Genomic DNA, 115,343 nt, shown 5'->3' with positions numbered 1-115,343 from the left:
CCGAGTCGCCCATTCAAGCAGTTGGTGGCGACGGTCTAATGACAGGGCGACGCCCAGCGGACTTTGGTGTGCGGGTGTGAGCAGCACAAAACGCGCCTGCGGGTAGTCACGGATCCCAGCGCAGACATCCAGGCCATCGGCATCAACCGACACCGGCATCAGCTCAATGCGCTCCTGAGCCACCACGGGGTGAATCAACGGAAAGCCAGGATCTTCGACCCACATCCCCTCACCGGGTTGAGACAGAGCGCGCAGGATTAACGTCATTGATGCCGCGTAGCCTGAAGTAATAAAAATCTGCTCCGGCTGGCACTCAATACTGCGTGAGACGCGCAGGTAATCGACAATCGCCTGACGTAACACCCGTTCGCCGCAAACATCGCCCACGGCCAGGTCAAAACGCGTTTGGGTGCGTAAACGCCGCCCCATCACCCGCGCCCAGACGTCCCGCGGGAAGAGATCGAGTGCGGGTAATCCCATCTGAAAAGGCTGCGGCCTGGGGTTTTCTCCGGCGAAGATAGCGGGAGACACAGGTGCGTTTTCCGGTCGCAGTTGCTCACTGACAAATGTTCCTGCCTGACCGCGTCGCGCGAGCCAGCCCTGCGCCACCAGATCTGCATAGGCATTTTCCACCGTCGAACGTGATACCCCCAGCTCCTGGGCCCAGGTCCGACTGGAGGGCAATCTTGTGCCTGGCTTTAGTTCACCTTTCTCAATGGCGTTTTTTAACTGACGGGCGATTTGCTGATAACGTGGCATTTATGGTCTGCTTTTTTGGCAACAATATGGCTCTCTGTAGCAGTCCATTATAGTGCTACATTGCGGGTCATCCAAACGAGGAGAAATACCATGACAATGTTACGCCAGCCCTATTATGAACTCAGTCCTGAAATCTATAACGCTTTGGTTCAGGCCAGCAAAGCGCTGGAAAACTGCGCGCTGGAACCTACGCTGACGGAACTGATTTACCTGCGAGTCTCGCAAATCAACGGCTGCGCCTTTTGCCTGGAAATGCACAGTAAGGCGCTACGCAAATCCGGTGTTGCGCAGGCCAAACTGGACGCGCTGGCAGGCTGGCGGGTGAGTCATCACTTCAGCGAGCAGGAGCGTGCGGCACTGGCGTGGGCCGAATCCGTCACCCATATAGCCAGCACCCATGCCGAAGATGACGTTTATCTGCCGCTGCTCGACCATTTTAGCGCGAAAGAGATTAGCGATTTGACGTTTGCTATTAGCCTGATGAACTGCTTTAACCGTCTGGCGGTAGGGATGCGCATGTGATTCTGCGCTGCCGGATGGCGACATAAGCGCCATCCGGCAACCTGCCATAGTTTCTATCACTTCCTCCGTCACGCTCATCACCCAGGCCCTCATCAATCTAAAATTACCATATCTTGTATGGTTGAATCTTTTTAAAACTACATCTAGTATCTCCTCTATCAAGACACACACAACCTGACGCCCTCTATCGCGTCATTCTTTTACTTTTAGATGGAAATACGAATCATGCGCATTGTTATTTACACTCGTAACAACTGTGTTCAGTGCCACGCCACTAAGCGGGCGATGGAAAGCCGCGGGTTTGACTTTGAGATGGTAAACGTCGATTTACACCCCGATATGGCTGATCGCCTGCGCGATCAAGGCTTTCGTCAGTTACCGGTCGTGGTCGCAGGGGAAACCAGTTGGTCAGGATTTCGCCCGGACATGATCAACCGTCTGCGCCCGGCTCCTCAAGTGGCCAGCGCATGAGTCAGCTCGTCTACTTTTCCAGCAGCTCCGAAAATACGCACCGCTTCATGCAGCGTCTGGGGCTGCCTGCCATCCGCATTCCGCTTAACGAACGCGAGCGGATCCGGGTAGACGAATCTTACATTTTAATCGTGCCCTCCTACGGTGGCGGCGGTACAGCTGGCGCGGTCCCGAGACAGGTGATCCGCTTTTTAAACGATACGCACAACCGGGCGTTAATCCGTGGAGTGATCGCCTCCGGCAATCGCAATTTCGGGGACGCCTACGGTCGCGCGGGTGATGTCATCTCACAAAAATGCGGCGTGCCGTGGCTCTATCGCTTTGAGCTGATGGGCACCCAAAGCGATATCGACAACGTGCAAAAAGGAGTGAGCGAATTTTGGCAACGACAACCGCAGAACGTGTAGAACAGCAGACGCTGGATTATCACGCCCTGAACGCCATGCTGAATCTGTACGATAAGGCCGGGCGCATTCAGTTCGACAAAGACCATCAGGCGGTGGAAGCATTCTTTACCGCCCACGTCCGCCCCAACTCGGTGGCGTTTGCCAGCCAGCAGGCGCGTCTGGACACGTTGGTGGATGAAGGCTATTACGATGCCAGCGTGTTAGCCCGCTATGATCGCGCGTTTGTGCTGAAGCTATTCGCCCACGCCCACGCCAGCGGATTCCGTTTCCAGACGTTCCTCGGCGCATGGAAGTTCTACACCAGCTATACGCTGAAAACGTTCGACGGGAAGCGCTATCTCGAAGACTTTGAGGATCGCGTAACGATGGTGGCGCTCACGCTGGCGCAGGGCGATGAAGCGCTCGCTCTGCAACTGACCGATGAAATGCTCTCCGGGCGTTTTCAACCCGCCACGCCAACCTTTTTAAACTGCGGTAAACAGCAACGCGGCGAGCTGGTTTCCTGCTTCCTGTTACGCATTGAAGACAACATGGAGTCAATTGGACGGGCGGTCAACTCGGCGCTGCAACTCTCCAAACGCGGCGGCGGCGTGGCATTTTTGCTCTCTAACCTGCGTGAGGCAGGTGCCCCCATTAAGCGCATTGAGAACCAGTCCTCTGGGGTGATCCCGGTAATGAAAATGCTGGAGGATGCGTTTTCTTATGCGAATCAATTAGGGGCGCGTCAGGGTGCAGGCGCGGTGTATCTGCACGCGCATCATCCGGATATTTTGCGTTTTCTCGATACCAAACGTGAAAACGCCGACGAGAAAATCCGTATCAAAACGCTCTCGCTTGGTGTGGTAATCCCGGATGTCACCTTCCAGTTAGCCAAAGAAAATGCCCAAATGGCGCTGTTTTCACCGTATGACGTGGAACGCATTTACGGCAAACCATTCGGTGATATCGCCGTAACTGAACGGTATGACGAACTGGTTGCCAACAAACGAGTGCGCAAAAAATACATTAACGCCCGCGATTTCTTCCAGCGGCTGGCCGAGATCCAGTTCGAGTCCGGCTACCCTTACATCATGTTTGAAGACACGGTGAATCGCGCTAATCCAATTGCCGGTCGTATCAATATGAGCAACCTGTGCTCAGAGATTTTGCAGGTTAACAGCGCTTCCACCTACGATGAAAACCTCAATTACGCGCAAACAGGGCACGATATCTCCTGCAACCTCGGCTCGTTGAATATTGCTCATACCATGGATTCGCCAGACTTTGGGCGCACCGTGGAAACGGCGGTTCGCGGTTTAACGGCCGTTTCGGACATGAGCCATATCCGCAGCGTACCCTCAATTGAGGCCGGGAACAGCGCATCGCACGCTATCGGTCTTGGGCAGATGAACCTGCACGGGTATCTGGCACGGGAAGGTATCGCCTACGGCTCACCTGAAGGGCTGGATTTCACCAATCTCTATTTCTACACCATCACCTGGCATGCGCTGAATACGTCGATGAAGCTCGCCCGGGAACGCGGCAAAACCTTTGCCGGATTCAGACAGTCCCGCTACGCCAGCGGTGAGTATTTTAACCAGTATCTGCAGGGCGACTGGCAGCCAAAAACCGCCAAGGTTCGCACACTGTTTGCCGCCAGCGGCATTACGCTGCCAACGCGCGAAATGTGGTCGCAGCTGCGTGAAGATGTCATGCGCTACGGCATTTATAACCAGAATTTACAAGCGGTTCCGCCAACGGGTTCTATCTCCTACATCAACCATGCGACATCAAGCATTCACCCGATCGTGTCAAAAGTGGAGATTCGCAAAGAGGGCAAAACCGGGCGCGTTTACTACCCTGCCCCGTTTATGACCAATGAGAATCTGGCCTTGTATCAGGATGCCTACGAGATTGGTCCACAAAAAATCATTGATACCTACGCTGAAGCAACGCGGCATGTCGATCAGGGGCTTTCACTGACGCTCTTTTTCCCCGATACCGCCACCACTCGCGATATCAACAAAGCGCAGATTTACGCCTGGCGTAAGGGCATCAAATCGCTGTATTACATCCGACTACGCCAGTTGGCGCTGGAAGGAACCGAAATCGAAGGTTGCGTGTCATGCGCGCTGTAAGGAGGACAACATGACATTATCCCGCGTGAGTGCCATCAACTGGAACAAGATTGAGGATGATAAAGATCTCGAGGTTTGGAATCGCCTGACCAGTAACTTCTGGTTACCGGAAAAGGTCCCGCTCTCCAACGATATCCCGGCCTGGCAAACGTTGAACGCCGCCGAACAGCAGCTGACTATCCGCGTTTTTACCGGGCTGACGCTGCTCGACACTATTCAGAACATAGCCGGTGCGCCAGCATTGATGGCCGATTCGTTAACGCCGCATGAAGAGGCGGTGCTATCGAATATCAGCTTTATGGAAGCGGTGCACGCCCGTTCGTACAGCTCAATTTTCTCCACTCTTTGCCAGACCAAAGACGTGGATGCGGCTTACGCGTGGAGTGAAGAAAATACCCCACTCCAGCGCAAGGCGCAGATCGTTTTGACACATTACGCCAGCGACGAACCGTTGAAGAAAAAAATTGCCAGCGTGTTTCTGGAATCCTTCCTGTTCTATTCCGGCTTCTGGTTGCCAATGTATTTCTCCAGCCGCGGAAAACTGACCAATACCGCCGATCTCATTCGTCTGATCATTCGTGATGAAGCCGTTCACGGGTATTACATTGGTTATAAATATCAAAAAGGTCTGGAGCACATTTCTGAATCCGCACGCGAGGAGTTAAAGAATTTTGCCCTCGATCTGCTGATGGAATTGTATGATAACGAAGCGCGTTATACGGAAGAATTGTATGCAGAAACCGGCTGGGTGGATGACGTCAAAGCCTTCCTTTGCTATAACGCCAATAAGGCATTAATGAATTTGGGATATGAGGCATTATTCCCGCCAGAAATGGCGGAGGTTAACCCGGCAATCCTTGCCGCGCTGTCGCCCAACGCTGACGAAAACCACGATTTCTTCTCGGGTTCCGGCTCATCATACGTGATGGGAAAAGCTGTCGAAACCGAAGACGACGACTGGAATTTCTAGCGCTCATTTCCGCGGAAAATACCGTACATTTTTCGCGGAAATATTCTAACAGGATCACACTTTTGTCGTGCAAATATAATTGTGTGATCTACACTCAATATCAGTCGCATTATTCGCCTGCATTTCAGCAATTCAGGCGACTTTTCATTGCCATTTACAAAAAATATTACCCCATTCACATTCGCGCTCAGCCCTTATATCACGGGAAGTCCCGCCACATGGCCTTCGGCAATATTCGTGCCACAAACAAATTCAGGGTTGTCTCAGATTCTCAGTATGTTAGGGTAGAAAAAGGTCACTATTTCCATCAGGTAATATATCGATATAAACAAATAACAGGAATCATTCTATTGCATGGCAATTAAATTAGAAGTTAAAAATCTCTATAAGATATTTGGAGAGCATCCGCAGAGAGCCTTCAAATATATTGAAAAAGGACTTTCAAAAGAGCAGATTCTGGATAAAACAGGGCTATCGCTTGGCGTTAAGAACGCCAGTCTGGCCATTGAAGAAGGCGAGATATTTGTCATCATGGGATTATCCGGTTCGGGTAAATCCACAATGGTACGCCTTCTCAATCGCCTGATTGAACCCACCCGCGGGCAAGTATTGATTGACGGCGTAGACATCGCCCGGATATCCGATGCTGAGCTTCGCGAGGTGCGCAGAAAAAAGATTGCGATGGTTTTCCAGTCCTTTGCCCTGATGCCGCACATGACGGTCCTGGACAATACGGCATTCGGCATGGAATTAGCCGGTGTTGGCGCGGATGAACGTCGTGAAAAAGCGTTAGATGCGCTGCGTCAGGTTGGTCTGGAGAATTATGCTCACGGATACCCGGATGAACTTTCCGGAGGGATGCGCCAGCGTGTGGGCCTCGCCCGTGCATTAGCCATTAACCCTGACATCTTATTAATGGATGAGGCCTTTTCTGCCCTCGATCCGTTAATTCGTACCGAGATGCAGGATGAACTGGTAAAACTACAGGCGAAACATCAACGTACCGTGGTCTTTATTTCCCACGATCTCGACGAAGCTATGCGTATTGGCGACAGAATTGCCATTATGCAAAACGGTGAAGTGGTCCAGGTCGGCACGCCAGATGAAATCCTGAATAATCCGGCCAATGATTATGTACACACCTTCTTCCGCGGCGTTGATATTAGCCAGGTCTTTAGTGCCAAAGATATTTCACGTCGTAGCCCTGAAGGTTTAATTCGTAAAACGCCCGGGGTCGGTCCACGTTCAGCGCTGCAATTATTGCAGGACAAAGATCGAGAATATGGTTACGTGATCGAGCGCGGCAATAAGTTCGTCGGCGTTGTCTCTATCGACTCTTTAAAAACAGCATTAAGTCAGGCGCAAGGTATTGAAGCGGCATTGATCGATGAGCCGTTAGCCGTGGATGCGCAAACTCCTCTCAGCGAGTTGCTTTCTCATGTCGGCCAGGCCCCGTGCGCGGTGCCGGTTGTTGATGAGGAACAACAGTATGTGGGCATCATTTCAAAACGCATGCTGTTACAGGCTTTAGATCGTGAGGGGGCAAACAATGGCTGATCAAACCAATCCGTGGGATACCACACCAGCGGCCGACAGTGCCGCACAAACCGCCGATGCCTGGAGTACGCCATCAGGCGCGCCAGCTGACGGCGGTGGCGCAGACTGGCTGACCAGCGCACCCGCGCCGGCGCCAGAGCATTTCAATATTATGGATCCGTTCCATAAAACGCTAATCCCGCTGGATAGCTGGGTCACAGAAGGGATCGACTGGGTCGTTACCCATTTCCGTCCGGTCTTCCAGGGCATTCGAGTCCCGGTGGATTATATTCTGAACGGCTTCCAGCAGCTTCTGTTGGGTATGCCTGCCCCGGTGGCGATTATCCTGTTCGCTCTGATTGCCTGGCAGATTTCCGGCGTTGGAATGGGCGTTGCTACGCTGATTTCATTGATTGCAATCGGAGCCATCGGCGCGTGGTCGCAGGCCATGATCACCCTGGCGCTGGTACTAACCGCGCTGCTGTTCTGCGTGGTGATCGGTCTACCGATGGGGATCTGGTTGGCGCGCAGTCCACGGGCGGCAAAAATTGTTCGTCCGCTGCTGGACGCCATGCAAACCACACCGGCGTTCGTCTATCTGGTGCCGATCGTCATGCTGTTTGGTATCGGCAACGTCCCGGGCGTGGTGGTGACGATTATCTTCGCCCTGCCGCCAATCGTGCGTCTGACCATTCTGGGGATTAACCAGGTGCCAGCCGACTTGATTGAAGCCTCGCGCTCATTTGGCGCCAGCCCGCGTCAGATGCTGTTTAAAGTCCAGCTCCCGCTGGCGATGCCTACCATTATGGCCGGGGTCAACCAGACGCTGATGCTGGCGCTCTCAATGGTCGTCATCGCGTCGATGATCGCCGTCGGCGGACTGGGTCAGATGGTTCTGCGCGGAATCGGTCGTCTGGATATGGGGCTTGCCACCGTCGGCGGAGTTGGGATCGTGATCCTCGCCATCATTCTCGACCGCCTGACGCAGGCTGTCGGTCGCGACGCCCGTAGCCGTGGCAACCGTCGCTGGTACACCACCGGTCCCGTTGGGCTTATCACTCGCCCATTCACGAAGTAATTCACCCGTTGCCCGGTGGCGTATTGCTTACCGGGCCTATACGTCCCTCCAATAATTAAGGAACAACGATGCGACAGAACGTCATTATTGCCACAGCGTTTGCCACCCTTGTCTCCACCAGCACTTTCGCTGCCGATCTGCCAGGCAAAGGCATCACTGTACAGCCAATCCAGAGCACTATCTCTGAAGAATCCTTCCAGACGCAACTGGTCGCCCGTGCGCTGGAGAAACTGGGTTATACCGTTAACAAAACAAGCGAAGTTGACTACAACGTCGGCTATACCTCCATTGCCTCTGGCGATGCAACTTTTACCGCTGTGAACTGGCAGCCGCTGCATGATGATATGTATGCCGCAGCGGGAGGAGACAAAAAGTTCTATCGCGAGGGGGTATTCGTTACGGGTGCCGCGCAAGGTTATCTGATCGATAAAAAAACCGCTGAGCAGTATAAAATCACCAACATTGCTCAGTTAAAAGATCCGAAGATCGCCAAAATCTTTGACACCAACGGCGACGGAAAAGCAGACATGATGGGCTGCTCGCCGGGCTGGGGCTGCGAAGCGGTGATCAACCACCAGAACAAAGCCTTCGATCTGGAAAAAACCGTCGAGGTCAGCCACGGTAACTATGCGGCGATGATGGCTGACACCATTACCCGCTTTAAAGAAGGCAAACCCATTCTTTACTACACCTGGACACCGTACTGGGTGAGCGACGTAATGAAACCGGGTAAAGATGTGGTCTGGCTGCAGGTACCGTTCTCTTCCCTGCCAGGCGAGCAGAAAGACATTGATACCAAGCTGCCAAACGGCGCCAACTACGGCTTCCCGGTGAACACTATGCATATCGTCGCCAACAAAGCCTGGGCGGAGAAAAACCCGGCTGCGGCGAAACTGTTTGCCGTCATGAAGCTGCCGCTGGCGGATATCAACGCGCAGAACGCGATGATGCACGACGGGAAAGCATCTGAAGCCGACGTGCAGGGTCACGTTGACGGCTGGATCAAAGCCCACCAGCAACAGTTTGATGGCTGGGTGAAAGAAGCGCTGGCTGCGCAGAAATAACCCCCTCGTAGGCCTGATAAGCGTAGCGCCATCACACCAATGCCGGATGGTGGCGCGATGCGCCTTATCCGGCCTAAACGCCCTCCTCCCAACCGCACAATCCATCACCCAACAAATCAGCAACATTTAATCACTTACGTTATGATTGTTTTCTGCAACCCATTTTTCAGTTGAAAACCATGACGAAAACCACTCAGGGACTTAGCCCTTCGCTGATCCTGTTAATGTCTATCGCCACCGGCCTCGCCGTCGCCAGTAACTATTACGCGCAGCCGCTGCTCGACACCATCGCACGTAACTTTTCGCTATCGGCCAGCACCGCTGGCTTTATCGTCACCGCGGCCCAGCTCGGCTATGCCGCCGGCCTGCTGTTTTTAGTACCGCTTGGCGATATGTTTGAACGTCGGATGCTGATCGTCTCCATGACGCTGTTAGCGGCAGGCGGCATGCTTATTACCGCCAGCAGCCAGTCGCTGGGCATGCTGATCCTCGGCACCGCCCTGACCGGGTTGTTCTCGGTAGTGGCACAGATTCTGGTTCCGCTGGCGGCGACGCTTGCCACGCCGGATAAGCGCGGTAAAGTTGTCGGCACCATTATGAGCGGCCTGCTGCTGGGTATCCTGCTGGCGCGCACCGTGGCGGGATTACTGGCCAATCTTGGCGGCTGGCGCACCGTTTTTTGGGTCGCATCGATATTAATGGCGCTGATGGCGATTGCGCTGTGGCGCGGTCTGCCGAAGATGAAATCAGATACTCATCTCAACTATCCGCAACTGTTAGGCTCCGTATTCAGCCTGTTTATCCATGATAAATTGCTGCGTACCCGCGCGATGCTGGGCTGCCTGACCTTTGCCAATTTCAGTATTCTCTGGACCTCTATGGCGTTTTTGCTCGCCGCGCCGCCGTTTAACTACTCTGAAGGAACGATCGGGCTGTTTGGCCTGGCAGGGGCCGCAGGGGCGTTAGGCGCGCGTCCGGCAGGTGGTTTTGCCGATAAGGGAAAATCACATCTCACCACGACCACAGGTCTGTTATTACTGCTGCTCTCCTGGTGGGCTATCTGGTTAGGGCATAGTTCCGTACCAATGCTGATTATCGGTATCTTGGTCCTGGACCTCACCGTTCAGGGTGTGCATATCACCAACCAGACGGTTATCTATCGCATTCATCCGGACGCACGTAATCGCCTGACCGCCGGATACATGACCAGCTATTTTATTGGCGGGGCGGCAGGTTCGCTGATTTCGGCCTCCGCCTGGCAGCATGCCGGTTGGGCTGGCGTTTGTCTGGCCGGTACGACCGTTGCCCTACTCAACCTGTTGGTCTGGTGGCGAGGATATCACCGTCAGGAAGCCGTAAATTAAGCATATAGCGTATGTTTACCGCTGATTGGGCTCCGCAGGGTGTTAAGGAGCCCATCAGTCTGCTAAGGTTATAACTCATTGAACCAAGTTATATTAATTTCGGTAATGAAACCTATAACCCTATGGAAAGCCCGATATCCCAGTCTGAACCCAGTTCTGCGACGCTAACTGAAGGATTCAAAGACAGCCTGCCAATAGTCATCAGCTATATTCCGGTCGCTTTTGCATTTGGTCTCAATGCCACTCGCCTTGGCTTTACTCCGGTTGAAAGCGTGTTTTTCTCCTGCATTATCTATGCGGGAGCCAGCCAGTTTGTCATCACCACAATGCTCGCCGCAGGCAGTTCTTTGTGGGTCGCCGCACTGACCGTCATGGCCATGGATGTACGCCATGTTTTGTACGGACCTTCCCTGCGTAGCCGAATCGCCCAGCGACTGAGCAACCCCAAAAGCGCGCTGTGGGCCTTTGGCCTCACCGATGAAGTCTTTGCCGCCGCCACGGCGAAGCTGGTACGGGATAACCGGCGCTGGAGTGAAAACTGGATGATCGGCATTGCGCTATGCTCCTGGGCCTCCTGGGTGTTTGGCACGGTGATCGGCGCGTTTTCCGGTAGTGGTTTACTCAAGGATTACCCGGCAGTTGAAGCGGCGTTGGGCTTCATGCTCCCGGCGCTGTTCATGAGCTTCCTGCTCGCCTCTTTCCAGCGTCAACAAGCACTTTGTGTGACTACAGCACTGGCCGGCGCGCTGGCTGGCGTTATGCTGTTTTCCATTCCTGCCGCCATCCTTGCAGGCATTGTCTGCGGATGCCTGACGGCTCTTATACAGTCATTTTGGCAGGGAGGTCCCGATGAGCTATGAGGTCTTGCTGCTTGGCCTGCTGGTCGGCTGCGTTAACTACTGTTTTCGTTATTTGCCGCTCCGTCTTGGAGTGGGGAATGTTCGCCCGACGAAGCGCGGCGCGACGGGCATATTACTCGACACCATTGGCATTGCATCAATTTGCGCCCTGTTGGTGGTGTCTACCGCGCCAGAAGTGATGCACGATTCTCGTCGGTTCGTGCCTACGCTGGTGGGGTTTGTCATACTGGGCGCAAGCTTCTATAAGACCCGCAGCATCATCATTCCAACCTTACTGAGTGCTCTGGGCTATGGATTAGCCTGGAAAATGCTGATTGTCTTATAGATAAAAACAATCATTTTAAATAAATAATACATTTACTTTATTTGTCACTGTCGTTACTATATCGGCTGAAATTAATGAGGTTATACCCAAATGGATAGTTCGTTTACGCCCATTGAACAAATGCTAAAATTTCGCGCCAGCCGCTACGAAGAGTTCCCTTATCAGGAAGTGCTTCTGACTCGTCTATGCATGCACATGCAGGGCAAGCTGCTGGAAAACCGCAATAAGATGCTGAAAGCTCAAGGGATTAACGAGACATTGTTTATGGCGTTGATTACGCTGGAGTCTCAGGAAAACCACAGTATTCAGCCTTCTGAACTGAGTTGCGCGCTTGGCTCGTCACGCACTAACGCAACCCGCATTGCGGATGAGTTAGAAAAACGTGGCTGGATCGAACGTCGCGAAAGCGATAACGATCGCCGCTGTCTGCATCTGCAATTGACCGAGAAAGGCCACGCATTTTTGCAAGAGGTGTTACCGCCTCAGCATAACTGCCTGCATCAGCTTTGGTCATCTCTCAGCACCACCGAAAAAGATCAGCTTGAGCAAATTACCCGTAAACTTCTGACCCGTCTTGACCAGATGGAGCAGGATGGCGCGGTATTAGAAGCGTTGCGCTAACGCGCCGACTCGCTCAGAAATCCAGATTTATAAATGAAAAAACCGACAGGCCAGCACGCATACTGCTGGCCTGTCTGATAAACAGGTCGGCTCAGCCGATGTGAAAAAAAAGAAGATCGTGGAGAACAACATGAGCGCAAATGCGGAGACTCAAACCCCGCAGCAACCGGTCAAGAAGAATGGCAAACGTAAAAGTATGCTGCTCCTTCTGACCTTGCTCTTTATTATCATTGCCGTGGCATATGGGATTTATTGGTTTTTAGTACTGCGTCATGTCGAAGAGACAGACGATGCGTACGTGGCAGGGAACCAGGTTCAAATCATGGCGCAGGTATCAGGCAGCGTGACGAAAGTCTGGGCTGATAACACTGACTTTGTAAAACAAGGCGATGTGCTGGTCACCCTCGACCAGACGGACGCTAAGCAGGCATTTGAAAAAGCCAAAACTGCGCTGGCTTCCAGCGTGCGTCAGACGCACCAGTTGATGATCAATAGCAAGCAGTTACAGGCAAGCATTGAAGTGCAGAGAACCGCGCTGGCGCAGGCACAAAGCGACTTTAATCGCCGTGTCCCGCTGGGCAACGCCAACCTGATTGGCCGCGAAGAGCTGCAACATGCGCGTGATGCCGTCGCCAGCGCTCAGGCTCAGCTTGATGTTGCTATCCAACAATATAATGCCAACCAGGCGATGATTCTCGGCAGTAAGCTGGAAGACCAGCCCGCCGTGCAACAGGCGGCCACTGAAGTGCGCAATGCCTGGCTGGCGCTGGAACGAACCAGAATCGTCAGCCCAATGACTGGCTATGTTTCCCGTCGTTCCGTGCAGCCGGGGGCGCAAATTAGCCCGACCACGCCGCTGATGGCGGTCGTTCCAGCCACTAACCTGTGGGTGGATGCCAACTTCAAAGAAACACAGCTCGCGCACATGCGTATCGGTCAACCTGCGACCGTTATCAGCGATATTTACGGCGATGACGTGAAATATACCGGTAAGGTTGTCGGGCTGGATATGGGTACGGGCAGCGCCTTTTCCCTGCTGCCAGCACAAAACGCAACGGGTAACTGGATCAAAGTCGTCCAGCGTCTGCCGGTGCGTATTGAACTGGATGCACAGCAGCTGGCGCAGCATCCGCTGCGTATCGGTTTATCTACGCTGGTTACGGTAGATACCTCAAATCGTGACGGACAAATTCTGGCAAGCCAGGTTCGCACCACGCCGGTATCAGAAAGTAATGCACGGGAAATCAACCTTGCTCCGGTCAATAAGATGATCGAAGAGATCGTGCAGGCCAACGCGGGCTAATTCAAAGGTGCGTGTGATGCAACAGCAAAAACCGCTGGAAGGCGCGCAGCTCGTCATTATGACGATCGCGCTGTCCCTGGCGACATTCATGCAGGTGCTGGACTCCACCATTGCTAACGTGGCGATCCCCACTATCGCCGGGAACCTCGGCTCTTCACTGAGCCAGGGAACCTGGGTGATCACCTCATTCGGGGTGGCGAACGCTATCTCGATTCCGATCACCGGCTGGCTGGCAAAGCGTTTTGGCGAAGTAAGGCTATTCATGTGGTCAACTATCGCCTTCGTCATTGCGTCATGGGCATGCGGGATGTCCACCAGCCTGAACATGCTGATTTTCTTCCGCGTAATCCAGGGGATTGTCGCCGGTCCATTAATTCCGCTGTCACAAAGCTTGTTGCTGAATAACTATCCTCCCGCCAAGCGTTCCATCGCCCTGGCGCTATGGTCGATGACAGTGATTGTTGCCCCGATATGTGGCCCTATTCTTGGGGGCTATATCAGCGACAACTATCACTGGGGCTGGATATTTTTCATCAACGTGCCAATCGGTGCTGCGGTGGTATTGATGACTCTGCAAACCCTGCGCGGTCGGGAAACCAAAACCGAGCAGCGGCGCATCGATGCCATTGGTCTGGCACTGCTGGTCATTGGTATCGGCAGTTTGCAGATTATGCTCGACCGCGGCAAAGAGCTGGACTGGTTCGCCTCTCAGGAGATTATCATCCTGACGGTGGTCGCCGTTGTCGCCATCAGCTTCCTGATCGTCTGGGAGCTTACCGACGAGCACCCCATTGTCGACCTCTCGCTGTTTAAGTCGCGCAACTTTACCATCGGCTGTCTGTGTATCAGTCTGGCCTATATGCTCTACTTCGGCGCAATCGTCCTGCTGCCGCAGCTGTTGCAGGAGGTATACGGCTATACGGCAACCTGGGCCGGTCTGGCGTCAGCGCCGGTTGGGGTGATTCCGGTGATCTTATCGCCGATTATCGGCCGCTTCGCGCACAAGCTTGATATGCGTCGGTTAGTTACGTTCAGTTTTATTATGTACGCCGTCTGTTTCTACTGGCGTGCGTGGACGTTCGAACCGGGTATGGACTTTGGCGCATCGGCCTGGCCACAGTTTATTCAGGGTTTCGCGGTAGCCTGCTTCTTTATGCCGCTGACGACTATCACGCTGTCCGGCTTACCACCTGAGCGTCTGGCCGCGGCATCAAGTTTGTCGAACTTTACGCGAACGCTGGCCGGCTCTATTGGTACATCAATTACGACGACGATGTGGACTAACCGCGAGTCACTTCACCATGCGCAGTTAACGGAATCCGTTAATCCCTACAATCCAAATGCGCAGGCAATGTACGATAAGCTGCAGGATTTAGGGATGACGCATCAGCAGGCGTCAGGCTGGATAGCCCAGCAGATCACCAATCAGGGACTGATTATTTCCGCCAACGAAATCTTCTGGATGTCGGCGGGGATCTTCCTGGTCTTGCTTGGCCTGGTGTGGTTTGCCAAACCGCCCTTCGGTGCAGGCGGCGGCGGCGGTGGCGCGCACTAAATATCTGATAAAAGGGATCTGCGGATCCCTTTTTTATTGCCCCGTAAACCACCTCCCTGGGAGATGGTTTACGGGAGGCAATAAAAAACCCCGGTTATAAGCCGGGGTTAATTTAAATACTGGAACAACTAATTAGTATGACTAAATATGCAGTTCCTGCAGTTTCTCTTTCGGCAGCGCCAGCTCTTCATTGCTGTTAACGCGTACATCATGCTCCAGAATATGACGTGCGATATCCTGTGCTTCGCTAAGAGAGTGCATCTGATACGTACCACACTGGTAAACGTTCAGCTCCGGGATCTGGTTTTGATCCTGCACTTTCAGCACGTCCGCCATCGCCGCTTTCCACGCGTCGGCAACACGCTGCTCGTCTGGCGTACCAATCAGGCTCATGTAAAAGCCAGTGCGGCATCCCATCGGAGAGATATCGATAATCTCCACGCCGTTGCCGTTGAGATGGTTACGCATAAAACCTGCAAACAGGTGTTCCAGCGTGTGGATACCTTTCTCAGGCATCACTTCTTTGTTCGGAATGCAGAAACGCAGATCAAACACGGTGATTGCGTCGCCATGCGGGGTGTTCATCGTTTTTGCAACCCGGACCGCGGGAGCTTCCATCCGGGTGTGATCGACAGTAAAACTATCTAACAACGGCATTTAGCCACCTCCGATAAATTTTTTGAAAATAATCTGAACTCTTTGTTCCGGGGCGAGTCTGAGTATATGAAAGACGCGCATTTGTTATCATCATCCCTGTTTTCAGAGATGAAATTTTGGCCACTCCCGAGTGGCCTTTTTCTTTTGTATCAAGCGTGCTTTTCCAGCCACACGCTAAACGGCTCAGTATCAGCCGCTTCGATCTCCTGCTGACGACGCTTTGAAGCCTCGGTTTCAGCAATAAATTCCGCTTCCTGCAATATTTCTAACGGCTCTTCACGCAGCAGATTTCGGTAAGCCTCACCCAGCGCTTTACCCGTGCCGCCAATGCCTTCATCAATCATAGACCGTAGGATGCGGGCAGAGAAAGTCAGTTCTGGGTTGTCAAAACAGGCAACCAGTTCATCACAGACCTTTTGATACTCCTCTCCCCCATCGATGCTGTCCAGCGTTTGTGCCACGCGTTTCAGATCACGGAACAGATCTTTCCCTACCTTAGGCAACGGGAACTGGGCTGTTTCACAGCCAATACCTAACGTCAACCCAGGCTTACGACCTTCAAGAATCACCCGATTCCAGTTTTTACGCGTACACAGCAATTCATCGCTGCTCATTTCCGGGGCATCGGCCAGCGCACACCAGACCATAAACAGATCGAGGAAACGCACCTGCTGCTCGTCCACGCCGATCGGTGAGAACGGGTTGATATCCAGTGAGCGAACTTCGATGTACTCAATACCGCCACGCAGAAGCGCGTCAGAAGGCGTTTCGCCACGACGAGTGACGCGTTTCGGGCGAATAGGCGCATACAGCTCATTTTCAATCTGCAGAACGTTGCTGTTGATTTGCAGACGCTTACCGTCCTTCTCCAGACCGATCGCCGCGTACTCCTCGGAAGGGGTTTTAATCGCGCGCTTTAATCCTGCCACATACTCATGCAAATCGTTAAACGTAATTCCGAGATTGCTTTGCGACTTATTGGTATAGCCCAAATCACTCAGGCGCAGCGACGTCGCATACGGCAGGTAATACATCCCACAGTCGTTTTTTTCAAACGGCAGGGTTGTCGGTTTTCCTTGCAGGAAAGAGGAACAAATGGCCGGAGAGGCGCCAAACAGATACGGGATCACCCAACCAAAACGGTAGTAGTTGCGGATCAGACGGAAGTAACCCGCGGAGATCTTCTCTTTAGCATCTTCGCCGTCCGTTACGCCACATTTCGCCTGCCAGAAAGCCATCGGCAATGAGAAATTGTAGTGTACGCCGGAGATAGTCTGCATCAGCGCGCCGTAACGGTTTTTGAGGCCTTCACGGTACAGCGTTTTCAGACGACCAGTATTCGACGTACCGTACTGCGCCAGTTCGATATCCTGACCTTCGGCAATATAGCAAGGCATGCTCAACGGCCACATACGCTCGTCGCCCAGGTTCCTGGCGGTATACCGATGCAGGTCGCGCATAAATGTGAGCATTTTCTCAATGTCGTCGCCTGGAGGCGTAATAAACTCCAGCAGCGCTTCGGCAAAGTCAGTGGTTATCCATTTATGCGTTAGCGCTGAGCCTAACACCTCAGGATGGCCTGTCGTTGCTAATGACCCATCTGCATTAACGCGCAGCGTTTCGCGCTCCAGCCCACGTTGAATCCCCTTTAACGCCTGAGGATGGTTTTCCAGCCAGGCCAACGCCTGTGATACGTCCGGGATCAAATTGACCTCCCGCCTGTCAAAATCGTTTTAATTAGCATAATGTATTGGTTACCCTGAAGGCTATCTCACAACACAATTAGTGCCACCACATAATGCCTTGCGTCGTAACCGCTGCGACAACTACATAGCGCAGCGCCTTGCCAAGGCATAAGAAAAAAAGTACTGGACCCCACGAGATGCGCATCCATCCAGCTAACAGGCACAGTAAATCACCCACAACCGGCATCCAGCTTAATAATAGTGTGACAGCGCCATAGCGCCGCAGCCAGCCAGTGGCTTTTTCTTGCCAGCGCGATGTTTTACGCAATGGAAAGAAACGCCCAAGGATAACGTTAGTTAACCCTCCAAGGCTATTACCCATTGTTGCTGTTAAGACTAAGACCCAGGGATGACTTACCCCAGAGACCAGCAAAGCAACTAAAACAACTTCAGAATTGCCGGGTAATAGCGTAGCGCTGAGAAAACTGCTGGCAAACAGTGACAGGAGAGATAGTCCATCACTCACAATAACCGGACATCCACAGCATCCATTCCTGCGGCATGCGCCGCCTGCAGTCCAAAATCGGCATCTTCAAATACGACACAGCGCGCCGGAGCAACACCCATACGTTCGGCACAGAGCAAAAACGTATCAGGAGCAGGTTTATGGTGTTGTACGTGATCGGCTGCGACTACAGCATCAAAATAGCGACGCAGCCCAAGGTGTGCGAGCAGAGCTTCCGCAATCGCGCTTTCACTCCCCGTACCTACCGACATAGGACGACGACCATGCCAGGCTTTCACGACGTCAACCAATGGCAAAGGCTGGACGCTATCCAGCAGCATGCTTCTCACCTTGTCGGTTTTTTCACGCGCCAATGCATGAGGGTCAAGATCGGCATGATTCAATTCAATTACCGACTGGGCAATACGCCACGTTGGGGAGCCATTGAGAGCGACCATGGCTTGTTCATCAAAACGTAATCCATAATGCCCCAATACCTCATGCCACGCCTTACGGTGCGTTGGCTCGGTATCCAGGATGGTGCCATCCATATCAAAAATCAAACCCGCATAACGTTCGTACATCGTCTTCTCACAAGCCGAATGACCAGACGTTATTTTATCGTAATTGATTGATTTTGTCGCTGACAGCGAATTAAGGGGTGTTCCGGGAGTATGTGGAAATGATTCAAAGGAGAGAAGATGGTGCATCCGGGAGGATTACTCGGCTGCGCCTCGCCCTGGGGCCGTTGCTGAAGCAACGTTATCCACCCTGGTGCTCACGATTATCTCGCAGACCATGAAACAACAGTGTTGTTGTTATCTCGGAGAAGATGGTGCATCCGGGAGGATTCGAACCTCCGACCGCTCGGTTCGTAGCCGAGTACTCTATCCAGCTGAGCTACGGATGCATCAGGGAAACTTGCTTTACTGCAGACTTGATGTCGCTGCTAAAGCGCTATCAAGTAAGATGGTGCATCCGGGAGGATTACTCGGCTGCGCCTCGCCCTGTGGGCCGTTGCTGAAGCAACGTTATCCTCCCTGGTGCTCGCGATTATCTCGCAGACCATGAAACAACAGTGTTGCTGTTATCTCGGAGAAGATGGTGCATCCGGGAGGATTCGAACCTCCGACCGCTCGGTTCGTAGCCGAGTACTCTATCCAGCTGAGCTACGGATGCATCGGGAAACTTGCTTTACTGCCGATATTGATATCGTAATGAGCGATATCAAGTAAGAGATGGTGCATCCGGGAGGATTACTCGGCTGCGCCTCGCCCTGCGGGTCGTTGCTGAAGCAACGTTATCCTCCCTGGTGCTCGCGATTATCTCGCAGACCATGAAACAACAGTTTTGCTGTTATCTCGGAGAAGATGGTGCATCCGGGAGGATTCGAACCTCCGACCGCTCGGTTCGTAGCCGAGTACTCTATCCAGCTGAGCTACGGATGCATCAGGGAACTTACTTACTGCAGATTTGATATCGCTGCTAAAGTGATATCGATTTTCTGTAACAACGCTAATGCGCTATTGCAGAGAAGATGGTGCATCCGGGAGGATTCGAACCTCCGACCGCTCGGTTCGTAGCCGAGTACTCTATCCAGCTGAGCTACGGATGCAAATGGCGGTGAGGCGGGGATTCGAACCCCGGATGCAGCTTTTGACCGCATACTCCCTTAGCAGGGGAGCGCCTTCAGCCTCTCGGCCACCTCACCAACACGCCTCTTGCGAGTGCTTCGAAGAACTTGTTTCTGCTCATCGTCGCTGCGTGGCGCACATATTACTTTCTGGGACTTATAAGTCAAACAATTTTTCCAGCGCTTTTATCGTTTGCACATTTCACGCGCAATTAGTCTGCAAAAACGGCAAAAAGAGTGTTTTATCAACAGATAAATTGGCAATTTCCTGAGGCAATGAACAAACGGAAAAATCGCAGGGAAAGGCAATACGCGGATGGGAATCGAAAAAATGAGGAAGACGAAGAAGAAAAGAGAAGAAAAGGGATAATTCAATCAGGTTGCGCCTCACCAGAAAGGTGAGACGCGAAAACCTTAGTAACTGGACTGCTGGGATTTTTCAGCCTGGATACGCTGGTAGATCTCTTCACGATGGACAGAAACTTCTTTCGGGGCGTTTACGCCAATGCGCACCTGGTTGCCCTTCACCCCTAAAACTGTCACGGTGACCTCATCGCCTATCATGAGGGTCTCACCAACTCGACGAGTCAGAATCAGCATTCTTTGCTCCTTGAAAGATTAAAAGAGTCGGGTCTCTCTGTATCCCGGCATTATCCATCATATAACGCCAAAAAGTAAGCGATGACAAACACCTAAGTGTAAGCAGTCACGGCATCACATTCTGTTAAACCTAAGTTTAGCCGATATACACAACTTCAACCTGACTTTATCGTTGTCGATAGCGTTGATACAAACGCTGCGGATTGAAGTCCGCAGCGTCGACTTACGCTTATAATTATTACAGTTTTGCGCTGACCCAGCCTTTCACACTGGCTAACGCTGCTGGCAGAGCCGCAGCATCCGTACCACCGGCTTGCGCCATGTCCGGACGACCACCACCCTTACCGCCTACCTGCTGAGCGACCATTCCAACCAGCTCCCCTGCTTTCACGCGATCTGTCACGTCCTTAGACACACCCGCAATCAGAGAAACCTTACCTTCCACTACCGTTGCCAGAACGATAACGGTAGACCCCAGTTGATTTTTCAGATCATCAACCATGGTACGCAACATTTTCGGCTCAACGTCCGCGAGTTCGCTGACCAGCAGCTTCACGCCATTGATATCAACCGCTTTGCTGGAGAGATTTGCACTCTCCTGCGCCGCAGCCTGTTCCTTCAATTGCTGCAATTCTTTTTCGAGTTGACGCGTACGCTCCAGCACGGAACGAACTTTGTCACCAATATTCTGGCTATCGCCTTTCAGCAGCTGCGCAATATCGCTTAAGCGATCGCTCTCAGCATGCACGGTTTGGATAGCGCCTTCACCGGTCACAGCTTCGATACGACGAACGCCCGCCGCAGTGCCTGACTCAGACACAATACGGAACAGACCGATATCACCCGTACGGCTGGCATGAGTACCACCACACAGTTCGGTAGAGAAATCACCCATGCTCAGAACACGCACGTGGTCGTCATATTTCTCGCCAAACAGCGCCATTGCGCCTTTGGCTTTCGCCGCTTCGAGATCCATGATGTTCGTTTCAATCGGCAGATTGCGACGAATTTGCGCATTCACCAGATCTTCAACGGCACGGATTTCAGCAGGCTTCATAGCTTCAGTATGAGAGAAGTCGAAGCGCAGCACTTTATCGTTAACCAACGAGCCTTTCTGTGCCACATGCGTGCCCAGTACCTGGCGCAGCGCCGCGTGCATCAGGTGCGTTGCGGAGTGGTTCAAGCGAATGCGCGCACGACGAGCTTCATCAACATCAGCCTGTACTGCATCGCCAATTTTCAGAGAACCCGCAGACAGCTTACCAATGTGACCAATGGCCTGGCCATATTTCTGCGTGTCGCTCACGGCAAACGCGAAGCCTGCGCCTTTCAGTTCACCCTTGTCGCCAACCTGACCACCAGATTCCGCATAGAATGGAGTCTGATCCAGTACGACAACTGCATCCTGACCTGCGTTAATCGCGTCTACCGCTTTACCATCAACAAACAGCGCGGTCACTTTGCCATTCAGTTCCAGGTGTTCGTAGCCTTTAAATTCAGAGGCGCCATCAACACGAATCATCGCATTGTAGTCTGCGCCAAAGCCGCTGGCTTCACGCGCGCGACGGCGCTGTTCTTCCATTGCGGCTTCAAAGCCCGCCTCGTCAACCTTAATGTTGCGCTCGCGGCAAACGTCCGCCGTCAGGTCAACCGGGAAACCGTAAGTGTCATACAGACGGAATGCGGTTTCGCCATCCAGTGTATCACCGGACAGTTTTGCCAGTTCTTCATCCAGCAGCGCCAGACCACGCTCCAGTGTACGCGCAAACTGCTCTTCTTCGGTTTTCAGAACCTGCTCAACCATAGCCTGCTGACGCTTCAGTTCTTCACCTGCGGAGCCCATGACGTCCACCAGCGGACCAACCAGCTTGTAGAAGAAGGTATCCTTCGCGCCCAGCATGTTGCCATGACGTACCGCGCGACGAATGATACGACGCAGCACATAACCACGGTTTTCATTCGACGGGACAACGCCATCGGCAATCAGGAATGCACAGGAGCGGATATGGTCAGCGATAACGCGCAGCGACTTGTTGCTCAGATCGGTCGCGCCGGTGACTTTCGCCACGGACTCAATCAGTGAACGGAACAGGTCGATTTCATAGTTGGAGTTAACGTGTTGCAGCACGGCCGCAATACGCTCAAGGCCCATACCGGTATCCACGGACGGCTTCGGCAGCGGTTCCATGGTACCGTCAGCCTGACGGTTGAACTGCATGAAGACGATGTTCCAGATCTCAATGTAGCGATCGCCATCTTCTTCTGCGCTTCCCGGAGGGCCACCCCAAATATGGTCGCCGTGGTCGTAGAAAATTTCGGTGCACGGACCGCAAGGGCCGGTATCACCCATCTGCCAGAAGTTGTCGGAAGCATAAGCCGCGCCTTTGTTATCACCGATACGGATGATACGTTCGCGCGGAATGCCGACTTCTTTTTCCCAGATTTCATAGGCTTCATCGTCAGTTTCATAGACGGTGACCCACAGACGCTCTTTTGGCAGGGCAAACCAGTTTTCACCGGTCAGCAGTTCCCATGCGTATTGAATAGCATCATGTTTGAAATAATCGCCGAAGCTAAAGTTGCCCAGCATTTCGAAGAAAGTATGGTGACGTGCAGTGTAACCGACGTTTTCCAGGTCGTTGTGCTTACCGCCCGCACGCACGCAACGCTGCGAGGTGGTTGCGCGGGAATAATTACGCTTGTCGAGGCCAAGGAACACATCCTTGAACTGGTTCATCCCGGCGTTGGTAAACAACAAAGTAGGGTCATTGTTCGGTACCAGGGAGCTGCTGGCAACTACCTGATGTCCTTTACTATGGAAAAAATCGAGAAACGCCTGACGGATCTCAGCGGTGCTCTTGCTCATAATTATCCTGAAGAAATCAAGCTAACGAAATGTCATTACCAGCATCGGCACGTAAACTGCGCCTCTGGCAATCGAAAAGTGGGAATAAGATAAGTTTTCTTTACTGGGAAGTAAAATCCCGTATGCGCTCAATCGTCAAAATTTCGCCATATTGCCTGAATATCTTCCATCAGATAGCCACGGTAGAGCAAAAAACGCTGGACCTTTACCTTATCTGAAAAATCTACAGGTAAAGGTTCTCCGTATTTACGAATGGCCTGCGCGCGCGCAAGTGCTGCCCAGTCAATTTCACACTCGCGCATGGCTCGTTCAACGGCTTCACGCGAAATCCCTTTTTGGTTTAATTCCTGACGCACACGCGCGGGTCCATAACCTTTACGGCTACGGCTGGAGATAAACTGCTGAACGAAGCGGTCATCATCCAGATAACGACTTTCAATACACCAGGCGATGACCTTGTCGTAATCCTCCGGCGTTGCATCAATGTCTTCCGGTCCATTTTTTCCCATCACCGGAGCGGCCAGCTTACGCCGCAGTTCCTGCTCGCTGTGATCGCGCATCGCCAGTATACGTACAGCGCGGTCAAGAAGTCGGGAATAAGCGGAGCGGCGGGAAGTTGCTTCTGTCATAGTGAGCCTTCAGAAATGGAAAAGGGCTGCATGGTATGCAGCCCTTCTATGTGCGATAACGTCAGATTATCAGAAATCTTCGTTCGTTTCTTTTACATCTTCACCGCTGTCATCAACAGAGAAGTCTGGTTTTGAATCCGGGTTATTGAGCAGTAACTCGCGTACTTTCTTCTCAATTTCCTTCGCAGTTGCCGGGTTTTCCTTCAGCCAGTTAGTGGCATTCGCTTTACCCTGACCAATTTTCTCACCGTTGTAGCTGTACCATGCACCGGCTTTTTCAATCAGCTTCTCTTTCACGCCCAAATCGACCAGTTCGCCGTAGAAGTTGATACCTTCACCGTAAAGAATCTGGAATTCAGCCTGTTTGAACGGCGCTGCAATTTTGTTTTTCACGACCTTAACACGGGTTTCGCTACCAACCACGTTGTCGCCTTCTTTCACCGCGCCAATACGACGGATATCCAGGCGAACAGAAGCATAGAATTTCAGGGCGTTACCACCGGTGGTGGTTTCCGGGTTACCGAACATAACGCCAATCTTCATACGGATCTGGTTGATGAAAATCAGTAGCGTGTTGGACTGCTTCAGGTTACCGGCCAGCTTACGCATGGCCTGGCTCATCATACGTGCCGCAAGGCCCATGTGAGAGTCACCAATCTCGCCTTCGATTTCTGCCTTCGGCGTCAATGCGGCAACGGAGTCGACAACGATAACGTCAACTGCACCGGAGCGCGCCAGCGCATCACAGATTTCCAGCGCTTGTTCACCGGTATCCGGCTGAGAGCACAGCAGGTTGTCGATATCAACGCCAAGCTTGCGCGCATAGACGGGATCCAGCGCGTGTTCAGCATCGATGAACGCACAGGTTTTACCTTCGCGCTGTGCGGCAGCAATAACCTGCAGGGTCAGCGTCGTTTTACCGGAAGATTCAGGCCCGTAGATTTCAACGATACGGCCCATTGGCAAACCGCCCGCGCCCAATGCGATATCCAGAGAAAGCGAACCGGTGGAGATGGTTTCCACATCCATGGAACGGTCTTCACCCAGGCGCATGATGGAGCCTTTACCGAATTGCTTTTCGATCTGACCCAGCGCTGCCGCCAACGCTTTCTGTTTGTTTTCGTCGATAGCCATTAATTACTCCTGTCATGCCGCTTTCGGGTTAAACCGCGAAACGTGATAGATAATGTTCTGTTGGGGCAATTATACTGTATGCTCATACAGTATCAAGTGTTTTGTAGAAATTGTTGCCACAGGGTTTGTAACGCGTAGGCGGTCGCCTGTCGACGTACCGCATCGCGATCGCCGCTGAAGCATTCCCGGCGGGTAATCCCCTCGCCGCTCGCGCTGGCAAAAGCGAACCATACCGTCCCCACGGGCTTTTCTTCACTGCCGCCATCTGGCCCCGCAATACCGCTAATCGAAACAGCGAAATGCGCGCGGGCCGCTTTTAGCGCGCCAATCGCCATCTCCACCACCACAGGTTCGCTCACCGCCCCATGCTGGACCAGCGTCTCTTCGCGCACGCCAATCATCTGCGCTTTGGCTTCATTGCTGTAGGTCACAAACCCGCGCTCAAACCAGGCGGAGCTGCCGGCAATATCCGTAATTGCTTTGGCTACCCAGCCGCCGGTGCAGGATTCCGCCGTCGTCACGGTTGCCCCGCGCGCTTTCAACGCCAGGCCAACCTGCTCGCTTAACTGCATCAGTTCACTGTCGGTCATTTCAGCCTCTGTCAGTTAAAAAAATATGCCGGACAAGATAGCACTTTCATAACCAAGATGGGGATGAGGAGACAATTTTACGAGGGGCATTCAGAAAATAGATAAACCGCATTCAAAAGAGTACCGAATAACGCACCAGGATAGCGTATTCGGTCTACAAGGAATTGCCCCTGTAGACCGATAACAAATGATTACTGCACGCGCGCCAGCGCGACCGCCTGACCCAATTGCCACACGGCCATGGCGTAGTGGGTACTGTGGTTGTAGCGGGTGATGGTGTAGAAGTTCGGCAGTCCATACCAATACTGATAACCGGTACCGATATCCAGTCGCAGCAGGCTGGCCTGCTGATGATTCCCCAACGACTGCTGCGGCGTCAGGCCTGCGGCGGCAAGCTGAGAAATGCTGTACTGGGTTTTAAAGCCGTTCGCCAGCCCTGGCGCCTGGCCATTCGCCGGAACCGCGACCGTATCGCCTTTTACCCAGCCGTGGCCTTTGAAATAGTTCGCCACGCTACCGATAGCATCAACAGGATCCCACAGGTTAATATGCCCATCGCCATTGAAATCAACGGCATATTGTTTATAGGAAGATGGCATAAATTGGCCGTAGCCCATCGCCCCTGCGAAAGAACCTTTCAAATCGAGCGGATCGTCACTTTCATCTCGCGCCATCAGCAGGAAGGTTTCCAGTTCACCAGAGAAATATTCCGCACGACGAGGATAGTTAAACGACAACGTCGCCAACGCATCCAGAATCCGCGTTTTACCCATCACGCGGCCCCAGCGAGTCTCTACGCCAATAATGCCAACGATAATTTCCGGCGGTACGCCGTAGACCTGCCATGCACGGTTCAGCGCATCTTCATATTGGTTCCAGAAGGCCACACCGTTTTGCACATTATCCGGAGTGATGAACTGTTTACGATACCGCAGCCATGCACCGTTAGGTCCGGCTGGCGGTTGAGTCGTCGGCGCCTGGCGGTCCATCAAACGCAATACCGAGTCCAGACGCTTGGCCTGCGACAGAATCTCCTGCAGCTGCTGGCGGTCAAAGCCGTGCTTGTTCACCATTTTCTCGATGAACTGCTGCGCGTTCGGATTATTGGCAAAATCGCCGCCCGTTTGCATGACATTGTGCTGTGGCTCAAGCAGGAAGCCGCCGGATGGCGTACCCGTAGTCGTTTGAGTCTCTGAAGGTTTAGGTTTGCTGCTACAAGCAGCAAGCAATACGAAAAGGGGAAGTAACGCTACATAGCGACGCTTGAACATGAGACATCCATTAAACAAATTCAGCCTGGGAGAAGTATGGTAAAGCATCCTCCGCCACACAAGGAAGCAGTAGTCGCTTTCCTTCACAGAATTTCCCCCCTCTTGCACTCCTGACCGACACATTTGCGCGTTCTCACGCACAATATTTCAAATTAAAATATTTATCTTTCATTTTGCGATCAAAACAACACTTTTAAATCTTTCGATCTGATTAAAATTAGTTACCGTTTGGCAAGATAACTAAAACCCCTACAGGAGAGAATAATGATCGACACCATCACACTCGGTGCTGAGTGGTTTATCGGATTGTTCCAGAAAGGCGGAGAGGTGTTTACCGGCATGGTGACCGGTATTCTGCCTCTGCTGATCAGTCTGCTGGTCATCATGAATGCGCTGATTAACTTTATCGGTCAGCAACGTATTGAACGTTTTGCCCAGCGCTGCGCCGGAAACCCGCTGTCCCGCTATCTACTGCTGCCGTGCATCGGCACATTTGTGTTTTGTAATCCTATGACGCTGAGCCTGGGCCGCTTTATGCCGGAAAAGTTCAAGCCCAGCTACTACGCAGCCGCCTCTTACAGCTGCCATTCAATGAACGGCTTATTTCCCCACATCAATCCCGGTGAGCTGTTCGTCTATCTGGGGATCGCCAGCGGACTGACCACGCTGGGTCTTCCGCTCGGCCCGCTGGCGGTGAGCTATTTGCTGGTCGGCCTGGTGACCAACTTCTTCCGCGGCTGGGTGACCGATTTCACCACCACCATCTTTGAGAAAAAAATGGGCATTCAACTTGAGCAGAAAGTACATCTGGCGGGAGCTGCATCATGACGCGTATTCGTATTGAAAAAGGCACCGGCGGCTGGGGCGGCCCGCTTGAACTGGATGCCGTGCCAGGCAAGAAAATTGTCTATATCACCGCCGGGACTCGCCCCGCAATAGTCGACAGGATAGCCAGCCTGACAGGTTGGCAGGCCGTTGATGGCTTCAAAGAAGGCGAGCCGCCAGAGAACGAAATTGGCGTGGCGATCATCGACTGCGGCGGCACGCTGCGCTGCGGGATCTATCCAAAACGTCGTATACCAACAGTGAATATTCACGCGACGGGTAAATCCGGTCCGCTGGCCCAATATATTATCGAAGATATCTATGTCTCTGGCGTGAAAGAAGAAAACATTACCGTTGTCGGTGAAGCATCCGCTGCACCAACGCCAGCAAACAACACGATGGGTCGCGAGTACGACACCAGCAAGAAAATTACCGAACAAAGCGACGGTCTGTTGGCAAAAGTCGGCATGGGAATGGGTTCAGCCGTTGCGGTTCTGTTTCAGGCCGGGCGAGACACTATCGATACCGTCCTGAAAACCATTCTGCCGTTTATGGCGTTCGTCTCGGCGCTGATCGGCATCATTATGGCGTCTGGCCTGGGTGACTGGATTGCCCATGGACTCGCACCGCTGGCTAGCCATCCGCTGGGGCTGGTAACCCTGGCGCTGATCTGCTCTTTCCCGCTGCTGTCCCCTTTCCTCGGCCCTGGTGCGGTCATCGCCCAGGTTATCGGCGTCCTGATCGGCGTACAGATTGGTTTGGGGAACATTCCTCCGCATCTGGCGCTACCTGCCTTGTTCGCCATTAACGCTCAGGCGGCATGCGACTTTATTCCAGTCGGATTGTCGCTAGCCGAAGCGCGCCAGGACACGGTCCGCGTCGGTGTGCCATCCGTACTGGTGAGTCGTTTTCTGACCGGCGCACCGACCGTTCTCATCGCCTGGTTTGTTTCCGGCTTTATTTACCAATAAGAGGCACTCAAAAATGACCGTGATTTATGAAACCACCATCACCCGCATCGGCCAGAGTGCCCCGGATGCACTCTGCGACCAGATGCTAATTACCTTTCGTGAAGGCGCGCCTGCGGATATCGAAGAATTTTGCTTCATCCATTGCCATGGGGAGCTGAACGGCTCTTTGCAGGCTGGGATCCAATTTGAGCTAGGCCAGCATCACTACCCGGTCACAGCCGTTGGCAGCGTGGCGGAACAAAACTTACGTGAACTGGGGCATATCACTCTGCGTTTTGACGGACTGAGTGAAGCGGAATTTCCCGGCACCGTACACGTTGCGGGCCCCGTACCGGACGGTATCGCACCGGGCTGTATTTTGAAGTTTATTGCTTAAGATTGAAGGAGATAAAGATGAATCAGGTTGCCGTTGTCATTGGTGGAGGCCAGACCCTGGGGGCATTCCTTTGCCGTGGGCTTGCGACAGAAGGGTACCGCGTCGCGGTGGTGGATATCCAAAGCGATAAAGCCGCCAACGTCGCGCAGGAAATTAACGCCGAGTTTGGCGAAGGCACCGCCTACGGTTTTGGCGCTGATGCCACCAGCGAACAGAGTGTGCTGGCGCTGTCGCGCGGAGTGGATGAAATATTTGGCCGCGTCGATCTGCTGGTTTACAGCGCGGGTATTGCTAAAGCCGCGTTTATCAGCGACTTTCAGCTTGGGGATTTCGACCGCTCGCTGCAGGTGAATCTGGTCGGCTACTTCCTCTGCGCACGTGAATTTTCACGCCTGATGATCCGCGATGGCGTCCAGGGACGCATTATCCAGATCAACTCCAAATCAGGGAAAGTGGGCAGTAAACACAACTCAGGCTATAGCGCGGCAAAATTTGGCGGCGTAGGTTTAACCCAGTCGCTGGCGCTGGATCTGGCAGAGTACGGGATCACCGTGCATTCACTGATGCTCGGCAATCTGCTGAAATCACCGATGTTCCAGTCATTATTACCGCAATATGCGACCAAGCTTGGCCTTAAGCCAGACGAAGTCGAGCAGTACTACATTGATAAGGTTCCACTTAAGCGCGGCTGCGATTATCAGGACGTGCTGAACATGCTGCTGTTTTACGCCAGCCCGAAAGCCTCTTACTGCACCGGTCAGTCCATTAACGTGACCGGTGGTCAGGTGATGTTCTAAGAAACATGATTGCCCGGTGGCGCTGCGCTTACCGGGCCTACACACACCTGGTCGGATAAGGCACAGCCGCCATCCGGCAAAATCAAAGGAGCACATTATGGTTTCCGCACTGATTACCGTCGCCGCTATCGCCTGGTGCCTGCAACTGGCGCTCGGTGGCTGGCAAATATCCCGCTTTAACCGGACGTTTGATCAACTCTGCCAGCGGGGTCGGGTTGGCGTAGGTCGTTCCGGTGGACGGTTTAAACCCCGCGTGGTGGTCGCCATCGCGCTGGATGAACAGCAGCGGGTTACCGATTCGTTATTTATGAAAGGTCTTACTGTATTTGCCAGGCCCGGTAAAATTGCCACGATAATGGGCAAACATCTTGATGATTTAAAGCCTGATGTGATCTTTCCCCATGATCCGTTAGCGCAGAATGCACTATCATTGGCGCTTAAACTGAAACATGGATAATTTCGTTGTGAATGCTAATAGCTTGCGAAATTATCATTTTGCAACCTATTAAGTCAGGGTAATCACGCCTATGAAACCTCGTCAGCGACAGGCGGCCATACTGGAGCACCTGCAAAAGCAGGGAAAATGCTCGGTTGAAGAACTGGCCCACTACTTTGACACAACCGGCACGACCATTCGCAAAGACCTGGTCATTCTGGAGAATGCCGGAACCGTCATTCGTACCTATGGCGGCGTGGTATTAAATAAAGATGAATCCGACCCGCCAATCGATCACAAAACGCTAATCAATACGCATAAAAAAGAGCAGATTGCCGAAGCCGCCGTCCGTTTTATTCACGATGGCGACTCGATTATTCTGGATGCGGGCAGCACCGTATTGCAGATGGTGCCGATGCTCACCCGCTTTAGCAACATCACCGTCATGACCAACAGTCTGCACATTGTTAACGCCCTTTCAGAGCTGGACAACGAGCAAACTATCCTGATGCCCGGCGGGACCTTTCGCAAAAAATCTGCGTCATTTCACGGTCAGCTGGCAGAAAACGCCTTTGAGCAGTTCAGCTTTGATAAACTCTTCATGGGCACCGACGGCATTGACCTCAATGCCGGCGTGACCACCTTTAATGAGGTGTTTAGCGTCAGTAAAGCGATGTGCAATGCCGCTCGCGAAGTGATTCTGATGGCTGACTCGTCAAAATTTGGGCGTAAAAGCCCCAATGTTGTGTGCAGTCTGGAAAGCGTCGACAAGCTGATTACCGATGCGGGTATCGACCCTGCGTTTCGTCAGGCGCTGGAAGCAAAAGGGATTGAAGTGATCATAACCGGAGAAACCAATGAGTGATGCACTACTGAACGCGGGCCGTCAGACGTTAATGCTGGAGCTACAGGAAGCCAGCCGACTGCCTGAACGACTGGGCGATGATTTTGTCCGCGCCGCCAATACTATCATCCACTGCGAAGGCAAAGTGATTGTCTCCGGGATTGGCAAATCAGGCCATATTGGCAAAAAAATAGCCGCGACCCTCGCCAGTACCGGCACACCCGCCTTTTTTGTGCATCCGGCTGAAGCGCTGCACGGCGACTTAGGGATGATTGAAAGCCGTGATGTCATGCTGTTTATTTCCTACTCCGGCGGCGCAAAAGAACTGGATCTCATCATTCCGCGCCTGGAAGACAAGTCCGTCGCTCTGCTGGCAATGACCGGAAAACCGACCTCACCGCTGGGTCTGGCAGCCAAAGCCGTGCTGGATATTTCCGTTGAGCGCGAAGCCTGTCCGATGCGCCTGGCACCGACTTCCAGTACCGTGAACACTCTGATGATGGGCGACGCGTTGGCAATCGCCGTGATGCAGGCGCGCGGCTTTAACGAAGAAGATTTTGCCCGCTCGCATCCGGCGGGTGCGCTGGGCGCTCGTCTGCTAAATAAAGTGCATCATCTGATGCGCCGTGACGATGCCATTCCGCAGGTGACGCTCACCACCAGCGTCATGGACGCGATGCTGGAACTAAGCCGTACGGGTCTTGGCCTGGTGGCAGTCTGCGACGACGAGTCGCTGGTGAAAGGCGTCTTTACCGACGGCGACCTGCGCCGCTGGCTGGTTGGCGGCGGAGCGCTCACCACTCAGGTTAGCGAAGCAATGACCCATAATGGCATTACGCTGCAGGCGCAGAGCCGGGCCATGGACGCCAAAGAGATCCTGATGAAGCGCAAAATCACTGCCGCACCGGTGGTAGATGAAAACGGTAAACTCACCGGTGCTATCAACCTGCAGGATTTCTATCAGGCAGGTATTATCTAATCCTTCAGCCCCAGACGTTTCGCCAGCCGGTGCAGGTTGGCGACGTCTGTTTCCAGCGCCCGCGCACTTGCCGCCCAACTGTGATTATTTTGCGCCAACGCCCGGCGGATCATCTCCCGCTGGAATGACTCCGTTGCCTCACGCAGGTTGCGATGCTGCGGGATCTCCGCAACAACCTCTGCCTGGGGAGCCGGCGTTTCATCCTGCAGGGCAAAATGCTGCGCCTCAAGCACCACTTCATCCCCTGCCCTGGTGGCCCTTGCCAGAACAACCGCCCGGTGAATGGCATGTTCCAGCTCACGCACGTTCCCGGGCCAGCCATAATTCAACAGATGGCTACGCGCGCCGGGACTTAACACCACGCGGGAAAGTCCCAGCCGCAGCCGACATTGTTCGCAAAAATAACCGGCCAGCAGCACCACATCTTCGCCGCGTTCACGAAGGGGCGGTACGGAAAGGGGAAAGACGCTCAGACGGTGGAACAAATCCGCACGGAAATTCCCGGCCAGCACCTCTTCCCGTAAATCACGGTTCGTTGCCGCCAGCACCCGAACATCCACGCGCAGGCTGCGATCGTCACCCACACGCTGAATATCGCCGTACTGCAACACACGTAGCAACTTAGCCTGTAACGCCAGCGATAGCTCACCAATCTCATCGAGAAACAGCGTCCCATTGTCAGCCATTTCAAACTTACCGCTACGATTGCTGATAGCCCCGGTAAAGGCGCCTTTTACGTGACCAAACAGCTCACTTTCCGCTACGGTTTCCGGCAACGCCGCGCAGTTCAGATACACCAGCGGATTCACCGCGCGCGGCGAACCTTCATGGATAGCCTTAGCTACCAGCTCCTTCCCGGTCCCCGTTTCGCCGCTAATCAGTACGTTGAGATCGGATCCCGCCACAATCTCAATCTCTTTTTTCAACTGCAGCATATTGGGCGACAGGCCAATCATTTGGGTTTCAGTCACCTGCTCGAAGGCCGTCGACGGGCCCGGCAACATATTCTGGCTTTCCAGTTGTTCAATCAGCAGCGCATTGCTCAGCGCGCCCGCCGCCAGCGCGGCAATCAGCCTAAGCTCTTCATCGCTGAAAACATCGAATTGATCGGGCTCCATGCCATCCAGCGTTAACGCGCCAATCAGATTTTGACCGGCGAACAGCGGTAAGCCAATGCAGGCGTGTACCTTCAGGCTCTCCTGGCCCGGAATCAGCCCATCGTAAGGGTCTGGCAAATCGCTGTCGGCAGGGAAACGAACCACGTCCCCGGCGCGGGCAATCGCCTCCAGACGAGGATGCCCTTCCAGGGTAAAGCGCCTGCCGAGAACATCCTGCGCCAGCCCATCGATCGCCAGCGGAATAAACTGTCGCGACTCATAGCGCAGCAATGCCGACGCGTCGCACTCCAACACCTGACGCAAGGTGGTTATCAGGCGTTGAAAACGGTCCTGATGTCCAATACCGCTTTGTAATTCAATGGCGATACCCGCCAGCACGTCTACGGAAAAACTCATGACGACCTCATTGTCATTTTGACAATTCATATTGTCATATTGACAATAAAATGAATAGTCATTTTGACTACCACCTTATAGGCATTAAAAAACAAACCCTTTAAAATCAACAAATAAAAAGTTGGCACGCAACCTGCAATAAGCAAAACATCTTTTTTAGAAAAACGCTGAATTAATTACTGAGGTTGCTATGTCTATTCTGGTTAAAAATAACATTCATTGGGTTGGCCAACGTGACTGGGAAGTTCGTGATTTCCACGGGACTGAATATAAAACGCTGCGCGGTAGCAGCTACAACAGCTATCTCATCCGTGAAGAAAAAAATGTCCTGATCGATACAGTAGACCACAAGTTTAGCCGTGAATTCGTGCAGAACCTGCGCAGTGAAATTGACCTGGCAGATATCGACTACATCATCATTAACCACGCGGAAGAGGACCATGCCGGTGCGCTGACTGAGCTGATGTCCTGCATCCCTGACACGCCAATTTACTGCACAGCCAACGCTATTGACTCTATCAACGGGCACCACCACCACCCGGAGTGGAACTTCAACGTGGTGAAAACCGGCGACTCGCTGGACATTGGCAACGGTAAGCAGCTGATCTTCGTTGAAACGCCGATGCTGCACTGGCCTGACAGCATGATGACCTACATGACCGGCGATGCGGTGCTGTTCAGTAACGACGCCTTCGGCCAGCACTACTGTGATGAACGTCTGTTTAACGACGAAGTTGACCAGACCGAACTGTTCGAACAGTGCCAGCGTTACTACGCCAACATCCTGACGCCGTTCAGCCGTCTGGTTACACCGAAAATCACTGAGATTCTCGGCTTCAACCTGCCGGTGGATATGATTGCCACTTCCCACGGCGTGGTATGGCGCGACAACCCGACACAAATCGTTGAAATGTATCTGAAATGGGCGGCTGACTATCAGGAAGACCGTATCACCATTTTCTACGACACCATGTCCAACAACACCCGCATGATGGCGGACGCCATTGCCCAGGGCATCAACGAAGTTGACCCGAACGTGGCGGTGAAAATCTTTAACGTCGCCCGTAGCGACAAAAACGAAGTCCTGACTAACGTCTTCCGCTCTAAAGGCGTGCTGGTTGGTACTTCAACGATGAATAACGTAATGATGCCAAAAATCGCCGGTTTGGTAGAAGAAATGACCGGCCTGCGTTTTCGTAACAAACGCGCCAGCGCCTTTGGTTCACACGGCTGGAGCGGCGGTGCGGTAGACCGTTTGTCCACACGCTTGCAGGATGCCGGTTTCGAGATGTCGCTGAGTTTGAAAGCGAAATGGCGTCCGGATCTGGACGCGCTGGAACTGTGTCGCCAGCATGGCCGTGAAATCGCACGTCAGTGGGCGCTTGCTCCGCTGCCGGAAACAATCGTCAAAACGGCAACCAAAGAGGAAGAGTGCGCCTGTGCCGCTGCGGCTGCCGCTGATCTTGGTCCAAGCATGCAGTGCAGCGTATGCCAGTGGATTTACGACCCGGCAAAAGGTGAACCGCTGCAGGATGTCGCGCCGGGAACACCGTGGAGCGACGTGCCGGATAACTTCCTGTGCCCGGAATGTTCATTAGGTAAAGACGTCTTTGACGTACTGGCAACGGAGGCAAAATGAGCCGCGGAATTGTCATTATTGGTTCAGGCTTCGCCGCCCGCCAGTTAGTCAAAAATATCCGTAAGCAGGATGCAAATGTCCCGCTGACCCTGATTGCTGCGGACAGTATGGATGAGTACAACAAGCCCGATCTCAGCCATGTTATCAGTCAGTCGCAACGTGCAGACGACCTCACCCGCCAGTCGGCGGGGGAGTTTGCCGAACAGTTTAATTTGCGCCTCTTCCCGCACACCTGGGTAACCGACATCGATGCCGATACTCACGTAGTGAAAAGCCAGGAGCAACAGTGGCCATACGACAAACTGGTGCTGGCGACGGGAGCGTCGGCCTTCGTACCGCCGATTACCGGACGTGAGTTAATGCTCACATTGAACAGCCAACAAGAGTATCGCGCCTGTGAAACACAACTGCGTGACGCCCAACGGGTGCTGATTGTCGGCGGCGGCTTGATTGGCAGCGAACTGGCGATGGATTTTTGTCGTGCTGGTAAAGCGGTGACGCTTATCGACAACGCCGCCAGCATTCTGGCTTCGCTGATGCCGCCAGAAGTAAGCAGTCGCTTACAGCATCGTCTGACCGATATGGGCGTACACCTGCTGCTGAAATCGCAGCTTCAGGGGCTGGAGAAAACGGAATCGGGGATTCGCGCCACGCTCGATCGTAGCCGCAGCGTAGAAGTCGATGCGGTGATCGCCGCAACGGGCCTGCGCCCTGAAACCGCGCTGGCGCGTCGCGCCGGATTGAACATCAATCGTGGCGTCTGCGTCGACAGCTACCTGCAAACCAGTCACCCGGACATTTATGCTCTCGGTGACTGTGCAGAAATTAACGGTCAGGTACTCCCGTTCCTGCAACCGATTCAGCTGAGCGCCATGTATCTGGCGAAAAACCTGCTCGGCGGCAATGCGCCATTGAAGTTGCCTGCCATGCTGGTAAAAGTCAAAACGCCGGAATTACCCTTGCATCTGGCTGGGGAAACCCAGCGCCGCGATCTGAACTGGCATATTGCCGCCGAAGCGCAAGGGATGGTGGCCAGAGGGATGAACGACGCAGGCCAGCTATGTGCCTTTGTCGTCAGCGAAGACCGCATGAAAGAGGCCTTTGCGCTGCTGAAAACGCTGCCCGTGTAAGTACAGGATACCGTTGCTTGATTTATTAACCTCACGCACATGGATGTGCGTTGCCACTTGTCGGTATGCCCCGACCTGTTGTTCTTGCCCCGCCAGTCCCGGGGCTTTTTTATTTTTGCGCCAACGCCCGCGCCGCGGCAATCACGCCCTGCCCCAACGACAACCCGCCGTCACCCGCCGGTAAACGCTGCGGGAACAGTAAGGTAAAATCATGCAGATAAAACGCCAGTCGGGCTGACAATAAGCGGTTATGCATCACACCTCCGCTGAATACCAGCGTCTTAATCCCCCGCTCTTCGGCCTGCAAACGCATCAGGGTAGCAAACCCACGCGCCAGCGCGTCGTGAAACGCCCACGCTCTTTCGGCAGGTTTGGCCTGCCAGGTCAGCCATTGCTGCCAAAAAACCGCTAAGTCCAGCTGATTGCCATCAAGCGGCACCGTGACAGGGTGCTCAACGCCAGCACAATGCGATGCCATCGCCTCCAGCGCGCAGGCCGCCTCACCTTCATAACTCAGCGATTCCGGCGCACATTGAAGCGCGGCGGCAACGGCATCAAACAGCCGTCCGCACGATGACGCCAGCGGTGTGTTAATCCCCCGGTCAATGGCGCGCGCCAGCACGTTCCAGTTTTGATGTTGCAGCACCGATGTTTCCGGGTAGCGCTGCCAGTCAGGAACAAAACGCAGGCACTGCGCGAGCAAATTGCGCCACGGCTGTTTTGCCGCCAGATCGCCCCCCGCCAGCGCTACCGCCGGTAAGCCGCCAAGGTGCTCGCATTCACGATAGTTGACCCGCAAACACTCTCCCCCCCACAGCGCGCCATTTTCCCCCATGCCGATACCGTCTAACGTCAGGGCAATCACGTCACCACCATCGAGCGACCAGCCGTGCTCGGCCAGACACGCAGCGGCATGCGCATGGTGATGCAGCACCGTTTCGGTTGGCAGATTCATTTCGCTGGCCCACTGGCTGGAAACATAACCAGGGTGTGCATCATGCACGATACGCTGCGGCGTAAAGTCATAAATGTTTTGGATCAGGCGCAGCGCATCACGCCACTGCTGCTGAATGCCGTCATCGCTGAGATCGCCCAAATGCTGGCTAATAACCGCCTGTTCACCACGCACCAGGCAGAAGGTATTTTTCAGATCTGCGCCCAGGCAAAGCATCGGCGGCACGTCGTGAAATCCTGGCGGCAGCGCCACCGCATCCGGCACGTAACCCCGTGAACGACGCAGCATCTCCCCACTGTCGCGTACCACAGAGTCATCCATCCGCTGCACAATTTCGCGGTTATGCAGCAGAAAACCATCGGCAATTTCGTGTAAATCTTCCAGCGCCTGCGCGTTGGTAATAGCGGGCGGTCTGCCGCTGAGATTGCCGGAGGTCATTACCAACGGACAATTCATCTCTTGTAAGAGCAAATGCTGCAACGGATTCGCTGGCAGCATGACGCCCACTTCCGTTAACCCTGGCGCAATGCCCTCGCTCAATGCTGCGACATAGCGTTTCTGCACCAACACGATCGGCGCGGCTGGGGTTGTCAGCAAACGACGAGCGGGTTCAGGCAGTCCGTCATCACCGGGCAGCATCACTGCCAGAGGTTTTGCCGGGCGGTGTTTGCGCAGCCTGAGCAGCGCTACGGCGTCATCATTTCGTGCATCGCACACCAGATGAAACCCACCAATCCCTTTAACGGCCACAATACCGCCCGCTTTCAGACGCGATACTGCCGCCTGCAACGCCTCTTCTTTCTCCGCCCGCTCACCCGCGCTAAACCATTCGAGGTGGGGACCGCATGCCGGACAGGCAACGGGCTGGGCATGGAAGCGACGGTCGTATGGATCACGATACTCATTATCGCATTGCGCACAGAGTGGGAATGACGCCATCACGGTAAACGGGCGATCGTAGGGCATGGCGCGGATGATCGTAAAGCGCGGGCCACAGTGGGTACAGTTGATAAAGGGATAACGATAGCGGCGTTCGCCGGGGGTGCTCATTTCAACCAGACATTCTGGACAGGTCGCGGCATCCGGAACGATTTGCGTATTCATCGTTCCGCCAGCACTTTGCCGAATCGAGAAATCGGCAGGCGGCAGCGTCCAGGCGAACGGTTCGCTCTCAACGCTGTCAATGCGCGCCAGCGGCGGGCAGTGTTGATGCAATTGCGCAATAAACTCTGCCGGCTCTTCCTGTATACGCACAACCACACCGTCACCGTCGTTACACACATCGCCATGTAACTGTAACCGCTGCGCCAGTTGCCAGACGTAGGGGCGAAATCCGACGCCCTGTACCTTACCGCGAATACGCAGCTGTACGCCGGAGTGGTTGTTTATTGTCATGATGAATTCCCGCGTTATTGTATCCCTGAAATGTCCGTTTGCCGGATGGCGACTTCGCCTTATCCGGCACGTATTTTACGCGGATTTTCAGATATCAGAACAGCAAAGATGCCGTGGAATCCAGCGCCGCGCGACGGCGTTTTTCAGCGCTCAGTTGCTCAAGCTTATTGCGATCCACATAAATCAGCGCGTGAGTCGGGCAGACTTCCATACAGGCAGGACCGGCCTCACGATGGTGGCACAGGTCGCACTTATTGGCTTCGGCTTTTTCTGCCCGGACGTTCAGACCTGCCCCGCTGTTACGAACAACCGGACGCACGACCACTTCCATTGCGCCATAAGGGCAAGCCACAACGCAGGTTTTACACCCAATGCAGCGCTCCTGCATCACGTGAACAAAGCCTTTATCACGGCTGATTGCACCGTTCGGACAGACGTTAGCGCACGGCGCGTCTTCACACTGGCGGCACAGCGTCGCCGTGGAGACATTAACGCCTTTGATGACGTGAATGCGGGGTAAAAAGGTTTCAGGGGTCAGCGATGCGCAGTCCTGGTTATCCTGATGGGATACCACGCAGGCCACTTCACAGGTACGGCAACCAATGCATTTATTGGCGTCTGCAATGATGAAACGGTTCATCAATTTCTCCAGCAATGACAGATTATCTGCCGAAGCATTCATAAATCGTGCCAGAATTTAATTGACTGTTATTAAAGGTTTTTTATTTTTCTGAATGCAGAGAAACCGTGTCATCGTCACTAGTGACGATGACAAATGACAGCCGTCAGCGCAAAACGAGCGGCGCAACAGAGTCGCGTTGAATGAGTTCACCGGTGAAGGTTTTTGGCGGCGTAAACGCCCCGTCATCCAGCATAAAGATCAGGCGGCCTATCGTTTCCTGGATCATTTCCGTTACCGGGATTTTGACGCTGGAAAGCGCCGGAATAGTGTATGGCGCGATAGCGATATCATCGAAGCCAATCACCGACACCTGAGCAGGGACGCGCACGCCATGCGCGTGCAACTGCTTTATCGCACCGATCGCCATATCATCATTGCTGGCCACCAGCGCGGTAAAATTGACCTTATGCGAAAGCAAAGTATCGACTCCCGCTGCGCCGCAGGCTGGCGTCCATTTCCCTTTAACAATCAAATCATTATTAAGCGGAATGCCATGATGTGCCAGCGCGTCTTTATAGCCTGAAAGTCGCTCCACCCCGGTAGGCGAATCCATCGAGCCAGTAATAAAACCAATCTCTTTGTGCCCGGCGGCAATGAGCTGAGTAACGGCGTTAAAACTGGTTTGCTTTTGATCGCACCACACGCAGTGGCTGGTATTTTTCCGCAGCCGCCGATTAAGCACCATAATCGGCTGGGCGTGGGCGTCGATGATATCGTCTATCTCATCCACGCTAAGAAAACGCGGATAGATCATAATCGCGTCACAGCGCAGGTCGAGCAGGTACTGGATCGCCTGACGCTCTTCCTCTGCGCTGTGCTTACCGTCAGCCAGCAACAACTGGCGTCCCTTATCTTCCGCCATCCGCGCGGTATGAAACAGCAGTTCGCTGAAATAGACGCCGTGATAAAGGGTGTTAGTTACCACCAGACCCAGCGTCTGCGTGGTTTTCGCTGCCAGACTGCGTGCCAGCAAGTTAGGGCGGTAACCACTCTCTTCAATGGCCTGAAACACGCGATCTTTGGTTTCCTGACTGACATAGCCATTCCCGGAAAGCACCCGGGAAACCGTCGCTTTTGACACCCCGGCACGCTTCGCCACCTCCAGCATCGTGGTCATATTACTCATCCCTTTTCTCTCAATGTGACGCAGTGTACTGCACCGTTTCGCCGCTGTCCTTGCTGCTAAATTGCAAACGCTGACATCTGGTGATCGGAGTCACAATTATAAAAAATGATCAAAATTAAAACTTGCCCATTACGTGTAATTTAAACATGATTTTGTGGAACCGGTTTCCTATCTGCGTTTCATCAACCCAGAAAAGCGACCAACGTGAACGGATAAAACATAACGTACTCTACTGATAAAACAGGATTAAATCCGATGTCCAAAAATTATGCAGCGCTGGCGCGCTCGGTTGTGACGGCTCTGGGAGGCGTGGACAACATCACAGCAGTGACCCACTGTATGACCCGTTTGCGTTTCGTTATCAAAGATGACTCGCAGGTCGACAGCACGACGCTGAAGACGCTCCCTGGCGTGCTCGGCGTGGTGCGCAGCGATAACCAGTGCCAGGTGATCATCGGCAACACCGTTTCGCAGGCGTATCGCGAGGTAGTCAACCTGTTACCTGCCAATATGCAACCTGCAGAGCCGCAAACCAAACCTCGGCTGACGCTGAAGCGGATTGGTGCGGGGATCCTCGACGCGCTGATCGGCACAATGTCCCCGTTGATCCCGGCTATTATCGGCGGATCAATGCTCAAGCTGCTGGCAATGATCCTCGAAATGACCGGTGTGCTGGTGAAAGGATCGTCCACGCTCACTATTCTGACCGTTATCGGCGACGGCGCCTTCTTCTTCCTGCCACTGATGGTTGCTGCCTCAGCAGCCATAAAATTCAAAACCAACATGTCGCTGGCAATCGCCATCGCAGGCGTACTGGTGCATCCCAGCTTCATCGAACTGATGGCGAAGGCCGCGCAGGGTGAGCACGTTGAGTTTGCCCTGATCCCGGTGACGGCGGTGAAATACACCTACACGGTGATCCCGGCGCTGGTCATGACCTGGTGTCTGTCCTACATCGAACGCTGGGTCGATCGCATCACTCCGGCGGTAACCAAAAACTTCCTTAAACCGATGCTAATCGTGCTGATCGCCGCCCCACTCGCCATCGTCATCATTGGCCCGATCGGTATCTGGATCGGTAGTGCAATTTCAGCACTGGTTTATACCATTCACGGCTATCTCGGCTGGCTGTCGGTGGCCATTATGGGCGCATTGTGGCCGCTGCTGGTGATGACCGGTATGCACCGCGTCTTCACGCCAACCATTATTCAGACCATTGCCGAAACCGGAAAAGAAGGCATGGTGATGCCGTCAGAAATTGGCGCCAATTTGTCGCTGGGCGGTTCATCGCTGGCAGTGGCATGGAAAACCAAAAACCCGGAACTGCGTCAGACGGCGTTAGCGGCAGCCGCCTCGGCCATCATGGCAGGCATTTCCGAACCCGCGCTGTATGGCGTGGCGATCCGCCTGAAACGCCCACTGATTGCGAGTCTTATCAGCGGCTTTATCTGCGGTGCCGTTGCCGGAATGGCCGGACTGGCGAGCCACTCCATGGCGGCTCCAGGCTTGTTCACCAGCGTACAGTTTTTCGATCCAGCCAATCCGATGACCATCGTTTGGGTGTTTGGCGTGATGGCGCTGGCGGTCGTGCTTTCCTTTGTATTAACACTGCTCCTCGGCTTTGAAGATATTCCTGTCGAAGATGCAGCCGCGCAGGCCAGAAAAAACCAGGCCGCGCAACCAGGCAATATCAATAGAGCCAGCATTTGACTGGTATGAACTGAGGTTAACTATGTCTGTTTTTCCGCAAGGATTTTTATGGGGCGGCGCACTGGCCGCCAACCAGTCTGAAGGGGCATACCGGGAAGGCGGCAAAGGGCTGACCACCGTCGATATGATCCCCCACGGCACAAACCGCATGGCCGTCAAACTGGGTCAGGAAAAACGCTTTACGCTGCGGGATGACGAATTTTATCCCAGCCATCAGGCAATCGACTTTTATCATCGCTATAAAGAAGATATCGCGCTGATGGCGGAAATGGGGTTTACGGTTTTTCGTACTTCCATTGCCTGGAGCCGTCTCTACCCCAACGGCGACGAGCTGACGCCTAATGAAGAGGGTATCGCGTTTTACCGGGCCGTGTTTGCCGAGTGTAAAAAATACGGTATTGAGCCGTTAGTTACGCTGTGTCACTTCGATGTGCCGATGCATCTGGTCAGCGAGTATGGCTCCTGGCGTAACCGCAAAATGGTGGAGTTCTTTACCCGCTACGCCCGTACCTGCTTCGAGGCCTTTGACGGTCTGGTGAAGTACTGGCTAACGTTCAACGAAATCAACATTATGCTGCACAGCCCTTTTTCTGGCGCCGGACTGGTGTTTGAAGAAGGTGAAAATCAGGATCAGGTGAAATATCAGTCCGCCCACCACGAACTGATTGCCAGCGCCCTGGCAACTAAAATTGCCCATGAAATTAATCCGCAAAACCAGGTCGGCTGTATGCTGGCGGGCGGTAATTTTTATCCTTATTCCTGTAAACCGGAAGATGTGTGGACCGCGCTGGAAAAAGACCGCGAAAACCTGTTCTTTATTGATGTGCAGGCGCGCGGGGCTTACCCCGCTTACTCTGCCCGTGTGTTTCGCGAAAAAGGCGTGGTGATAGAAAAAGCGGCAGGAGATGACGATATCCTGAAAAACACCGTCGATTTCGTCTCGTTTAGCTATTACGCATCGCGCTGCGCCTCCGCTGAAATGAATACTGGCAATACCAGCGCCGCTAACGTGGTGAAGTCGCTGCGTAATCCGTACATTGCCGCCAGCGAATGGGGCTGGGGCATCGACCCACTCGGCCTGCGCATCACCATGAATATGATGTATGACCGCTACCAGAAGCCGTTGTTTCTGGTGGAAAACGGGCTGGGGGCGAAAGATGAAATCGATGCTAACGGCGAAATCAATGACGACTATCGCATTAGCTATTTACGCGAGCACATTCGCACTATGGCAGATGCTATTGAGGATGGCGTGCCGCTGCTGGGCTACACCACCTGGGGCTGTATCGATCTGGTTTCAGCCTCAACCGGTGAGATGAGCAAACGCTACGGTTTTGTGTATGTGGACCGCGATGACGCGGGCAACGGCACGTTAGCGCGTAAACGCAAAAAATCGTTCTGGTGGTATAAGAAAGTGATTGCGAGCAACGGGACCGATCTGGAATAACAATGTTGCCGGATGACGGATGACGCCGCCATCCGGCAACACGTATTATTCAGAATATATATACCCGCTGTCTGTTATCATTTTTATTGCACAACTTTAGGATTTTGCAGCAGCGGCAAAGGCGCTTCGCCCAACGCGTGGACCTGACCAATAATTGTCGCGCTCCGGCCAATCTGTAATGACTCAACATTCGTACTATTATGGGAGCCAAACTGGAACTGAATTACGTTGTTCGTTTTATTATTTTCGTCTTTCAGGCTGACAAGATAAGAATAAGCATTGGAAATACCATTAACCTTACGAATATCAATGACCACGCCCCGCAGCTTCACCCATTCACCAAGATAGTCCTTATTGGCTTTAACAGGATTTAAGGTATAGGGCGCGACAAAATCAGCGACGGACAAGGTTGGCATTGACGCAGCGGATGACTCCCCCGGTTGAAATAATCGGTCTCCCGCAGAGAAGAACGCGTCAGCCGCCGTCTCACACCCGCTAAGAAGAGAGGAAATAATAATTAAATTTACCAAACGAATACCTGAACGCATAAATAACTCCTGTATATTAATTTCCCATATATTCAAATTCTAAATAATTCGAGTATATAACCTCCCTGAACAACGCCGAAATATAATATAACTCCCGTATTAGTAAAAGAAGAGAATATTCCCCCCCAGCTATTATCAACTTCTCATCCTTTCATTATTTGCATTCTATTTTCTGGATCTGCCTTCCAGTTTCGGGTTTGCCCTCCCGCCATTTTACTGGCATTTTATTCAGTAGTTTTCCATCGTTTTATTCGTAACAAGGGAGTGTTTATGTCTGGTAAAAATGGTAATGCCGAAGCGGTTATCAACAAGCCATTACGTCATTTTAAAGTCAGCTATGTCAGAGTACGGCATGAAGATCGCAAAACCGGTTTTACACGACGTATAAGCCGCCATGCTTCACTCACGATGAACGGAGACTGGCTGGAACAGGCGGGGTTCCCAACGGGCACGTCGGTAAAAGTATCGGTTACGCAGGGGAAATTAATTATTGAACAAGCGGGTGAATAGCCTGTTTCGAGGGTGTCGACGTTATCCGGATGGTGGTAATGCGACACACCATCCGGTATTCAGTGCCCTCAGGCTTCCGGTGCCTCTAATTCAGCAAATCCACCGTGTCCTTCCCACCCGGCTAATCGCTGATAGACGGTATCTACCGCATCTTTGATCGGCTGTGTCATCGGGTAGTAAAAACCGACAATATCCGGCTGAATGCCAAGGAAAATCACCTCGCCAACGTCGTCTTTCAGCTGATCGACCAGGTAGTTCAGCGGCATGTTGTGGGTGGTCATCATGAACATCTCGGCAATATCATCAGGATCGATAATGCGGATTTCACCAGGATTTAGCCCCATATCGGTGGCATCCACAATCAACAGACGCTGCGGGCGCAACTCGCGGATGGCGACGATGTCGTTTTCCGGCGCGCTTCCGCCGTCGATGACAACCCATTGACCTTGAGGATTTGCAGCACACATTTCGGCCAACAGCGGCCCCGCGCCGTCATCGCCCATCATGCTGTTACCCACACATAATAAAACGTCAGTCACGATGTCTCCTCACCATCAGATAGATGGCGCTTTCCTGGTGGATATCGTGAAGCATGCTAAGCATCAGCTTGCTCCACTCCTGCTGCTGCGGGGTTTGCACGGCACGCGCATCATCGAACGCGCGCGCCAGCATCTGCACATGGTTGAAATCGATGACGATCTCGCCGTACTTCGGCACGCCTTCCATTTTCCGGCGGGCTTCACTGCCTTCGGCAAGCGTGGCAATCCACGCCAGATATTCATCCCACGGACAGGTTAACGCCGCTTCCAGGCAATCGATGATCCCAAGGTGGTGACCAATCGCCAGGCTGTAATAGACAACCTGCTGCGCCTCAGCGGGCGTTGCATCGTTCTCATCAATAAACTTACGGCTCAGTTGACTGAACACCACCGTTTCACTCATCGGATACGCGCCTCTTCGACAACATGATTAAGATGCGTGACGATCTCGGTCAGACGCGGATCGTTTTCCGCTTCCAGCCAGCGCGCCACCTGATGCTCGCCCTGCCCTAACTGTGTCATATAGTCATCAGCAATCTGGCGACCATAGCGGTAACCCGCCAGACGGCGTGCTTCACGATCCACCTTCACGCGCAGCGGCTGAACCATGTCCGGATGCAGAATTTCAGCCGGCTGTGCGTCCAGTTCACCTGGCGCACGCGCGTGAATTTTTTGTTCCAGCAGACCCAGCGCCATTGCAAAACCGTACAGCGTAGCCGCAGGCGTTGGCGGACAGCCAGGAATATACACATCCACCGGTACGATTTTATCCGTGCCGCCCCATACGCAGTATAAGTCGTGGAAGATACCGCCGCTGTTACCGCAGGCACCGTAAGAGATACAAATTTTCGGATCTGGCGCAGACTGCCAGGCGCGCAGCGCCGGAGAGCGCATGGCACGCGTTACCGCGCCGGTAAACAGCAGGATATCCGCATGGCGCGGTGATGGTACAACTTTAATACCAAAACGTTCGGCATCAAACAGCGGAGAAAGCGTAGCGAAGATTTCGATTTCACAGCCGTTGCAGCCGCCGCAGTCCACACGGTAAACGTACGCTGAACGCTTGATGCTTTTAAGCAGCGATGCTTTCATGCTGGCAATGGATTCATCCACCGTCATCGGTACCGGAATACCGTTGGCGTCACGTGGGCCTAATAAATTGCTCATCAGCTGGCCTCTTTCATATGGCGAGTCAGTTCAATACGGTCAGACGGCACCAGGCATTTCTGGCGCTTACAATCCGGGCAGGTCTCAAAGCTTTCACGGTGGTTTTCCGCACGGCTGTCACCGTTGTGCTTAAGCAGCGCAATGGCGTAATCAATCTCTTTTTGTACCGCAAACAGGCGGTTACATACGCGACAATTACACAGCGCAAAGCGGGACTGCTGCAGGAAATCCTCTTTCTTCCACACCGCCAGTTCATACTCCTGCGACAGCTTGATTGCCGCCGTCGGGCAGACTTCTTCGCAGCGGGCGCAGAAGATGCAACGGCCGAGGTTGAACTGCCACGCCAGCTCATGGGTGACCAGATCGGTTTCTACCGTCAGTGCATTCGACGGGCACGCATTCACACAGGCCGCACAGCCAATGCACTGCTGCGGATTGTGTTCCGGTTTGCCACGGAAGTTTTTATCGACCGCAATCGGCTCCAGCGGATACGACGATGTCGGCGCCCCGGTTTTGATGACTTTTTTGATAAAGGTAAACATGGCGATTCCTTATTTCAGCGGCGAGTTTTTACGCTCGATGCTGTAGCGCTCAAGTTCTTTGTACGGCACGACTTTGCTCTTCTTCTTACGCACATCGACCACAGTCATACGGTCGGTACAGGAGTAGCAAGGATCGAGGCTACCGATAATCAGCGGGGCATCGGAAACGGTGTTGCCACGCAGCATGTAGCGCAGCGTCGGCCAGTTGGCGTAAGTCGCCGCGCGACAGCGCCAGCGATACAGTTTCTGGTTGTCGCCAGTCATACTCCAGTGGATGTCATCCCCGCGCGGCGCTTCAGCAAAGCCCAACGCAAAGCGGTGTGGAATGTAGGTGAAACCTTCCACAGCCAGCGGGCCGCCTGGCAGGTTGTCCAGACCAAAGTCGATCATATTCAGTGCGGTGTAGACTTCATTGATACGGACTTTCAGACGAGAAATAACGTCGCAACCCTGCTCACTGTGAACTTCCATCGGCAGCAGGCCATAGCCCACAAACGGGTGATCGGCGCGGGTGTCACGCGCATGGCCGCTGGCGCGTACCATCGGGCCGACGTTACTGAAGTCACGGGCAATCTCCGGATCCAGACGGCCAATACCTACGGTACGCTGTTCCATGTTCGGCGTGCTGAGCAGCATATCGACCAGTTCCTGCACGTCACGACGCATCTGCTGCGCCAGTTGACGGGTCTGGATCATATCCTCTTTCAGCAGATCACGACGAATACCGCCGATCAGGTTCAGACCGTAAGTTTTACGTGCCCCGGTGAGGATCTCCGCCATCTTCATGGAGGTTTCACGCACGCGGAAGAACTGCATAAAGCCGGAGTCAAAACCGGTAAAGTGACAGGCCAGGCCGAGGTTCAGCAGGTGCGAGTGCAGGCGTTCAACTTCCAGCAGAATGGCGCGGATCATCTGCGCACGTTCCGGCACGACGATGCCCATCGCGTTCTCGACGGAGGTGGTATAGGCGGTGCTGTGCGCAAAGCCGCAAATGCCGCACACGCGGTCGGACAAGAAGGTCACTTCGTTGTAACCCATGCGGGTTTCCGCCAGCTTCTCCATGCCGCGGTGGACATAGAACAGACGGTAGTCGGCGTCGATGATGTTCTCGCCGTCAACAAACAGACGGAAGTGACCGGGTTCATCAGAGGTGACGTGCAATGGGCCAATCGGCACCACGTTGTTTTTCTTGTCGCCCAGTTCGTTGATGAACTCGTAGGTTTCAGCATCGGTAGTCGGCGCGGGGCGCTGGCGATAATCCATGCTGTCTTTACGCAGCGGGTAGAGTTCGTCCGGCCAGTCATCCGGCAGTACCAGACGACGCTCATCGGGCAAACCAACCGGGATCAAACCGTACATATCGCGCACTTCGCGCTCGCCCCAGACCGCAGCAGGCACGCGCGGCGTGACGGACGGGAACTCCAGCTTATTAGCATCGACTTCAACGCGCACGGTAATCCAGCACTTGGTACCCTGCTCCATCGACAGCACGTAGTACACAGCATAATGACCGCACAGCTGACGTTCGTCGTTACCAAACAGCACGGACAACCAGCCCCCCTGTTTGTAGTACAGGAACTCCACCACTTCCGGCAGGTAGTTCACCTTGACGGTGATCGTCAGCTGATCTTTGGTCTGCCAGGCTTCATCCAGCACGACGCCCGGGAAGGCCTGGTGCAGCGCCGCGAGATATTGTTGACCTAATTTTTCTTCAGACATGCTCAAACTCTCTTAAATCACGCCACCAGCAAGGAGACGAACGCTAAAAACGCAAACCCAAAACCGGCCCAGGTCACGCGTGAAGTGGCGCAAAAACGCAGACGCGCCATGCTGTTTTCGAACAGGGCGATGACCAGCACGCCGAGAACCAGTTTGACGACGGCAATCACCAGCGCCAGCAGCAGCCCACCCGAGGTGAAGGTTTCCATCTGTCCCCACGGCAGGAACACGCCAACGAACATTTGCAGAACGACCAGTTGCTTAAGGCTAATGCCCCATTTCAGCACCGCAAAACCGCTGCCGCTGTATTCGGTCAATGGACCTTCCTGCAGCTCCTGCTCTGCCTCTGCCAGATCGAACGGCAGTTTGCCCATTTCGATAAAGGTGGCGAAAGCACAGGCGCACAGCGCCAGAATCAACGGAATGCTGCGTGCAGCAGGCCAGTGATAAATGGTATCGGCGATATTGCTGATATGCGTTGAGCCAGCAACCTGCGCCGCTACCCACAGACCCAGCAGCAGGATAGGTTCAACCAGCACGCCGAGCATCGCTTCGCGGCTGGCGCCAATAGCGGTAAACGGGCTACCGGTATCCAGGCCCGCGATAGAGAAGAAGAAGCGAGCGATGGCGAACAGGTAAATTAAGGTGATCAGATCGCCCAGTTGCGGCAGTGGTGAGCCAACTGTCACTACCGGCAACGCGGTGGCGATAGTCAGCATCACACCCACCATCACAAACGGCGTCAGGCGGAAAACCCAACTGGAATCCGCAGGCGCAATGCTCTGACGGCCCAGCAGTTTGATAATGTCGCGGTATTCCTGCAAAACGCCCGGACCGCGGCGATTGTGCAAACGCGCACGTGCCACGCGGGTAATACCGGACAGCAGCGGCGCAACGGCAAACAGCACCAGCGCCTGAATTAACGGATATAAAACACTCATTCTCAGGCTCCTCGTGAAACCACAATCACCACCAGTACCGCCAGCTCAATCAGCGCCAGGCGACGGAACAGCACCGGTGCAGCCGCATTCTGCCAGCCCGGAACCAGTGATACCGGATTCAGCCATTTGCGCAGTTTGAGTACCGGCGCAAAGGCTTCTTTCACCGGCATGGCAAAACCGTGTGCGGTAATGACCATTGACTGCTCGTGATCGTAACCACACACCCATGCCGCACCGCGTGAACGCGATGGCAGACGGTTGCCTTTGAAAATCGCCATGATGATGAACGGCAGCAGCGGACATGCGATCAGCAGCAGCGTGATCATTGGCTGAGAAACGGTGGTGTTCGCGGTTTCCAGCGGCAGCGGAACGGCAGCGGAGATCATCGGCAGCAGCCACGGCGCAGCAACGCCCCCAATCACGCAGCATATAGCCAACGCGACCACGCTAACGCCCATCAGGATTGGCGCGCAGCAGGCATTTTCAGCTTCCTTCGTGCGCGGTGCACCAAGGAACGTAACCCCATAGACTTTCGCCATACACATCACCGCCAGCGCGCCGGTAATCGCCAGTCCTACCGCCAGCAACGGTCCTAACAGACGACCGACAAACGCGCCGCTGTTGCCAAGCTTAAAGAAGGACTGGTAGATAACCCACTCACCGGCAAAACCGTTCAGCGGCGGCAGTGCGGCCATCGCCATCAGGCCAACCAGCATCGCCAGAGAGATAACCGGCATACGTTTACCGATACCGCCCAGTTTTTCGATATCACGATGACCGGTACGGAACCAGATGCTGCCTGCGCCCAGGAACAGAACGCTTTTGAACAGGCTGTGGTTTACCAGGTGGTACAGACCGCCGGTCAAACCCAGCGCAATCAGTGCAGGTTGATTCAGGGAAATTCCGGTTACGCCTGCGCCCAGACCCAGCAGAATAATGCCGATGTTTTCCAGCGTGTGGTATGCCAGCAGACGCTGAATGTTGTGTTCCATCAGTGCATACAGACCGCCGACAAACGCGGTGATCATTCCCAGCACCAGCAGCGTAATGCCCCACCACAGCGGCGCGTTACCGCCCAGCAGCGACAGGGAGAGAATACCCAGCAGACCCACCTTCATGACAACGGTAGAGAACAGCGCCGCAGCCGGTGCGCTGGCGTTGGCGTGTGCCTGTGGCACCCATCCGTGCAGCGGAATAATCCCGGCCAGCAGGCCAAAACCCGCCACGCCCAGCAGCCAGATATCAGACCCGAGCGGCAGCTCCTGAGTGCGCAGGTCAAGCAGGCGCAGCTCCAGGGTGCCGTAGCGTTGCCACACCAGGTAGCAGGCAATAGCCAGCAGTAGCGTGCCGACGCGGCCCAGCGCAAACCACAGTTTGCCCTCTTTGCTGCAGCCGGTGAGGAACACGGCACACAGCGCCATGATTTCCGCCATCACCACCAGCGTTCCGAGATTGCTGGCAACCACCGCACATACCGCCGCGGCCATCAGCAGATTCACCAGCAGCCCGTTGGCTTTTACCTGCGGATGACGATGCCAGTCAATGTTGTACAGGCTGACAAACAGGCCGCACAGGCCCAGCGTAATCAGCCAGATAGCGTTCAACGGGGTAATTTGCACACTGTGACCAATAAACGGCATCACACCGCTTAAAGCCAGGGCATTAGTCAGTACGGTGAAACCCGCAGCCGCTGTACACAGGCTGCCAACCGCACCGCCAACCCCGGCAATCCAGCCGCTCAGCGGTTTGTGAAATGAAAACAGAAATGCCAGAACCGCAGCCGCCGTAAACCAGGCTACGCCGCTGTTAATCAGTGAAATTGCGCTCATTTTGCATCCCCACTCTGAGCCTGCTGAAACAAGGTGAGATCGCCGAAATCGGTATTGAAAGTCAGCTCACGCTTACGTTTGCTGGCGCGGGCAATATCCACGTTACTCACCAGGTGCAGGGCTTTGGTCGGGCACATGCGTATGCAGGCCGGACCAAGCTCGTCAAAACTGCACAGATCGCATTTCACCGCGATGGCACGAATACCCGGAACCCAGTCCAGCAACGTGCTCACGCGGGCAGGCGCTGGCGGAGCCGGAGGCGCTTTTGGTGTATTGGCGTTTGCCGGGATATGCAGCGGACGGCTACCGGAAAACTCAATCGCGCCAAACGGACAGGCGATCCCGCACAGTTTGCAGCTTACACACAGGCTTTCATTCAGCTGCACGGCACCATCAACGCGATTAATCGCATTAACCGGACAAACGGTGGCGCAAGGCGCATCTTCGCAATGGTGGCAAAGCTGCGGGGCGGATTCTTTTTCATTTAACATCACTTTCAGGCGCGGCATTGACTGCAGGCCATGCTGGCGATGTGTCTCTGAGCAGGCGGCTTCACAGGTGTGGCAGCCGATGCAAAGAGTGGAGTCAGCAATTACAAAACGATTCACCAGGCATTCCTCAGGTGATAGTCATTTTTGACGAAAACATGTCTGGAAAATGTCATTTCGACATTTTTCGACATGCCCATTCCCTAAACGTCGTGACGCAGTATGAAAGCGCATCATGACAAAAGTGGGCAGCACCCAAGGCTTAAGCCGGGCTATGTCCCTCAATCAGCTGGCTTAAATTCACCGGCATATTGTTTTCAACCGCGGTATAGAGGCTGTCGTAGACGGTGGCGATTTTTTCGAGATAGTGCTCCAGCACCTGCTCGCGATCGCGGTTGCTGATACGCTCATCAACCTTACCGTCGATGGTCAACTCAGCCTGTGCAATCAGTTGCTTATCATCACCGTCTTTCGTTTCAACGTAGTACTCGATGGTGTGGCTGTTAAAGCCGTCCGCCAGCGTGACGTAGATAGTGAAGTGTTCAAAAAGGACGAAGCAGAGATCCTTGTCCGGTGCGCAGCTCATTGCATGGTGCAAACGCGCTTTTGACAGGGTGATCCCCTGAACCAGCGAGTTGCAGTAAATACGCCACTGGTCCTGTAGGCGACGATGCCGTTCAGCGATGTAATCGGCTTTTTCGCTTATTTCCCAAATAGTCATGTCAGGTTACCCGTTTAGCAGAGATGAACAGCTTTAAGCACATTTCATGCCAAAATTAAAAACCTTTATTTTCATATAGATAAAAAATCAAAGAGCGGTGACGACATGTCATTTCGTCATCGTCGTCATTGTCACGATAGAAAAAATTCAAGCTGGCATGTTTATTGCTTTTAATACGGCAACTTCATAGGAGGCGGTATGCACGAAATAACCCTCTGCCAACGGGCACTGGAATTGATTGAACAACAGGCCACGCAATACGGTGCTCAACGAGTAACTGGGGTCTGGCTCAAAATTGGCGCATTTTCTTGCGTAGAAACCAGCGCTCTCGCCTTTTGTTTTGATCTGGTATGCCGCGGGACCCTTGCAGAAGGTTGTAAACTCCACCTCGAAGAACAAGAAGCCGAATGTTGGTGCGAATCTTGTCAGCAATACGTCACCTTACTGACGCAACGCGTGCGCAGATGTCCGCAATGCAACAGCGATATGCTGAGAATTGTGGCCGATGACGGCTTACAGATTCGACGTATTGAAATAGATGAAACTCCAGCGCCGGATGCCGACGCCTAAGCGTCATCATCCGGCAACTGAAGTATCGCAAGTAATAAGATCAGGAGTGAGCGATGTGTACGACATGTGGTTGCGCTGAAGGCAACCTTTATATAGAGGGTGATGAGCATAATCCCCACTCGGCGTTTCGCAGCGCGCCATTTGCCCCGGCAGCTCGTCCGGCGCTGAATATTACCGGGGTGAAGACCTCCAGTTTCACACCGAGCCAGACCGAAGAAGGCGATTTGCATTACGGTCACGGTGAAGCAGGCACCCACGCGCCAGGCATGAGTCAGCGCCGAATGCTGGAAGTGGAAATTGACGTGCTGGATAAAAACAACCGTCTGGCCGAGCGCAACCGCGCACGCTTTGCTGCCCGTCAACATCTGGTATTAAACCTTGTCTCAAGCCCAGGCTCCGGTAAAACCACGCTGCTGACCGAAACGCTGATGAAGCTCAAAGACAGCGTGCCTTGCGCCGTCATTGAAGGCGACCAGCAGACGGTTAACGATGCCGCCCGTATTCGCGCCACAGGTACGCCCGCCATCCAGGTCAACACCGGTAAAGGTTGCCACCTTGACGCACAAATGATTGCTGACGCCGCGCCACGTTTGCCGCTTGAAGACAACGGCATCCTGTTCATTGAAAACGTCGGGAACCTGGTTTGCCCGGCCAGCTTCGACCTCGGCGAACGCCATAAAGTGGCGGTGCTTTCCGTCACCGAAGGCGAAGACAAGCCGCTGAAATACCCGCATATGTTTGCCGCCGCGTCGCTGATGCTGCTCAACAAAGTAGACCTACTGCCGTACCTCAATTTTGACGTAGAAAAGTGCATCGCCAGCGCCCGGGAAGTGAACCCGGAAATTGAGATTATCCTGATTTCCGCCACCAGTGGCGAAGGCATGGACCAATGGCTCTCCTGGCTGGAGACGCAGCGATGTGCATAGGTGTTCCGGGTCAAATCCGCACCATTGATGGCAACCAGGCCAAAGTCGACGTTTGCGGTATTCAGCGCGACGTCGACCTGACGCTGGTCGGAAGCTGCGATGAACACGGTCAACCCCGTCTGGGCCAGTGGGTACTGGTCCACGTCGGCTTTGCCATGAGCATCATTAATGAAGCTGAAGCGCGCGACACGCTCGATGCGCTACAAAACATGTTTGACGTTGAGCCGGATGTCGGCGCGTTGTTGTATGGCGAGGAAAAATAATGCGTTTTGTTGACGAATACCGCGCACCAGAACAGGTGATGCAGTTGATAGAGCACCTGTGTGAACGTGCCGCACACCTCCCCTACACTGCTGAACGTCCGCTGCGCATCATGGAAGTGTGTGGTGGTCATACCCACGCTATCTTCAAGTTCGGTCTCGACCAATTGCTGCCTGACAACGTCGAGTTTATTCATGGCCCGGGCTGCCCGGTTTGCGTTCTGCCGATGGGCAGAATCGACAGCTGTGTGGAAATCGCGAGCCATCCGGAAGTGATTTTTTGCACCTTTGGCGATGCGATGCGTGTTCCGGGTAAACAAGGTTCTTTGCTACAAGCCAAAGCGCGCGGCGCGGATATCCGCATCGTCTATTCACCGATGGATGCGCTGAAGCTGGCGCAGGAAAACCCAACGCGTAAGGTTGTGTTCTTTGGCCTGGGTTTTGAAACCACAATGCCAACCACCGCCATCACCCTTCAGCAGGCAAAACAGCGTGACGTGCAGAACTTTTACTTTTTCTGCCAGCACATCACACTTATCCCTACGCTGCGCAGCCTGCTGGAACAGCCGGACAACGGCATCGACGCCTTCTTAGCGCCGGGCCATGTCAGCATGGTGATTGGCACTGATGCCTATAATTTCATTGCTGCAGATTTCCATCGTCCGTTGGTGGTCGCCGGTTTTGAACCGCTCGATCTGCTGCAGGGCGTGGTGATGTTGATTGAACAGAAGATTGCCGCACATAGCCAGGTCGAAAACCAGTATCGCCGCGTGGTGCCGGACGCCGGTAACCTGTTAGCTCAACAGGCCATCGCCGAAGTGTTCTGCGTCAATGGCGATAGCGAATGGCGCGGTCTGGGCGTCATTGAGTCCTCTGGCGTTCACCTGACGCCAGACTATCAGCGCTTTGATGCCGAAGCGCATTTCCAGCCAGCGCCGCAGCAGGTGTATGACGATCCGCGCGCGCGTTGCGGCGAGGTATTGACCGGCAGATGCAAACCGCATCAGTGCCCGCTATTTGGCAAAACCTGTAACCCGGAGACCGCGTTTGGCGCCCTGATGGTCTCCTCAGAAGGCGCATGTGCCGCCTGGTATCAGTATCGTCAGCAGGAGTGTGAAGCATGAACAGCGTACAACTCGCCCACGGTAGCGGCGGTCAGGCTATGCAGCAGTTGATCAACAGTCTGTTTATGGAGGCTTTTGCTAATCCGTGGCTGGCGGAACAAGAGGATCAGGCCCGTCTGGACCTGGCGCAACTGGTTGCAGAAGGCGATCGTCTGGCGTTTTCAACCGACAGCTATGTTATCGATCCGTTGTTCTTCCCGGGTGGCAATATCGGCAAGCTGGCCATCTGCGGTACGGCTAACGACGTGGCGGTCAGCGGCGCGATCCCTCGCTACCTCTCCTGCGGTTTTATCCTCGAAGAGGGTTTGCCGATGGAGACGTTGAAAACCGTCGTCAACAGTATGGCGGCGACCGCGCGTGAAGCAGGCATCGCCATCGTGACCGGCGATACCAAAGTCGTGCAGCGCGGCGCTGCAGACAAGCTGTTCATCAACACGGCCGGAATGGGGGCGATCCCCGCCAACATTCACTGGGGCGCACAGACGCTCGGCCCTGGCGATGTGCTGCTGGTCAGCGGTACGCTTGGCGATCACGGCGCAACTATCCTTAACCTGCGCGAACAGCTGGGTCTTGATGGCGAACTGGTCAGCGACTGCGCGGTATTGACACCGCTTATCCAGACGCTGCGTGATATTCCCGGCGTGAAGGCGCTGCGTGACGCGACCCGTGGCGGCGTAAATGCGGTAACGCATGAATTTGCCGCCTCATGCGGGTTTGGTATTGAGCTGTCTGAAGCGGCCCTGCCCGTGAAGCCCGCGGTGCGTGGCGTTTGCGAACTGCTGGGTCTGGATGCGCTTAACTTTGCTAACGAAGGCAAGCTGGTGATTGCCGTTGAGCGTCAGGCTGCTGAAACGGTGCTTGCCGCGCTGCGCGCACATCCGTTAGGACGCGATGCCGCAATGATTGGTGAAGTGGTAGAACGCAAAGGTGTGCGTCTTGCCGGACTCTACGGCGTGAAACGCACTCTCGATTTACCACACGCCGAACCATTACCTCGTATATGCTAACAGCCGGTTGGCAGCAAGCTGTAGGCCGGGTAAGACGCATTTGCGTCGACATCCGGCCTTAACGCTGCAATATCACCTGATGGCGTTTTGCCGATCGGGTCTACGGTTCGTGTAGCAGGACCAGTCCGGCAATAATTTACGACTTATACCTATAATTCATTTACCGTTTTCGCACCGTTCTGCGGTGCTTTCCCTGGAAAAGCAATATGTCGTATACACCGATGAGTGACCTCGGACAGCAAGGCCTGTTCGATATTACTCGTACATTATTACAGCAGCCCGACCTGCCGTCTCTCAGCGAGACGCTTTCGCAACTGGTCAAGCGTTCAGCGCTGGCCGACTGCGCGGCTATTGTCTTATGGCAGGCACAAACGCAGCGTGCGCGTTATTTTGCGACGCGTGAAAATGGTAACCCCATCGATTATGAAGACGAAACGGTACTGGCGCATGGCCCGGTACGCCGTATTTTGTCTCGCCCCGATGCGCTGCACTGCAACTATCACGAGTTTACCGAAACCTGGCCACAGCTGGCCTCTGGCGGACTGTATTCTAAATTTGGTCACTACTGCCTGCTACCGCTGGCAGCAGATGGGCGAATCTTTGGCGGTTGCGAATTTATCCGTAACGAAGACCAACCGTGGAGTGAAAAAGAGTACAACCGGCTGCAGACCTTCACCCAAATAGTCGGCGTCGTTGCTGAACAAATTCAAAGCCGGGTCAGCAACAATGTCGATTACGATCTCCTGTGCCGTGAGCGTGATAACTTTCGCATCCTGGTCGCCATCACCAATGCTGTGCTCTCCCGCCTGGATATTGATGAGCTGGTCAGCGAAGTCGCTAAAGAGATCCATCACTACTTCGACATTGATGCCATCAGCATCGTGTTACGCAGCGATCGCAAAAACAAGCTCAGCATTTATTCCACTCACTATCTGGATGAACATCATCCGGCACACGAACAAAGTGAAGTGGACGAAGCCGGTACGCTCTCTGAACGGGTCTTCAAAAGCAAAGAGATGCTGCTGATTAACCTGAGCGAACGCGATACCCTGGCCCCTTACGAAAGAATGTTGTTCGAAACCTGGGGCAACCAGCTACAGACTCTGTGCCTGCTGCCGCTGATGTCCGGCAATAATATGCTCGGCGTACTTAAGCTGGCGCAATGCGAAGAGAAAGTATTCACCACCGCCAATCTCAAACTGCTGCGCCAAATCGCAGAACGCGTGGCGATCGCCGTGGATAACGCCCTCGCCTACCAGGAGATCCACCGCCTGAAGGAGCGGCTGGTCGATGAAAACCTGGCGCTGACTGAACAACTCAACAACGTGGAAAGTGAGTTCGGAGAAATCATTGGCCGCAGCGAAGCGATGTACAGCGTACTCAAACAGGTCGAAATGGTGGCGCAAAGCGACAGCACTGTCCTGATTCTTGGTGAAACCGGGACGGGTAAGGAACTGATTGCACGAGCAATTCACAACCTGAGCGGACGTAACGCCCGTCGGATGGTGAAAATGAACTGCGCGGCAATGCCTGCCGGATTGCTGGAAAGCGATCTGTTTGGCCATGAGCGTGGCGCATTTACCGGGGCCAGCACGCAGCGGATTGGACGCTTTGAACTGGCGGACAAAAGTTCGTTATTTCTCGATGAAGTTGGCGACATGCCGCTGGAGCTTCAGCCCAAGCTGCTGCGCGTTCTGCAGGAGCAGGAGTTTGAACGTCTGGGCAGCAATAAGCTGATCCAGACCGACGTTCGCTTGATCGCTGCCACTAACCGCGATCTGAAAAAGATGGTCGCCGATCGCGAGTTTCGTAACGATCTCTACTATCGACTGAACGTCTTCCCGATCCATCTGCCGCCGCTGCGCGAGCGCCCGGAAGATATTCCGCTGCTGGTGAAAGCCTTCACCTTCAAAATTGCCCGCCGGATGGGGCGCAATATCGACAGCATTCCCGCCGAAGCCCTGCGTACGCTGAGCAACATGGAATGGCCGGGTAACGTGCGCGAGCTGGAAAACGTCGTAGAACGCGCGGTTCTGCTCACCCGGGGCAACGTGCTGCAACTGTCCCTGCCGGATGTAATCGCTATGGCGCCGTCTACGCCGCCGGTGGCCACCGAAGTTGCGCAGGATGGCGAAGATGAATACCAGCTGATAATGCGCGTTCTGAAAGAAACCAATGGCGTTGTCGCCGGTCCTAAAGGCGCGGCACAAAGACTGGGGTTGAAACGCACAACGTTACTCTCGCGCATGAAGCGCCTGGGCATTGATAAGGACGCACTGGTTTAACGGATTATTGCCCGATAGCGTTACGCTTATCGGGCCTACACCACTGGTGCGTTTGTCTTTGTCGGCCGGATAAGGCGCAGCCGCCATCCGGCATAGAATTACTAAATCACTTCTTCCGCTGGTATTTCTCGGGTAACTCCGGCACCGGACGTTTGTCATCAATCAGATGACGCACGGTCAGGATCGGATGACGCCAGAGCATTCTGGGTCCAGCCCAACGCATAATTTGCTTCATCTCTTCGCGTTTAGCGGGCTGGTAACAGTGCACCGGACACTGTTTGCAGGCCGGTTTTTCCTCACCAAATACGCACTTATCCAGGCGCTTTTGCGCATAGGCAAACAACGCATCGTAATGCCCCGGTTCATCTGAAGCCTGCGGACACTGGCTCTCATACAGCGAGATCATTCTCTGGATCGTCATTTTCTCACGTGCAATACGTTTGCCGGACATGATGCCTCCACAATTAAGTTGCATAAATAATACACCTTAACTAAGCGCAGGACTATTACCTGGCGGTGATACATTCCTTAGCACCCTACGCAAATAAGAATTATTTTCATTTGTTTATGCCGTGTGCTATATAACATAGCAAAGGCTATATTCGATGATAAATTAACCACTTTGTTGTGAGGGATACTATGCCGCATCTGCCCCATCTGAAGTCATTTCTCCTTGCCAGCGTGTTAACGGCGCTTACGCTGTCACCTGCCTGGGCGAAAGAAAAGTTCAAAGTGATAACCACCTTTACGGTGATTGCCGATATGGCAAGCAACGTGGCAGGTGACGCGGCGGACGTCAGTTCCATCACCAAACCCGGGGCAGAAATTCACGAATATCAACCCACACCGGGGGATATTAAACGGGCGCAAGGCGCACAGCTTATTCTCTCCAACGGCCTTAATCTCGAACTATGGTTTGCCCGCTTCTACCAAAATTTGTCCGGCGTACCGGAGGTCATGGTCTCAAATGGCGTGCAGCCAATGGGTATCAGCGAAGGGCCATACAACGGCAAACCGAATCCGCATGCCTGGATGTCAGCGGAGAACGCGCTTATCTACGTGGATAACATTCGCGATGCGCTGATGAAATACGATCCCGACCATGCCGCAACCTACCAGAAAAATGCGGAGAATTATAAAGCGAAAATCCAGCAGACTCTGGCGCCACTGCATGCAGAACTGGCGAAGCTCCCTGCTGATAAACGCTGGCTGGTCACCAGCGAAGGCGCATTCTCTTACCTCGCGCGTGATAACGGCCTGAAAGAGCTGTATCTGTGGCCGATCAATGCCGATCAGCAAGGCACGCCCAAGCAGGTACGCAAAGTGATCGATGCGATCAGAAAATATCAAATCCCTACCGTATTTAGCGAAAGCACCGTGTCCGACAAACCTGCGCGTCAGGTCGCCCGCGAGTCTGGCGCGTATTACGGCGGCGTGCTGTATGTCGATTCGCTCAGCGCTGCCGATGGTCCGGTACCGACCTATCTGGATTTACTGCGCGTGACGACAGAAACCATCGTCAGCGGCATCAACGACGGGTTAAGGAGCCAAAAATGAGTCAATCTGCGATTACCGTGAATCAGGTTACGGTGACGTATCGCAACGGCCACACCGCGCTGCGGGATGCCACTTTTCAGGTTCCGGGCGGCTCAATTGCCGCTCTGGTCGGCGTAAACGGTTCGGGAAAATCAACGCTTTTTAAAGCGCTGATGGGTTTTGTCCGGTTGGCGAAAGGGGAAATATCTATTCTGCAACAACCGGTTAATAAGGCGCTCAAACAGAATCTTATCGCCTATGTCCCCCAGTCAGAAGAGGTGGACTGGTCGTTTCCGGTACTGGTGGAAGATGTAGTGATGATGGGCCGCTTTGGCCATATGGGGTGGCTGCGTCGACCAAAACAGATCGACCACGACTGCGTGGATGCGGCGCTAGCGCGGGTAGATATGCTGGACTATCGCCATCGCCAGATAGGTGAACTGTCCGGCGGGCAGAAAAAACGCGTTTTTCTGGCAAGAGCCATCGCACAGAACGGGCAGGTTATTTTACTGGATGAACCCTTCACCGGCGTGGATGTGAAAACCGAGGCCCGGATCATCGATCTGCTGCGTGAACTGCGTGATGAAGGCCGGACCATGCTGGTCTCTACCCATAATCTGGGATCCGTCACCGAATTTTGCGATTACACGGTGATGATTAAGGGCACGGTGCTGGCAAGTGGGCCAACCGAAACCACCTTTACCCACGAGAATCTCGAGCTGGCATTCAGCGGCGTTCTGCGTCACGTCGCGCTGAGCGGCGGTGAACAACACGTGATTACCGATGATGAACGTCCGTTTATTTCGCGACGCGCGGCAAGCGAGGGGGAGTAATCATGAACTGGCTGACGGAGCCGTTTGGCTACCAGTACATGCTCAACGCCATGTGGGTTTCGGCGATGGTCGGCGGCCTGTGCGCATTTCTCTCCTGCTATCTGATGCTCAAAGGCTGGTCGCTGATTGGCGATGCGCTGTCGCACTCGATCGTTCCAGGCGTAGCCGGAGCCTATATGTTAGGGCTTCCCTTTGCGCTGGGCGCATTTCTTTCCGGTGGACTGGCGGCGGGCAGCATGCTGTTTCTCAATCAGCGTTCACGCCTGAAGGAAGATGCCATTATCGGGCTGATTTTTTCGTCCTTTTTCGGTATCGGGTTATTTATGGTGTCGCTTAATCCGATGTCGGTGAACATCCAGACCATTATTCTGGGTAACATCCTGGCGATTGCGCCGGAAGATATTCTGCAACTGGCGATCATCGGCGTGGTTTCGCTGACCATTCTGTTTTTGAAGTGGAAAGATCTGATGGTGGTCTTTTTTGATGAAAACCACGCGCGGTCTATCGGTCTGAATCCGGGTCGGCTGAAGCTGTTGTTTTTTACGTTGCTCTCCGTTTCCACGATCGCCGCACTGCAAACCGTCGGCGCCTTTCTGGTGATTTGCCTGGTGGTTACGCCCGGTGCGACGGCCTGGCTGCTGACCGATCGTTTTCCTCGCCTGCTCACCATCGCCGTGGCACTCGGCAGCCTGACCAGCTTTTTCGGCGCCTGGCTAAGCTACTGGCTGGACGGGGCAACCGGTGGAATTATCGTCGTTCTGCAAACGCTGCTGTTCCTGCTGGCATTTGTCTTCGCACCAAAACACGGTCTGCTGGCAAATCGCCGCCGCGCCCGTCTGGTGAACAAGGAGCAAGTATGATCTTAACAACGCTGCTGGAACCTTTTCAGTTTAGCTTTATGGTTAATGCGCTGGTCATCTCTACCATCGTCGCTGTGCCCTGCGCGCTGCTGTCGGTATTTTTAGTACTCAAAGGCTGGGCGCTGATGGGCGATGCCATGAGTCATGCGGTTTTCCCAGGGATTGTCCTGGCGTGGATTGCGGGCATCCCGCTGGCAATTGGCGCGTTTATCGCCGGTCTGTTCTGCGCGGTGGCGACCGGATACCTCGACGATAACAGCCGCATTAAGCGCGACACCATCATGGGTATTGTTTTCTCCGGGATGTTTGGTGCGGGTCTGGTGCTGTACGTCTCTATCCAGTCAGAAGTCCATCTCGATCATATTCTGTTCGGCGACATGCTGGGCGTATCGTTAAGCGATATCATGCAAACCGCGGTTATTACTATGGGGATCGCGCTTATCATCGGACTTAAATGGAAAGATTTGCTCCTGCATGCGTTCGACCCACATCAGGCAAAGGCCAGTGGGCTTAACACCGCACTGCTGCATTACGGCCTGTTGTGCATGATCGCCCTGACGATTGTCGCCACGCTAAAATCGGTAGGGATTATTTTGTCAATTTCATTACTGATTGCACCTGGCGCCATCGCGATTTTAATGACGCGGAAATTTTCCCACGCCTTATGGCTGGCGGTGGCGATGTCGGTCATTACGTCATTTATGGGCGTGTACCTGTCATTTTTCATCGACAGCGCGCCGGCTCCCACCATCGTCGTACTATTTTCTCTGCTGTTTGTGATTACCTTTATTTATGCAACCCTGCGCGATCGGCGTTTAGAGAATCAGCTTCAGCTGCAGGATCCGTAAATTATGGGTCAGCTAATGTTCTTGATATTAATATAGCCTCCGCCAGGAGGTTATATTATCGGCAGATTACAGCATCGTGATGATACGTTTAAATAAACGGATTATAGATTACTCTAACGTGAGCAACGGTTTTGGCTTGCCAATGTGGTATCCCTGTAACCACCCGACATTCATGTGTTCCAGGTGCATCTGGATTTCGGCACTTTCAACAAACTCGGCGACAACCTGCATACCTTTCATTGCCGCAACCCGGCAGAAAGATTCGATGATATAGCGACTAACCTCACATTTTATAATCCCACGAACGAAAGACCCATCAATCTTCAAAATATCTGCTTCAATGTTCATCAGGCGTTCATAGCTTGCAAACCCGGCACCGAAGTCGTCAATCGCGATCCGACATCCCAATTGACGTAGTAAGCGTAGTGTATCTGCCGTGTGTTCTTTATCTGACAGGGTATCAGCCTCGGTTATCTCAAAAATAATCCGTTGCGGTATCACCACATATTCCTGCAACAACGCAGTTATCTTTGCAACGATACCTGAACGACATAGCGTCACTGGCGCCAGGTTAATGGAAAAACAACTCAGCGGATGGTAGCGCATGTACTTCAGGGTGTTCTCAATAACCCAAAGATCGATATCGGGTGCTAACCCTGTGTCGCGTGCAACCGACAGAAAATGGTCAGGGGAAAGAAATTCCCCGTGCTCATTGAGCATGCGGATCAATATCTCATGATAGGATTCATCACCACGAGTACTGACGATAGGCTGGGCCAGCAGGACAAAGGTATTGTGATCCAACGCGTTTTGCAGTGCAGCGCGAACATCCGTTGTATCGGTAGTAGGGTTGCCAAACAGTCGGCTATGCTGTGCCTCAAGGTTTTCCGGCCTGCCGTTGGTCATTGGCGATATGACTTTTGTTATTATTGGAGGGAACATCATATTCATATCAAATTAATAAATAAATACTAATTTATAGATAAAAATGGACATTCCGCGTAGCTGGCATCAGCGGTGAAGAAAAAGACAAAAACCAACATACTGATAATCAACAAAAATCACAAACCCAGTTTTTTCATTATCATTCCAGCTGAGTGCAAAAAAACACGTCAGATGCTTTTAATGTTAACTTTAACATACAAAAAAAGAGAGTTTCCCTCGCTTCATAATTATTTTTCCGTCATTCACTAACTCCTGCAATACTTTGTGGATAGCACTGCGTGAGATATGATTTCGAGCGAGAATGAATGTATACACAGATGTGTTTTCACGCATCTCTGGCTCCATCGACCAAATATATTTCAGGTGCTCAATAATCAATTCACGGATAGTACGATGCGATTGCAATTTTTCTCGTTGAAAATAGCGTTGCAGATGTAGCGTTAAAATATCAAATGCATGTTTCCAAAGATTCTTCGCAGTGAACAAAAGTTCGGCATTGGTTGCACTCATCGCCCACATTTCACAATCGGTATCACAACGTAAATAGTGTCCGGCAACTTCCGTACGCATTTGCGGCAAGCCGAGGATGGCCGGTGCAAATATACTTACCATCACCAAATCATTTTCCACACGATGAACAGAGATGGCCCCTTTCTCCAGAAACAAGATATTTCCATCACTCTTCAGATCAATACGCTGGCGTTTTTTGCGTAAGGACAGCCAGGCATTATCTGACTTTTTCATTTCATCACCAACAAGCACTACAGCATTTTCAATATCTTTCTGGAACATAGGACTCTCTACCGCAAATTATGGCTTTGTCAAAACGAGGGTGGATTTTTACTCAACACGAAAAATAAATGTCAGCTCACCAACAAGCTGACATTTATTCCCATCTACATCTACCACCGGCATTCCCTGGTGCCGTTGACGCGTTCAGACTCATGCTGTTTTCGCGTGGTGGCGCCAGGCAGTATATGACGCTGTCCATAAAGAATTAATGGCAATCATCTTTGTCGTTGTTATTTCATCTTTCTGTTCTTTTCAATGTAGCCAAAAAGATACAATACATTGATTTATATATAGTTTATTTTCATTAAAAAGTTATCATTGTTGTTATATTATGATACGAAATTGAAACACTTCGCGGTTCTCGCTGCAGGGTCGGGTCCATACTGGTGGTCTTTATGGACTAAGTGGTATCATGACTCGCCAACCGCCTGGCGCACCAGCAAGAGTAGAAACATCATGTCTGAGACTGGCAATGTCAGTTATCTGATTGAAAAAATAATAATATTTACGCCAGCTACACAATCTCTGGCGCGGATAGATCAACCCAATCAGCGGATAAAACTCAAACACTCGGCGTCATTATGTCTTTTATTACTTATTCAACATCGCGGGCAAGTGGTTTCCCAAAACGAACTACTGGAATTCGGCTGGGGTAAAAATCACCGCCAGGTGAGCTTCAACGCCTTTTATCAAAGCATTCTCTCTTTGCGCAAAAGTTTGCTGCAGCTGGAACTGGAGCAACCGCTTATCACCACGATCCCCCGCAAAGGGCTGATCATCCAGGAAGAATTCAATATTCAGGTGATTGAAACTCCGGAGGAGAGCGTATCTTTTACAGCAGAACCTTTAGTGCCGGATGTCGCCATAGAAGAACTGTCAGATGACACAGCGCGCCAACCTTTGATAACCACTGCTGAAATGGTAATACTTGCTATTACCCTGATAATTTGTGTGCTTATAATGTATCCGTGGCAAACCAGTGATAACTATTTCTCCGGCTATATCACCGCAGACAACGCCCCCACTGACTGTCAGTACTATTTTAATAATGATGCCAGTAACTTCTCCCGACATACGGCATTTATCAACAAAAATCCTGGGCTGTGTCAGAGCCATAAATTTATCTATATCACCACCTATCCTGAATCCAAGAAATTATCCGTGCTTGTATGTCGCTCACCGATGAAAAACAGGCAGGAAAACGCCTGTCAGTCGGTTTATTACCCACGGTATGATAGCTAATGAATTTTTATTCCCGAACGCCCCGCATCCAGACAGGTATTATCCTGTTGCTTTGTTTTGCTGCGCTAATTGTTACCGCCGTCTACCGGTACAGTAAAAACAATGGTCAGTTACATAATCTGACCTGTCGGTCTGCCATCGAGATTGTACGCAATACAAGCTCATTCCGAGGGATCATTGATATCAAAACCGGCGGCAGCAAAGGTATTGTGAATATTGATGGCATTATCAAAGATGCCGAAAATAATGAGCAGACCGTGCAACACATGGTACTTTTTACACAATCCAGCTACGGCTCAAGCCCGGTTTGGATTTCGCAGAAAATCCAAATCTCCAATCGCGAAACAGCACCCGCCAGTCTCATTCAGGAACTCCTCCCCGACTTCTTCCTGACCAACACCAGCGTATCCAACGTCGATTTTTTTGCGCTGAATAGAGAGACGTATTTGATTACCAAAGAGGGGATCCCCTATCTGTACTGCCAGAATTATGCGTTGCCGGAAAATGAATAATCAATAAGCGAAGATTAAATAAGAGCAAAAACGATTTGAAAGAGTCACTTGATACGGACTTCACGAACCACACGCCAATGATGCAGCAGTATCTCAAGCTGAAGGCTCAGCACCCGGAAATACTGCTGTTTTACCGCATGGGCGACTTTTACGAACTGTTTTATGACGATGCGAAACGCGCGTCTCAACTGCTTGATATCTCCCTGACCAAACGCGGCGCATCTGCGGGTGAGCCAATCCCGATGGCAGGCATTCCTCATCATGCGGTAGAAAACTACCTCGCCAAGCTGGTCAATCAGGGTGAGTCCGTTGCTATTTGTGAACAGATTGGCGATCCGGCGACCAGCAAAGGCCCGGTTGAGCGCAAAGTGGTACGTATTGTCACACCAGGCACCATCAGTGATGAAGCGTTGTTGCAGGAGCGCCAGGACAACCTGCTGGCCGCCATCTGGCAAGACAGTAAAGGGTACGGCTACGCTACGCTGGATATCAGCTCCGGGCGTTTTCGTGTCAGTGAACCCGCTGACCGCGAAACCATGGCCGCGGAATTGCAGCGCACCAACCCCGCTGAATTGCTGTATGCCGAGGATTTTGCCGAAACCTCGCTGATAGAGGGACGTCGCGGCCTGCGCCGTCGTCCGCTGTGGGAATTTGAAATTGATACCGCCCGTCAGCAGTTAAATCTGCAGTTCGGCACGCGGGATCTGATTGGCTTTGGCGTGGAAAACGCCCCACGCGGATTATGCGCTGCCGGCTGTCTGCTGCAATACGTAAAAGATACCCAGCGCACCTCGCTGCCGCATATTCGTTCCATCACCATGGAGCGTCAGCAGGACAGCATCATCATGGACGCCGCCACACGCCGCAATCTGGAAATCACCCAGAACCTGGCGGGCGGGGTGGAAAACACGCTGGCTTCAGTACTCGACTGCACCGTGACACCGATGGGTAGCCGTATGCTCAAGCGCTGGCTGCATATGCCGGTCCGCGACACCAAAATCCTCATCGAGCGCCAACAGACCATCGGCGCGCTGCAGGATACCACCAGCGAATTACAACCCGTGCTGCGTCAGGTAGGCGATCTGGAACGTATTCTGGCGCGTCTGGCCCTGCGTACTGCGCGCCCGCGCGATCTGGCCCGTATGCGTCATGCCTTCCAGCAATTACCCGAACTGCGCGCACAACTGGAAAACGTAGACAGTGCCCCCGTGCAGATGCTGCGCGAGAAAATGGGTGAGTTTACTGAGCTGCGTGAACTGTTGGAACGTGCCGTCGTGGAAGCTCCACCAGTGCTCGTACGTGACGGCGGCGTCATTGCCCCAGGCTACAATGAAGAGCTTGATGAGTGGCGAGCGCTGGCTGATGGCGCCACGGACTACCTCGACAGACTGGAAATCCGCGAACGCGAACGCACCGGTCTGGACACGCTGAAAGTAGGATTTAACGCCGTGCACGGCTACTACATTCAGATCAGCCGTGGGCAAAGTCATTTGGCGCCAATTAACTACGTACGCCGCCAGACATTGAAAAACGCCGAACGCTACATTATTCCGGAACTGAAAGAGTACGAAGACAAAGTTCTGACCTCAAAAGGCAAAGCGCTGGCGCTGGAAAAACAGCTGTATGACGAACTGTTCGACATGCTGCTGCCACACCTGGCTGATTTGCAACAGAGCGCCAGCGCGCTGGCGGAGTTGGACGTGCTGGTCAACCTCGCGGAGCGTGCTTATACCCTGAATTACACCTGTCCGATCTTCACCGATAAACCCGGCATTCGTATTACCGAGGGACGTCATCCGGTGGTTGAACAGGTGCTGACCGAGCCGTTTATCGCCAACCCGCTTAACCTCTCGCCTCAGCGACGGATGCTGATCATCACCGGCCCAAACATGGGGGGTAAAAGTACCTATATGCGCCAGACTGCGTTGATTGCGCTACTGGCCTATATCGGCAGCTACGTTCCGGCACAGAAAGTCGAGATCGGGCCTATCGATCGTATCTTTACCCGCGTGGGCGCGGCGGATGATCTGGCATCGGGTCGTTCCACCTTCATGGTAGAAATGACCGAAACCGCCAACATTCTGCATAACGCCACCGAGAACAGTCTGGTGCTGATGGATGAGATTGGACGCGGCACCTCCACCTACGACGGCCTGTCGCTGGCATGGGCATGCGCAGAAAATCTGGCGAATAAAATCAAAGCATTAACTTTATTTGCGACCCACTACTTCGAACTGACGCAGTTACCGGAGAAGATGGAGGGCGTCGCTAATGTGCATCTGGATGCGTTAGAGCACGGCGATACCATCGCCTTCATGCACAGCGTGCAGGATGGCGCGGCGAGCAAGAGCTATGGTCTGGCAGTCGCTGCCCTGGCTGGCGTACCGAAAGAGGTGATCAAACGCGCGCGGCAAAAACTGCGCGAACTGGAAAGCATCGCGCCAAATGTTGCCGCAACCCAGGTCGACGGTACGCAAATGTCGCTGCTGTCAGTACCGGAAGAAACGTCACCCGCCGTTGATGCGCTGGAAAACCTCGACCCGGATTCGCTAACGCCTCGCCAGGCGCTGGAGTGGATCTACCGGTTGAAAAGTCTGGTGTAGTAAAAAGAGCCCGATAGCGTTAGCCCTAAAGAAAAAGGCCAGTCTCAATGAGACTGGCCTTTCTTGATAGAACTTGTGCTTACTCGCGGAAAAGCGCTTCGATATTCAGTCCCTGAGTCTGCAGAATTTCACGCAGACGACGCAGACCTTCAACCTGAATCTGGCGAACACGTTCACGAGTGAGACCAATTTCACGGCCCACATCTTCCAGTGTCGCAGCTTCGTACCCCAGCAGACCAAAACGACGTGCCAGCACTTCACGCTGTTTGGCGTTCAGTTCGAACAGCCATTTGACGATGCTCTGTTTCATATCATCGTCTTGCGTGGTGTCTTCCGGACCGTTTTCCTTTTCATCGGCCAGAATATCCAGCAACGCTTTTTCGGAATCGCCACCCAGCGGGGTGTCTACCGAGGTAATACGCTCGTTGAGTCGGAGCATACGGCTGACGTCATCAACCGGTTTATCCAGTTGTTCAGCAATCTCTTCTGCACTCGGTTCGTGGTCCAGTTTATGCGACAACTCACGCGCGGTACGCAGATAGACGTTCAGCTCTTTTACAATGTGAATCGGCAGCCGGATCGTACGGGTTTGGTTCATAATCGCCCGTTCGATCGTCTGGCGGATCCACCAGGTTGCGTATGTTGAGAAGCGGAACCCACGTTCCGGGTCAAACTTCTCGACGGCACGGATAAGCCCTAAATTGCCCTCTTCAATCAGGTCCAGCAATGCCAGACCACGATTGCCATAACGACGAGCAATTTTCACCACCAGACGCAGGTTACTTTCAATCATGCGACGGCGAGATGCGACATCTCCACGCAGTGCGCGACGCGCAAAATAAACTTCTTCTTCGGCTGTTAACAGTGGTGAATAACCAATCTCACCAAGGTAAAGCTGAGTCGCGTCCAACACACGCTGTGTGGCCCCCTGCGATAACAGCTCTTCTTCAGCCAGGTCGTTATCACTGGGTTCCTCTTCACTCAAGGCTTTTTCATCAAAAGCCTCTACTCCGTTCTCATCAAATTCCGCATCTTCATTTAAATCATGAACTTTCAGCGTATTCTGACTCATAAAGGTGGCTCCTACCCGTGATCCCTAACGGAACTAGCACGTGAAAGCCTGGTTCCGCCTAATTATCGCTGCGGTAAATAGCGCAGCGGGTTTACGGATTTCCCCTTGTAACGAATTTCAAAATGCAAGCGTGTTGAACTGGTTCCGGTGCTACCCATGGTAGCTATTTTCTGCCCCGCCTTGATTTCTTGTTGTTCCCGGACCAGCATTGTATCGTTATGGGCGTAGGCGCTCAGGTAATCATCGTTATGTTTGATGATAATAAGATTACCGTAACCACGCAGCGCATTACCGGCATAGACGACGCGTCCATCTGCGGTCGCGACAATAGCCTGTCCTTTGCTGCCTGCAATGTCGATCCCTTTATTGCCACCTTCGGTAGCCGCAAAGTTTTCGATCACTTTGCCGTCAGTCGGCCAGCGCCAGGTAGAGATTGGCGAGCTAGTCGACGTTGAGCTTGCAGTTGATTCGGTTGTGCTAACTGCTGGAGCCGTTACAGGCGCTGTGACCACAGTCCCAGCAGGCTTGTTGTTCGGCAACATTTTGTTAGCACTTTGTTCACCTGAATCCTCAGAATACGTAATTGTTGGTTTCGAAGCAACAGCAACGGTGGAATTTTGTGCAGGGTTGGTCACAACTCCTTGCTGTGCTGCATCCGCCTGGGTGATGGCATTGCCACCGGTAATCGGTGCGCCAGACGCGTTGCCCACTTGCAGAGTTTGACCGACATTCAGGCCATACGGGGCCGGAACGTTATTGCGTTGTGCGAGGTCACGGAAATCGTTCCCGGTGATCCAGGCAATATAGAAAAGGGTATCGCCTTTCTTAACAGTATAGGTACTGCCGCCCGTGTAGCTACCTTTCGGAATATTCCCATACTTACGATTGTATACAATACGACCGTTTTCCATCTGCACAGGCTGTTGAGCAACAGGCTGGATTTGCGTTGGCTGTGTGGTTGGTTGCTGCACCGACTGGATCTGTGGCGTCTGCTGTACGGTCGACGTCGAGCCCATTTTGGGTGGAGGCGTAATCAGCATGCCAGAACTGGTGTTCGTTGATGCACTACCGTTAACCGAGCTGACCGGCGCTGGTGGATTCGAGGTGTTTGAACAACCTGCCAGCCATAGTGAAACCAGTGACAATGCCGCAATGCGGCGAACGGTAAATTTGTGGCTTCCCGCGCTCATTTATCCCCCAGGAAAATTGGTTAAAACCAGTGACGTAATCACCGTGCAAGGCCCCGTCACAATACGCTTACTCTTTCGAGAATAACCAGGAAAACTCCAGGTATTCAGCAGCGCTATCTACGCAAGCTCCCCTTTCACTAAGGGAACGAAACGTACGGCCTCCACGGTATCGATAATAAATTCGCCTCCCCGACGACGCACCCGCTTCAGAAACTGGTGCTCATCGCCCACGGGTAAGACGAGAATGCCGCCCTCATCCAGCTGCATCATCAATGCGGTTGGGATCTCGGGCGGCGCTGCCGTTACAATGATAGCGTCAAACGGAGCTCGCGCCTGCCAGCCTTGCCATCCATCACCATGACGGGTCGAAACATTATGTAAATCAAGCTGCTTCAGGCGGCGACGCGCCTGCCATTGCAAACCTTTAATGCGCTCAACGGAGCACACATGATGCACCAGGTGCGCCAGAATCGCCGTCTGGTAGCCAGAGCCAGTACCAATTTCCAGCACCCGAGACTGCGGCGTTAGCTCAAGCAGTTCGGTCATTCGCGCAACCATATAAGGCTGCGAAATCGTCTGCCCCTGACCAATCGGCAGGGCAATATTGTCCCAGGCCTTATGTTCAAACGCCTCATCAATGAATTTTTCACGCGGCACGGCGGCGAGCGCATCGAGGACAAGCTCATCTCTGATGCCCTGCGCACGTAATTGTTCAAGAAGAGTGTGTACGCGTCTGCTTACCATTGCGTGTCGACTCCCACGCTGTCTAACCAGTCAGAAACCACCTCATGCGCGCCGTATGCGGTTAAATCGACATGCAGCGGCGTGATAGAAACATAGCCTTCATCGACGGCGGCAAAATCCGTATCCGGCCCGGCGTCGCACTTTTCACCCGGTGGCCCGATCCAGTACAGCGTATTACCGCGTGGGTCCTGCTGTGGAATAACCTGATCCGCCGGATGGCGACTGCCGCAGCGCGTGACGCGAATACCTTTAATCTGATCCAGTGGTAAATCCGGCACGTTGATATTCAAAATGCGACCGGTGCGCAGCGGTTCACGACTCAGCGCCCGTAAAATACGACAGGTTACTGCGGCAGCAGTCTCGTAGTGTTTATGGCCATCAAGTGAGACAGCCAGCGCCGGGAACCCCAGATGACGACCTTCCATTGCCGCCGCAACGGTACCGGAATAGATAACATCATCACCCAGATTAGGACCCGCATTAATACCAGAAACGACAATGTCCGGACGCGGACGCATTAATGCGTTCACGCCCAGATAAACGCAGTCGGTGGGCGTACCCATTTGTACGGCGATATCGCCGTTATCATAGGTAAAGGTGCGAAGTGAGGATTCCAGCGTCAGCGAGTTAGACGCGCCACTGCGGTTACGATCCGGGGCAACCACCTGTACGTCAGCAAACTCACGCAGCGCTTTCGCCAGCGTTTGTATACCGGGTGCGTGGACCCCATCATCGTTACTCAGCAATATACGCATAATCACCCATTGTGTTAATAAGTTCCCTTACAACACTGGTGGCGAAGCTACCTGCCGGTAGCCAGAAGCGTAACTCGACGGTTACGTCATCCCACCAGTTCCAGCTTAATTGTTGTGGATACAGCAACATAGCGCGACGCGACGCGTCGACTTTCTCGCGCAATAACAGAGACTGCAGCGCGGTTTCATCAGCAACAGCGGCTTTTTCAAACGCCAGTGCGTCGCGCTGAGTTCCCCACTCACCGCTGCCCGGTAATGCCGCTGTGATCATCAATTCTTTCTCATCGACGCGACGCTGTAATTCAGTGTGTTCTTCCTGTGTGGCGACAAACCAGCTTCCGCGTCCGGATAATTGTAGCGCATCGCCGTCAACAACTTGATTAAAGTCTGTTTTTTTCAAGCGTTCACTGACTATCTGATTAAACAACGCGCTACGGGCCGCCGACAACCAAAAACTGCGTTTATTGCGATCGCGCACCGGCGCATCGCTTTGCGCCCAGCGCAGCGCCCCTTGCAGGTTGCTACCGCCGATACCAAAACGCTGAGCGCCAAAATAGTTCGGTACGCCGCGTTCGCTAATCGCCTGCAAACGCGCTTCAACGTCATTTCGCTCGCTCACTTCACGCAACACCAGCGTAAATTCGTTGCCTTTCAGCGCCCCTAAACGCAGCTTACGCTTGTGGCGCGCGTACTCCAGAACTTTACAGCCTTCGAGCTCAAATTTGCTTAGATCAGGCATTGCATTGCCCGGTACGCGCGCGCACAGCCACTGTTCCGTGACCGCATGCTTATCTTTCTGCCCGGCAAAGCTCACTTCACGGGCGTGAATTTTCAGGAATTTCGCCAGCGCGTCAGCCACAAAACGGGTGTTACAACCGTTCTTCAGGATGCGCACCAAAACATGCTCGCCTTCGCCATCCGGTTCGAAGCCTAAATCTTCGACGACAACAAAGTCTTCCGGATTCGCTTTCAGGACGCCATGGCCCAGTGGTTTGCCATGGAGATACGTCAGATCGTCAAACACAGTCATTTCGGTGCCTTAATGAGTAACGCCACCGCTTCACAGGCAATCCCTTCCCCACGCCCGGTAAAACCGAGTTTTTCCGTGGTGGTCGCTTTCACGTTAACATCATCCATATGGCAGCCGAGATCTTCGGCAATAAACACGCGCATTTGCGGAATGTGCGGCAGCATCTTCGGCGCCTGAGCAATAATTGTCACATCCACATTACCAAGCGTATAGCCTTTGGCCTGAATACGCCGCCAGGCTTCTCGCAATAATTCACGACTATCGGCACCTTTAAAGGTCGGGTCGGTGTCAGGGAAGAGTTTACCGATATCTCCCAGCGCAGCCGCGCCCAGCAGAGCATCAGTTAGCGCGTGTAACGCCACATCGCCATCAGAATGCGCCAGCAATCCTTTTTCATACGGGATGCGCACACCACCAATGATAATTGGGCCTTCTCCGCCAAAAGCGTGTACGTCGAAACCGTGTCCAATTCGCATTATGTCTTCTCCTGGTGGGTAGTCCGGGTCAGATAAAATTCGGCCAACGCCAAATCCTCTGGACGCGTTACTTTAATATTATCAGCCCGTCCTTCAACGAGCTGAGGATGTAAGCCGCAATATTCCAGCGCCGAGGCCTCATCCGTAATGGTTGCGCCTTCGAGGAGCGCACGGGTCAGGCAGTCGTGCAACAGCTCGCGAGGGAAAAACTGCGGCGTCAACGCGTGCCATAAATCGGTGCGATCGACCGTATGGGCAATGTCTGTTCGGCCCGGCTCCGCGCGCTTCATCGTGTCGCGTACTGGTGCCGCCAGGATCCCGCCGGTGCGGCTGGTCTCACTGATTGCCAGCAAACGGGCTAAATCATCCTGGTGCAGACACGGACGCGCGGCGTCATGCACCAGTACCCAACTGGCCTCACCTGCGGCTTGCAAACCGGCAAGGACAGAATCGGCACGCTCGTTGCCGCCATCCACTACGGTAATTTGCGGATGCGCGGCGAGTGGAAGTTGGGCAAAGCGGCTGTCGCCTGGGCTGATAGCGATAACGACTCGCGTCACCCGGGGATGAGCCAGCAGCGCATCAACCGAGTGTTCAAGAATGGTTTTATTGCCAATAGAGAGGTACTGCTTAGGACACTCTGTTTGCATTCGGCGGCCAAACCCGGCAGCCGGCACCACGGCGCAAACGTCCAATAAAGTGGCTGCCATGTTAAATCCCTGGACGGTTTATCGATTGTTTTGCCCTGCAGTCTGAGCGCGTTTAGACGCGTCAGGCACCAGACGATAAAAGGTTTCGCCCGGCTTAGTCATGCTGAGTTCGTTGCGCGCGCGCTCCTCAATAGCCTCTTGTCCACCATTGAGATCGTCAATTTCGGCAAAAAGCTGATCGTTACGTGCTTTAAGTTTCGCGTTCGTAGCTTGCTGCGCAGCAACATCATCGTTGACGCGACTATAGTCATGTATGCCGTTCTTACCGAACCACAGCGAATACTGCAGCCAGACCAATAAAGCCAGCAACAGCAGCGTTAGTTTACCCATCCTGCCCCCTGAAAAACGGCATTAACATCCCATAACTTCCGCAGACAACTTTACATCAACGGTCGGGAATGCCGCGACAACGCGGGCAAATGTACCACATTTGCCCGTTGTTACGTATACCCCGTGTAAGGAGAACATAATCTCATTGTTGGTTACGGTTTGAATTATGACCAGAGAGTGAACAACATCAGCGATTGTTAAAAAAAGGCGTTTGCCTAACCCAACAACCACAGAAATAGCGCGCCAAACATCGCCCCAACCACCAGTAGGGTGCAGGTAATGCTCAGCAGCAACAGCCCCTTCAATAGGGAGTGCAGCGCAATACCCGCGACAATCGCCACGGGCAGCAATGCGAGGAAAAAGGGCCAGGTATAAATGAAGAAAAAGAGTGTGTTAGGGCCATAAATCAGAAAAGGAATCCCCAGCGCCAACAGCCACGCGATAAAACCGATCACAGCACCCGGTAGTGACCAGGTGGTTTCATCGTCGGCGGCGAAGGTATCTGACTCTGTAATAGTAATGTTATGGCTGTTACGCATATCTAATCCTGTGACCGTGACTGACCGGGCATACAAGCTCGGGTGTCTCAGGATCTGATAATATCTTCCTGCCTCAGCAGGTCTAATAATTGGGGTACCAAATTTGTTACCAATTGTTCACCATCAAGATGAATCTCTGGCGATTCAGGCGCTTCGTATACCGAATCAATTCCGGTGAAATTGCGCAACTCACCCGCCCGCGCTTTTTTATACAGCCCTTTTGGATCGCGTAATTCGCACGTTGCCAGCGGCGTGTCGACAAAAACCTCAATAAAACGCCCTTCGCCAACGCGTTCACGGACCATTTTGCGTTCGGCGCGATGTGGAGAGATAAAGGCGGTCAACACCACAAGACCCGCATCCACCATCAGGTTAGCCACCTCGCCAACCCGACGAATATTCTCCTTACGATCGGCATCGCTAAACCCAAGATCGCTGCACAGGCCGTGGCGCACGTTATCGCCATCCAACAAATAGGTACTCACTCCCAGCTTGTGCAACGCCTCTTCCAGCGCCCCTGCGACCGTGGATTTACCGGAACCAGACAGCCCGGTAAACCACAGCACAACACCACGATGACCGTGGCGTTGTTCCCGCTGTTGCGGTGTAACAGGATGGGCATGCCAGACGACGTTTTCGTCATGCAGCGCCATTATTTTCCTCCCAGCAGATCGCGCGCGCCCCAGTGCGGGAAATGGCGACGCACCAACGCATTAAGCTCCAGCTCAAACGCGCTGAACTGAGAAGCCGCGGTGTGCTCCTGGACGATTGGCTCACGTACCAGCCCCGCGCCGACGGTAACGTTGGTCAGGCGGTCAATGATAATCAGCCCGCCCGTAACCGGGTTCTGCTGATAGGTATCCAGCACCAGCGGCTCATCAAAGGTCAGATTAACCAGACCGATGCCGTTTAGCGGCAACGCTTCAACATCACGTTGGGTCAGGTTATTAATATCAATCTGGTACTGCACGTTATCAACGCGTGCGCGGGTCTTCTTACCGGCGACTTTGATGTCGTAGCTCTGCCCAGGCGACAACGGTTGTTCCGCCATCCACACCACATCAACGGCAGCGCTTTGTACCGCAGGTAACGCTTCACCGGCATCAAGCAGCAGGTCGCCCCGGCTGATATCGATCTCGTCTTTCAATACCAGGGTGATCGCTTCACCCGCATGCGCTTCCTGTAAATCGCCATCAAAGGTTACGATCCGCGCCACGCTCGAATCAACGCCGGATGGCAGCACTTTGACGCGTTGCCCTACCTTCACACTACCGGAGGCCAGCGTCCCGGCATAACCACGAAAATCCAGATTAGGTCGGTTCACATACTGCACCGGGAAGCGCATCGGCTGAGTATCAACTATGCGCTGGATCTCAACGGTTTCCAGTACTTCCAGTAGCGTCGGACCGCTGTACCACGACATGCTGGCGCTTTGTGAAGCCACGTTGTCGCCTTCCAGCGCAGAGAGCGGCACAAACCGGATATCCAGGTTGCCCGGCAACTGTTCAGCAAAAGTAAGATAGTCTTCGCGAATGCGGTTAAATGTCTCTTCGCTAAAGTTCACAAGATCCATTTTGTTGATCGCCACCACCAGGTGTTTGATCCCAAGTAGCGTGGAGATAAAGCTGTGACGACGGGTCTGATCCAGCACGCCTTTACGCGCATCGATCAGCAGGATCGCCAGGTCGCAGGTCGACGCACCGGTCGCCATGTTGCGAGTGTACTGCTCATGGCCGGGAGTATCCGCAATAATAAATTTACGCTTCTCGGTAGAGAAATAACGGTAAGCCACGTCGATGGTGATGCCCTGCTCGCGCTCGGCTTGCAAGCCGTCAACCAATAACGCCAGATCGAGCTTTTCGCCCTGAGTACCGTGACGTTTACTGTCGTTGTGCAGCGATGAAAGCTGGTCTTCATAAATCTGACGCGTGTCGTGCAGCAGGCGACCAATCAGGGTGCTTTTCCCGTCATCCACGCTACCGCAGGTTAAAAAACGCAGCAGGCTTTTGTGTTGCTGGGCGACCATCCAGGCTTCAACGCCGCCTTCATTAGCAATTTGTTGTGCAAGTGTCGTGTTCATGGCGGCTCCTTAGAAATACCCCTGACGTTTCTTCAGCTCCATGGAGCCCGCCTGGTCGCGGTCAATCACGCGGCCCTGACGTTCACTGGTGGTTGAGACCAGCATCTCTTCGATAATTTCCGGCAGAGTCTGCGCATTCGACTCCACCGCGCCTGTTAACGGCCAGCAGCCGAGCGTACGGAAACGCACCATGCGTTTTTTAATCACTTCGCCCGGTTGCAGATCGATTCTGTCGTCATCAATCATCATCAGCATGCCGTCGCGTTCCAGCACCGGACGCTCCGCCGCCAGGTACAGCGGCACGATGTCGATATTTTCCAGCCAGATGTACTGCCAGATATCCTGTTCAGTCCAGTTGGAGAGCGGGAATACGCGAATGCTTTCGCCTTTGTTAATCTGTCCGTTGTAGTTATGCCACAGTTCCGGACGCTGATTTTTAGGGTCCCAGCGATGAAAACGATCGCGGAAAGAATAAATGCGCTCCTTGGCACGGGATTTCTCTTCGTCACGACGAGCGCCACCGAACGCGGCGTCGAAACCGTATTTGTTCAACGCCTGCTTCAACCCTTCGGTTTTCATAATATCGGTATGCTTGGCGCTACCGTGAACAAACGGGTTGATGCCCATCGCCACCCCTTCCGGGTTTTTATGCACCAGCAGTTCACAACCGTAGGCTTTCGCCGTACGGTCACGAAACTCGTACATCTCGCTGAATTTCCAGCCAGTATCAACGTGCAGCAGAGGGAACGGCAACGTGCCAGGATAAAACGCTTTACGCGCCAGATGCAGCATTACGCTGGAATCTTTGCCGATGGAATACATCATCACCGGATTCGAAAACTCGGCGGCCACCTCACGAATAATATGGATGCTTTCCGCTTCCAGTTGCCGCAGGTGGGTAAGTCGTTTTTGATCCATAACCGTTCCTATGTAATGCCGTTATTTTGCTAACGATGCTCAGATAACCTGACTATAGGGAGGGCAAGAGGGCGAATGAAATTACGAATTGGAATGAGTAGTTCCTCAAAGGAATAACGATCCGGAAAAGCAAATATCAAAAAGTGCTTAAGCTACCGAATTTAGGGCATTTAGGAGCAAATGAAATTGTTTTACCTCGATCACGGTTTCATACTAGCGGCTAAAAATTTCTGCTTGGTATTTAAGGACTCATTATGTTTTCCGCAACGCGCCCCCTTCTTGCAATCCTGGCGCTCGGCGCGTGCTTTATCCTTCCCGCACAGGCAACACCTTCCAAACCTGGAGATATCGCAAATACCCAGGCTCGATATATCGCAACGTTTTTCCCAGGCCGCGTAACGGGCTCTCCGGCAGAAATGTTGTCTGCTGATTATATTCGTCAGCAATTTCAGCAGATGGGCTACAGCAGTGATATTCGAACGTTTAATAGCCGTTATGTTTATACCGCCAAAAATAACCATAAAAACTGGCATAACGTCACGGGGAGTACCGTTATTGCCGCACATGAGGGTAAAGCGCCACAGCAGATTATTATCATGGCGCACCTCGACACCTACGCCGCGCAGAGCGACGCCGATTCCGATGCCAATCTGGGTGGATTGACCCTGCAAGGTATTGATGACAACGCCGCAGGACTTGGCGTGATGCTGGAACTGGCGGAAAAACTCAAAGACGTGCCGACGCAGTACGGCATTCGATTTATCGCCACCAGCGGCGAGGAAGAAGGCAAACTGGGCGCGGAGAACATCCTGAAGCGAATGAGCGCCGCCGAGAAGAAAAATACGCTGCTGGTTATCAACCTCGATAACCTGATCGTCGGCGATAAGCTCTATTTCAATAGCGGTAAGAAAACCCCGGAAGCAGTGCGAAAATTGACGCGTGACCGGGCGCTGGCCATCGCACACAGCCGCGGTATCGTAGCCAGCACCAATCCAGGACAGAACAAAAACTATCCTAAAGGTACTGGATGTTGTAACGACGCAGAGGTCTTCGACAACGCAGGCATTGCCGTGCTCTCCGTTGAAGCAACCAACTGGAGTCTGGGCAAGAAAGATGGCTATCAACAGCGCGCCAAAAGCGCCTCGTTCCCGGCAGGCAACAGCTGGCACGATGTGCGACTGGATAACCAGCAGCATATCGATAAAGCCTTACCGGGCAGGATAGAGCACCGTAGCCGCGACGTGGTACGCATTATGCTCCCGCTGGTGAAAGAACTGGCAAAGGCGGGTAAATCCTGACGAAGAAGCCCGGTAATATGTAATCATTACCGGGCTTTTATCTTTTACCCTTCGTGCAATCCGCACTCGCGCTTCAATCCGAAGAACCGCGTCTCTTCTTCCGCCATACCCGGCTCCCATTTGCGGGTGGTATGGGTATCACCCACTGACAGATAGCCCTGATCCCACAGTGGATGGTATTTCAGGCCGTACTTTTGCAGGTATTGGTAAACGGTACGGTTGTCCCAGTCGATGATCGGCAGCACTTTAAACACGCCACGCTGGATAGCCAACACCGGCAAATGCGCCCGGCTGCCCGACTGCTCGCGGCGCAGACCGGCAAACCAGGTTTGCGCATTGAGTTCTTTAAGCGCGCGGTTCATCGGCTCGACTTTGTTGATCTCATTGTATTTCTCAATGCCTTCAACGCCCTGCTCCCACAGTTTGCCGTAGCGCGCTTCCTGCCAGGCCGCGCTCTCCTTCGCCCGGTAGACTTGCAGATTAAGCTTGAGCTTGTCTGTTAACTCATCAATAAACTGGTAGGTTTCCGGGAACAAATAGCCCGTATCGGTGAGGATCACCGGGATATCCGGGTGAATCTGATTCACCAGGTGCAGGCTTACTGCCGCCTGGATACCAAAGCTTGATGACAGTACATATTCACCAGGCAGGTTTTCCAGCGCCCACGCCACGCGCCCTTCGGCGTCCAGCTTTTCGAGCTGTGCGTTGGTTTCAGCCAGCGCCAGAATGCGGTCGACTTTTGGCAGGTCATTAAGGGCGTTTAGATCGAGTACGGACATAATTACCTCTCGTGGTTACTCCCAGAAATCCCGGGCGGGATCGAGCACCGGGCGAATGATGCCCGCACGCACCGTAAAATCACCGAAGCCTTCACCCGCTTCGCGCTCTTTCGCCCAGCGCCCAACCAGTTCGTCAACGGAGTCGAGAATTTCCGATTCCGTAATATTTTCGCGATACATACGCGGAATGCGCGTGCCCATGCGGTTACCGCCAAGGTGTACGTTGTAGCGCCCCGGCGCTTTACCCACCAGGCCTAGTTCCGCCAGCATCGCGCGCCCGCAGCCGTTCGGGCAGCCTGTAACGCGCATCACGATATGCTCGTCAGGAATGCCGTGTTTTTCGAGAATAGCTTCCACTTTATCAGTGAACGATGGCAAGAAACGTTCGGCTTCCGCCATCGCCAGCGGACAGGTCGGGAACGACACGCAGGCCATCGAGTTTTCACGCTGCGGCTTCACCGCATTCATCAATCCGTGATCGCGCGCCAGCTTCTCGATCTTCGCTTTTTGGCTTTCCGGCACACCAGCAATGATCAGGTTCTGGTTGGCGGTGATGCGGAAATCCCCTTTGTGGATCTTCGCGATCTCCAGCAGGCCGGTTTTCAGCGGACGGCCCGGATAATCCAGGATACGACCGTTTTCAATAAACAGCGTCAGGTGCCAGTTATTGTCGATCCCTTTTACCCAACCAATACGATCGCCGCGACCGGTGAACTCGTACGGGCGGATCGGCTCAAATTTGATGCCCGCGCGACGCTCCACTTCCTCTTTGAACGTGTCGATACCAACGCGTTCAAGCGTGTATTTGGTTTTGGCGTTTTTACGATCGGTACGATTACCCCAGTCGCGCTGCGTTGTCACCACAGCTTCTGCTACCGCCAGGGTGTGCTCCAGCGGCAGATAGCCGAACTCGCTCGCGGTGCGGGCGTAGGTTTTCTTATTGCCGTGCTCAATCGACAAACCACCGCCGACCAGCAGGTTAAAGCCCACCAGCTTGCCGTTTTCGGCAATCGCCACGAAGTTCATGTCGTTGGCGTGCAGATCTATATCGTTCTGCGGCGGGATTACGACCGTGGTTTTAAACTTACGCGGCAGATAGGTTTGACCGAGGATCGGCTCTTCGTCGGTGGTCGCAACCTTCTCCTGATCCAGCCAAATTTCTGCATAGGCGCGAGTACGCGGCAGCAGATGTTCGGAGATCTTCTTCGCCCATTCATAGGCTTGGGCGTGCAGCTCGGACTCGTACGGGTTAGAGGTACACAGAACGTTACGGTTCATGTCGTTGGCGGTCGCCAGCGCGTCCAGCCCGACCGAATGCAGCATCTGGTGTACCGGCTTAACGTTCTTCTTCAGAATGCCGTGAAACTGGAAGGTCTGACGGTTGGTCAGACGAATGCTGCCGTAAATCGTGTTGTCATGGGCGAACGTGTCGATCGCCTGCCACTGTTTGGTGGTGATCACCCCACCCGGCAGACGGCAGCGCAGCAGCATCGCGTGACGCGGCTCCAGCTTTTGCTCGGCTCGTTCGGCGCGGATATCGCGGTCATCCTGCTGGTACATACCGTGAAAACGGATCAGCAGGAAGTTGTCGCCTTTGAAGCCGCCGGTCAGGCCGTCGTTTAAATCTTCGGCAATCGTACCGCGCAGATAGTTGCTTTCCAGCTTCATACGCTCAGCGTCGGACAGCTTGCCTTCGACCACCAATGGTCCTGGGTATTTTTCGCTCATTAGTAGACATCTCGCTGATAACGGCGCTCAATGCGCAGCTCACTTAAAAATTCATCCGCCGCTTCGATATCCATAGCACCGAATTCGGCAATCACTTCCAACAAAGCCTGCTCAACGTCTTTCGCCATGCGATTGGCGTCGCCGCAGACATAAATGTGGGCACCGTCGTTTATCCAGCGCCACAGTTCCGCACCTTGTTGGCGCAGTTTATCTTGTACGTAGACTTTTTCTTTTTGATCGCGCGACCAGGCAAGATCGATGCGGCTCAGTACGCCCTCTTTGACGTAACGCTGCCATTCCACCTGGTACAGGAAATCTTCGGTAAAGTGTGGGTTGCCAAAAAACAGCCAGTTTTTGCCTTCGGCTCCGTCAGCCGCACGCTGCTGCATGAATGCACGGAACGGCGCAATCCCCGTGCCTGGTCCAATCATAATCACCGGTGTCTGCGGGTTAGCCGGCAGGCGGAAGTTATCGTTGTGTTCGATGAACACGCGCACTTCGCCCTCTTCTTCCACGCGATCTGCGAGGAAACTGGACGCGCCACCAGCACGGGCACGACCTTCAATGTCATAACGCACCACGCCCACGGTGACGTGCACTTCGCTTTCCACTTCCGCCTGGGAAGAGGCAATAGAATACAAACGCGGCGTCAGCGGTCGCAGAAGATCAACCAACGTTTGGGCGTCCAGTTGCGCTGGGGAGAAGCGCACCATATCGACGATTGGCGTGGTTGCGGCGTAATGCTGCAATTGCGCTTTGTCGCCCACCAGCGGCAGCAGAGAGTCGCTACGGGTTAAAGTGGCGTAGTTCTCGACGATATTGCCGGTGTTAACCGTCAGCTCGAAATGCCACTGCAGCGCTTCGATGAGCGACAGGGTTTTGCCGTCAACCGTGACCGGCTCATCTCCTTTCAGCCACAGCAATTCAACCAGCTCTTTGACCAGCTCAGGATCGTTCTGATACCAGACTCCTAAGGCATCGCCCGGCTGGTAGCGCAGGCCGGAATCGCCGAGATCGATTTCAATATGGCGTACATCTTTTTCCGAGTCGCGACCGGTGATTTTCTGGTTAACCGACAGGCTCGCCGTCAGCGGAGATTCTTTGGTATACGGGCTGGAGTGGATCTCATTTACCGCTCCGCTGGCAATGGCCTGAGCAGGCGCGGCGACCGGCGCACGGGATTTCAGCATCTCAACCACGCGCGCACGCCATTCGGCGGCTGCATTCTGGTATTCCACATCGGCATCCACGCGATCAAGCAGACGCTCACCGCCCAGCTCAGCCAGTTTTGCATCGAAGTCTTTTCCTGACTGACAGAAAAACTCGTAAGAAGTGTCACCAAGACCAAACACGGCAAAAGCGGTGTTATCGAGCTTCGGCGCTTTTTTCGAGAACAGGAATTTATGCAACGCTACGGCTTCTTCCGCCGGTTCACCTTCCCCTTGCGTCGACGCCACTACGATCAGCAATTTCTCATTGGCGATTTGTTTGAATTTATAGTCGCCAGCATTGATGAGAGTGACGTTGAGCTTTGCAGCGATCAGATCATCGCGCAGAGCTTCCGCCACACGACGCGCATTACCGGTTTGCGAGGCGGAGATAAGCGTAATGCCAGGCATTTCAGCAGCAGGCGCAGGAGTCGCCGCATTGCTGCCTGGCTGCTGATTCAGCACGCCCCAAAAATAGCCAGAAACCCACGCAAGCTGTGCGGGAGTGAAATCGGTCGTGGCCGCCTGAAGGCGTGCCAGTTGCTCCGGGTTTAGCGGTAGCAGAGCGGAAGGTGGGGCCTGTGTCGTCATGCGTTGTCATGTTCCAGTAAGCAAAGCGGATTTCAGCAATAAAACCCAAACTGAAGATAAGGTTAACGGCGGGGATAGTAACAATTAAAGAAGGGATAGAAATAACAAATAACCAAATGAACTAACCTGTTTTAGTTATAGTTATTAACAGCAAAACAGATTGGATAACCATATGATATATCAATAATTATTAAATATTACCATCATGAATAGGTCGTTCTGATACTCAGCGCCCTTTTAACTAATGATAAAATTCGCTCTTTACGGTACCCTACGGCGGTTTTTCGCATTCTTGAGAGTAAAAAATGTCCACCACCTTGTTTAAAGATTTCACCTTCGAAGCCGCTCACCGCCTGCCGCATGTACCGGAAGGGCATAAGTGTGGCCGCCTGCATGGTCACTCATTTATGGTGCGTCTTGAAATTACCGGTGAAGTCGATCCGCATACCGGTTGGATCATGGATTTTTCTGAGTTAAAAGCCGCGTTTAAGCCAACTTACAACAGACTCGATCACTACTATCTGAACGATATTCCTGGCTTAGAAAACCCAACCAGTGAAGTACTGGCCAAATGGATTTGGGATCAGGTTAAACCGGTTGTCCCTCTGCTGAGTGCCGTAATGGTGAAAGAGACCTGCACAGCAGGCTGCGTGTATCGCGGGGAATGATTGTATCGTCTGTGGCAACGGTCAATTTTCCTTAACTAACACTCTGTTAGGGTTATGTGCTCTGGATATCTGGAGCACAACATGTCTGACGATTTCGATATTATTATTATCGGTGCAGGGATAGCGGGCACCGCTTGTGCTTTACGCTGCGTGCCCGCTATGTGGTACTGGCGGAAGGGGCAACAACCTGCTGGCCGAGCGTTATGGATTCCTGCCTCGTCCCTCGACAACCGCAATGGCATTAAAGAGACTTTGGCGCTGGATAAAGGGATTTTCCGCGATTTAACCCAGCACACCGATGTGATCCTGAAAAAGTCGTATGAAGTACTGCATGGCGGCCTGAATAACGTCAATTCGATTCAGAGCTGGTCTAACGCATAAGGTTGTCCGGCCTGCATGTAGCACTCAATGCAGGCCGATAAACCCATTATCATCAGGCAATATTCAGATATTTATGGGTCTGCATCGACAGACGCCAGTTACGCGCAATACAGGTATCAATACACAAACGCGTGGCATCTTCTTTCTGGCTGATTGGCTGTAAGGCGATGATACGCGGTTTGTCGTCGCTCAACGTAGCCAGCAGTTCATCCAGCGCTTCAATATCGCGAACGCGACCAACCGGATGTTTGATTTCATTCGCACGCTCCAGCGCCTGCGACAGCACATCATAACCGCCGCGCATATTCACCTTCGGCGATACGGTCACCCAGGTATTCGGCGTACAGCACACTTCGTGGGTACCGCTGGTTTCAATCTGGCAGCTAAAGCCGTTCTTTTCCAGCAGGTCTGTCAGCGGCATCAGGTCATGAATGCAGGGCTCGCCACCGGTTATCACCACGTGACGGGCGGTATAGCCCTGACGCAAAATGACCGCCAGCAGATCCTCGCTGCTCGCCGCGCCCCATTTATCGCTCTCTTTGGTCTTAGCCAGGATGCTGTACAGGGAAACTTCCCGATCCTCAAGCTTATCCCAGGTGTGTTTGGTATCGCACCAGGCACAGCCAACCGGGCATCCCTGTAAACGAATAAAAATGGCGGGGACGCCGGTAAAGTAACCCTCACCTTGCAGGGTCTGGAACATCTCGTTAATCGGGTACTGCATAGTCATCTCTGTGAGGGGGATAAAGCATAAGTATCGCAGATTTCAGTCATCAGGTCATGTACGGGAGCCGCCGCGCCTCTGTGGCTTCAGGTGCTGTCGCCAGCGGTGATGATTTAATATTTTGAAGGTATGTTATTTATCGCTCTGAGCAGGCCTTTTTCAGTCTCGATATAATTTCCAGTCTTCAGTTGAGCCAGTATCTTCATGATGCTGCTGCGTGACAGAAAGGTACGGCTTAAAATATAAGAAACAATGCTGACATTATTTCTCACCTCTTCTGTTTCATCCATCAGTTCATAGAGCTGATAGCATATAATCTCATAAGAAGATAATGCCGAGATCTTCGTGCAGTGATCGAACATTCTTGTCGCACTATAAATTAATAGCGCGGCTACGCCTTTCCACAGGTTACTCCTGTCGATAATCCGGTTGGCATCGTCAATAGAAAGAACGCTAATATCAGAAGTCTCATTCGTTCTGATATAGAAATAATCATGCTCCAGCAACTGCGTACTTAAGCCAAATATGTAGGGAGCTGATTCTGAGTTTAAGGCAATACCGTCGGCATGGCGATAAAGCGTAATGTTACCTTGATGAAGTAAAAAACATTTATGCTGCCCATCCACTCTAAATTTAAGTGACTGCTTATTGGCGATCGTCAGCTTATTGGCAAAAGGTGTAAGAATGCTTATCAGTTGATTGATATCAGCCAGAGGCTTTTTGTGTCTGATGCTGTAACTTATTGAGGTGGCTCTTTTTTTATTATTCACAAATAAATCCCTCCATAGGCTTATGAACATCCCCCTAACGCACTCCCCTCACATAAACGATAATTATGATAATTGTTTTAGATTTTTAAAAGTTATTTATGGGTGTAAAATTACACCCATAAATAACTTGCATAAATATCCATAATACTATTATGGGTACTGAATTCATTCTTCTTAAAAATCATCCAATTTGATATTACAGCCATTTTAGTAAAAGGAAATAAGTAATAAAACCATAAATTACTTATCAGAATTATTTTGTTATATAAACAAGATTAAATATTACTTTGAAGATATTGATTTAAAAAGAAATAAGATTAAGATCTATCGGATAATTCTGAGTCAAATTTTAAGTGAGCGTCAATCAACATGAGGAGTATGTTATGGATACCGAACATCCGGATCGCAGTCTGAACCTCTCCGCTACCGCCGAACTGCTGGAAAGCCTGGCTCCTCTGGCGACTTTTGCTATGTATCCTCCCAACACCCGGTTATATCTTTATAATAATGGCGTTGCGTACTGCTATCTGGTACGAAGCGGCGTGTGCAACGTCTATCATCAGACGAGTGAAATTCTGCTGGGCACGCTGTATGTGCCAGGGATCATGGGTCTCAGTGGAACACTTTACGCCGAGGCGGGGATGTTTATTCAAACCCACAGTACCTCTGAGATCGCCGTTACCCGTACCGATAAGGTCAACCAGTTCGTCACCGAACACAATCTCTGGAGGCTGCTGGCCTGCCATAGCCTCAGAGTCACCTCACGACTGTATACGATAAATACCAGGCTCATGGCCACCTGTGCCTATGAAATTGTCCGCGTTCAGTTACAGGAGTTGATGAGTGAACCAGCGGAATACAGACATGATGTTTCTGCCGCGCAGTATATCCAGCAGAAAACCAGCCTTTCACGTAGCAGCATTATGAAAATCCTCGCCCAGCTTAAAAAGGGGGGCTATATCAGCATTGAAAACGGCATCCTTTTGACAATCGAGCATCTTCCGTTAAAGTACTAACCTATTGTATCAACGAAGAAAAATAACGTACTCATCTTCGATGAAATGTTTACCCTTATAATATATTCTGGTTTTGTTAACTGGCAGTCGCTATTTTCCCAAGACTTACCCCCCCTCTGGCATAACCCTTTTATCGCGGAAAACACACAGGGTGTAAAATTACACCCAAAAAAGTGTTGCCGGATATTTTGAAATGTACAAGAATAATCTCATACAAATTATAACGTTTGACAAGCCCGTTTTAAATATAAAAGCAGGGAACTGTCATTCTATTAATATTATCATTAGAGATCTGTGAGCCTGGAAACGGGACGATATTCTATTGATAAATTTCAAAAAGCTGCCGTTTGCCTGGCAATACATTAATACTAATAAATTGAATATACTCAAGGAATAGATCATGAAAAGCAAATTACTGCCACTGGGAGTGCTGATTTCGTCTCTGGCTGGAGTTTCAGCGATGGCAGCTGACGGAGAGGTGAATTTTAACGGCGAGATTATTGATGCTGCCTGTAAAGTCACCAATAGTCCGGCCAGTCCGCTGACGGTGACATTAGGTCAGGTCAGTAAGAGCGCCTTTACCAACGCAGGCTCTACTGCTGCACCGACCAAATTCACGTTGCAGCTCACGGATTGCCCGGTAAGCGCAACCAAGGCGGCCGTGAAGTTTGACGGCTCCCCGGTAGCAGGGAGTCCTGGCGTGCTGGCCCTGACCGCAGAAACTGGCGTGGCAGGCGGCGTGGGGATTCAATTATACGACGATGCCAATACTGCGATTCCGCTGTATAACGCATCTAAACAATACCCTCTGACGTCAGGTACCGGCGTGGTGAATAATCTGGATTTTATTGCGCGCTATATCGCCACATCGACAACGGTGACCGCAGGCAAGGCTAATTCAATGGCAAGTTTCACCATTGTTTATAATTAATAGCCCGTCATACCTGCATAACGAAATTGTTATTCGGGCCGATGGATTATTATCGGTCCGTCCTTACTCTTTTAATGAATGATTAATGATGAAACTTATTCCTCTCACCTTGCTGACTGCAATAATAATAACCTCAGGTTTAGCCCAGGCTGGCCTGATTGTGGGTGGCACCCGCTTAATTTACGATGGGAGTAAGAAAGAGTCTTCAATTAATGTAAGCAACCCGGACCAGGCACCTTATCTGGTACAAAGCTGGGTCGAGCCCGAAATTAATCGCGCAGAGAAAACGCCGTTTGTGATCACCCCGCCGTTATTTCGTCTGGACGGCGGGCAGGAAAATGTCTTGCGCGTCGTGCGGGCGGGCGGGAATCTACCGCAGGATAGGGAATCGCTGTACTGGCTGAATATTAAGAGTATCCCCTCGATAGAAAAAGATCAGGGTAAAAACCTGCTGCAGATCGCGGTCAAGACGCGCATCAAACTGATCTATCGCCCTGAAGGTTTAACAGGCTCCGCGGAAGTGTTAACCCATAAACTTTCCTGGCAGCGCCGCGGCAACCGGCTGGAGGTGAGTAACCCGACCTCATTTTATATGAATTTCCAGAGCGTTACCGTTGCAGGTAAAGAGCTGGAAGATGCCCGGTATATTGCGCCGCAGAGTAGCGCCATTTTTGAATTACCCAGCGGTGCGGGTAATAGCGTGAGCTGGAAAATAATTAATGATTACGGCGGAATCGGCGAGCTTCATCGTGCTTCATTCTGATAAATAACAGCACAGGAATCCGGCGTTAATTATTTACCCTTCAGGGAAGGACTACACAGATGGGGAGCCTAAAATACCTGCGCAAATATCCACAAACCAATAATATCCGCAGGCTGATTTATCTTTTTTCGACACCCTTTTTACTATTAAATTTAACGACTTTTGCCTCACACGCCAGGGAATATTTTAATCCGCTGATGCTGGAAATTGACAATCCGCATCAGGAAAAAACCGATCTTAGCGTATTTGAAGAGGAAAACGGCCAGGCGCCGGGCGTTTACCGGGTCGATATCTCTGTCAACAACCAGTTTCAGGAAACCCGGGAAGTGGAATTCAGCATGCAGCCCGGCCCGGACGGGAAAGCGCTTCTGTCGCCATGCCTGAGCGTGAGCCAGCTTAACGCGATGGGAGTCAAAACCGACCTGTTCCCGGATCTGGGCGATGCCGCCGCGCCGTGCGCCAGGCTGGACGCGATCCCGCAGGCCAGCGCAGAGTTTCGCTTTAGCGCGCAGCAACTGCTGTTGAGCATTCCGCAGGCCGCCATTGTGATGAATCCACGCGATTACGTTCCTGAAACGCAGTGGGATGATGGGATCACAGCCCTGCTGCTTAATTACAGCGTGAACGGCGCCAGTACCCGGGCGCGGGATCGTAGCGGCACGGACAGTACGACCCAGTACGCCAACCTGCGTCCCGGCATGAATATCGGTCCCTGGCGGCTGCGTAATTACACAACTTTTCAGCGGGATAATAACGGTCGCGACAGCTGGGACACCGTCTATACCTATTTGTCCCGTGATATTCGCGTCCTGAAGAGCCAGCTGGGGCTGGGAGACAGTGCCTCCCCGTCCGATATTTTCGACAGCGTTCCTTTTCGCGGCGCGCAGCTGGCGTCCGACGAGGAGATGATCCCCGACAGCATGAAGGGCTATGCACCGGCGATCAAAGGCATTGCGCGAACCAACGCGCAGGTGATTATCCGGCAGAACGGGTATGTTATTTATCAGAGCTATGTGGCACCGGGCGCATTTGAAATCAACGACATGTACGCCACCGGCGGCAGCGGGGATCTCTATGTGACGATTAAAGAAGATAACGGCAGCGAGCAGAATCTCGTCGTACCGTTTGCCTCACTGCCAGTGCTCCAGCGTGAACAGCGGCTGAAATATTCACTGACCAGTGGCCAGTATCGTTCGTATGACCGCAGCGTGGAAAAGATGCCGTTTAGCCAGGCGACGCTGATGTACGGCCTGCCCCGGGGTTTTACCCTCTATGGCGGCGGCCAGTTCGCGGACCACTATCAGTCGCTGGCACTGGGAGTCGGTAAAAATCTGGGGGAAATTGGCGCGCTTTCGCTGGATGTCACCCAAGGCTGGTCGAAGATACAGAGCCAGCCGAAGGAGAAAGGCCAGTCATGGCGGATCCGCTACAGCAAAAATATTGTCGAAACCGGGACTAACTTCGCCATTGCCGGTTATCGCTACTCAACCGATGGCTATTACACGCTGGCAGAAGTCATGGATACCTGGCGCGGCGGGAACACCCCGACGTTTTTCGAGCGCAGGCGTAACCGTACTGAACTGTCACTGAGCCAGAATTTGTGGGAAAGAGCGGGCTCGCTGTCGCTGAGCCTGATAAACGAAGACTACTGGAACAGCGGCCGGACCCTGCGGTCGATGAGCGCCGGTTACAACAATAGCTGGAACGGCATCAGTTACGGGTTTAATTACAGCTATAACATTAACTCGACGTCGCGCAGCGGGGGCTCCGGCAAAGAAAAGGTCTATGAGCGCGACCAGGTGTTCTCACTGAACATCAGCATTCCACTGAATCGCTGGTTGAGTAATACCCACGCGTCGTGGAACGTCAGCAGCAGCCAGAAAGGGAGCACCAATCACACCGTGGGTCTCAATGGTACGACGCTTGAGGGCAATAACCTGAGCTGGAGCATCCAGCAGGGTTACGGCAGCCAGGGAACGGGCAACGGCGGCAATCTGAACGCCGACTATCGCGGAACCTATGCTGAAGTCACTGCGGGATATGCTTACGACAAAAACAGCCAGCGGCTGAACTACGGGCTACAGGGCGGGATAGTCGCGCACGCCAGCGGCGTCACCTTCGGCCAACCGCTGGGTGAAACCATGGCGCTGGTTCAGGCACCGGGAGCCTCCGGGGTTGGCGTAAGCAATCAGAGCGGGGTGAAAACCGACTGGCGCGGCTATGCCATCGTGCCTTATACCTCGCCCTACCGTAAAAACCAGGTGCAGCTGAATACGCTGACACTGCCCGATAACGTAGAGCTGATGCAGACCACCCGCAACGTGGTGCCGACGCGGGGAGCCGTGGTGCAGGCCAGCTTTAACGCCAGCGTGGGCCAGCGCGTGATGATGACGCTATTGCTGCAAGGTGGAATGCCAGTGCCATTTGGCGCGACGGTCAGCGATACCGCGCAGAAAAGCGCCCAGGCGTTTATCGTTGGCGATGGCGGACAGGTGTATCTGACCGGTCTGGCCGACAGCGGTGAACTAAGAGTGAAATGGGGGAACGGCGCAGAGCAGCAGTGTCAGGTGAATTATTCCCTGGATAAAGCGCCGCCGGAAAATAGCGGTATTCAGATCATTAGCGAGCGGTGTCATTAAGTAAATAACTTAGCTGTTCAAAGAAACTAAATTTTTATCTGATACCTGTTGCGTATTGAGGTATAGCAATGAGCAAAATGAAATTTCTGAAAATCATCTGGAGCGCTGCTTTTCTAATGTGCAGCTCATTTCCTGCGCTTGCAACCTGCAGTATCGAACAACAAAAGGGGGTTATGGCCTGGGATAATATAGATATTGGTACAATCTATGCGCAACGTGATATTCCTGTGGGTCAGAAGATCGGTACGATAGAATTACTTCCGCCCTTTACTGGCAAATGGCTCGGTTGTCAGGGGGGAGAATTAATTTCAGTATCCATGTTTCGCGATGCAATCAGCGGTTTTCCCCATATCTATAATACAGGCATCCCCGGCGTCGGGATAAAGGTCTATTATACGGCGTACACGCAAAGTACATTTGATAACCCACCCAGGACAGGAATAATGGGACAGGGTGCGGTCAATATCGATAGTGGTGTAACGGTGGATCTTTATAAGACCGGACCGATAACATCCAAAAATATTGATAGAGGATTGTATTTTCAAAAAACCTACGGTGACCTTGAGGTTATCAGGGGAAGTATCGTCGCAGGTCAGGTTATTCAGTTAGCCTGTTCGCTGAATAGTTCAACGATTACCGTACCGTTGCCTGATGCATTAGGCAGTGCGTTTACAGGAAGAGGTACAACTAAAGGCGATACTGCCTTTACCATCAATCTTAACTGTGATGCGGGCACCCGGATTAACGCATCGTTAAGTGGGACGCAAAGTGCAGAGACCGCCAATGACAGTATCCTGGCGTTATCAGGGGCCGGAACGTCAGGGGTTGCGAGCGGAATCGGGATCCAATTGCTGTATGACAATACGCCCCTGAAGCTGAATAACAACATCGTGCTGAAAACCTCAGCAGGCGGTCAGGAATTCCCTCCGGGAGCCTTTACCGCACGCTATTTTCAGACGAAAGACAACGTGACCGCGGGCAGCGCTAACGCCACTGCGACGCTCAATATTACTTATCAGTAGGCGGCTCCGCCATCAGAGTTATACAAGGAGAGGAATAAAATGAATATTCATAAAAGATTCATTCATCTGGCGCTGGCGGGGCTATATCTGGGAGCGGCAATAAATATTGCCGAAGCAGAACCAGTCAATATTAATATTACCGGCAAAGTCGTCGCCTCACCTTGTACCGTTGACACCACCCAATCACAGCTCAATGTTAATTTGGGTGATGATATTCAGGCCACCGCCCTGGCACAGCCTGGTAACGTCACAACATTCAAAATCTTTTATTTAATCTTAAAAGATTGTCCTTTCGGCACAACATCGGTAACGGCGGCCTTTTCCGGAACGCCAGCAGCGAACAGCCCCGGGGATTATGCCAATACCGGGACGGCAACCAATGTTAACGTACAGCTTAAAGAGAGTCTGGGTTCCGGTAACGGTAAGTTTTTAGGTCCGGGAACCACATTAAAGCGTAATGTTGCAACCGACCGCACTGTCTCCTTCCCGATAGGCGCGCGTGCCATTGCCGCAGCGGCAGACGTTATGCCCGGCACGATAGTGACTGTTTCACAAGTCACCTTCACCTATCAGTAAACCTGACTTCTCTGCTCAACGGGTGTTTATCATGCAGCAACAAATGAAATATGTTCTCCCGGCGCTTTGTCTGGCGTGCCCTGCATATGCTGCGGAGATCAATATCGGTGGTCATGTTGTGGCTTCTCCCTGCGTGGTCGATATCGCCTCGCAAAACCAGAGCGTTAATTTCGGCCAGCTCCGCTTAAATGAAATGCGCGCCGACGGAAATGCTTCCGCGTGGAAATCCTTCGAGGTGAGGCTTTTCAAATGCCCGGCAGGAACGACATCGGTGGACGTGACGTTCAACGGACAGCCGGCATCAGAAGATCCCACGTTGTATGCCAATACGGGGACCGCCGCCAACGCCGCCGTGCAAATGGCCCAGGACACAAACAAGGCGCAGGTGCAGGGAAACGGCAGCAGCATGAACGTCCTGGTTGACGCTCAGCGCAAGGCGACCTTTTTACTGGCTGGTCGGGTGATTGTCTCTGACACTACCCTCCCCGGTACGTTTAATTCCCTGGTACAAATGAATTTTACTTACCGATAAACAAAACCACCCTGCTTAGAGCCAGGCTCTGAATGGGTTGCTGAGAATAGTCACCTGAAATAGCGGCGAGGGTATGCGTTATGTTACAGATACAGAAGAATCATATATTCGTCCTGGTACTTGGGTTAACCGGTGCGTTTACTGCCTCTGTTGAAGCGGCCAGCTGTGTAAATTCCGGCGGGTATTATACGTTCTCAGGAGCGTTAAATTATCAACGTGACGACGCCACCATGAATGTTTTCAGTAATAAATTTGGATCTATTGGCAGCGAAGTATGGGGGCTGGGTTGCTTCGGGGATCCTGACGCCGACAGAGATGTGTACTTGCGTTTACAGGTTAATTCAGCCCCCGTTGCAGGTTATACCGATGTCTATCCCACGAATGTTGACGGAATTGGCGTTCGTTATAATTTTGCCCTGAATACAGGCTCATTGTCTTTTTGCCCGGTGCAATTTGACGATCATATTTCAAACTCAACCCGGACTTATACCTGCCATATACTTAAAAAGGACACGCAGGGTTTATCCATGGGTGCATCATTGCAATTTGTGAAAACCAGGCCCAATGTCTCCTCAGGAGCAATAACGACAATACCGTCTGTAACCTCAAGCTATTCGTTAAATAATCAAAGCGGACAGTGGGATTTAAATCCCATCTGGTCAGGTGCGGGGTCAGTGGTGGTGACGGTCCAGGCATGCGCAATAAATAACTCGAGTATCGCTGTCCCCCTGGATCCGGTATTAGCGGATAGTTTTAGCGGTGCAGGATCCACCAAAGGCGATCGGACTTTCACAATAGACCTTAACTGTGATGCGGGCACCCGGATTAACGCATCGTTAAGCGGGACGCAAAGTACTGAAACCGCCAATGACAGTATCCTGGCATTATCAGGAGCTGGGATGTCAGGGGTTGCGAGCGGAATCGGGATCCAGCTGCTTTATGGGGGCGCGCCCCTGAAGCTGAATAACAACATCGTGCTGAAAACCTCAGCAGGCGGGCAGGAATTCCCTCCGGGAGCCTTCACCGCACGCTATTTTCAGACGAAAGACAACGTGACCGCAGGCAGCGCTAACGCCACTGCGACGCTCAATATTACTTATCAGTAGGCGGCTCCGCCATCAAAGTTATACAAGGAGAGGAATAAAATGAATATTCATAAAAGATTCATTCATCTGGCGCTGGCGGGGCTGTATCTGGGAGCGACAATCCATATTGCCGGGGCCGAACCGGTCAATATTAATATTACCGGGAAAGTTATTGCGTCCCCGTGTGTCGTAGCCAGTGGCAGCAATATCAATGTTAATTTGGGAGACATCCCGGCTGCAGATATTGCAGCGTCAGGTACAACCTCTACCCCGGTAAATTTTACCATTAACCTTGCCAGTTGCCCGGTGGGAACCACCAGCGTGGTCGTGACATTTACCGGAACGGAAGATCCCGACTTTCCGGTACGCTATAAAAACACCGGAACGGCGAACGTTGCGATAGAACTGATCCAGGTCAGCACCGGTTACCTGAAAGGAAATAATACGAATATTACTCAATCAGTCCTGGCCGATCGTACCGTTACATACAATTTACGTGCCCGGGCCTATTCCAAAGGCAATGTGATGCCGGGGACGATCGCTGGTATCGTTCAGGCCAACTTTACTTACAATTAAGTTACTATTTTGCAATTCACAATGACTTATCAGTAAACCGAACTATTTCTGTGTAAAGGATATTTATCATGGTGCAACCAATGAATTATTCTATCCTGGCGCTTTGTCCCCTGTATCCAGCGATCTTTTTACTGACTGGTATCTGCCCCCTTCCCAATACGTTTAATTCTTTGGTGCAAATGAATTTGAATTACTAAAAAAACCACCCTAATTATTAATAAATGCCTCTACTGGCTCTGGTATATTTAATATGAAAATACTCATACAGGACCCTTACGAATTTTATCGCGAAGGATTGAAACATTTTTTTATAGAGATATTCCTTGGAAGAACCGCCAATAAAATTGGCTTTTTAACATCCTACTCCCAACAAAACTTTGATAAGGCAGATATCGTCGTTATTTCTCTGGCTCCGGGAGAGCATCTCATGTGTTTTCCTGAACTACAGAACAGGACAACAGGCATTATTATTGGCTTAACTGATGAGGTGATTGACTCCCCTTCCGATCTGCCCTTTTGCATTGCCCGGATCATTTTTATTCACCGACAGGACTCACTGTCGACAGTCAAAAAGAAAGTATTAACTGCCTGGCGGGAATCAAGAAAAAAGCAAATACAGCCAGGGAAAACATTATGTTTTCATTGTCCACATAAAGTCCTGACCAGACAGCAAAGGCGCATTATGTCCTTTATCTGTCAGGGCATAACGACATCTGAGATTGCCCGCAACATGTCAATCTCAGAGAAAACGCTCTATGTGCATAAATACATCATCCGCAAAAAGTTTAATCTGCGAACGAATCATGCGCTATTTTGCTTCCTTCAGAAACTTGCCGGTAAAAACAGCCAGCAGATTTATCTGCGTCAAATTCCGCTGAACGCATAAAAAAACCCGCCGCAGCGGGTTTTTACATTAAGAGTTAAAGAACAGGATTACGCCTGACCTTTGATCTCTTTACGACCGTTGTACGGCGCTTGTTCACCCAGAGCTTCTTCGATACGAATCAGCTGGTTGTACTTAGCAACGCGGTCAGAACGGCTCATAGAACCGGTTTTGATCTGGCCTGCAGCGGTACCAACAGCCAGGTCAGCGATGGTAGCGTCTTCAGTTTCGCCAGAACGGTGAGAGATGACAGCGGTGTAGCCAGCGTCTTTCGCCATTTTGATCGCAGCCAGAGTTTCGGTCAGAGAACCGATCTGGTTGAATTTGATCAGGATGGAGTTAACGATGCCTTTTTCGATGCCTTCTTTCAGGATCTTGGTGTTGGTTACGAACAGATCGTCACCAACCAGCTGGATTTTGTCGCCCAGAACTTTAGTCTGGTATGCGAAACCGTCCCAGTCAGACTCGTCCAGACCATCTTCGATGGACACGATCGGGTACTGTTTGGTCAGTTCTTCCAGGAAGTGAGTGAATTCTTCGGAGGTGAATGCTTTGTTGCCTTCGCCAGCCAGAACGTATTTACCGTCTTTGTAGAATTCAGAAGCTGCACAGTCCATCGCCAGGGTGATGTCTTTGCCCAGCTCGTAGCCAGCTGCTTTAACCGCTTCAGCGATTACAGCCAGAGCTTCAGCGTTGGAACCCAGGTTCGGCGCGTAGCCGCCTTCGTCACCCACTGCAGTGTTCATACCTTTAGCTTTCAGAACTTTAGCCAAGTTGTGGAACACTTCAGAACCCATACGTACGGCTTCTTTCAGGGTTTTAGCGCCAACCGGCTGAATCATGAACTCCTGGATGTCAACGTTGTTGTCAGCGTGCTCACCACCGTTGATGATGTTCATCATCGGAACCGGCATGGAGTATTTGCCCGGAGTACCGTTCAGTTCAGCGATGTGTGCATACAGCGGCAGGCCTTTAGCAGCTGCTGCTGCTTTGGCGTTCGCCAGGGACACAGCCAGGATGGCGTTTGCACCGAAGTTGGATTTGTTTTCAGTACCGTCCAGATCGATCATGATCTTGTCGATGCCAGCCTGATCTTTAGCATCTTTACCCAGCAGAGCCTGAGCAATTGGGCCGTTAACAGCTGCAACAGCTTTCAGTACGCCTTTACCCATGAAACGGGATTTGTCGCCGTCGCGCAGTTCCAGTGCTTCGCGGGAACCAGTAGAAGCACCTGACGGAGCTGCTGCCATACCAACGAAACCACCTTCCAGGTGTACTTCGGCTTCAACAGTCGGGTTACCACGGGAGTCGATGATTTCACGACCGATGATTTTAACGATTTTGGACATTAGATTTTCCTCAGTACAAGTTAAACTAAAACTCCAGACAAACAATGCACCCGGATGGGTGCATTGCCGTTCTAACTTTTTTACTTCTTACTTCGCCTGACGCTTCTGATGTTCACTGGCGGCTTTCACAAAGCCGGCAAACAGCGGGTGCCCATCACGTGGCGTGGAAGTAAATTCCGGGTGGAACTGACAGGCCACGAACCACGGATGATTCGGTACCTCAATGATCTCGACCAACTGATCATCACCGGAACGGCCTGCAATACGCAGACCCGCAGCTTCAATCTGTTTCAACAGCATATTGTTGACTTCGTAACGGTGGCGATGGCGTTCAACAATTGTCGGCGCACCGTACAGCTGACGAACCAGGCTATCGTCGCTCAACTGACACTGCTGGGCGCCAAGGCGCATTGTGCCGCCCAGATCGCTCTTCTCGGTACGGACTTCAACGTTGCCGTCTTCATCGCGCCATTCGGTAATCAGGGCCACCACCGGGTACTTACAGTCTGGCACAAATTCCGTGGAGTTGGCGTTATCCATACCCACTACGTTACGTGCAAACTCAATCAACGCAACCTGCATACCCAGGCAAATACCCAGATAAGGAACATTGTTTTCACGCGCAAAGCGCGCTGTCGCGATCTTACCTTCAACACCACGGTAGCCGAAGCCGCCAGGGATCAGGATTGCATCAAGACCTTTCAGGATCTCAACGCCGCGCGTTTCGACATCTTGCGAATCGATCAGCTTAATGTTGACGGTGACACGATTCTTCAGACCACCGTGCTTCAATGCTTCGATAACTGACTTATAGGCATCCGGCAGTTCAATATACTTGCCAACCATACCGATAGTCACTTCGCCTGCCGGATTCGCTTCTTCGTAGATAACCTGTTCCCATTCTGACAGATTAGCTTCCGGACAGTTCAAGCTGAATCGTTTACAAATATAATCGTCAAGGCCCTGGGATTTCAACAGGCCTGGAATTTTATAGATGGAATCGACATCTTTCATTGAAATAACGGCTTTTTCTGGCACGTTACAGAACAATGCAATTTTTGCACGTTCGTTGGCCGGAACCGCGCGATCGGAACGACAGATCAGAATGTCAGGCTGGATACCGATAGACAGCAACTCTTTTACCGAGTGCTGAGTCGGTTTAGTTTTGACTTCACCGGCAGCGGCCAGGTAAGGAACCAGAGTCAGGTGCATGAACAGCGCGTGTTCACGACCGATATCTACCGCTAATTGGCGAATCGCTTCCAGGAATGGCAGGGATTCAATATCACCGACCGTACCGCCGATTTCAACCAGAACGACGTCATGACCTTCGCCACCGGCAAGGACACGCTCTTTAATCGCGTTGGTGATGTGCGGGATAACCTGTACGGTTGCACCCAGATAGTCACCACGGCGCTCTTTGCGCAGGACATCGGAGTAAATTCGACCGGTAGTGAAGTTATTGCGGCGAGTCATTTTGGTACGAATGAAACGCTCATAGTGACCCAGGTCCAGGTCGGTTTCAGCGCCGTCTTCAGTAACGAACACTTCCCCGTGTTGGATTGGACTCATAGTACCTGGATCGACGTTGATATACGGATCCAGTTTCATCATGGTCACGTTGAGGCCACGAGCCTCAAGAATGGCTGCCAGGGAGGCTGCGGCAATGCCTTTACCCAGAGAGGATACGACCCCGCCGGTCACAAAAATATAGTTCGTTGTCATGCTGGACCTGAGAAGTTAGGGTGAAACGATGGAATTACCAAGACGGGAAAGTAGTATACCCGAACATGACGAGCGCCACAAACTTTCATTATTCCTCCTCTTCACCAGGCTCACATAAACATCGGGAGTGAGAAAATAGCCCCTTTGGGGTAAATGTTTTTGACGTAAATCAAGCGCTTGTTATTTAAAAAATCACACAAATCGCCCTTGACCGACGAAATCCCTTAGAGATCAATTTCCTGCCGTTTTACCTGTTGCCAGACTTCTTCCATAGTTTCCAGATCAACACCAGTCATTTCCAGCCCCCGGGCCGCTACAATTCGCTCAACCTCACGAAAACGGCGCTCAAATTTCTCGTTCGCTTTTTGCAATGCGGTCTCTGCTTTAGTGCCTAAATGCCGAGCCATATTGACCGTAGCAAACAGCAGGTCGCCCATTTCCTCCTCCAGTTTAGCCTGGTCGACAACAGCCTGCTTCGCCTCAAACATGACTTCATCGATCTCTTCGTAAACCTTGTCGACAACCGGTCCTAATGTTTTCCAGTCGAAGCCAACATTAGAGCAGCGTTTCTGGATTTTTTGGGCGCGCATTAACGCCGGTAAACTACGGGGAATATCGTCGAGCGCGGAATGCTGCGCCTTCTGGGCGCGTTCTTCGCTTTTGATTTGCTCCCAGCGGGTCAATACCTCAGTGCTGTTACTGGCAGAAACATCAGCAAAAACATGTGGGTGGCGACGCTCAAGCTTATCGCTGATAGCGGCGCAAATATCATTGAAATCGAAACGTCCTTCTTCCTGCGCCATCTGGGCGTAAAACACCACCTGGAACAGCAAGTCACCCAGTTCTCCACGCAGGTCGTCGAAGTCTTCCCGCGCAATTGCGTCCAGCACTTCATAGGTTTCTTCGAGGGTGTAAGGGGCAATAGTGGCGAATGTCTGCTCTTTATCCCAGGGACAACCGTTTTCCGGGTCGCGCAGGCGCTGCATAATACCGAGCAGTCGGTCGATTTGATTCATTGGAATATCCTGAAATTTCAATACGCGAGGCCAGATAAGACGACAGCCGATATCCGGCAACATGGCAATGCCTGATGGCAACGCTAACGCGCCTCACCAGGCATGCAAACTTATCTGGCCTATAAAATAATTAATTACCGTGCAGACGACGTGCGTCGATCACATCCGGCACCTGGTTCAGCTTGCCAAGCACGCGCCCGAGCACCTGCAGGTTATAGATTTCGATGGTCATATCGATGGTAGCCAGTTGCTGTTTGGTATCACTCCGGCTGGCAACCCCCAGCACGTTCACCTTCTCGTTGGCAAGAATCGTGGTGATATCACGTAATAAGCCGCTGCGATCGTTAGCCTGGACGCGAACCACCAGCGAATATCCTGCCGAGTAGCTTTCGCCCCAAACCGCATCAACAATACGTTCCGGCGCATGGGAGCGCAGCTCGGTCAACTGTTCGCAATCCGCCCGGTGCACGGAAATACCGCGGCCCTGAGTGATAAACCCGACAATTTCATCGCCTGGAATCGGCTGGCAGCAGCGCGCGATGTGGTGCATCAGGTTACCCACCCCTTCCACCACCACGCGACCGTCGTCTTTACGGCGACTCTGCGGCGCCTGCGTTTTCTGCTGAAGCTGTTTCAGCGCGGCGGCATCCTGTTCGGCTGCGCTTGGCTTATTAAACTGCGCCTGCAGGAAGTTCACCATCTGGTTGAGGCGAATGTCCCCCCCACCAATCGCCGCCAGCAGCTCATCCAGCTCATTGAAGCTGTAGCGCGGCAGCAGGTGCTTTTCCGCTTCTTTCAGGCTAATGCCTAAATGCGCCAGCTCATCGTCGAGGATCTGGCGGCCAGCAAGGATGTTTTTGTCGCGGTCCTGTTTACGGAACCAGGCGTGGATCTTCGAACGCCCCCGACTGGTGGTTACATAGCCGAGGTTAGGGTTCAGCCAGTCGCGGCTTGGGTTAGGCTGTTTCTGGGTGATAATTTCAATTTGATCGCCCATCTGCAGCTGGTAGGTAAACGGTACGATGCGCCCGCCAATTTTCGCGCCAATGCAACGATGCCCCACATCACTGTGAATATGATAAGCAAAATCGAGCGGTGTGGAGCCCGCAGGTAAGTCCACAACGTCGCCTTTTGGCGTAAAGACGTACACTCGGTCATCAAAGACCTGGCTACGGACTTCATCCAGCATTTCACCAGAGTCCGCCATCTCTTCCTGCCAGGCGATCAGCTTACGCAGCCATGCAATACGATCTTCATGACCAGAGCGCGCTACGCCTGAAGCGGTGCCCTCTTTGTACTTCCAGTGTGCCGCAACGCCCAGTTCGGCATCTTCGTGCATCTGTTTCGTACGGATCTGAATTTCAATGGTTTTGCCGCCCGGTCCCAGCACAACCGTATGAATTGACTGATAGCCGTTGGGTTTCGGGTTAGCGACATAGTCATCGAACTCATCCGGCAGATGGCGATAGTGAGTATGCACTATCCCGAGCGCGGCATAGCAGTCCTGTAAACGCTCCGCCACGATACGCACCGCGCGCACGTCGAAAAGTTCATCGAAGGCCAGCTGCTTTTTCTGCATTTTGCGCCAGATGCTGTAGATGTGTTTCGGACGTCCGTACACTTCGGCTTTGACGCCTTCCGTTTTCATCTCTGAGCGCAAATGACCGACGAACTCATCAATGTAATGCTCGCGATCGATGCGACGTTCGTGCAGCAGCTTGGCAATACGTTTGTATTCAGCCGGGTGCAGGTAACGGAAGCAGTAATCTTCCAGTTCCCATTTTAATTGCCCGATACCCAAACGGTTGGCCAGCGGCGCATAGATATTGGTGCACTCTTTTGCCGCCAGAACGCGTTCATCTTCTGGAGCGTCCTTCACTTCACGCAGATGTGCAATCCGCTCCGCCAGCTTGATGACCACACAGCGGAAATCATCCACCATAGCCAGCAGCATGCGGCGAACGTTATCGACCTGTTCGGAAGAGACTGAATCGGTATGAGTGGCCTTAAGCTGGCGTATTGCCGCCATATCCCGCACGCCGTGGATAAGATGAACAATGGATTTGCCCACGCTCTCGCGCAGGATGTCTTCACTGACCACGTTGGCATCTGCCAGAGGGAACAGCATTGCTGCGCGCAGCGTGTCGATATCCACGCTCAACATGGAGAGTATTTCAACCATCTCCACGCCACGCCATAACAGCAGATCCGCATCCGGATGCCCCTGTGTCTGCTGCTGGCAGTACGCCCAGGTTTCGGCTAAGCGTTCACACGACTGCTGGCTGGAGATCCCCAGACTCGCGATCCATTTCTTTGGATCAAACTCACCAGCTTTATTTATATGTGCACTTCTTACCGCAACCATTGTCCTCTCCTTAAGGGGCCTGGCCTGTCGAAGTCGACAAGCCATACCCATTGTCTTTCACGCTGCATTACCACCCGAAATCCAATGGGTACAAAATTTATTACATACGCTCAAACAGGACCATTGATTCCAGGTGTCCAGTGTGCGGGAACATATCAAGCATCGCCAGTCGCCGTATGGCATATCCCGCGTTGAGCAAAGCGTCGCTGTCACGAGCCAGCGTTGCCGGGTTACAGGATACATAAACAACGCGTATAGGTTCTAATTTTATAATATGTTGCATCACACCTGCAGCCCCCGCACGCGCAGGATCGAGCAATACTTTGTCGAATCCGTTTTTCGCCCACGGCTGCCGGGTAACATCTTCCTCAAGGTTTTCATGAAAGAATGTCACATTGTGTAATCCGTTATTCAGCGCGTTTTCCCGGCCTTTTTCCACCAGCGCCGGTACCCCTTCCACCCCCACCACGTTTGCAGCCCGGGTTGCCAGCGGCAGGGTAAAATTACCCATTCCACAGAACAGATCGAGTACGCGATCTTCAGGTTGCACATCAAGCCATTCGAGCGCACGGGCCACCATTTGTTGGTTTACCCCTTCATTGACCTGAATAAAATCACGCGGGCTGAAGGTTAACCGTAGCCCATTTGAGTCATACCAGGGCGACTCTTCTGATATTGATTCCAGTATCTCGCTTTGCGGGGCCAGAAACAAAGACAGCCCCTGAGAATGCGAAAAGCATTCCAGTTTTTCTTTATCCTGAGCACTTAATGGCGCCATGTGGCGCAAAATCATCAGGGTTCCGCTCCCCGCCTGCACCAGCTCGACATGACCAAGATGGCGTAACCCTTGCAGACTTTCCAGACACGCCCGGATGTGGGGCAAGAGCGCTTCAAGCTGGGGCACCAAAATAGGGCATTGTTTAACATCGATAATGTCGCTGGATGCGGATTTGCGAAACCCCATCTGCAATTTTTGTTCTTTTGGCCGATAGTTCAGGCTCAACCTGGCGCGACGACGATAGCCCCACGGGGTATCAGCTATAACATCCGACACTTCACATTTCATTAAACGCGACAACGCCGCGCTTTTGCTACGCTGCTGCAACGAGATGCTGGCATGCTGCTGCTGGCAGCCGCCGCACACGCCAAAATGCGGGCAACGTGGCACTTCACGCTGCGGACTGTCGTTTAAACGTCGTTTTACTTGCGCGCGGGCGAACTGTTTTTTATCTTCGGTAATCACCACCTCGGCGCTTTCCTGAGGTAGCAATTCCGGTATAAACAACGCCTTTCCGTTATGGCGAGCAACGCCCTGGCCGAAAGGATCAAGGTCATTGACGGTAACGGTTATGATCTGACGCGTCGTCACGCGTCGTTTTGCAGAGTAGAATTGCGCCATCGACGAGATATTTCTCTATTTAACAGTGTGACCCTAATTGTCCCATAACGGAACTCCATGACCAACTACAGCCTGCGCGCACGCATGATGATTCTGATCCTGGCCCCGACCGTCCTGATTGGTTTGCTGCTCAGTATCTTTTTTGTTGTGCATCGCTATAACGACTTGCAGCGTCAACTGGAAGATGCTGGCGCCAGCATCATTGAGCCACTCGCGGTCTCCAGCGAATATGGCATGAATCTGCAAAACAGAGAATCCATCGGCCAACTTATCAGCGTGCTGCATCGTCGCCATTCCGATATCGTGCGGGCAATTTCTGTCTATGACGAGAATAACCGGCTGTTTGTCACATCCAATTTTCATCTCGATCCGTCTGAAATGCAGCTGGCAACCGGTTCACCATTTCCCCGTAAGCTGAGCGTCACCCGGCTCGGGGATATCATGATCCTGCGAACGCCAATTATATCGGAAAGCTATTCGCCGGATGAATCTGCCGTCAGCGACGCCAAAAATACGGAAAATATGCTGGGGTATGTGGCGCTTGAGCTGGACCTCAAGTCAGTAAGATTGCAGCAGTATAAAGAGATCTTTATCTCCAGCGTAATGATGCTGTTTTGTATCGGTATTGCGTTAATTTTTGGCTGGCGTCTGATGCGCGACGTGACTGGCCCGATTCGCAATATGGTGAATACCGTTGACCGAATACGTAGAGGCCAGCTCGACAGCCGCGTCGAAGGTTTCATGTTGGGCGAGCTGGATATGCTCAAAAATGGCATCAACTCGATGGCGATGTCACTTGCGGCCTACCATGAAGAGATGCAGCACAACATCGACCAGGCCACCTCTGACCTGCGCGAAACGTTGGAGCAGATGGAAATCCAGAACGTCGAACTGGATCTGGCGAAGAAACGCGCCCAGGAAGCGGCGCGTATTAAGTCTGAGTTTCTGGCTAACATGTCGCATGAGCTGCGTACGCCGCTGAATGGCGTGATTGGCTTCACCCGCCTGACGCTTAAAACCGAGCTCAACACGACGCAGCGCGATCACCTGAATACGATTGAACGCTCGGCCAACAATCTGTTGGCCATCATCAATGATGTGCTCGACTTCTCCAAACTTGAGGCGGGCAAACTGATTCTGGAAAGCATCCCATTCCCGCTGCGTAGCACGCTGGATGACGTCGTCACGCTGTTAGCGCACTCATCCCATGATAAAGGGCTTGAGCTGACGCTAAATATTAAGAATGACGTGCCGGACAACGTCATCGGGGACCCGCTGCGCTTACAGCAGGTAATCACTAATCTGGTTGGCAATGCCATCAAATTTACCGAAGGCGGCAATATCGACATTCTGGTCGAGAAACGCGCCCTCAGTAACACGAAAGTGCAAATTGAAGTGCAAATCCGCGATACCGGAATTGGCATCCCTGAGCGCGATCAGTCACGCCTGTTCCAGGCCTTCCGCCAGGCCGATGCCAGTATTTCCCGCCGCCACGGCGGGACCGGACTGGGTCTGGTCATTACGCAAAAGCTGGTCAATGAAATGGGCGGGGATATCTCCTTCCACAGCCAGCCGAACCGGGGCTCCACGTTCTGGTTCCATATCAGCCTCGATCTCAACCCTAACGTTCTCGTGGATCGCTCAACCACGCACTGTCTGGCCGGAAAGCGGCTGGCCTACGTTGAACCTAACGCAACAGCCGCGCAATGCACGTTAGATATCTTGAGTGAAACGCCGCTGGAGGTGATTTACAGCCCTTCATTCTCCGGGCTGCCGAAGGATCACTACGATATTCTGCTGCTTGGCATACCGGTCACTTTACGCGAACCGCTCACCATGCAGCATGAGCGGCTGGCAAGCGCAGCGGCGATGACCGACTTTTTGTTACTGGCTCTGCCTTGCCATGCGCAGATCAACGCCGAGAAATTAAAGCAGGGCGGCGCGGCGGCGTGCCTGTTGAAACCTCTTACCTCAACCCGCTTACTGCCAGCGTTGACAGAGTATTGTCAACTGAACCACAGCGCGGCTCCGCTACTGTTAGACGAGAGCAAAATTGCGATGACCGTCATGGCAGTGGACGACAACCCGGCGAACCTCAAGCTGATTGGCGCACTGCTGGAAGATAAAGTGCAGCACGTCGTGCTCTGCGACAGCGGACATCAGGCTGTGGATCGCGCCAAACAGATGCAGTTTGATCTCATCCTGATGGATATTCAGATGCCAGACATGGACGGTATTCGCGCCTGCGAACTGATCCACCAGCTTCCTCATCAACAACAGACGCCGGTCATTGCGGTCACCGCGCATGCCATGGCTGGGCAAAAAGAGAAGCTGCTCAGCGCCGGGATGAACGATTACCTGGCGAAGCCTATCGAAGAAGATAAGCTGCATAATCTGCTGTTACGCTACAAACCCGGCGCGAGCTCATCGCTGAGGGCGCTCGCTGTTGAACCGGTCGTCAATCCGAATACCACACTCGACTGGCAACTGGCGTTAAGGCAAGCCGCCGGTAAAAACGATCTGGCGCGGGATATGCTGCAAATGCTGCTCGATTTTCTGCCCGAAGTGCGTAATAAAATTGAAGAACAGCTGGTCGGTGAAAACCCTGAAGGACTGGTGGATATGATCCATAAACTGCATGGCAGTTGCGGTTATAGCGGCGTTCCCCGCATGAAAAACCTGTGTCAGCTGATTGAGCAGCAATTACGTAGCGGGAGCAAAGAAGAAGAGCTGGAGCCTGAGTTTTTAGAGCTTCTGGATGAAATGGATAACGTTGCGCGCGAAGCGAAGAAGTTGTTAGGGTAAAGATCTGATTGCCGGATGACGACGCTCACGCGTCTTATCCGGCCTTCATGCCACATCATTCAACGTAATTGCTGACCCGCTTTCAGGGTCGCGGCCACATTTCGCGCCGTCATTCGCACGTTCTCACTCGCGTTCTTCAGCGCCTCATCCAGTGTGCAAACGGTATAGATAACGCTAAAAACCGCATCCAGCCCATGCTCATGTACAACACCGACATCAGCCGTCAGGCTGCCAGCAATGCCGATAACCGGTTTGTTGTAACGCTTTGCCACCTTCGCCACGCCAACCGGAACCTTACCGTGAATGGTCTGGCTGTCGATACGTCCTTCACCCGTGACCACTAAATCCGCATTCGCAACGCAGTCGTCGAGGTGTAACGCATCCGTCACGACCTCAATACCGCAGCGTAACTGCGCACCGCAAAACGCATACAGTGCCGCCCCCATACCACCAGCCGCGCCACCACCCGCCAGTTCCAGCACGTTGACGTCCAGATCGCGGGCAATGAGTTGCGCATAATGCGTGAGCGCCCGATCAAGACGAAGAATCATCTCCGGCGTCGCCCCCTTTTGCGGACCGAAGACCGCAGAGGCCCCCTCTTCACCGGTCAACGGATTAGTCACATCGCAGGCCACTTCAATACGGCACGCGGCAAGGCGCGGGTCTAGCTGAGAAATATCAATCCGGGCGAGTGATTCAAGGCCAGTCCCGCCATGAGCAATATCGTTATTTTGCGCATCCAGTAATTTTGCTCCCAGCGCTTGCACCATCCCGGCACCGCCATCATTGGTGGCGCTGCCGCCAATGCCGATAATGATATGTTCAACGCCCGCATCCAGCGCATGACGGATTAGCTCCCCGGTTCCCCAGGAGGTCGTTTTCAGCGGATCGCGTAAACCTGCGGGAACCTGCTCCAGTCCGCTGGCGGCCGCCATTTCGATAAACGCCGAACGCTCATCCCCGGATAAACCATAAAATGCCTGAATCGTTTTACCCAGGGGGCCGGTAACATCAACATGCACAAGGTGGCCTTGCGTTGCGGCAACCATCGCTTCGACCGTTCCCTCACCGCCATCCGCGACCGGGATCTTCACGTAATTCGCCTCAGGCCAGATCTCACGAAATCCCAGTTCAATAGCCGTTGCCACTTCAAGCGCACTCAAACTTTCCTTATAGGAATCCGGTGCGATTACTATTTTCATAAAGCATCCTTACGCATGTTGACTGTGTTAAGCATACACCAGGAGAAAAACCGCCCCTCTATGGGAGCGGTCCCAGTTCGCTTAGCGTACCATGCACGGACGCTTATTATCAAACGTCCAGTTCGGGATCAGATACTGCATTCCCATGGCATCATCGCGCGCTCCAAGTCCATGTTGCTGATACAGCTCGTGAGCTTTCATAACCTGATCCATATCCAGCTCCACGCCCAGACCCGGCTTCGCCGGTACCTGCACCATGCCGCCTTTGATTTCAAACGGCTCTTTGGTCAGGCGTTGATTGCCTTCCTGCCAGATCCAGTGGGTATCGATAGCGGTAATTTTGCCCGGCGCCGCCGCCGCAACATGAGTAAACATCGCCAGCGAAATATCAAAGTGGTTGTTAGAGTGCGAGCCCCAGGTCAGCCCAAACTCATGACACATCTGCGCAACGCGGACAGAACCCTGCATAGTCCAGAAGTGCGGATCCGCCAGCGGGATATCCACGGACTGCAACGACAGCGTATGTCCCATCTGACGCCAGTCGGTGGCGATCATGTTGGTGGCGGTCGGCAAACCGGTAGCACGACGGAATTCCGCCATGACTTCACGGCCTGAGAACCCCTGCTCGGCGCCGCACGGATCTTCCGCATAAGCCAGCGATCCTTTCAGGTACTTACCAATTTTAATCGCTTCATTCAGCGACCACGCACCATTGGGATCGAGCGTGACGCGTGCCTGTGGAAAGCGTTTCGCCAGCGCCACAATAGATTCCGCTTCTTCTTCCCCGGCCAACACCCCGCCTTTCAGTTTGAAATCGTTGAAACCATATTTCTCATATGCGGCTTCCGCCAGGCGCACCACTGCATCCGGGGTCATCGCCTCTTCATGACGCAGGCGATACCAGTCGCATTTCTCATCTGGCTGGCTCTGATACGGCAGCGGCGTCGCGTTACGGTTACCGACGAAGAACAGATAACCCAGCATTTCAACTTCGCTACGCTGCTGACCGTCGCCCAGCAGAGATGCGACGTTAACGCCCAGATGCTGACCCAGCAGATCCAACATGGCCGCTTCGATCCCGGTAACCACATGAATAGTGGTACGTAAATCGAAGGTCTGCAAACCACGGCCACCGGCATCACGCTCGGCAAAGGTATTGCGGACCGCATTCAATACGTTTTTGTATTCACCTAACGTTTTGCCCACCACCAGCGGAATGGCATCTTCCAGGGTCTGACGAATTTTTTCGCCGCCGGGAATCTCACCCACGCCGGTATGACCGGAGTTATCTTTGATAATCACAATATTACGCGTGAAGAACGGGGCATGTGCGCCGCTCAGATTCATCAGCATGCTGTCATGGCCCGCAACCGGGATCACCTGCATCGCGGTTACGACTGGGGTAGTAAATTGTGCGCTCATAATTAAGTCCTTATTCAAAATTAGTGGCGGCCGAAAACGGGACGTTTACGGTCAAAAGTCCATCCAGGGATCAGATACTGCATCGGGCCTGCGTCATTACGCGCGCCGCCGGGCAGCGCCTTATAGGCTTCATGCGCTTTCTGTACCTGATCCCAGTCCAGTTCCACGCCCAGGCCGGGCGCGTCGGGTACCGCAATTTTTCCGTGTGTAATCTCCAGCGGATTTTTGGTCAGGCGGCAATCGCCCTCCTGCCAGATCCAGTGGGTGTCGATCGCCGTTGGGTTGCCCGGCGCAGCGGCACCGACGTGGGTGAACATCGCCAGGGAAATATCAAAATGATTGTTAGAGTGGCAGCCCCAGGTCAGTCCCCAGTCATCGCATAACTGTGCCACGCGCACCGCGCCGGAAAGGGTCCAGAAGTGCGGATCGGCCAGTGGAATATCTACCGAGTTGAGCATCACCGCATGGCCCATCTCACGCCAGTTGGTGGCTATCATATTCGTTGCTACCGGCAGACCGGTTGCACGGCGGAACTCGGCCATCACTTCGCGGCCAGAAAAACCCTGTTCTGCGCCGCACGGATCTTCGGCGTAAGTCAGAACATCGTTCAGCCCTTTACACAAGGAGATAGCTTCATCCAGCAGCCAGGCACCGTTAGGGTCGACCGTAATACGCGCATCCGGGAAGCATTGTTTCAACGCGCGAGCGGTGTCGATTTCCTGCTCGCCAGGCAGCACACCGCCTTTGAGTTTGAAATCTTTAAAGCCGTAGCGATCCTGCGAAGCCTGAGCCAGACGTACCACCGCCTCACTGTTCATCGCCTGTTGGTGACGCAGGTGATACCACTCATGGTTACCCGGCGTGCTATCCAGATACGGCAGATCGGTTTTACTGCGATCTCCCACGTAGAACAGATAGCCGAGCACGGTGACCGCATCGCGCTGCTTGCCTGGCCCTAACAGTTCGCAGACCGGCACGTTCAGCGCCTTGCCCAGCAGGTCGAGCAGTGCAGCTTCCAGCGCGGCCACCGCATTAACCCGCAGCTCAAAGGTCCAGGCACCTTTACCAAAGGTGTCAAAATCAGCGGCCTGGTTGCCTTTATGCACCTGCTGAACCACCTTATTCAGGCGCGCGACTTCCTGGCCCAACACTTGTGGAATCGCGTCCACCAGCGTCTGATAAATCACTTCGCCGCCCGGCGCTTCACCGACGCCGGTATTTCCGGCGTTATCGGTGAGCACGACGATATTGCGGGTAAAGTATGCGTTATGCGCCCCGCCAATATTGAGCAGCATGCTGTCATGACCGGCCACCGGAATGACCTTCATATCGGTAATAATGGGACTCGATTGTGTTGTCATCATCATTGCCCTGCGACAGGTTTCAGTTCGATACGTTTAATATCACCCACCAGCACCAGATAGCTCACTACAGCAATCAGCGCATGCACCCCGACGTAAATCAACGCACCGTTAAACGAGCCAGTGGTACCTACGATGTAGCCGATAGCAATTGGCGTAACGATACCGGAGATGTTGCCAAACATATTGAACAGACCGCCGCTCAAACCGCTGATCTCTTTTGGCGCAGTATCGGCCATCACCGCCCATCCCAACGCACCGATACCTTTGCCGAAGAAGGCCAGCGCCATAAAGCCGATGATCATCCACTCCACGTTGACGTAGTTACAGAACACCATCACCATCGACAACAGCATACCCAGTACGATTGGCGTTTTACGGGCGATATTCAGCGAACCGGTACGGCGCATCAGCCAGTCGGAAATAATGCCGCCGAGCACGCCGCCTGCGAATCCGCAAATGGCCGGGACCGAGGCAACAAAACCGGCTTTCAAAATCGACATACCGCGTGCCTGTACCAGATAAACCGGGAACCAGGTGATAAAGAAGTAGGTCAGCGCATTTATGCAGTATTGGCCGATATAAATACCGATCATCATTCGTGAGCCCAGCAGTTGCTTGATCTGCCCCCACTTCACGCTGAACGGCACTTTGGCTTTGGCTGCCGCCTGATCCATATTGATCAGCGCTCCGCCTTCGGCAATGTAGTCCAGCTCTTTTTGGTTTACGCCCGGATGCTGGTTCGGTTCATGAATCACCTTCAGCCAGATAAAGCTGATAACAATCCCGAGACCGCCCATAAAGAAGAACACATGCGACCAGCCCACTTCGTGGGTCAACCAGCCCATGATTGGCGCGAAGATCACGGTGGCAAAGTACTGCGCCGAGTTAAAAATAGCGACCGCCGTGCCCCTTTCCTGCGCCGGGAACCACGCCGCCACAATACGACTGTTGCCAGGGAAGGATGGCGCTTCGGCTAACCCCACGAGGAAGCGCAGGGTAAACAGCGCAACGATAATGCCGAAGCCGCTGAAGATATCGACGAAGCCCTGCAGCAGGGTAAACATCGACCAGATAAAAATGGACCAGAAGTAAACACGTTTTGAACCGAAGCGGTCGAGCAGCCAGCCGCCGGGGATCTGACCGATAACATAGGCCCATGAAAAAGCGGAGAATACATACCCCATCCCTACCGCATCCAGACCAATATCTTTGGCCATCTCCGAGCCGGCGATGGATAAGGTGGCGCGATCGCCGTAGTTGAAGGATGTGACGATAAACAGCATCACCACTATCCAGTAGCGAGCGTTAGTGCGTTTTTCCGCGCTGCTCGCCGCCTGACTTAATGAACTCATTGTTGCACTCCTGAATCTTGGCTTTCGCCAGTTCATTCTGTACAGCACCTGTAGGGTGATCAGAATGAGAGGTTAGTGTGTGGCAGTTTTGGTACAGCTCAGGGCCGTTTTATTCTGACTCGCTGCCTTTTCGGGAACTGACGGGAAAAGTATATGAAGGAGTGCCTCTTACCCTCACCGTGCAAAAACACAACATTGTGGGAGGTGAATGAGGTTGTTTATGGCATAAGCCTAAGGGAATGGAAGATGCTTCACGAAATTGGCGTTTGGTGGGCGATTTGTTGCCGGGTAGCAACGCCTTACCCGGCCTACGATCCAAAAGAGAGTAACAGGCCCGTGCAAGCAAAGTGCTGCCGGGCGAAAGGTTATTTAAGCAAGGTTCCCCAGTTTTCTACCCAGGGATTGGATTCGCTTTCCGGTTCAGGATGCTCGCTGGCGTCAATCAGCAGCATTTCCCCAACACGGTGGGCGCTTTGTTCCTGCAGCAGTGCATCGAACTGCTTGCCGCCATTGCAGAAATTAACATAGCTACTGTCACCCAGCGCAATTACCCCGTAATGCAGATTTGGCTGGAAACCGAGATTATCTTTGATTCCCTGAAACAGCGGCACGATGCTATCCGGCAGATCGCCCTGCCCGGTCGTTGAGGTCACCACCAGCACATATTTTTCCTGATATGCCTGCCAGTCGCTGAGCTCGGGATCTTCGAACACCGTGGCTTTATGACCCTGCGCCGTCAAAATAGCTTCGGCCTCTTCGGCAACCAGCAACGCGTTTCCGTACATCGTGCCGACAAAAATTCCAATTTCCGCCATAACCGTAATCTCCTGGGACTTAAGAATCTATCTGCTCATCCTGACCTGACAGCCCGCTGAACTCAACCCTTTCATTCTCAGGGAGAAGTCCACGCCAGCCAAACTGTGATAGCGCCTGCATCCAGACATCATCCAGCCCGGCGCGAATAACCAGCGGTTCGCCGGTAAAAGGATGGATCAGCGCAAGCTGGCTGGCATGAAGCATCAAACGCTGACAACCAAAGTGCTCAGCGGCACTGCGGTTTTGCCGCAAATCACCGTGCTTACTGTCGCCGATAATTGGATGGCGTAAGTGTGCCAGATGACGTCTGAGCTGGTGTTTTCGACCGGTTTTAGGATCCAGTTCCACCAATCCGTAACGGGTCGTCGGATAACGCCCGGTCGCTACCGGCATCTCAACCGTCGCCAAACCGCGATAATGGGTGACGGCAGGCTGCGGGCCTTTATCATCACGGGCAAATTTATCGGCGATCTTATCCAGTTCTTCGACCAGCGGGTAATCCAGCACGGCATCATCCATCAGCCAACCACGCACAATCGCATGATAGCGTTTCTGAATTTGATGATGTTCAAATTGCTGGGACAGCAACCGCCCGGCTTCGCTGGACAGCCCCATCAGCAGTACTCCAGAAGTCGGTCTGTCGAGTCGGTGGGCGGTAAAAACGTGCTGACCAATCTGGTCGCGTACTGTTTGCATCACCACCACTTTCTCATCCCGGTCGAGCCAACTGCGGTGAACCAACCAGCCCGAAGGTTTGTTAACTGCGACCAGCCATTCGTCCTGATACAGAATCTCCAGCATCAGGCGTTATCACTTGTAAACAGTGCATCCAACTCCTGCAATGCCGTCAGGAGAATTTCGCGTTGCGGGTGATCGGCTGCCAACGCCATTTCGTAATACGGTGCGACGGCAAAAGCCTGCGGAAGCGGCTGAGCGTTATCAATCAGCGTATGCATGCGGGGAATCAATACCCATTGCAGCCACTCAACCGGCTCCATGGTATCCATACAAAAAGGCTGCGTGCTGGTAAACAGATGCTCTGCAGGCTCATCCAACCGCCAGTGATTATGTTCACGCAGTAGCGCTTCAAGCGCGTGTAACTGCTGGCGCACACGGTCATGAGTCGTCATGAAATTAACCTCAATGATGAAAAATCTGGCGCGAAGAATAGCACTAGTGAAGGGAAATAAAAAAAGGGAGCACTGTAAAAACAGTGCTCCCGGTTCGTTTCGCAGCGTTCCAGCTACTTTTAGTGCTCCCTGCTCATCCGTGACAACTTTTCCTGTGGTCTTGCGACCTTGTTCATCCTGAACTTGTGCATCCTGCTCACACCACCCCGATGTGAAAACTTCATCCTGAAGTGTCCTGGCCATCCTGACCCGCCGAACATCCTGACCGGCTCTCATTCTCCATCCTGGAGGTGTCCCTTAACGCATCCAGCGCTTTCCGCTTTGCTTCATCCTGAAGCCTGTCCTTGTAACACCGTCCTGGTGTGTCCTGCCGAAGGGCCATCATCCTGATGTTCTCTTCGTTGTGCGACTCCTTGTCGACAGATATAGAATCGCCTGTTTCGCCTTGTCTTACAAGATGCTTACAGACACTCCCTTAAGATTATTTTCGTATGAAAGTTGACAATAAAACATTAACTTTATGAATAATAAGGAATAATTATTTTATCCGTTCATTAAGTCTTTACTTATTACCTGGCAATGTCCTACAGGGTTTGTAAGAGATCTCTCACAAGGTTCAGGGCAATCTGGATTACAGAACTGGCTTAAGCTGAGTGAGAAATTCCGCAAGTGAGCCCGCCAGTACCGTT

General features: G+C 52.9%; 111 protein-coding genes, 5 tRNA genes and 2 pseudogenes (2 of these 118 only partly in view). 55 read left to right on the top strand and 63 right to left on the bottom strand.

Going from position 1 to position 115,343, the window contains the following annotated elements:
* A protein-coding gene (locus HV345_RS05630; RefSeq protein WP_019077524.1) for a PLP-dependent aminotransferase family protein crosses the window boundary here: on the bottom strand, positions 1-759 show its 5' portion. Its footprint begins 576 nt before the window's first position; only the first 759 of its 1,335 coding nucleotides appear in the window; its start codon is at positions 757-759; its stop codon lies beyond the left edge, outside the window.
* A 90-nt stretch (positions 760-849) separates the two neighbouring features.
* Between HV345_RS05630 and HV345_RS05625 the strand changes: the two genes are divergently transcribed.
* The 14 genes from HV345_RS05625 to emrB all read left to right on the top strand — a co-directional run bounded on the left by HV345_RS05625 (position 850) and on the right by emrB (position 14,952).
* Entirely contained in the window at positions 850-1,281 is a 432-nt protein-coding gene (locus HV345_RS05625; RefSeq protein WP_016154147.1) for a carboxymuconolactone decarboxylase family protein, read from the top strand.
* Between the two features lie 225 nt (positions 1,282-1,506).
* The gene (nrdH, locus tag HV345_RS05620; protein WP_016157297.1) at positions 1,507-1,752 is read left to right on the top strand and encodes a glutaredoxin-like protein NrdH; all 246 of its coding nucleotides are present in this window, start codon (positions 1,507-1,509) and stop codon (positions 1,750-1,752) included.
* A complete protein-coding gene (gene nrdI, locus HV345_RS05615) occupies positions 1,749-2,159 on the top strand; it encodes a class Ib ribonucleoside-diphosphate reductase assembly flavoprotein NrdI (protein WP_181627030.1) in 411 nt (136 codons plus the stop codon). Before nrdH ends, nrdI begins: the two co-directional genes overlap by 4 nt.
* Entirely contained in the window at positions 2,132-4,276 is a 2,145-nt protein-coding gene (gene nrdE, locus HV345_RS05610) for a class 1b ribonucleoside-diphosphate reductase subunit alpha (RefSeq protein ID WP_181636363.1), read from the top strand. The genes nrdI and nrdE overlap by 28 nt, the downstream gene beginning before the upstream one ends.
* Positions 4,277-4,286: 10 nt before the next feature.
* Positions 4,287-5,246, top strand: coding sequence for a class 1b ribonucleoside-diphosphate reductase subunit beta (gene nrdF / locus HV345_RS05605; protein WP_019077528.1), 960 nt, complete (start codon positions 4,287-4,289; stop codon positions 5,244-5,246).
* 354 nt (positions 5,247-5,600) lie between these two features.
* Positions 5,601-6,803 carry a glycine betaine/L-proline ABC transporter ATP-binding protein ProV gene (gene proV, locus HV345_RS05600; RefSeq protein WP_181636362.1) on the top strand — a complete coding sequence of 401 codons (1,203 nt, stop codon included), beginning with the start codon at positions 5,601-5,603 and terminating at the stop codon, positions 6,801-6,803.
* Positions 6,796-7,860 carry a glycine betaine/L-proline ABC transporter permease ProW gene (gene proW, locus HV345_RS05595; protein WP_016157302.1) on the top strand — a complete coding sequence of 355 codons (1,065 nt, stop codon included), beginning with the start codon at positions 6,796-6,798 and terminating at the stop codon, positions 7,858-7,860. The genes proV and proW overlap by 8 nt, the downstream gene beginning before the upstream one ends.
* Positions 7,861-7,928: 68 nt before the next feature.
* Positions 7,929-8,924: a glycine betaine/L-proline ABC transporter substrate-binding protein ProX gene (proX, locus tag HV345_RS05590; protein ID WP_016154154.1), complete on the top strand. Its 996-nt coding sequence runs from the start codon at positions 7,929-7,931 to the stop codon at positions 8,922-8,924.
* 179 nt (positions 8,925-9,103) lie between these two features.
* Complete coding sequence (locus HV345_RS05585; RefSeq protein WP_047358817.1) at positions 9,104-10,288, top strand: MFS transporter; 1,185 nt, start codon at positions 9,104-9,106, stop codon at positions 10,286-10,288.
* A 122-nt stretch (positions 10,289-10,410) separates the two neighbouring features.
* On the top strand, positions 10,411-11,148 hold the full coding sequence (locus HV345_RS05580) for an AzlC family ABC transporter permease (RefSeq protein WP_181636361.1): 738 nt from the start codon (positions 10,411-10,413) through the stop codon (positions 11,146-11,148).
* A complete protein-coding gene (gene ygaH / locus HV345_RS05575) occupies positions 11,138-11,473 on the top strand; it encodes an L-valine transporter subunit YgaH (protein WP_016154157.1) in 336 nt (111 codons plus the stop codon). Before HV345_RS05580 ends, ygaH begins: the two co-directional genes overlap by 11 nt.
* 90 nt (positions 11,474-11,563) lie before the next feature.
* Positions 11,564-12,094, top strand: coding sequence for a multidrug efflux transporter EmrAB transcriptional repressor EmrR (emrR, locus tag HV345_RS05570; RefSeq protein ID WP_003037300.1), 531 nt, complete (start codon positions 11,564-11,566; stop codon positions 12,092-12,094).
* Between the two features lie 130 nt (positions 12,095-12,224).
* Entirely contained in the window at positions 12,225-13,397 is a 1,173-nt protein-coding gene (gene emrA, locus HV345_RS05565; RefSeq protein ID WP_049282740.1) for a multidrug efflux MFS transporter periplasmic adaptor subunit EmrA, read from the top strand.
* A gap of 16 nt (positions 13,398-13,413) precedes the next feature.
* On the top strand, positions 13,414-14,952 hold the full coding sequence (gene emrB, locus HV345_RS05560; RefSeq protein ID WP_016154159.1) for a multidrug efflux MFS transporter permease subunit EmrB: 1,539 nt from the start codon (positions 13,414-13,416) through the stop codon (positions 14,950-14,952).
* 141 nt (positions 14,953-15,093) lie between these two features.
* On the opposite strand, the gene luxS is transcribed toward emrB, so the two are convergent.
* From luxS to mltB, 15 genes are all read right to left on the bottom strand, one after another.
* Positions 15,094-15,609, bottom strand: coding sequence for an S-ribosylhomocysteine lyase (luxS, locus tag HV345_RS05555; RefSeq protein WP_016154160.1), 516 nt, complete (start codon positions 15,607-15,609; stop codon positions 15,094-15,096).
* Between the two features lie 149 nt (positions 15,610-15,758).
* Positions 15,759-17,315 carry a glutamate--cysteine ligase gene (gene gshA / locus HV345_RS05550; RefSeq protein ID WP_181636360.1) on the bottom strand — a complete coding sequence of 519 codons (1,557 nt, stop codon included), beginning with the start codon at positions 17,313-17,315 and terminating at the stop codon, positions 15,759-15,761.
* Positions 17,316-17,391: 76 nt separating this feature from the next.
* A complete protein-coding gene (locus tag HV345_RS05545; RefSeq protein ID WP_003825961.1) occupies positions 17,392-17,820 on the bottom strand; it encodes a YqaA family protein in 429 nt (142 codons plus the stop codon).
* Positions 17,817-18,383, bottom strand: a complete 567-nt coding sequence (gene yqaB, locus HV345_RS05540; RefSeq protein ID WP_016157305.1) for a fructose-1-phosphate/6-phosphogluconate phosphatase — start codon at positions 18,381-18,383, stop codon at positions 17,817-17,819. Before yqaB ends, HV345_RS05545 begins: the two co-directional genes overlap by 4 nt.
* 249 nt (positions 18,384-18,632) lie before the next feature.
* Positions 18,633-18,709, bottom strand: a tRNA-Arg gene (locus HV345_RS05535).
* Positions 18,710-18,901: 192 nt separating this feature from the next.
* A tRNA-Arg gene (locus HV345_RS05530) sits at positions 18,902-18,978 on the bottom strand.
* Between the two features lie 192 nt (positions 18,979-19,170).
* Positions 19,171-19,247: transfer RNA gene (locus HV345_RS05525), tRNA-Arg, on the bottom strand.
* 90 nt (positions 19,248-19,337) lie between these two features.
* A tRNA-Arg gene (locus tag HV345_RS05520) sits at positions 19,338-19,414 on the bottom strand.
* A gap of 3 nt (positions 19,415-19,417) precedes the next feature.
* Positions 19,418-19,510 (bottom strand) — tRNA-Ser (locus tag HV345_RS05515).
* Between the two features lie 336 nt (positions 19,511-19,846).
* Positions 19,847-20,032 (bottom strand): carbon storage regulator CsrA, encoded by a 186-nt coding sequence (csrA, locus tag HV345_RS05510; RefSeq protein ID WP_000906486.1) that lies wholly within the window; start codon positions 20,030-20,032, stop codon positions 19,847-19,849.
* Between the two features lie 238 nt (positions 20,033-20,270).
* A complete protein-coding gene (gene alaS / locus HV345_RS05505; RefSeq protein ID WP_016157306.1) occupies positions 20,271-22,898 on the bottom strand; it encodes an alanine--tRNA ligase in 2,628 nt (875 codons plus the stop codon).
* A gap of 128 nt (positions 22,899-23,026) precedes the next feature.
* Complete coding sequence (recX, locus tag HV345_RS05500; RefSeq protein ID WP_016154165.1) at positions 23,027-23,527, bottom strand: recombination regulator RecX; 501 nt, start codon at positions 23,525-23,527, stop codon at positions 23,027-23,029.
* Between the two features lie 69 nt (positions 23,528-23,596).
* Positions 23,597-24,661, bottom strand: a complete 1,065-nt coding sequence (gene recA / locus HV345_RS05495; protein ID WP_016154166.1) for a recombinase RecA — start codon at positions 24,659-24,661, stop codon at positions 23,597-23,599.
* Between the two features lie 92 nt (positions 24,662-24,753).
* Positions 24,754-25,251, bottom strand: coding sequence for a nicotinamide-nucleotide amidase (gene pncC, locus HV345_RS05490; RefSeq protein ID WP_016154167.1), 498 nt, complete (start codon positions 25,249-25,251; stop codon positions 24,754-24,756).
* A 191-nt stretch (positions 25,252-25,442) separates the two neighbouring features.
* Entirely contained in the window at positions 25,443-26,522 is a 1,080-nt protein-coding gene (gene mltB, locus HV345_RS05485; RefSeq protein ID WP_032947148.1) for a lytic murein transglycosylase B, read from the bottom strand.
* Positions 26,523-26,786: 264 nt separating this feature from the next.
* Between mltB and srlA the strand changes: the two genes are divergently transcribed.
* From srlA to gutQ, 7 genes are all read left to right on the top strand, one after another.
* On the top strand, positions 26,787-27,350 hold the full coding sequence (gene srlA / locus HV345_RS05480) for a PTS glucitol/sorbitol transporter subunit IIC (RefSeq protein ID WP_016154169.1): 564 nt from the start codon (positions 26,787-26,789) through the stop codon (positions 27,348-27,350).
* The gene (locus HV345_RS05475) at positions 27,347-28,318 is read left to right on the top strand and encodes a PTS glucitol/sorbitol transporter subunit IIB (protein ID WP_181627025.1); all 972 of its coding nucleotides are present in this window, start codon (positions 27,347-27,349) and stop codon (positions 28,316-28,318) included. The genes srlA and HV345_RS05475 overlap by 4 nt, the downstream gene beginning before the upstream one ends.
* Positions 28,319-28,331: 13 nt before the next feature.
* A complete protein-coding gene (gene srlB, locus HV345_RS05470; RefSeq protein ID WP_016157310.1) occupies positions 28,332-28,694 on the top strand; it encodes a PTS glucitol/sorbitol transporter subunit IIA in 363 nt (120 codons plus the stop codon).
* A gap of 17 nt (positions 28,695-28,711) precedes the next feature.
* Entirely contained in the window at positions 28,712-29,491 is a 780-nt protein-coding gene (gene srlD / locus HV345_RS05465) for a sorbitol-6-phosphate dehydrogenase (protein ID WP_003037345.1), read from the top strand.
* A 97-nt stretch (positions 29,492-29,588) separates the two neighbouring features.
* Positions 29,589-29,948 (top strand): transcriptional regulator GutM, encoded by a 360-nt coding sequence (gutM, locus tag HV345_RS05460; RefSeq protein ID WP_181636359.1) that lies wholly within the window; start codon positions 29,589-29,591, stop codon positions 29,946-29,948.
* Between the two features lie 70 nt (positions 29,949-30,018).
* A complete protein-coding gene (locus HV345_RS05455; protein ID WP_003037350.1) occupies positions 30,019-30,792 on the top strand; it encodes a DNA-binding transcriptional repressor in 774 nt (257 codons plus the stop codon).
* Positions 30,785-31,750, top strand: a complete 966-nt coding sequence (gutQ, locus tag HV345_RS05450; RefSeq protein WP_181636358.1) for an arabinose-5-phosphate isomerase GutQ — start codon at positions 30,785-30,787, stop codon at positions 31,748-31,750. Before HV345_RS05455 ends, gutQ begins: the two co-directional genes overlap by 8 nt.
* On the opposite strand, the gene norR is transcribed toward gutQ, so the two are convergent.
* Positions 31,747-33,264 (bottom strand): nitric oxide reductase transcriptional regulator NorR, encoded by a 1,518-nt coding sequence (gene norR / locus HV345_RS05445; RefSeq protein ID WP_016154174.1) that lies wholly within the window; start codon positions 33,262-33,264, stop codon positions 31,747-31,749. The two genes, gutQ and norR, sit on opposite strands and share 4 nt — an antisense overlap.
* Before the next feature lie 190 nt (positions 33,265-33,454).
* Between norR and norV the strand changes: the two genes are divergently transcribed.
* Positions 33,455-34,903 (top strand): anaerobic nitric oxide reductase flavorubredoxin, encoded by a 1,449-nt coding sequence (gene norV / locus HV345_RS05440; RefSeq protein WP_016154175.1) that lies wholly within the window; start codon positions 33,455-33,457, stop codon positions 34,901-34,903.
* On the top strand, positions 34,900-36,033 hold the full coding sequence (norW, locus tag HV345_RS05435; protein ID WP_181636357.1) for an NADH:flavorubredoxin reductase NorW: 1,134 nt from the start codon (positions 34,900-34,902) through the stop codon (positions 36,031-36,033). Before norV ends, norW begins: the two co-directional genes overlap by 4 nt.
* A gap of 109 nt (positions 36,034-36,142) precedes the next feature.
* Here norW and hypF read toward each other — a convergent pair whose 3' ends face one another.
* The 3 genes from hypF to HV345_RS05420 all read right to left on the bottom strand — a co-directional run bounded on the left by hypF (position 36,143) and on the right by HV345_RS05420 (position 40,182).
* Positions 36,143-38,383 (bottom strand): carbamoyltransferase HypF, encoded by a 2,241-nt coding sequence (hypF, locus tag HV345_RS05430; RefSeq protein WP_181636356.1) that lies wholly within the window; start codon positions 38,381-38,383, stop codon positions 36,143-36,145.
* A gap of 94 nt (positions 38,384-38,477) precedes the next feature.
* The gene (gene hydN / locus HV345_RS05425) at positions 38,478-39,023 is read right to left on the bottom strand and encodes an electron transport protein HydN (protein ID WP_003037366.1); all 546 of its coding nucleotides are present in this window, start codon (positions 39,021-39,023) and stop codon (positions 38,478-38,480) included.
* 145 nt (positions 39,024-39,168) lie between these two features.
* Positions 39,169-40,182, bottom strand: coding sequence for a LacI family DNA-binding transcriptional regulator (locus HV345_RS05420; protein WP_016157316.1), 1,014 nt, complete (start codon positions 40,180-40,182; stop codon positions 39,169-39,171).
* A 264-nt stretch (positions 40,183-40,446) separates the two neighbouring features.
* Here HV345_RS05420 and ascF point away from each other — a divergent pair, with 264 nt between their 5' ends.
* Positions 40,447-41,901, top strand: coding sequence for a PTS cellobiose/arbutin/salicin transporter subunit IIBC (ascF, locus tag HV345_RS05415; protein WP_181636355.1), 1,455 nt, complete (start codon positions 40,447-40,449; stop codon positions 41,899-41,901).
* Between the two features lie 22 nt (positions 41,902-41,923).
* Complete coding sequence (locus tag HV345_RS05410) at positions 41,924-43,348, top strand: 6-phospho-beta-glucosidase (RefSeq protein ID WP_181636354.1); 1,425 nt, start codon at positions 41,924-41,926, stop codon at positions 43,346-43,348.
* An 83-nt stretch (positions 43,349-43,431) separates the two neighbouring features.
* Here the strand turns inward: HV345_RS05410 and HV345_RS05405 are convergent, their stop codons facing one another.
* A complete protein-coding gene (locus HV345_RS05405) occupies positions 43,432-43,896 on the bottom strand; it encodes an OB-fold putative lipoprotein (RefSeq protein ID WP_016157319.1) in 465 nt (154 codons plus the stop codon).
* A 270-nt stretch (positions 43,897-44,166) separates the two neighbouring features.
* On the opposite strand from HV345_RS05405, the gene HV345_RS05400 reads away from it, so the two are divergent.
* Positions 44,167-44,406 carry a SymE family type I addiction module toxin gene (locus tag HV345_RS05400; RefSeq protein WP_016154182.1) on the top strand — a complete coding sequence of 80 codons (240 nt, stop codon included), beginning with the start codon at positions 44,167-44,169 and terminating at the stop codon, positions 44,404-44,406.
* A 68-nt stretch (positions 44,407-44,474) separates the two neighbouring features.
* Here HV345_RS05400 and hycI read toward each other — a convergent pair whose 3' ends face one another.
* From hycI to hycA, 9 genes are all read right to left on the bottom strand, one after another.
* Positions 44,475-44,945, bottom strand: coding sequence for a hydrogenase maturation peptidase HycI (gene hycI / locus HV345_RS05395; protein WP_016154183.1), 471 nt, complete (start codon positions 44,943-44,945; stop codon positions 44,475-44,477).
* Complete coding sequence (locus HV345_RS05390) at positions 44,938-45,348, bottom strand: formate hydrogenlyase maturation HycH family protein (protein WP_003037385.1); 411 nt, start codon at positions 45,346-45,348, stop codon at positions 44,938-44,940. The genes hycI and HV345_RS05390 overlap by 8 nt, the downstream gene beginning before the upstream one ends.
* Entirely contained in the window at positions 45,345-46,112 is a 768-nt protein-coding gene (hycG, locus tag HV345_RS05385; RefSeq protein ID WP_016154184.1) for a formate hydrogenlyase subunit HycG, read from the bottom strand. Before hycG ends, HV345_RS05390 begins: the two co-directional genes overlap by 4 nt.
* Positions 46,112-46,654: a formate hydrogenlyase subunit HycF gene (gene hycF, locus HV345_RS05380; protein WP_181636353.1), complete on the bottom strand. Its 543-nt coding sequence runs from the start codon at positions 46,652-46,654 to the stop codon at positions 46,112-46,114. The genes hycG and hycF overlap by 1 nt, the downstream gene beginning before the upstream one ends.
* 9 nt (positions 46,655-46,663) lie before the next feature.
* Entirely contained in the window at positions 46,664-48,373 is a 1,710-nt protein-coding gene (hycE, locus tag HV345_RS05375) for a formate hydrogenlyase subunit HycE (RefSeq protein WP_016154186.1), read from the bottom strand.
* A gap of 17 nt (positions 48,374-48,390) precedes the next feature.
* Positions 48,391-49,314: a respiratory chain complex I subunit 1 family protein gene (locus HV345_RS05370; protein ID WP_046274832.1), complete on the bottom strand. Its 924-nt coding sequence runs from the start codon at positions 49,312-49,314 to the stop codon at positions 48,391-48,393.
* Between the two features lie 2 nt (positions 49,315-49,316).
* On the bottom strand, positions 49,317-51,143 hold the full coding sequence (gene hycC / locus HV345_RS05365; RefSeq protein ID WP_103284148.1) for a formate hydrogenlyase subunit 3: 1,827 nt from the start codon (positions 51,141-51,143) through the stop codon (positions 49,317-49,319).
* Positions 51,140-51,751, bottom strand: coding sequence for a formate hydrogenlyase subunit HycB (gene hycB, locus HV345_RS05360; protein WP_181636352.1), 612 nt, complete (start codon positions 51,749-51,751; stop codon positions 51,140-51,142). The genes hycC and hycB overlap by 4 nt, the downstream gene beginning before the upstream one ends.
* Before the next feature lie 142 nt (positions 51,752-51,893).
* Positions 51,894-52,352, bottom strand: coding sequence for a formate hydrogenlyase regulator HycA (hycA, locus tag HV345_RS05355; RefSeq protein ID WP_016154190.1), 459 nt, complete (start codon positions 52,350-52,352; stop codon positions 51,894-51,896).
* A 198-nt stretch (positions 52,353-52,550) separates the two neighbouring features.
* On the opposite strand from hycA, the gene hypA reads away from it, so the two are divergent.
* The 6 genes from hypA to flhA all read left to right on the top strand — a co-directional run bounded on the left by hypA (position 52,551) and on the right by flhA (position 58,524).
* Positions 52,551-52,922, top strand: a complete 372-nt coding sequence (gene hypA, locus HV345_RS05350; protein WP_016154191.1) for a hydrogenase maturation nickel metallochaperone HypA — start codon at positions 52,551-52,553, stop codon at positions 52,920-52,922.
* Positions 52,923-52,975: 53 nt separating this feature from the next.
* Positions 52,976-53,848 (top strand): hydrogenase nickel incorporation protein HypB, encoded by an 873-nt coding sequence (gene hypB, locus HV345_RS05345; RefSeq protein WP_016154192.1) that lies wholly within the window; start codon positions 52,976-52,978, stop codon positions 53,846-53,848.
* Complete coding sequence (hypC, locus tag HV345_RS05340) at positions 53,839-54,111, top strand: hydrogenase 3 maturation protein HypC (RefSeq protein WP_003037411.1); 273 nt, start codon at positions 53,839-53,841, stop codon at positions 54,109-54,111. The genes hypB and hypC overlap by 10 nt, the downstream gene beginning before the upstream one ends.
* On the top strand, positions 54,111-55,232 hold the full coding sequence (gene hypD, locus HV345_RS05335; RefSeq protein WP_016154193.1) for a hydrogenase formation protein HypD: 1,122 nt from the start codon (positions 54,111-54,113) through the stop codon (positions 55,230-55,232). The genes hypC and hypD overlap by 1 nt, the downstream gene beginning before the upstream one ends.
* Positions 55,229-56,239 (top strand): hydrogenase maturation carbamoyl dehydratase HypE, encoded by a 1,011-nt coding sequence (gene hypE / locus HV345_RS05330; RefSeq protein WP_016157324.1) that lies wholly within the window; start codon positions 55,229-55,231, stop codon positions 56,237-56,239. The genes hypD and hypE overlap by 4 nt, the downstream gene beginning before the upstream one ends.
* A 206-nt stretch (positions 56,240-56,445) precedes the next feature.
* Entirely contained in the window at positions 56,446-58,524 is a 2,079-nt protein-coding gene (gene flhA, locus HV345_RS05325; RefSeq protein WP_181636351.1) for a formate hydrogenlyase transcriptional activator FlhA, read from the top strand.
* A gap of 106 nt (positions 58,525-58,630) precedes the next feature.
* On the opposite strand, the gene HV345_RS05320 is transcribed toward flhA, so the two are convergent.
* Entirely contained in the window at positions 58,631-58,975 is a 345-nt protein-coding gene (locus HV345_RS05320) for a nitrous oxide-stimulated promoter family protein (RefSeq protein WP_003825888.1), read from the bottom strand.
* Positions 58,976-59,163: 188 nt separating this feature from the next.
* Between HV345_RS05320 and HV345_RS05315 the strand changes: the two genes are divergently transcribed.
* The 4 genes from HV345_RS05315 to sitD are packed head-to-tail and all read left to right on the top strand — an operon-like array spanning position 59,164 to position 62,601.
* Positions 59,164-60,081: a metal ABC transporter substrate-binding protein gene (locus HV345_RS05315; protein ID WP_181636350.1), complete on the top strand. Its 918-nt coding sequence runs from the start codon at positions 59,164-59,166 to the stop codon at positions 60,079-60,081.
* Complete coding sequence (gene sitB, locus HV345_RS05310) at positions 60,078-60,893, top strand: iron/manganese ABC transporter ATP-binding protein SitB (RefSeq protein ID WP_181636349.1); 816 nt, start codon at positions 60,078-60,080, stop codon at positions 60,891-60,893. The genes HV345_RS05315 and sitB overlap by 4 nt, the downstream gene beginning before the upstream one ends.
* A gap of 2 nt (positions 60,894-60,895) precedes the next feature.
* Positions 60,896-61,753, top strand: a complete 858-nt coding sequence (gene sitC, locus HV345_RS05305; RefSeq protein WP_016154199.1) for an iron/manganese ABC transporter permease subunit SitC — start codon at positions 60,896-60,898, stop codon at positions 61,751-61,753.
* Positions 61,750-62,601: an iron/manganese ABC transporter permease subunit SitD gene (gene sitD, locus HV345_RS05300; RefSeq protein WP_181636348.1), complete on the top strand. Its 852-nt coding sequence runs from the start codon at positions 61,750-61,752 to the stop codon at positions 62,599-62,601. The genes sitC and sitD overlap by 4 nt, the downstream gene beginning before the upstream one ends.
* 108 nt (positions 62,602-62,709) lie before the next feature.
* Here the strand turns inward: sitD and HV345_RS05295 are convergent, their stop codons facing one another.
* Both HV345_RS05295 and HV345_RS05290 read right to left on the bottom strand, forming a co-directional pair.
* Entirely contained in the window at positions 62,710-63,507 is a 798-nt protein-coding gene (locus tag HV345_RS05295) for an EAL domain-containing protein (protein ID WP_181636347.1), read from the bottom strand.
* Positions 63,508-63,735: 228 nt separating this feature from the next.
* On the bottom strand, positions 63,736-64,338 hold the full coding sequence (locus HV345_RS05290; protein WP_181636346.1) for a helix-turn-helix domain-containing protein: 603 nt from the start codon (positions 64,336-64,338) through the stop codon (positions 63,736-63,738).
* Positions 64,339-64,794: 456 nt separating this feature from the next.
* On the opposite strand from HV345_RS05290, the gene HV345_RS05285 reads away from it, so the two are divergent.
* The 3 genes from HV345_RS05285 to mutS are packed head-to-tail and all read left to right on the top strand — an operon-like array spanning position 64,795 to position 68,695.
* Entirely contained in the window at positions 64,795-65,580 is a 786-nt protein-coding gene (locus HV345_RS05285; RefSeq protein ID WP_046274827.1) for a winged helix-turn-helix domain-containing protein, read from the top strand.
* Positions 65,580-66,092: a hypothetical protein gene (locus tag HV345_RS05280; RefSeq protein WP_181636345.1), complete on the top strand. Its 513-nt coding sequence runs from the start codon at positions 65,580-65,582 to the stop codon at positions 66,090-66,092. Before HV345_RS05285 ends, HV345_RS05280 begins: the two co-directional genes overlap by 1 nt.
* 35 nt (positions 66,093-66,127) lie before the next feature.
* Positions 66,128-68,695 (top strand): DNA mismatch repair protein MutS, encoded by a 2,568-nt coding sequence (mutS, locus tag HV345_RS05275; RefSeq protein ID WP_016154205.1) that lies wholly within the window; start codon positions 66,128-66,130, stop codon positions 68,693-68,695.
* Between the two features lie 79 nt (positions 68,696-68,774).
* On the opposite strand, the gene rpoS is transcribed toward mutS, so the two are convergent.
* Positions 68,775-69,767, bottom strand: coding sequence for an RNA polymerase sigma factor RpoS (gene rpoS / locus HV345_RS05270; protein WP_000081498.1), 993 nt, complete (start codon positions 69,765-69,767; stop codon positions 68,775-68,777).
* A 62-nt stretch (positions 69,768-69,829) separates the two neighbouring features.
* Positions 69,830-70,912, bottom strand: coding sequence for a murein hydrolase activator NlpD (gene nlpD / locus HV345_RS05265; RefSeq protein WP_230330220.1), 1,083 nt, complete (start codon positions 70,910-70,912; stop codon positions 69,830-69,832).
* Here nlpD and HV345_RS26355 point away from each other — a divergent pair.
* The gene (locus HV345_RS26355; protein WP_223870215.1) at positions 70,815-71,042 is read left to right on the top strand and encodes a hypothetical protein; all 228 of its coding nucleotides are present in this window, start codon (positions 70,815-70,817) and stop codon (positions 71,040-71,042) included. The two genes, nlpD and HV345_RS26355, sit on opposite strands and share 98 nt — an antisense overlap.
* Positions 71,043-71,074: 32 nt before the next feature.
* On the opposite strand, the gene HV345_RS05260 is transcribed toward HV345_RS26355, so the two are convergent.
* The 10 genes from HV345_RS05260 to cysD all read right to left on the bottom strand — a co-directional run bounded on the left by HV345_RS05260 (position 71,075) and on the right by cysD (position 78,539).
* Positions 71,075-71,701, bottom strand: coding sequence for a protein-L-isoaspartate(D-aspartate) O-methyltransferase (locus tag HV345_RS05260; protein WP_003034172.1), 627 nt, complete (start codon positions 71,699-71,701; stop codon positions 71,075-71,077).
* On the bottom strand, positions 71,695-72,456 hold the full coding sequence (surE, locus tag HV345_RS05255; RefSeq protein ID WP_016157332.1) for a 5'/3'-nucleotidase SurE: 762 nt from the start codon (positions 72,454-72,456) through the stop codon (positions 71,695-71,697). Before surE ends, HV345_RS05260 begins: the two co-directional genes overlap by 7 nt.
* Entirely contained in the window at positions 72,437-73,486 is a 1,050-nt protein-coding gene (gene truD, locus HV345_RS05250; protein WP_016154208.1) for a tRNA pseudouridine(13) synthase TruD, read from the bottom strand. The genes surE and truD overlap by 20 nt, the downstream gene beginning before the upstream one ends.
* Entirely contained in the window at positions 73,483-73,962 is a 480-nt protein-coding gene (ispF, locus tag HV345_RS05245) for a 2-C-methyl-D-erythritol 2,4-cyclodiphosphate synthase (RefSeq protein ID WP_016154209.1), read from the bottom strand. The genes truD and ispF overlap by 4 nt, the downstream gene beginning before the upstream one ends.
* The gene (ispD, locus tag HV345_RS05240) at positions 73,962-74,672 is read right to left on the bottom strand and encodes a 2-C-methyl-D-erythritol 4-phosphate cytidylyltransferase (RefSeq protein WP_046274807.1); all 711 of its coding nucleotides are present in this window, start codon (positions 74,670-74,672) and stop codon (positions 73,962-73,964) included. The genes ispF and ispD overlap by 1 nt, the downstream gene beginning before the upstream one ends.
* Positions 74,673-74,690: 18 nt before the next feature.
* Positions 74,691-75,002: a cell division protein FtsB gene (gene ftsB / locus HV345_RS05235; RefSeq protein WP_003034163.1), complete on the bottom strand. Its 312-nt coding sequence runs from the start codon at positions 75,000-75,002 to the stop codon at positions 74,691-74,693.
* A 215-nt stretch (positions 75,003-75,217) separates the two neighbouring features.
* Positions 75,218-75,541, bottom strand: a complete 324-nt coding sequence (locus HV345_RS05230) for a DUF3561 family protein (protein ID WP_181636344.1) — start codon at positions 75,539-75,541, stop codon at positions 75,218-75,220.
* Positions 75,542-75,588: 47 nt separating this feature from the next.
* Entirely contained in the window at positions 75,589-76,194 is a 606-nt protein-coding gene (gene cysC / locus HV345_RS05225) for an adenylyl-sulfate kinase (protein WP_019077557.1), read from the bottom strand.
* Positions 76,194-77,621, bottom strand: coding sequence for a sulfate adenylyltransferase subunit CysN (gene cysN, locus HV345_RS05220; protein ID WP_181636343.1), 1,428 nt, complete (start codon positions 77,619-77,621; stop codon positions 76,194-76,196). The genes cysC and cysN overlap by 1 nt, the downstream gene beginning before the upstream one ends.
* Positions 77,622-77,630: 9 nt before the next feature.
* Positions 77,631-78,539: a sulfate adenylyltransferase subunit CysD gene (gene cysD, locus HV345_RS05215; protein ID WP_003034152.1), complete on the bottom strand. Its 909-nt coding sequence runs from the start codon at positions 78,537-78,539 to the stop codon at positions 77,631-77,633.
* Positions 78,540-78,793: 254 nt separating this feature from the next.
* Here cysD and HV345_RS05210 point away from each other — a divergent pair, with 254 nt between their 5' ends.
* The gene (locus HV345_RS05210; protein ID WP_181636342.1) at positions 78,794-79,837 is read left to right on the top strand and encodes an aminopeptidase; all 1,044 of its coding nucleotides are present in this window, start codon (positions 78,794-78,796) and stop codon (positions 79,835-79,837) included.
* 44 nt (positions 79,838-79,881) lie between these two features.
* Here the strand turns inward: HV345_RS05210 and cysH are convergent, their stop codons facing one another.
* The 3 genes from cysH to cysJ are packed head-to-tail and all read right to left on the bottom strand — an operon-like array spanning position 79,882 to position 84,143.
* Positions 79,882-80,616, bottom strand: coding sequence for a phosphoadenosine phosphosulfate reductase (gene cysH, locus HV345_RS05205; RefSeq protein ID WP_181636341.1), 735 nt, complete (start codon positions 80,614-80,616; stop codon positions 79,882-79,884).
* Between the two features lie 15 nt (positions 80,617-80,631).
* On the bottom strand, positions 80,632-82,344 hold the full coding sequence (gene cysI, locus HV345_RS05200; protein ID WP_016154216.1) for an assimilatory sulfite reductase (NADPH) hemoprotein subunit: 1,713 nt from the start codon (positions 82,342-82,344) through the stop codon (positions 80,632-80,634).
* Positions 82,344-84,143 (bottom strand): NADPH-dependent assimilatory sulfite reductase flavoprotein subunit, encoded by a 1,800-nt coding sequence (gene cysJ / locus HV345_RS05195; protein WP_181636340.1) that lies wholly within the window; start codon positions 84,141-84,143, stop codon positions 82,344-82,346. Before cysJ ends, cysI begins: the two co-directional genes overlap by 1 nt.
* Before the next feature lie 305 nt (positions 84,144-84,448).
* Between cysJ and queD the strand changes: the two genes are divergently transcribed.
* The 3 genes and pseudogenes from queD to HV345_RS26350 form a co-directional block, all read left to right on the top strand.
* Positions 84,449-84,811, top strand: a complete 363-nt coding sequence (gene queD, locus HV345_RS05190; RefSeq protein ID WP_016154218.1) for a 6-carboxytetrahydropterin synthase QueD — start codon at positions 84,449-84,451, stop codon at positions 84,809-84,811.
* Between the two features lie 81 nt (positions 84,812-84,892).
* Positions 84,893-84,970: pseudogene (locus HV345_RS05185) on the top strand (hypothetical protein); the annotation flags it as partial.
* A gap of 96 nt (positions 84,971-85,066) precedes the next feature.
* Positions 85,067-85,192 (top strand): annotated as a pseudogene (locus HV345_RS26350) (hypothetical protein); the annotation flags it as partial.
* Between the two features lie 52 nt (positions 85,193-85,244).
* Here HV345_RS26350 and queE read toward each other — a convergent pair.
* Together queE and HV345_RS05175 are read right to left on the bottom strand one after the other, a co-directional pair.
* Positions 85,245-85,916, bottom strand: a complete 672-nt coding sequence (gene queE, locus HV345_RS05180) for a 7-carboxy-7-deazaguanine synthase QueE (protein ID WP_181636339.1) — start codon at positions 85,914-85,916, stop codon at positions 85,245-85,247.
* A gap of 113 nt (positions 85,917-86,029) precedes the next feature.
* A complete protein-coding gene (locus HV345_RS05175) occupies positions 86,030-86,686 on the bottom strand; it encodes a winged helix-turn-helix transcriptional regulator (protein ID WP_249025139.1) in 657 nt (218 codons plus the stop codon).
* A 383-nt stretch (positions 86,687-87,069) separates the two neighbouring features.
* Between HV345_RS05175 and HV345_RS05170 the strand changes: the two genes are divergently transcribed.
* The 10 genes from HV345_RS05170 (at position 87,070) to HV345_RS05125 (ending at position 96,712) form a co-directional block, all read left to right on the top strand.
* Positions 87,070-87,702, top strand: coding sequence for a winged helix-turn-helix transcriptional regulator (locus HV345_RS05170; protein ID WP_047414339.1), 633 nt, complete (start codon positions 87,070-87,072; stop codon positions 87,700-87,702).
* 400 nt (positions 87,703-88,102) lie between these two features.
* Positions 88,103-88,633 (top strand): fimbrial protein, encoded by a 531-nt coding sequence (locus HV345_RS05165; protein ID WP_046276152.1) that lies wholly within the window; start codon positions 88,103-88,105, stop codon positions 88,631-88,633.
* A gap of 88 nt (positions 88,634-88,721) precedes the next feature.
* Entirely contained in the window at positions 88,722-89,396 is a 675-nt protein-coding gene (locus HV345_RS05160; RefSeq protein WP_080859236.1) for a molecular chaperone, read from the top strand.
* 197 nt (positions 89,397-89,593) lie between these two features.
* On the top strand, positions 89,594-92,035 hold the full coding sequence (locus HV345_RS05155) for a fimbria/pilus outer membrane usher protein (RefSeq protein WP_255467594.1): 2,442 nt from the start codon (positions 89,594-89,596) through the stop codon (positions 92,033-92,035).
* A gap of 68 nt (positions 92,036-92,103) precedes the next feature.
* On the top strand, positions 92,104-93,057 hold the full coding sequence (locus tag HV345_RS05150; RefSeq protein WP_181636337.1) for a fimbrial protein: 954 nt from the start codon (positions 92,104-92,106) through the stop codon (positions 93,055-93,057).
* 39 nt (positions 93,058-93,096) lie between these two features.
* On the top strand, positions 93,097-93,633 hold the full coding sequence (locus HV345_RS05145) for a fimbrial protein (protein WP_181636336.1): 537 nt from the start codon (positions 93,097-93,099) through the stop codon (positions 93,631-93,633).
* A 31-nt stretch (positions 93,634-93,664) separates the two neighbouring features.
* On the top strand, positions 93,665-94,165 hold the full coding sequence (locus tag HV345_RS05140) for a fimbrial protein (RefSeq protein WP_181636335.1): 501 nt from the start codon (positions 93,665-93,667) through the stop codon (positions 94,163-94,165).
* Positions 94,166-94,245: 80 nt separating this feature from the next.
* On the top strand, positions 94,246-95,271 hold the full coding sequence (locus tag HV345_RS05135) for a fimbrial protein (protein WP_181636334.1): 1,026 nt from the start codon (positions 94,246-94,248) through the stop codon (positions 95,269-95,271).
* Positions 95,272-95,310: 39 nt separating this feature from the next.
* Positions 95,311-95,826, top strand: a complete 516-nt coding sequence (locus HV345_RS05130) for a fimbrial protein (protein ID WP_181636333.1) — start codon at positions 95,311-95,313, stop codon at positions 95,824-95,826.
* A 250-nt stretch (positions 95,827-96,076) separates the two neighbouring features.
* Positions 96,077-96,712 (top strand): LuxR family transcriptional regulator, encoded by a 636-nt coding sequence (locus HV345_RS05125; RefSeq protein WP_115190286.1) that lies wholly within the window; start codon positions 96,077-96,079, stop codon positions 96,710-96,712.
* Positions 96,713-96,759: 47 nt separating this feature from the next.
* Here HV345_RS05125 and eno read toward each other — a convergent pair whose 3' ends face one another.
* The 5 genes from eno to rlmD all read right to left on the bottom strand — a co-directional run bounded on the left by eno (position 96,760) and on the right by rlmD (position 104,563).
* Positions 96,760-98,058 (bottom strand): phosphopyruvate hydratase, encoded by a 1,299-nt coding sequence (gene eno / locus HV345_RS05120; RefSeq protein ID WP_003034129.1) that lies wholly within the window; start codon positions 98,056-98,058, stop codon positions 96,760-96,762.
* Between the two features lie 87 nt (positions 98,059-98,145).
* Positions 98,146-99,783 carry a glutamine hydrolyzing CTP synthase gene (pyrG, locus tag HV345_RS05115; protein ID WP_016154233.1) on the bottom strand — a complete coding sequence of 546 codons (1,638 nt, stop codon included), beginning with the start codon at positions 99,781-99,783 and terminating at the stop codon, positions 98,146-98,148.
* Positions 99,784-100,007: 224 nt separating this feature from the next.
* On the bottom strand, positions 100,008-100,799 hold the full coding sequence (mazG, locus tag HV345_RS05110) for a nucleoside triphosphate pyrophosphohydrolase (RefSeq protein ID WP_016154234.1): 792 nt from the start codon (positions 100,797-100,799) through the stop codon (positions 100,008-100,010).
* A gap of 130 nt (positions 100,800-100,929) precedes the next feature.
* Complete coding sequence (gene relA / locus HV345_RS05105; protein WP_181636332.1) at positions 100,930-103,164, bottom strand: GTP diphosphokinase; 2,235 nt, start codon at positions 103,162-103,164, stop codon at positions 100,930-100,932.
* A 100-nt stretch (positions 103,165-103,264) separates the two neighbouring features.
* Positions 103,265-104,563, bottom strand: coding sequence for a 23S rRNA (uracil(1939)-C(5))-methyltransferase RlmD (gene rlmD / locus HV345_RS05100; protein ID WP_181636331.1), 1,299 nt, complete (start codon positions 104,561-104,563; stop codon positions 103,265-103,267).
* Between the two features lie 57 nt (positions 104,564-104,620).
* Here rlmD and barA point away from each other — a divergent pair, with 57 nt between their 5' ends.
* Positions 104,621-107,368 (top strand): two-component sensor histidine kinase BarA, encoded by a 2,748-nt coding sequence (gene barA / locus HV345_RS05095; protein ID WP_047357900.1) that lies wholly within the window; start codon positions 104,621-104,623, stop codon positions 107,366-107,368.
* Positions 107,369-107,427: 59 nt separating this feature from the next.
* Here the strand turns inward: barA and HV345_RS05090 are convergent, their stop codons facing one another.
* The 8 genes from HV345_RS05090 to syd all read right to left on the bottom strand — a co-directional run.
* Positions 107,428-108,570, bottom strand: a complete 1,143-nt coding sequence (locus HV345_RS05090) for a glycerate kinase (protein WP_016157351.1) — start codon at positions 108,568-108,570, stop codon at positions 107,428-107,430.
* Positions 108,571-108,651: 81 nt separating this feature from the next.
* Positions 108,652-109,992, bottom strand: coding sequence for a glucarate dehydratase (gene gudD, locus HV345_RS05085; protein ID WP_103284169.1), 1,341 nt, complete (start codon positions 109,990-109,992; stop codon positions 108,652-108,654).
* A gap of 20 nt (positions 109,993-110,012) precedes the next feature.
* Entirely contained in the window at positions 110,013-111,353 is a 1,341-nt protein-coding gene (locus tag HV345_RS05080; protein WP_181627440.1) for an enolase C-terminal domain-like protein, read from the bottom strand.
* 2 nt (positions 111,354-111,355) lie between these two features.
* The gene (gene gudP / locus HV345_RS05075; protein ID WP_016154241.1) at positions 111,356-112,708 is read right to left on the bottom strand and encodes a galactarate/glucarate/glycerate transporter GudP; all 1,353 of its coding nucleotides are present in this window, start codon (positions 112,706-112,708) and stop codon (positions 111,356-111,358) included.
* A gap of 365 nt (positions 112,709-113,073) precedes the next feature.
* A complete protein-coding gene (locus tag HV345_RS05070; RefSeq protein WP_047499385.1) occupies positions 113,074-113,523 on the bottom strand; it encodes a flavodoxin in 450 nt (149 codons plus the stop codon).
* A 19-nt stretch (positions 113,524-113,542) separates the two neighbouring features.
* Complete coding sequence (truC, locus tag HV345_RS05065; protein ID WP_161623245.1) at positions 113,543-114,325, bottom strand: tRNA pseudouridine(65) synthase TruC; 783 nt, start codon at positions 114,323-114,325, stop codon at positions 113,543-113,545.
* A complete protein-coding gene (locus HV345_RS05060; protein WP_016154244.1) occupies positions 114,325-114,654 on the bottom strand; it encodes a YqcC family protein in 330 nt (109 codons plus the stop codon). The genes truC and HV345_RS05060 overlap by 1 nt, the downstream gene beginning before the upstream one ends.
* A 631-nt stretch (positions 114,655-115,285) precedes the next feature.
* Positions 115,286-115,343, bottom strand: partial view of a SecY-interacting protein gene (gene syd / locus HV345_RS05055; RefSeq protein ID WP_181636330.1) — the final stretch only. 488 nt of this gene lie beyond the right edge of the window; 58 of the gene's 546 nt are visible here — the last part of the coding sequence; its start codon lies beyond the right edge, outside the window — the gene reads right to left on this strand; it ends in the stop codon at positions 115,286-115,288.

Source organism: Citrobacter sp. RHBSTW-00986 (assembly GCF_013783065.1).
GTDB classification, from domain to species: domain Bacteria; phylum Pseudomonadota; class Gammaproteobacteria; order Enterobacterales; family Enterobacteriaceae; genus Citrobacter; species Citrobacter braakii.
Note: the sequence above shows the minus strand (reverse complement) of the source record. Positions and strands in the feature narration are given on the sequence as shown.

Bases quoted from the DNA above. Each gene is read 5' to 3' on its own strand.
- HV345_RS05475 (WP_181627025.1), top strand. From the start codon at position 27,347: ATGACGCGTATTCGTATTGAAAAAGGCACCGGCGGCTGGGGCGGCCCG.
- hycC (WP_103284148.1), bottom strand. From the start codon at position 51,143: ATGAGCGCAATTTCACTGATTAACAGCGGCGTAGCCTGGTTTACGGCG.
- HV345_RS05230 (WP_181636344.1), bottom strand. From the start codon at position 75,541: ATGCGTAACAGCCATAACATTACTATTACAGAGTCAGATACCTTCGCC.
- HV345_RS05145 (WP_181636336.1), top strand. From the start codon at position 93,097: ATGAATATTCATAAAAGATTCATTCATCTGGCGCTGGCGGGGCTATAT.
- ispF (WP_016154209.1), bottom strand. From the start codon at position 73,962: ATGCGAATTGGACACGGTTTCGACGTACACGCTTTTGGCGGAGAAGGC.
- queE (WP_181636339.1), bottom strand. From the start codon at position 85,916: ATGCAGTACCCGATTAACGAGATGTTCCAGACCCTGCAAGGTGAGGGT.
- nrdH (WP_016157297.1), top strand. From the start codon at position 1,507: ATGCGCATTGTTATTTACACTCGTAACAACTGTGTTCAGTGCCACGCC.
- HV345_RS05315 (WP_181636350.1), top strand. From the start codon at position 59,164: ATGCCGCATCTGCCCCATCTGAAGTCATTTCTCCTTGCCAGCGTGTTA.
- pyrG (WP_016154233.1), bottom strand. From the start codon at position 99,783: ATGACAACGAACTATATTTTTGTGACCGGCGGGGTCGTATCCTCTCTG.
- yqaB (WP_016157305.1), bottom strand. From the start codon at position 18,383: ATGTACGAACGTTATGCGGGTTTGATTTTTGATATGGATGGCACCATC.
- queD (WP_016154218.1), top strand. From the start codon at position 84,449: ATGTCCACCACCTTGTTTAAAGATTTCACCTTCGAAGCCGCTCACCGC.
- gutM (WP_181636359.1), top strand. From the start codon at position 29,589: ATGGTTTCCGCACTGATTACCGTCGCCGCTATCGCCTGGTGCCTGCAA.
- HV345_RS05135 (WP_181636334.1), top strand. From the start codon at position 94,246: ATGTTACAGATACAGAAGAATCATATATTCGTCCTGGTACTTGGGTTA.
- ispD (WP_046274807.1), bottom strand. From the start codon at position 74,672: ATGGCAGCCACTTTATTGGACGTTTGCGCCGTGGTGCCGGCTGCCGGG.
- norR (WP_016154174.1), bottom strand. From the start codon at position 33,264: ATGAGTTTTTCCGTAGACGTGCTGGCGGGTATCGCCATTGAATTACAA.
- HV345_RS05585 (WP_047358817.1), top strand. From the start codon at position 9,104: ATGACGAAAACCACTCAGGGACTTAGCCCTTCGCTGATCCTGTTAATG.
- norV (WP_016154175.1), top strand. From the start codon at position 33,455: ATGTCTATTCTGGTTAAAAATAACATTCATTGGGTTGGCCAACGTGAC.
- HV345_RS05090 (WP_016157351.1), bottom strand. From the start codon at position 108,570: ATGAAAATAGTAATCGCACCGGATTCCTATAAGGAAAGTTTGAGTGCG.
- ftsB (WP_003034163.1), bottom strand. From the start codon at position 75,002: ATGGGTAAACTAACGCTGCTGTTGCTGGCTTTATTGGTCTGGCTGCAG.
- proW (WP_016157302.1), top strand. From the start codon at position 6,796: ATGGCTGATCAAACCAATCCGTGGGATACCACACCAGCGGCCGACAGT.
- srlD (WP_003037345.1), top strand. From the start codon at position 28,712: ATGAATCAGGTTGCCGTTGTCATTGGTGGAGGCCAGACCCTGGGGGCA.
- emrB (WP_016154159.1), top strand. From the start codon at position 13,414: ATGCAACAGCAAAAACCGCTGGAAGGCGCGCAGCTCGTCATTATGACG.
- HV345_RS05280 (WP_181636345.1), top strand. From the start codon at position 65,580: ATGAATTTTTATTCCCGAACGCCCCGCATCCAGACAGGTATTATCCTG.
- hydN (WP_003037366.1), bottom strand. From the start codon at position 39,023: ATGAACCGTTTCATCATTGCAGACGCCAATAAATGCATTGGTTGCCGT.
- hycA (WP_016154190.1), bottom strand. From the start codon at position 52,352: ATGACTATTTGGGAAATAAGCGAAAAAGCCGATTACATCGCTGAACGG.
- emrR (WP_003037300.1), top strand. From the start codon at position 11,564: ATGGATAGTTCGTTTACGCCCATTGAACAAATGCTAAAATTTCGCGCC.
- HV345_RS05080 (WP_181627440.1), bottom strand. From the start codon at position 111,353: ATGACAACACAATCGAGTCCCATTATTACCGATATGAAGGTCATTCCG.
- HV345_RS05150 (WP_181636337.1), top strand. From the start codon at position 92,104: ATGAGCAAAATGAAATTTCTGAAAATCATCTGGAGCGCTGCTTTTCTA.
- cysD (WP_003034152.1), bottom strand. From the start codon at position 78,539: ATGGATCAAAAACGACTTACCCACCTGCGGCAACTGGAAGCGGAAAGC.
- HV345_RS05285 (WP_046274827.1), top strand. From the start codon at position 64,795: ATGTCTGAGACTGGCAATGTCAGTTATCTGATTGAAAAAATAATAATA.
- luxS (WP_016154160.1), bottom strand. From the start codon at position 15,609: ATGCCGTTGTTAGATAGTTTTACTGTCGATCACACCCGGATGGAAGCT.
- hycE (WP_016154186.1), bottom strand. From the start codon at position 48,373: ATGTCTGAAGAAAAATTAGGTCAACAATATCTCGCGGCGCTGCACCAG.
- sitD (WP_181636348.1), top strand. From the start codon at position 61,750: ATGATCTTAACAACGCTGCTGGAACCTTTTCAGTTTAGCTTTATGGTT.
- HV345_RS05140 (WP_181636335.1), top strand. From the start codon at position 93,665: ATGCAGCAACAAATGAAATATGTTCTCCCGGCGCTTTGTCTGGCGTGC.
- relA (WP_181636332.1), bottom strand. From the start codon at position 103,164: ATGGTTGCGGTAAGAAGTGCACATATAAATAAAGCTGGTGAGTTTGAT.
- cysJ (WP_181636340.1), bottom strand. From the start codon at position 84,143: ATGACGACACAGGCCCCACCTTCCGCTCTGCTACCGCTAAACCCGGAG.
- nrdI (WP_181627030.1), top strand. From the start codon at position 1,749: ATGAGTCAGCTCGTCTACTTTTCCAGCAGCTCCGAAAATACGCACCGC.
- HV345_RS05295 (WP_181636347.1), bottom strand. From the start codon at position 63,507: ATGACCAACGGCAGGCCGGAAAACCTTGAGGCACAGCATAGCCGACTG.
- recX (WP_016154165.1), bottom strand. From the start codon at position 23,527: ATGACAGAAGCAACTTCCCGCCGCTCCGCTTATTCCCGACTTCTTGAC.
- proX (WP_016154154.1), top strand. From the start codon at position 7,929: ATGCGACAGAACGTCATTATTGCCACAGCGTTTGCCACCCTTGTCTCC.
- gutQ (WP_181636358.1), top strand. From the start codon at position 30,785: ATGAGTGATGCACTACTGAACGCGGGCCGTCAGACGTTAATGCTGGAG.
- norW (WP_181636357.1), top strand. From the start codon at position 34,900: ATGAGCCGCGGAATTGTCATTATTGGTTCAGGCTTCGCCGCCCGCCAG.
- hycG (WP_016154184.1), bottom strand. From the start codon at position 46,112: ATGAGCAATTTATTAGGCCCACGTGACGCCAACGGTATTCCGGTACCG.
- nrdF (WP_019077528.1), top strand. From the start codon at position 4,287: ATGACATTATCCCGCGTGAGTGCCATCAACTGGAACAAGATTGAGGAT.
- HV345_RS05625 (WP_016154147.1), top strand. From the start codon at position 850: ATGACAATGTTACGCCAGCCCTATTATGAACTCAGTCCTGAAATCTAT.
- srlA (WP_016154169.1), top strand. From the start codon at position 26,787: ATGATCGACACCATCACACTCGGTGCTGAGTGGTTTATCGGATTGTTC.
- gudP (WP_016154241.1), bottom strand. From the start codon at position 112,708: ATGAGTTCATTAAGTCAGGCGGCGAGCAGCGCGGAAAAACGCACTAAC.
- HV345_RS05165 (WP_046276152.1), top strand. From the start codon at position 88,103: ATGAAAAGCAAATTACTGCCACTGGGAGTGCTGATTTCGTCTCTGGCT.
- HV345_RS05410 (WP_181636354.1), top strand. From the start codon at position 41,924: ATGTCTGTTTTTCCGCAAGGATTTTTATGGGGCGGCGCACTGGCCGCC.
- rpoS (WP_000081498.1), bottom strand. From the start codon at position 69,767: ATGAGTCAGAATACGCTGAAAGTTCATGATTTAAATGAAGATGCGGAA.
- recA (WP_016154166.1), bottom strand. From the start codon at position 24,661: ATGGCTATCGACGAAAACAAACAGAAAGCGTTGGCGGCAGCGCTGGGT.
- cysI (WP_016154216.1), bottom strand. From the start codon at position 82,344: ATGAGCGAAAAATACCCAGGACCATTGGTGGTCGAAGGCAAGCTGTCC.
- ascF (WP_181636355.1), top strand. From the start codon at position 40,447: ATGTCCAAAAATTATGCAGCGCTGGCGCGCTCGGTTGTGACGGCTCTG.
- hypA (WP_016154191.1), top strand. From the start codon at position 52,551: ATGCACGAAATAACCCTCTGCCAACGGGCACTGGAATTGATTGAACAA.
- sitC (WP_016154199.1), top strand. From the start codon at position 60,896: ATGAACTGGCTGACGGAGCCGTTTGGCTACCAGTACATGCTCAACGCC.
- HV345_RS05455 (WP_003037350.1), top strand. From the start codon at position 30,019: ATGAAACCTCGTCAGCGACAGGCGGCCATACTGGAGCACCTGCAAAAG.
- HV345_RS05390 (WP_003037385.1), bottom strand. From the start codon at position 45,348: ATGAGTGAAACGGTGGTGTTCAGTCAACTGAGCCGTAAGTTTATTGAT.
- HV345_RS05400 (WP_016154182.1), top strand. From the start codon at position 44,167: ATGTCTGGTAAAAATGGTAATGCCGAAGCGGTTATCAACAAGCCATTA.
- HV345_RS05420 (WP_016157316.1), bottom strand. From the start codon at position 40,182: ATGACCACGATGCTGGAGGTGGCGAAGCGTGCCGGGGTGTCAAAAGCG.
- HV345_RS05155 (WP_255467594.1), top strand. From the start codon at position 89,594: ATGCTGGAAATTGACAATCCGCATCAGGAAAAAACCGATCTTAGCGTA.
- HV345_RS05130 (WP_181636333.1), top strand. From the start codon at position 95,311: ATGAATATTCATAAAAGATTCATTCATCTGGCGCTGGCGGGGCTGTAT.
- hypB (WP_016154192.1), top strand. From the start codon at position 52,976: ATGTGTACGACATGTGGTTGCGCTGAAGGCAACCTTTATATAGAGGGT.
- hycF (WP_181636353.1), bottom strand. From the start codon at position 46,654: ATGTTTACCTTTATCAAAAAAGTCATCAAAACCGGGGCGCCGACATCG.
- HV345_RS05405 (WP_016157319.1), bottom strand. From the start codon at position 43,896: ATGCGTTCAGGTATTCGTTTGGTAAATTTAATTATTATTTCCTCTCTT.
- HV345_RS05290 (WP_181636346.1), bottom strand. From the start codon at position 64,338: ATGTTCCAGAAAGATATTGAAAATGCTGTAGTGCTTGTTGGTGATGAA.
- eno (WP_003034129.1), bottom strand. From the start codon at position 98,058: ATGTCCAAAATCGTTAAAATCATCGGTCGTGAAATCATCGACTCCCGT.
- truC (WP_161623245.1), bottom strand. From the start codon at position 114,325: ATGCTGGAGATTCTGTATCAGGACGAATGGCTGGTCGCAGTTAACAAA.
- rlmD (WP_181636331.1), bottom strand. From the start codon at position 104,563: ATGGCGCAATTCTACTCTGCAAAACGACGCGTGACGACGCGTCAGATC.
- proV (WP_181636362.1), top strand. From the start codon at position 5,601: ATGGCAATTAAATTAGAAGTTAAAAATCTCTATAAGATATTTGGAGAG.
- HV345_RS05370 (WP_046274832.1), bottom strand. From the start codon at position 49,314: ATGAGTGTTTTATATCCGTTAATTCAGGCGCTGGTGCTGTTTGCCGTT.
- hypF (WP_181636356.1), bottom strand. From the start codon at position 38,383: ATGACAATAAACAACCACTCCGGCGTACAGCTGCGTATTCGCGGTAAG.
- truD (WP_016154208.1), bottom strand. From the start codon at position 73,486: ATGACTGTGTTTGACGATCTGACGTATCTCCATGGCAAACCACTGGGC.
- HV345_RS05170 (WP_047414339.1), top strand. From the start codon at position 87,070: ATGGATACCGAACATCCGGATCGCAGTCTGAACCTCTCCGCTACCGCC.
- HV345_RS05320 (WP_003825888.1), bottom strand. From the start codon at position 58,975: ATGTCCGGCAAACGTATTGCACGTGAGAAAATGACGATCCAGAGAATG.
- HV345_RS05580 (WP_181636361.1), top strand. From the start codon at position 10,411: ATGGAAAGCCCGATATCCCAGTCTGAACCCAGTTCTGCGACGCTAACT.
- cysC (WP_019077557.1), bottom strand. From the start codon at position 76,194: ATGGCGCTGCATGACGAAAACGTCGTCTGGCATGCCCATCCTGTTACA.
- hypC (WP_003037411.1), top strand. From the start codon at position 53,839: ATGTGCATAGGTGTTCCGGGTCAAATCCGCACCATTGATGGCAACCAG.
- cysH (WP_181636341.1), bottom strand. From the start codon at position 80,616: ATGTCCGTACTCGATCTAAACGCCCTTAATGACCTGCCAAAAGTCGAC.
- barA (WP_047357900.1), top strand. From the start codon at position 104,621: ATGACCAACTACAGCCTGCGCGCACGCATGATGATTCTGATCCTGGCC.
- ygaH (WP_016154157.1), top strand. From the start codon at position 11,138: ATGAGCTATGAGGTCTTGCTGCTTGGCCTGCTGGTCGGCTGCGTTAAC.
- HV345_RS05125 (WP_115190286.1), top strand. From the start codon at position 96,077: ATGAAAATACTCATACAGGACCCTTACGAATTTTATCGCGAAGGATTG.
- alaS (WP_016157306.1), bottom strand. From the start codon at position 22,898: ATGAGCAAGAGCACCGCTGAGATCCGTCAGGCGTTTCTCGATTTTTTC.
- hypD (WP_016154193.1), top strand. From the start codon at position 54,111: ATGCGTTTTGTTGACGAATACCGCGCACCAGAACAGGTGATGCAGTTG.
- csrA (WP_000906486.1), bottom strand. From the start codon at position 20,032: ATGCTGATTCTGACTCGTCGAGTTGGTGAGACCCTCATGATAGGCGAT.
- flhA (WP_181636351.1), top strand. From the start codon at position 56,446: ATGTCGTATACACCGATGAGTGACCTCGGACAGCAAGGCCTGTTCGAT.
- gudD (WP_103284169.1), bottom strand. From the start codon at position 109,992: ATGAGCGCACAATTTACTACCCCAGTCGTAACCGCGATGCAGGTGATC.
- HV345_RS05160 (WP_080859236.1), top strand. From the start codon at position 88,722: ATGAAACTTATTCCTCTCACCTTGCTGACTGCAATAATAATAACCTCA.
- hypE (WP_016157324.1), top strand. From the start codon at position 55,229: ATGAACAGCGTACAACTCGCCCACGGTAGCGGCGGTCAGGCTATGCAG.
- HV345_RS05070 (WP_047499385.1), bottom strand. From the start codon at position 113,523: ATGGCGGAAATTGGAATTTTTGTCGGCACGATGTACGGAAACGCGTTG.
- cysN (WP_181636343.1), bottom strand. From the start codon at position 77,621: ATGAACACGACACTTGCACAACAAATTGCTAATGAAGGCGGCGTTGAA.
- HV345_RS05210 (WP_181636342.1), top strand. From the start codon at position 78,794: ATGTTTTCCGCAACGCGCCCCCTTCTTGCAATCCTGGCGCTCGGCGCG.
- mazG (WP_016154234.1), bottom strand. From the start codon at position 100,799: ATGAATCAAATCGACCGACTGCTCGGTATTATGCAGCGCCTGCGCGAC.
- sitB (WP_181636349.1), top strand. From the start codon at position 60,078: ATGAGTCAATCTGCGATTACCGTGAATCAGGTTACGGTGACGTATCGC.
- mltB (WP_032947148.1), bottom strand. From the start codon at position 26,522: ATGTTCAAGCGTCGCTATGTAGCGTTACTTCCCCTTTTCGTATTGCTT.
- HV345_RS05060 (WP_016154244.1), bottom strand. From the start codon at position 114,654: ATGACGACTCATGACCGTGTGCGCCAGCAGTTACACGCGCTTGAAGCG.
- srlB (WP_016157310.1), top strand. From the start codon at position 28,332: ATGACCGTGATTTATGAAACCACCATCACCCGCATCGGCCAGAGTGCC.
- surE (WP_016157332.1), bottom strand. From the start codon at position 72,456: ATGCGTATATTGCTGAGTAACGATGATGGGGTCCACGCACCCGGTATA.
- emrA (WP_049282740.1), top strand. From the start codon at position 12,225: ATGAGCGCAAATGCGGAGACTCAAACCCCGCAGCAACCGGTCAAGAAG.
- HV345_RS05260 (WP_003034172.1), bottom strand. From the start codon at position 71,701: ATGGTAAGCAGACGCGTACACACTCTTCTTGAACAATTACGTGCGCAG.
- pncC (WP_016154167.1), bottom strand. From the start codon at position 25,251: ATGACCGACAGTGAACTGATGCAGTTAAGCGAGCAGGTTGGCCTGGCG.